This is a genomic window from Burkholderia seminalis DSM 23518, assembly GCF_902832885.1.
In the GTDB taxonomy this organism is placed as follows: domain Bacteria; phylum Pseudomonadota; class Gammaproteobacteria; order Burkholderiales; family Burkholderiaceae; genus Burkholderia; species Burkholderia seminalis.
Map to the genome: position 1 here is coordinate 735816 of NZ_CADFDK010000002.1, position 114282 is coordinate 850097.

Genomic DNA, 114282 nt, shown 5'->3' on the forward strand with positions numbered 1-114282 from the left:
CGAGCGGCAGGATCACGATCAGGATGATCAGCGACAACGTGAGGAGCGCGGCCAGGTTGCGCCGCTTGCCGAAGCGCGCGGCGAGCCAGCGCTGCACGGGCTGGAACAGGATCGCGAGAATGGTGCCCCAGAACACGGCGCCGGAGAACGGCGCGAGGATCCAGCAGAGTCCGACGGTGACCGCGGCCAGCAGGAAATAGAAGAATTTTTGGTGATCGTGTCCGCTATCCATGGGTGGCGTTCGCGCAGATTGTTGCTTCGTTTGATTGAATTGCGTGGCCCGGCGCGCGATCGGCTCGCGAACGTCACGGGTTCGCGGCGGAGCGCGGCGCGGGGCGGCCCGAACGGGAGTATGCCCGCAAAGGCCCCGCGATCATAGCGGCTGCGTGTGACCCATGCGAAAACGCCGCGGCCGGGGCCGCGGCGCTGCCGGGAAGCGGGCGCGGCCCGAGGCCGCGTGCCGCATCGTCAGATGTTGAGCTTCGTCACCTTGGTGCCGTTCACCGACAGGTCGCCCATCAGGCCCGCGTTGGTCAGGACCAGCACCTCGACCGGTGCGGTGGCCGTGTTGGAGTCGACCGCGCCGTTCGCGCCGACCTTCACGACCGCGACCGACGCGTCGGCGCCGGCCGACCAGCCTTCGGACTTGCGGAACGAGTCGAGCGCATCCTGCGTCATGAACAGGAACACGATCGCCTTCGACTGCGCGCCGGCCTGCAGGCCGACCGACAGCGACGACGTGTTGTAGTAGCCGACGGTGCTGCCGCCGACGCGCAGCGCGCCGTTGCCGGACTGGCCGCCGACGATGAAACCGGCCTGCAGCACGTTCGGGAACACGAGCGTGCCGCGCGATTTCGCGACGAGCTCACGCGAACCCGGCACCGTCGAATAGAGGCGCGACAGCGTGGCGTTCACGCTGGCGTCGATCGACTGGCGCTTCGATGCGCTGGCGGCGGGGCTGTCGGGTTTGTCGGGCGTGGTCGTGCAGCCGGCGAGCGCGAGGCTGCCGAGCATCACGGCGGCGGCGGCCTTCATGGCGAGAGACTTCTGCATGGCGGTTCTCCTTCGTTGTCTGATTGAAGATGGGCGGTGCGGGCAGCGGGGCGGCTGGCCGCGGTCAACGGCGGGACAGCAGCAGGCCCGCAACGAATGCGAGACCGGCCACGACGCCGGCGGTTTGCCACGGGTTGTCGTGCACGACCTGCGACACGCGTTCCGCCGACTCGCGCAGCCGGGCGGCCGCGCTGCCCGACGCGTAGTCGAGCGCGCCGCGTGCTTCGTCGAGCTTGGATTGCACGCGCTTGCGCAGGGCGGCGATATCGCCGTCGCCATCGTTTTTCAACAGGTCTTCCAGTTCGTCGACCAGCCCGCGCAGATCGTCGGTCACATCCGCGTGCAGGTCGCGGGCGGCCGAGCGTGTCGTACGTCCCACGCGCCGGCCGGTGCGACGGATGTCGGAGAGGCCGCGGTCCAGCTTGTGTTCGATCGAGTCGGTGAGCGCCATGATGTTTATCCTCCTTCGATTCAAGGCCAATTTGAAGATAAGACGAATCCCAGCAACCAATGTGATTCACTTGACCCGATTGAGTTTCGAGACAATTTTTCAATTCGTCGGCGGAATTGCCGGGAAGCCCCGCCACGCGGGGCCGCGCGAAGATTGAAAAAAATTCTCAATTGGGCGAAACGCGTGCAGCTCAAAGCGATACGAAGTGAATGTGCGGTAAATATGGCGTCGCCCGGGGTACCAGGTAAATAGTGCCATTGCACGCGATGGGCTGATGCAAATGCACTAATCGACGCCGTACGGGCGAGCAGGGTTTGTGCCTGCGCCCGGCATTCGCGGGCCGTTGCCCAGTGCGAGGTCGACGACGACGGGATCGTGGTCCGATGACCGATACGCGTCGGGTGCGTAATAGGACGACCGATGCGCGGCCGTTTTGTAATCGGGCACCGGTTGCAGGGCAAACGGTTCATCGGCGTTGATGTGCCAGACGTGCACGGCCCTGACGCGCGCGGCCAGGCCCGGCGTCGCGAGCGCGTGATCGAGGCTGCCTGCTTCGCCGCCGAATACGTAGCTGTACGCAGTATCACCGACGAAGCGTGCCACCAGGTTCGTATAGCCGCGCGCTTCGAGCGCACGAACGGGGTCTTCCTTCGCATAGCTGTTCAGGTCGCCGATCAGCAGCACGCCGTCGGCCGCGGCGCCCGTCGGCGACGTGGCGAGCCAGTCGGCGACGCGCACGGCTGCCCGCGTGCGGGCCGCATTCCAGCAGCCCTGGCCGTCCGACTGGTCGCGATTTGCGCCGCTCGCGTTCGGGCAGTTCTTCGACTTCAGGTGATTGACCGCGACCGTGAACGCACGTGTGCCGCCGACGCGCCGGAATGTCTGCGCGAGCGGCGGCCGGTGCCGGCCGCCCAGCGTGACGGTGGCGGCGCGCCCGACCGGTTCGACCGCGCGGCTGTCGTACAGCAGCGCCACCGCGATCGCATCGTCGCCGAGCCGCGCGGTACCGGGATCGACCGCGCGCCAGCCGTCGCCGAGTTGCGTGGCGAGACGCCGCACGGCGCTCGTGTCGCCGTGGCCGTTGTTCGCGATTTCCATCAGCCCGATCACGTCGGCGTCCAGCGCGCGCAACGCCGCGACGATCTTTGCTTCCTGCCGCGCGAATGCCGCGGGTGATTTTGCGCCGCGATCGGCCGCTGCGCCGAATCCGCCGCCGTGGCCGTCGCCGTTGAAATAGTTGAAAACGTTGAACGACACGATGCGCACGTCGGCGTCGGGATGCCGGCGTGGCGCATCGGTACGCGGATTCGTCGCGGCGTCGAACACCGGTGGTGCGCCGGCGGCCGGTTGCAGGCGCCACGCGCCGTAGCGCAGCTCGAGCACGCCTTCGACGCCGCGCACCGTGTAGCCCGCGCGCAGCGTGTTGGCGGCGCTCAGTGCGGGTGGCGGATAGCGGACTGCCGTGCGATCGAGGCGGTTCGAGCCGTCGTCGAGCACGATGCGGTTGCGCGCGTTGGCCGCCGCGCGCGCCGCGGCCTCGGCGGGCGGCGCGACCTGGGTCGGGATGCGCAGCCGGCCGTTGCTGAGCACGACGCTGCCGTAGCGGCCGAGTTCGTGCGTGTCGCTGACGGTCAGCGTTTGCGGCAGGCGCACCAGCATGCTTTCGTGCGCGGCCAGCACGTCCGGCGTGGCGACCGGCAGCGTGAGCGTGGCGGGCGTGACCGTCTGCCCGCGTGCGCAGACGGCGATGCCGCCCGTCAGCGTGAATTGCGTGCGGCCGTATCGATCGTCGACCCGGCCGGTGAGATGCACGAGATCGCCGGCGTTCGCGCGTGCGTTCGGCGCGTATACGAACAGGCCTTCCGGGACGCCCGGCGTGCGCTTGCGCCGCGCGTCGGCCTGCTGGACGAAGAAGCCGCCGAGGCCGTCGGCCCCGCCGAACGCCGCCGTGACGACGGCCTCGATCGACGTCGTGTGCCCTGCCGCCGGCGACGGGCCGCCGGCGCGGCGCAGGTCGGCAATCGCCGAGGTCGCGCCGCCGCAGCCGGCGCTGACCGGCAGCGCGGCCCCGGCCGGGCGGACGAAGAGGGCGGGCAACAGCGCAACGGCAAGCAGCGGCGGCAGGCGTGACATGGGGCGGTCCTCGGGAAGAAAATCCGACAGTTCGGGCCTGCATCCTGAAGGCAAAATGTCAGGAAGCGGCCGAATTGGCCGTCAGGCCAGTGCCGATCGGCCAACGATGTCGGCCGGCCGCATCGCGGCTGTTACGCTTTCGCATCGGGTGCCGCGTGCCGATCGCTGCCGCGCCCCGTCCCCACAGGAGAAATCCATGTCTTACATGCTGTTGATTGTCGAACCGACCGAACAGCGCGCCGAGCGCACGCTCGACGAAGGTCAGGCGCTGTACGCGCGGATGGTCGATTTCGCCGAGACGTTGAAGGCGCGCGGCGTGCTGCGCGGCGTCGAGTCGCTGGAGCGCTCCGAGCGCGGCACGCGCGTGCAGGTGCGCGACGGCGAGACGCGCCTGCTCGACGGCCCGTTCGCGGAGGCAAAGGAAATGGTCGGCGGCTTCTTCCTCGTCGATGTCGACACGCGCGAAGAGGCGATCGAGATCGCGCGCCAGTGCCCGGCCGCGCAATGGTGCACGGTCGAGGTTCGGGCGGTGGGGCCGTGCTTCCTGTAACGACGGCGACCCGGTATTTACCCTGATGCGTCGCGGCGCGTGTCGATCCGGCCGTCTTTCGTCCGTCGTCCGGATAAGGCCCCGATGAACGGGCGCCTCCTGCCATCGACGACAAGGAGTACACGATGCGATTCATGATCATGATCCGGGCGAACGCCGTCAGCGAATCCGACGCGTTGCCGGACAACCGGCTGGTCGAGGCCATGACCGTCTATCACGAGGAACTGGCCAAGGCGGGCGTGCTGCTCGACGCGAACGGGCTGCGGCCGAGCGCGCGCGGCTGGCGCGTGCGCTACACGGGCGGCAAGGGCACGGTGGTCGACGGGCCGTTTGCCGAAACGAAGGAACTGATCGCCGGTTACACGCTGATCCAGGTGCGTTCGCGCGACGAGGCGCTCGAATGGACGCGGCGGTTTCCCGCGCCGTTCGGTGCCGAGATGGATTGCGAGATCGAGGTGCGGCCGCTGTTCGAACTCGACGACCTCACGCCGAGCGATGCGGTCGAGCGGTTCCGCGATCTCCACGTCGGCCGCGCCGGCGCCTGAGCGTCCACGTCGATTCAACTTCACCGGGAGCACCCGTCATGCACAAGATGGTCTTCATCAACCTGCCCGTGGCCGACCTGCCGCGCTCGAAGGCGTTCTACCAGGCCCTCGGCTTCGAAGTCGTGCCGGCCTATACCAACGACCAGGCCGCCTGCATCAAGATCAGCGACACGATCTTCGCGATGCTGCTCGTGCGGCCGTTCTTCCAGACCTTTACCGGCAAGACGATCATCGATCCGGCGACGCAGGTGCAGGTGCTGTCGTGCCTGTCGTGCGACAGCCGCGCCGAGGTCGACGCGATCGTCGCGAAGGCGCTCGCGGCCGGCGGCTCCGCGCCGCAGGCCCCGCGCGAGTATCCGAACATGTACGGCCACGGGTTCGACGATCCGGACGGCCACGCATGGGAGCTGATGGCCATGCCGCTGGACGCGTCGGGCCAGGGGCAGGCGTCGTGACGCTTGAGGCGACGCATCGTGCGATCGAAGCGGTCTGGCGGATCGAGGCGCCGAAGATCATCGCGCGTGCCGCGCGCGTGGTGCGCGACGTCGGCGTGGCCGAGGAACTGGCGCAGGACACGCTCGTCGCGGCGCTCGAACACTGGCCCGTCGACGGCGTGCCCGACAATCCGGCCGCGTGGCTGATGACGGCCGTGAAGCGCCGCGCGCTCGACCGTGTCCGGCAGGAGTCGCTGCATGCGGCGAAGCGCGACCAGCTCGGTCACGAGATGGACGCGCTCGAAGCGCACATCGTCCCCGACATCGCGGAGGCGCTCGCCGACGCGAGCGAGGACGACATCGGCGACGACCTGCTGCGGCTGATCTTCACGTCGTGCCACCCGGTGCTGTCGACCGATGCGCGGGTCGCGCTGACGCTGCGGCTGCTCGGCGGGCTGACGACCGGCGAGATCGCACGTGCGTTCCTGACGCCCGAGCCGACGATCGCGCAGCGGATCGTGCGGGCGAAGCGCACGCTGTCGGCCGCGCACGTGCCGTTCGAGGTGCCGGCCGCCGATGCACGGCCGGCGCGGCTCGCGTCGGTGCTCGAAGTGATCTACCTCGTGTTCAACGAAGGCCATGCGGCGACCGCCGGCGACGACTGGACGCGTCCGGCGCTGTGCGACGAAGCGCTGCGGCTCGGCCGCGTGCTGGCCGGGCTCGCGCCGGACGAGAGCGAAGTGCTCGGGCTCGTCGCGCTGATGGAACTGCAGGCGTCGCGCATGCATGCGCGCACCGATGCGCAGGGCCGGCCGGTGCTGCTGCTCGATCAGGATCGCAGCCGCTGGGATCCGCTGCTGATCCGGCGCGGCCTCGCGGCGCTGGAGCGGGCGACCAAGCTCGGCGGCGTGCGCGGGCCGTATGCGCTGCAGGCCGCGCTGGCGGCCTGCCATGCGCGTGCGCGGCAGGCGTCGGATACCGACTGGGCGCAGATCGTCGCGCTGTACGACGCGCTCGCCGAGGTTGCCCCGTCGCCGGTCGTCGAGTTGAATCGCGCGGTGGCGGTGGGAATGGCGTTCGGGCCGGCCGCGGCCCTCGACATCGTCGATGCGTTGCGCGACGATCCCGCGCTCGCGCGTTATCACTGGCTGCCGAGCGTGCGCGGCGACCTGCTGGCCAAGCTCGGCCGCACCGACGAAGCCCGGCTGGAGTTCCGGCGCGCGGCGGACATGACGCGCAACGCGCGCGAACGCGAATTACTGCTCAAGCGCGCGACCGATGCCTGATGCATGAGGCATGACCCACGCGGAGCGCGCCGAACGCATGGTCCCGACACCACCCGCGCCCCCACCCGACACTATCGCGCGCATTGAAAAAGCCTATTGGGGGATGCGAACGCGAGCGCCTAGATTGAAGAGCACGATGTGCGCGCCCCGGCACACGCATCGTTCCCCACATACTTCATCGGCCCGGCTTCGCACGCGGCCGCGCCGACTCGAACGGAGGCGCAAATGGCTCAACTCAAGGGCAGCAAAACCGAAGAGAACCTGAAGGCCGCATTCGCGGGTGAATCGCAGGCGAACCGGCGCTATCTGTATTTCGCTTCGAAGGCCGACGTCGAAGGGCAGAACGACGTCGCCGCGCTGTTCCGCTCGACCGCCGAAGGCGAAACGGGCCATGCGCACGGCCATCTCGAATACCTGGAAGCGGTCGGCGATCCGGCCACGGGCTTGCCGTTCGGTTCGTCGCGGCTGAATCTCGAATCGGCGATCGCCGGCGAGACGCACGAATACACCGACATGTATCCGGGCATGGCGAAGACCGCGCGGGACGAAGGCTTCGACGAAATCGCGAACTGGTTCGAAACGCTGGCGAAAGCCGAACGCAGCCACGCGAACCGCTATACGAAGGCGCTGGACAGTCTCGTCGACTGACGGGCCGCCGCGGGCCGCACGGCATCGCCGCGCGGCCGGCATGCGGCCGGCCGTTCGTTCATCGCTGCCCGCCGCGCGCGGGCGGCGCGCTCGCGCGCATGCGCGCCACGCTGGAGCGCCCCATGCCCCACAAGGAAGGCAGTCTCGAAGCCCCGACCCGGCATCCGCTCGACTGGCAGTCCGATGCGTTCTACGACCAGGCCGCGATCGATGCGGAAATGACGCGCGTGTTCGACATCTGCGCCGGGTGCCGGCGTTGCGTGTCGCTGTGCGGCGCGTTTCCGGCGCTGTTCGACCTGGTCGACGACACGCCGATGGGCGACATCGAGGAAGTGCCGAAGGCAGCGTTCGGCAAGGTCGTCGACCAGTGTTATTTGTGCGACCTCTGCTACATGACGAAATGCCCGTACGTGCCGCCGCACGCATGGAACGTCGACTTCCCGCACCTGATGCTGCGCGGCAAGGCCGCGCGCTACCGGCGCGGCGAAGTGGCGTTGCGCGACAAGGTGCTGTCGAATACAGATGCGCTCGGTCATTTCGCGGGCATTCCGATCGTCACGCAGGCCGTCAACGCGGTGAACCGCACGCCGCCCGCCCGCCACGCGCTCGAAGCGGCGCTCGGCGTCGATCGCGACGCATGGCTGCCGGAGTTCGCGCCGCGCAAGTTCCGGCGCGCCGCGCAGCGCTCCGGCAACCCGCCCGTGCGCGACGGTGAACGCACGCCCGGCAAGGTCGCGATCTACGCGACGTGCTACGTGAATTTCAACGAACCGGGCATCGGCCACGATCTGCTCGCGATCCTCGCGCATAACGACATCCCGTACGAACTCGTCGCGCGCGAAGCCTGCTGCGGCATGCCGCTGCTCGAGCAGGGCAACCTCGCGGGCGTGGCCGCGAAGAAGGCCGCGAACATCCCGGTGCTCGAACGCTATGCGCGCGAAGGCTACGCGCTGATCGGCGCGATTCCGAGCTGCGTGCTGATGTACAAGAGCGAGCTGCCGCTGATGTTCCCCGGCGACGACGCGGTGCGCGCGGCGGCCGATGCGTTCTGGGATCCGTTCGAATACGTGATCGCGCGGCATCGCGACGGGCTGCTGAAGACCGATTTCAAGACCGGCCTCGGCACCGTGTCGTATCACGTGCCGTGCCATGCGCGCGTGCAGAACATCGGCCGCAAGACCGCCGACGCGCTGTCGCTCGTGCCCGATACGCGCGTGAACGTCGTCGAGCGTTGCTCGGGGCATGCGGGCACGTTCGGCGTGAAGAAGGAATTTCATGCGGACGCGATGCGGATCGGCGCACCCGTGTTCAAGGCGATGGCCGAGCCGCGGCCGGACGTCGTGTCGTCCGACTGCGCGCTGGCCGGCCATCACATCGTGCAGGGCATCGACGAGAAGGGGCTGCCGTCCGCGCCGCTCGCGCATCCGCTCACGCTGCTGCGCCGCGCCTACGGCGTCTGACGACGCCCGCCATCCTCGAGGACCTCTCATGACGCTGACCCGCGACTCCCTGCTGACGCTCGAGGCGTACGCGAAGATCCGCCGGACCGAACACGCGCGGCTCGTCGCGTACAAGCGCCGCCGCGCGGTGGCGCTCGGCAACCATCTGCGCTTCCTGTTCGAGGACGAGACGACGATCCGCTATCAGATCCAGGAGATGCTGCACATCGAGAAGATCTTCGACGAGGCAGGCATCGAAGGCGAGCTGGACGCGTATCTGCCGCTGATACCCGACGGCACCAACCTGAAGGCGACGATGCAGATCGAATACGAGCACGAGGCCGAGCGGCGCGCGGCGCTCGCGCGGCTGATCGGCGTCGAGGATCGCGTGTACGTGCGGGTCGACGGGCATGCGAGCGTCTACGCGATCGCCGACGAGGATCTCGAGCGCGACACCGCCGAGAAGACGTCGGCCGTGCACTTCGTGCGTTTCGAACTCGACGCGCCGATGCGCGCGGCGCTCAAGGGCGGGGCGGCGCTGTCGATCGGCTGCGATCATCCTGCCTATACGATGCAGCCGCAGCGCATCGACGCGGACGTGACCGCATCGCTGGCCGGCGACCTGCGCTGACCGAGCGCCGCGCGTCCCGCGCGCCCGGTTTCCGCCGTTCCGTTCCGACCCGAAACAGGGGGGCCGCCCGGCTGTCGCCGCGAAGATGTAACACGCGTCACGAATTTGCACGCGGAGACATACCGTGCATCGCGCGTCACCGCCCTTTCATCACTCGCAGAGAAACAATATCAAGATTGTGTACGAAGATAATCACGGCGAACGGAAATTGAATGATTTACCGATTCGTGAATCTCTCGTTACGAATTTTCCCATGATTTACCGATTTTAGGCAGCAGTTCCGGCGATTGTTGCCGGCAAGGGTCGGACCAGCCTGTAACCGGTTATTTCAAGCCATTCTTCATACCCTGTAGAGCCCCGCCAGGCGGGCCTTTGCAGCGACGGGCATAAAGATCTCGCAAAAAAATTCAAGCGTAAATGGATTGCGCATCAATGGCAGGTTGTTTCAGTGCGTAACATTAAGTCATTGTCATATTGAGATAAACCCTGAGGATGGTATGCTTCGTGCACAAAAATTCCCACATTGGAGTGAGACCGTGATTTGTGCGCCATTGCCGGGAATCACGGCACCGTAAAAGTGCGGTGCCGAGCCGGCATGCACAACACCGGATAACCATAATGTGCAACCTGGCCGCCCCCGCGACGCGAAGTGTCGCAATGGCGCCGCCAATCGCAGCCCGGCCTGGCTGCGTGGAGAGATCTACTATGTTCTTCGATGAGCTTAACGATGAAGAGTGGTTTCGTCTTTCAACGCTGATCGCCGATGAACCCATCCGGCTGAATCGTCGCGGGCGTCCGCGCGCCGAACCGCGCGTCGTCGCCAATGCGGTGCTCTGGATCCTGACGACCGGTGAAGCCTGGTCCAAGCTGCCCGGCCGCTATCCGTCCGGGCCGACGTGCCGCCGCCGCTACGAGGAGTGGCTTGCGAACGGCACGCTGCTGCAGATGATCGACGTGCTGACCCAGTTCAGCGGGCGCACGTTCGCGTATATTCCGCCGCCGCCGGTGCCTGTGGTTCCCGCGCGCCGTGTGGAATCCGTGCCCGACAACGATCGCTTGCGCGGCGTGTTCTGGCAAAACCCCGAGTCGTGGCAATTGCCGGTCGCTCAGGCAAACGTTTGGGAGGGCGAAGGCGCGTCGGTCAGCGCGAGGCAGGACGATGCGGTGATCGACCGGTCCGACGCATCGTTCGTGGTGCCCGGCGCGCCGTCGACGGAGTTGCGTCATGCGCATGTGTCGTCGGCGAGCTTCGCCGCGGCCGAACCGCAAGTCGACTCGTATCGCGGCTATACGATCAGCGGCACCGCGCAGCCGGTGCAGAACCTGATGTATCGCGCGTGGGCCGAGATCTCGCAGGACGACCGGCGCGTGGAACGCTCGGGCCTGATCGGCCCGCGCTTTACCGACGCCGAGGAAGCCGAGCAGTACGCGCTCGACTGGGCGCGCCAGTGGATCGATCGCCACGGCGCGAGCGACGAGCCGGCGCGCGCGCCGCAAAGCGAGGTGCTGGCCGGTCTGTCGGCGCTGTCGCGTGCGGAGTCCGACATCAAGCGCTTCATCGCCGAGCGTCATACCGGTGCGCTGACCGAAAGCCGCAACGATCCGGTGCAGTCGGAACGTCGCGAGTACGCGTACCGCGTCGGCTGATCGCGGTGCCGATGCGAGGCGCGGGCCGTCGTGTGCCACGACGCCCGCGCGTGCCTGCCCGGGTACGTTCGCGAGACCGTTGTCGGTGTGAACGGGCCTAGCCCCCGGGGCGCCGCCGTCGAAGCGGCGCCCCGGGCGTTTGATGCATCACTGGCGGCCGTAGGTATCGTCGAAGCGGACGATGTCGTCCTCGCCGAGGTACGCGCCCGATTGCACTTCGATCAGTTCGAGCGGCATCTTGCCCGGGTTCTCCAGGCGGTGCGAGACGCCGAGCGGGATGTAGGTCGATTCGTTTTCGGACAGCAGGAACGTTTCGTCGCCGCGCGTGATGCGCGCGGTGCCGCGCACGACGATCCAGTGTTCGGCGCGGTGGTGATGCATCTGCAGCGACAGTTGCGCGCCCGGCTTCACGACGATGCGTTTCACCTGGAAGCGCTCGCCCATGTCGACCGAGTCGTAGTGGCCCCACGGGCGATGCACCTTGCGGTGATCGGTGGCTTCCGCGCCGCGTTGCGCCTTGATGCGGCCGACGATTTTCTTCACGTCCTGCACGCGCGACTTGTCCGCGACGAGCACCGCGTCGGGCGTTTCGACGACGACGAGGTTCTGCGTGCCGACGCAGGCGACGAGCCGGCTTTCCGAATGCGCGAAAGTCGATTCGGCGCCTTCGAACAGCACATGGCCGCGGCCGACGTTCTGCGCATCGTCCTTCGGCGAGATCTGCCAGATCGCGTCCCACGACCCGACGTCCGACCAGCCGGCGTCGAGCGGCACGACCACGCTTTCGCACAGTTGCGGCAGGCTCGCGAGCGGCTCCATCACCGCGTAGTCGATCGAGTTCGACGGCGACGCGGCGAACGCCTCGCGATCGACACGGAAGAAATCGCCGTCGTCCTTGCCCTGGGCGACGGCCGTTTCGCACGCGGCGTAGATCGCCGGCTCGAGCTGGCGGATCGCCTTCAGCCAGACCGACGCGCGCACGATGAAGATCCCGCTGTTCCACCAGTATTCGCCCGATGCGACGTACTGCTGGGCGAGTTCGAGGTGCGGCTTCTCGACGAAACGGTCGAGGCGGCGCACGTCGAGGCTGCCGGTCGCGGCATCGCCGAGCGGCGCGCCCACGCGGATGTAGCCGTAGCCGGTCTCCGCGTGCTTCGGCACGATGCCCATCGTCGCGATCTTGCCTTGCGCGGCGCAGTGCACGCCGGCCGCGACCGCTGCGTGAAAGCGCGGCAGGTCGGCGACCGCGTGGTCGGCCGGCATCACCGTCATCACCGCATCGTTGCCGCCGGCGACGAGCCGCAGCGCGGCCAGCGTGAGCGCGGGCGCGGTGTCGCGGCCGAGCGGCTCGAGCATGATCGTCGCGCGCTTGGCCGTCAGGCGCAGCTGTTCGGCGGTCGTGAAGCGGTGATCCTCGCCGCACACGATCAGCACGTCGTCGTTCAGCGGATGGTCGGCCGCGAGGCCGTCGAGGCGCAGGGCGGTCGACTGCAGCAGCGAATGATCGCCGAGCAGGCCGATCAGCTGTTTCGGAAAACGTTCGCGCGACATCGGCCACAGGCGTGTGCCGGAGCCGCCGGCAAGAATCACCGGTTGCACCGCGAGGCGCGTGCCGGCGGCGGGGGCGGCGGAAGAAGCATGGCGCGTTTCGGCTGCCACGGCCGGAGCATTCATGATGGCACTCTCCACGGTTGAAGTCAGTGCCTGTCGTTGTAGCATGAAGTAAATCGACAATAAAACCGGGCCCATTGCCTGATATTCATCGGGCATTCATCTGGAAAAATTTTCCGCGCTAGCATCGGATGCAAATAAAAAAATAAAAAATAATTCCGTGCACCGGCGGCTGGAGCTTGTCTGTAAAGGGATTGAGCCGAACGTAAAGTTTCCGAAAAATTCTCGATTTCAGATCGATTCGGGAAAACGTGCCGAATTAATTCAAAAAGTTCGCGGCAAGAATTTCCGATTATTTTTCGAAATACTTGTGCGCTTGAGGGGGGATTTTCTTGTCGCTTCAATAGCGTCATGCAACGTTTGAATCGAAGGTGCGGCACGGGTCGCACGAGGAGCTGTTCGGCAAACGCCTGTTCAAAGAGGAAGCAGACATGTTGAGCGTGCTGGCGAGAGTCATCGATATCGCGATGGTCGTAGCGGGGGCGCTGATCGCCGCCGCGCTGCACGACGGCAGTATCTGGCTCAACGACCTGCAGCGCACGACGGTGCTGTTCGACTGCCTGCTCGTCGTCGTGTTCTTTCCGGCCATCGGCATTTACCAGTCGTGGCGCGGCAAGCGCCTCGTCGGGCTGGTGGGCCGGGTCGCGTTCGCGTGGCTCGTGGTCGAGCTCGCGGGCATCCTGATGAGCTTCAGCTTTCACCAGTCGGGCGAGCTGTCGCGGCTGTGGCTCGGCTACTGGGCGCTCGTGACGATGGCGCTGCTCGCCGGCTCGAAGACGTGCGTGCACGTCGTGCTGCGGCAGCTGCGTCGCGGCGGCTACAACCTGAAGGCGGTCGCGATCGTCGGCGGTACGCCGGCGGCGCGGCGGCTGATCGCGCAGATGCGGGCGCGGCCGGAAGCCGGTTTCAACCCGGTGTGCGTGTACGACGAAAGCGAGGCGCCGGGCGAAGTCGCGCTCGACGACGTGCGCATCGAGCGGCAGTTCGAATCGCTGGTGTGGCTGGTGCGCAGCCGCGCGATCAGCGAGCTGTGGCTCACGCTGCCGATCACGGAGGAGCGCCGGATTCACCAGATCGTGACGGTGTTCCGCCACGACTTCGTGAATATCCGCTTCATCCCGGACGTGCGCACGCTGTCGTTCTTCAACCAGGAAGTGGTCGAGGTGCTCGGCGTGCCGGCGATCAACCTCGCGGCGTCGCCGATCACCGACGTGCGGATCCTGCCGAAGTTCGTGTTCGACCGGCTGTTCGCGCTGGCGGCGCTCACGGCGCTCGCGCCGGTGATGGTGCTGATCGCGGCCCTGATCAAGCTGACGTCGCGCGGGCCGGTGTTCTTTCGCCAGAAGCGCAAGGGCATCGACGGGCACGAGTTCGAGATCTACAAATTTCGCTCGATGAAGGTGCATCAGGAAGTGGCCGGGCAAGTCACGCAGGCGACGAAGAACGACACGCGCGTGACGCCGGTCGGCCGGTTCCTGCGCCGCACGAGCCTCGACGAGCTGCCGCAGTTCATCAACGTGCTGAAGGGCGAGATGTCGGTCGTCGGCCCGCGCCCGCATGCGCTCGCGCACGACGACATCTACAAGGATCTGGTCAAGGGCTACATGTTCCGCTACCGGATCAAGCCGGGCATCACCGGGTGGGCGCAGATCAACGGCTATCGCGGCGAGACCGACCAGATCGAGAAGATGATGGGGCGCGTGAAGCTCGATCTGTACTACATGCAGAACTGGTCGTTCTGGCTCGACATCAAGATCGTCGTGCTGACGCTCTGGAAAGGCTTTACCGGCAGCAACGCGTACTGACGCGCCGCGCAGGCGTTCCGGTTTTACGAATTTCGAATCATTGGTCACGAGGTCCGACACATCATGAATCTGACTATCATCGGCAGCGGTTACGTAGGTCTTGTCACCGGCGCCTGTCTCGCCGACATCGGGCACGACGTGTTCTGTCTCGACGTCGACCAGGCAAAGATCGACGTCCTGAACAACGGCGGCGTGCCGATCCACGAGCCGGGCCTGAAGGAAGTCATCGCGCGCAACCGCGCGGCCGGCCGCCTGCGCTTCTCGACCGACGTCGAGGCCGCGGTCGCGCACGGCGATGTGCAGTTCATCGCGGTCGGCACGCCGCCCGACGAGGACGGCTCGGCGGACCTGCAGTACGTGCTCGCCGCCGCGCGCAACATCGGCCGCTACATGACGGGCTTCAAGGTGATCGTCGACAAGTCGACGGTGCCGGTCGGCACGGCCGAGCGCGTGCGCGCGGCGGTTGCCGAGGAGCTCGCGAAGCGCGGCGGCGACCAGATGTTCTCGGTCGTGTCGAATCCGGAATTCCTGAAGGAAGGCGCGGCCGTCGACGATTTCACGCGTCCGGACCGCATCGTGATCGGCTGCGACGACGACGTGCCGGGCGAGCGCGCCCGCGAACTGATGAAGAAGCTGTACGCGCCGTTCAACCGCAACCACGAACGCACGCTGTACATGGACGTGCGCTCGGCCGAGTTCACGAAGTACGCGGCCAACGCGATGCTCGCGACGCGCATCTCGTTCATGAACGAGCTGGCGAACCTCGCGGACCGCTTCGGCGCGGACATCGAGGCCGTGCGCCGTGGGATCGGCTCCGATCCGCGCATCGGCTATCACTTCCTGTATGCCGGCTGCGGTTACGGCGGCTCGTGCTTCCCGAAGGACGTCGAGGCGCTGATCCGCACGGCCGACGAGCACGGGCAGGCGCTGCAGATCCTGAAGGCCGTGTCGTCGGTCAACGCGACGCAAAAGCGCGTGCTCGCCGACAAGATCGTCGCGCGTTTCGGCGAGGACCTGACGGGCCGCACGTTCGCGATCTGGGGCCTGGCGTTCAAGCCGAACACCGACGACATGCGCGAAGCGCCGAGCCGCGAGCTGATCGCCGAGCTGCTGTCGCGCGGTGCGCGCATCGCCGCGTACGACCCGGTCGCGCAGCAGGAAGCGCGCCGCGTGATCGCGCTCGATCTCGCCGATCACCCGAGCTGGCTGGCGCGCCTGACCTTCGTCGACGACGAGGCGCAGGCCGCGCGCGACGCCGACGCGCTCGTGATCGTCACCGAATGGAAGATCTTCAAGAGCCCCGACTTCGTCGCGCTCGGCCGCCTGTGGAAAGCGCCGGTGATCTTCGACGGCCGCAACCTGTACGAGCCGGAGACGATGAGCGAGCAGGGCATCGAGTACCACCCGATCGGCCGGCCGGGCTCGCGCCAGGCCGTCGCCGCCCGCGTGCCCGGCGCCGCGCGCGCGAGTGCGTAACCCGTTTCCCGTTACTCGTTACGAGGCGCCATGTTCCGGAACATCCTGATCGTCTGCCACGCGAACGTCTGCCGCAGCCCGGCAGCGGAAATGCTGTTCAAGTCGCACGCCGCGTCGCGCGGCGGCCCGCGCCCGACCTTTCACTCGGCCGGCGTGCACGCGAATGACGGCGACGGCATCGATCCGGTGATGCGGCAACTGCTCGCCGAGCGGGGCGTCGATGCGACGACCCACCGCTCGCGGCGGCTGTCGCGCCGGCTGGTGCGCGACGCCGACCTGATTCTCGTCAGCGAGCGCGGACAGATCGCGGCCGTCGAATCGGTCGATCCGTTCGCGCGCGGCAAGGTCCACCTGCTCGGCAAGTGGGAAGGGGCCGAGATTGCCGACCCGCACGGCGGCCCCGAGGCCGACTACCGCGAGAGCTACTCACTGATCGAACGTCTGGTTCAAGGATGGCTACAGAAACTATGCTGAAACGCCCGATGCGCCCGGTGGCGCTTGCCGTCGCGCTGACGACTTTCCTGTCGGCCTGTGCAACCGCTCCCGGCAACTACCTCGACTCGTCGAACCTGAAGGACGAAGGCCGGCAGCAAGCCGCCGAAACCTATCCGGTGCATTACATCGACGCCAAAGTGGTGATGGACCAGCTGCAGAAGGCGCAGGTCGACCATCCGCTGCCGCCGGGACGTTACACCGACCCGTCGCAGTACACCTATCGCGTGGGCCCGCAGGACATCCTCGGCGTCACCGTGTGGGACCACCCCGAGCTGACGACGCCGCAGGGCCAGTCGTTCTCGAGCGGCGGCAACACGACGCAATCGGTCGCGGGCGCGCTGCAGCAGCCGTATACGACCGCGCTGCCGGGCCAGGCCGATCCGTATGGCCAGACGGTGGGCGCCGACGGCACGATCTTCTTCCCGTTCGTCGGCCGGGTGCGCGTGGCGGGCAAGACCGTCGCGCAGATCCGCGACGAGATGGCGTCCGGCCTGTCGCGCTACGTGAAGAATCCGCAGCTCGACGTGCGCGTGCTGTCGTTCCGCAGCCAGAAGGTGCAGGTGACGGGCGAGGTGAAGCAGCCGGGCCCGCTCGCGATGAGCGACGTGCCGCTGACGCTCGTCGACGCGATCTCGCGCTCGGGCGGCTCGACCAACGAGGCCGACCTGCAGCGCGTGCGCCTGACCCGCGACGGCAAGCTCTACACGCTCGACGCGAACGGCGTGCTCGATCGCGGCGAAGTCAACAAGAACGTGATGCTGCAGGCGGGCGACATCATCAACGTGCCGGACCGCAGCGACAGCCGCGTGTTCATCATGGGCGAGGTCAAGACGCCGGTCACGGTGCCGATGCTCAAGGGCCGGCTGACCATCGCCGACGCGCTGACCGCGGGCGGCGGCATCCTCGACACCGACGCGAACCCGCGCAAGATCTACGTGATGCGCGGGATGCGCGACAACCCGACGAAGCCCGAAGTGTTCCGTCTCGACATGACGCAACCCGATGCGCTGATGCTGTCGAGCCGCTTCCCGCTTCAACCGCTCGACGTCGTCTACGTCAGCACGGCCAGCTCGGTGCAGTTCAACCGTGTGCTGCAGCAGGTGCTGCCGACGATCCAGACGATCTTCTACATGCGGCAAATCACGCGCTGATAGCCCGCCGGGGCGGCGCCTCCGCCCCGGCACCACTCAAGCGGGAACGAATGGTGAACACGCAAGCGAAACACTCCTACGCGGATCTGTCCGTGAAAACCGAGGAAGAGGACGTCGTCCTCGGCCAGTTGCTCCAGGTGATCATGGACGACATCTGGCTGCTGCTCGGCATCGCGGTGACGGTCGTCGCGCTCGCCGGCCTCTACTGCTACGTGGCGAAGCCGGTGTACCAGGCCGACGTCCACGTGCGGGTCGAGAGCAACGACAACACGTCGCAGGCGCTCACGCAGACGCAGACCGGCGCGACGATCAACACCGGTCCGCAGCAGGCGCAGACCGATGCGGAAATCGAGATCATCAAGAGCCGCGGCGTCGTCGCGCCGGTGGTCGATCAGTTCAAGCTGAATTTCTCGATCGCGCCGAAGACGCTGCCGGTGATCGGCAGCCTCGCCGCGCGCCTCGCGACGGCGGGCGTGCCGTCGCGGCCGTGGCTCGGCCTGAAGTCGTATGCGTGGGGCGGCGAAGTCGCCGACGTCGATTCGATCAGCGTCGTGCCGGCGCTCGAAGGCAAGAAGCTGATGCTGACGGCCGGCCCGGACGGCACCTATTCGCTGGTCGATCCGAACGGGACGCGGCTGCTGTCGGGCCATGTCGGCGAAGCGGCGCAGGGCGGCGGCGTGACGCTGCTCGTGCAGAAGCTCGTCGCGCGCCCCGGCACGCAGTTCACGGTGGTCCGCTACAACGATCTCGACGCCATCAGCGGCTTCCAGGCCGGCATCCAGGTGACCGAGCAGGGCAAGCAGACGGGCGTCGTGCAGATCTCGCTCGAAGGCAAGGACCCGGACCAGACCGCCGCGATCGCGAACGCGCTCGCGCAGTCGTACCTGAACCAGCACGTGGTCGCGAAGCAGGCCGAGGCGACCAAGATGCTCGACTTCCTGAAGGGCGAGGAACCGCGCCTGAAGGCCGACCTCGAACGCGCGGAAGCCGCGCTGACGCAGTACCAGCGCACGTCGGGCTCGATCAACGCGAGCGACGAGGCGAAGGTCTACCTCGAAGGCAGCGTGCAGTACGAACAGCAGATCGCCGCGCAGCGCCTGCAGCTCGCGTCGCTCGCGCAGCGCTTCACCGATTCGCACCCGATGGTGATCGCGGCCAAGCAGCAGCTCGCGGAACTGCAGGGCGAGAAGGACAAGTTCAGCAACCGCTTCCGCAGCCTGCCGGCCACCGAAGTGAAGGCCGTCCAGCTCCAGCGCGACGCGAAGGTCGCCGAGGACATCTACGTGCTGCTGCTGAACCGCGTGCAGGAACTGTCGGTGCAGAAGGCCGGCACGGGCGGCAACATCCACCTCGTCGATTCGGCGCTGCGTCCGGGCGATCCGGTCAAGCCGAAGAAGGTGCTGATCCTGTCGGCGGCCGTGTTCCTGGGCCTGATCCTCGGCACGGGCGTGGTGTTCCTGCGCCGCAACCTGTTCCAGGGCATCGAGGATCCGGACCGCATCGAGCGCACGTTCAACCTGCCGCTGTACGGGCTGGTGCCGCAAAGCGCCGAGCAGGTGAAGCTCGACGCGGCGGCCGAGAAGGGCGGCGGCCGCGCGCGGCCGATCCTCGCGAGCCTGCGTCCGAAGGATCTCAGCGTCGAGAGCCTGCGCAGCCTGCGCACCGCGATGCAGTTCGCGATGATGGACGCGAAGAACCGCGTGATCGTGCTGACGGGCCCGACGCCGGGCATCGGCAAGAGTTTCCTGACGGTCAACCTCGCGGTGCTGCTCGCCCATTCGGGCAAGCGCGTGCTGCTGATCGACGCCGACATGCGCCGCGGCCTGCTCGACCGCTATTTCGGCCTGACCGCGCAGCCGGGCCTGTCCGAGTTGCTGAGCGACCAGGCGCCGCTCGAGGATGCCGTGCGCGAAACGCCGGTGCAGGGCCTGTCGTTCATCGCGGCCGGCACGCGTCCGCCGAACCCGTCGGAGCTGCTGATGTCGTCGCGCCTGCCGCAATACCTCGAAGGGCTCGGCAAGCGCTACGACGTCGTGCTGATCGATTCGCCGCCGGTGCTGGCGGTGACCGACGCGACCATCATCGGCCGCATGGCCGGCTCGACGTTCCTCGTGCTGCGCTCGGGCATGCACACCGAAGGCGAGATCGCCGATGCGATCAAGCGCCTGCGCACCGCGGGTGTCGACCTGGAAGGCGGGATCTTCAACGGCGTGCCGCCGAAGGCGCGCGGCTACGGCCGCGGTTATGCGGCCGTGCATGAATACCTGAGCGCCTGATCCGTCTGGCGCGTAACCGGGCGGGCGGCGCGTGCTGCCCGCCCGGCCGACTGGAGAACCATCGATGAAAATTTCCGTGCTCGTTCCGACCTACCGGCGTCCCGCCGACCTCGCGCGCTGCCTGCTGGCGCTGCAGCGCCAGCAGCGGCTGCCCGACGAGGTGATCGTCGTCGCGCGCCCGGAGGATGACGCCACGCACGAGCGGCTCGCCGATCCGGCGGTCGGCGGCGCGCTGCCGCTGCGCGTCGTGCCGGTCGACGTGCCGGGGCAGGTCGCCGCGCTGAACAAGGGGCTCGATTCCGCGACCGGCGACATCGTGGCCATCACCGACGACGATGCGGCGCCGCATCGCGACTGGCTCGCCCGCGTCGAAGCGGTATTCGAGGCCGATCCGCGCGTGGGCGCGGTCGGCGGGCGCGACTGGGTCCACGAGAAAGGCCGCGTGCTCGACGAATCGCGCGAACGCGTCGGCCAGCTCACGCTGTCCGGCAAGATCGTCGGCAATCATCACCTCGGCGTCGGCGGCGCGCGCGAAGTCGACATGCTGAAAGGCGCGAACATGAGCTACCGCCGCGCCGCGATCGAGCGGCTGCGCTTCGACACGCGGCTGCGCGGCGCCGGTGCGCAGGTGCACAACGACATGGGCTTCAGCATGCGCGTGCAGCGCGACGGCTGGACGCTCGTCTACGACCCGGCGATCGCGGTCGATCATTTTCCGGCCGAGCGTTTCGACGACGACCGGCGCGATGCCGCGTCGCTGAATGCGATCAGCAACGGCGCGTACAACATGCACCTGATCCTGCGCGAGCACCTGCCGCCGCTGCGGCGCGAGATCGCGTGGTGGTGGTGGGCGCTGGTCGGCACGCGCGTCTACCCGGGCCTCGCGCACGTGCTGCTGTCGCTGCATACGGCGAAGCGCGAGCGGATCCGCGAGCACTGGCGCGCGGTGCGCCGTGGCGCGCGCGATGCCCGCCGCGCGAACCTTGCCCCCCACCATGCGGCGATGCCGCCGGTGACGTCTTGAACGGCCCGCGCGCCTCGCGCGCGGCCACCCCCGGAGGGCTCGCATGACTGCAACGAACGTCCATGTCCATCTGTTTTACGGCGCCGATCCGCGTACCTACCGGAAAGGCGAGAACATCGGCTGTCTGTACGGCTATCACCACGCCGAATCCGACGAGTTCCGGCTGACCTATTCGCAGGACGGCGGCGAGAACCGCGTCGCCAGCCTTGCACGCCGCGCGCTGAAGGCGGCGCTCGGCTTCGACGTCGTGCATGCGTGGCGCAATCGCGCCGCGCTGCTGAACACCGACGTGATCTGGACGCATACGGAACAGGAGCATCTGGCGGCGGCGCTGGTCCTCAAGCTCGCCGGTACGCGGGGCAAGCGGCCGCTGCTGCTCGCGCAGAGCGTGTGGCTGTTCGACAAGTGGGACAGTTTCGGCGGTCCGCGCCGCTGGCTGTACCGCAAGCTGCTCAAGCGCGCCGACGCGCTGACCACGCTGGCGCGCGACAACGCTGAGCTGTGCCGTCGTTATCTCGGTCGCGAGGCCGAGTTCGTCTACTACGGGCTGAACACCCAGGATTTTCCGCCGGCCGAGCCGCGGCAGTGGACACCGAACCAGCCGCTGCGGATCGCGGCGATCGGCAACGACCGCGACCGCGACTGGCGCACGTTCCTCGCCGCGTTCGGCGGCGACGCGCGCTACGACGTGCGGCTCGCGACGCGCCGCCGCGTGCCGCGCGAGTGGCATGCGCCGAACGTGAAGATCGGCTCGGCGTCGGGGCTGGCGAAGCAGCACGAGCTGTACGCGTGGGCCGACGTGATCGTCGTGCCGTTGCGGCCGAATTTCCATGCGTCGGGTATCACCGTGATGCTCGAGGCGGCGGCCGTCGGCAAGCCGATGATCGTGTCCGACGTCGGCGGGCTCAGCGACTACTTCCCGCACGATACGGCCGCGTATGTGCCGGCGTTCGACGCACCGGCGATGCGCCAGGCCGCGGACCGCTTCGTCGCCGATCCGGCGGCGGCGCTCGATTGCGCGCGGGCCGCCGCCGCGTGCCTGCGCGATCGCGACCTGACCACGCAGGCGTTCGCCGAGCAGCACGTGCGGATCACGCGCGATATGCTGCGCCGGCGCCGCACGCCGGCGGCCGCGGGGCTGGCGATGCCGCTCGCCGATTCGCGCCCGTCGTCGCGGTGAGAGCGGATCGATGAGTACGATTGCCGCCGAGCGCGCACCGTCGCCCAAGCGCAGCCGGCTTCCCGAGCCGAAGCACTGGGTCGGGCAGGCCGCGCTGTGGTCCTTCACCGCCGCGCTGATCGCCGTGCATCAGGGCAAGGTGCTGACGCTCGCGTTTCCGGTGCTGGCCATCGCGGTCGGCTTCTGGCTGTATTTCAAGAGCCCGGCGCGCTATGTCGGCTTCATGTGGTGGGTGTGGTTCCTGAGCCCCGAGGTGCGGCGGCTGGCCGACTGGTCGAAGGGCGCGTTCACGCCGACGAGCCTGATCCAGGTCGCGCCGCTCGCGGTGACGATGATCGCCGGCTTCGGGCTGATCCGGCATTACCGCGTGCTCGCGCAGCGGCGCGGGATTCCCGTGCTGCTGATGCTGTTCGGGCTCGCGTATGCGTATCTCGTCGGGATCGTGTCGAGCGGCGTGATGGCCGCGACCTACGACCTGGCGAACTGGGTGTACCCGGTGCTGATCGGCTTTCACATCATGGTCAACGCGCGCGACTATCCCGAGTACCGCGACGTGCTGCTGTCCACGTTCATGTGGGGCATGCTGGTGATGGGCCTGTACGGCGTCGTGCAGTACTTCGTGATGCCGCAGTGGGACGTGCTGTGGATGATCGGGTCCGACATGGGCTCGCAGGGCGAGCCGGTGCCGTACGGCGTGCGCGTGTTCAGCACGATGAATTCGTCGGGGCCGTTCGCGTTCGCGATCATGGGCGCGCTGGTGTTCGTGTTCGCCGCGCCGCAGAAGATCCGCTGGTTCGCGGGGGCGGCCGGTTTCGTGTCGTTCGCGTTGTGTCTCGTGCGCTCGACGTGGGGCGGCTGGGTGATCGCGCTCGCGATCCAGCTCGCGCAGTCGAACAACCGCCTGCGGATGCGGATCCTCATCAGCGGCGTCGTGCTGGTCGGGCTGTGCGTGCCGCTCCTGACCGTCGGGCCGGTGGCCGACCGTCTCGGCGCGCGCCTGCAGTCGATCACGAACCTGAAGGACGACCGCAGCTACGACGACCGCAACAAGTTCTACGCCACCTTCGCGCAGACGGCGTTTACCGACGTCGCCGGCGAAGGAATGGGCGCGACGGGCGCATCCACGAAGCTGTCGAGCGACAGCGGCGAGCTCGGCAAGTACGGCAGCTTCGACAGCGGCGTGATGAACGTGCCGTTCGTGCTCGGCTGGCCCGGCACGCTGCTGTATCTCGCCGGCGTCGTGATGCTGTTCGGCCGCACGCTGCGCGCGGCATTCCGGCTGCGCAAGGACAAGTTCGTCGGCGCGTGCCTGAGCCTGTGCCTGTCGACCTTCGCGATGCTCGTGTTCACGAACTCGCTGATCGGCACGGGCGGCCTGCTGATGTTCACAGCCATTTTTTCGATACTTGCCGCGGCGCACTGGCAAAAGGCACAACGCCTGCTGGCCGCCGCGCGTTCACGGGGAGGCGACCATTGAGAATCGCGATCGTCACGCACGTCGTGCGACATAACGACGGGCAGGGCCGCGTCAATTACGAAATCGCGCGCGCGGCGCTGGCCGAAAACTACGAGGTCACGCTGGTCGCGTCGCATGTCGCGCCCGAACTGCTGGCTGACCCGCGCGTGCGCTGGGTGCCCGTGAAGGTCGGCGGCTTCTGGCCGTCGAATCTCGTCAAGCAGCAGGTGTTCGCGCTGAAGAGCGCGGCCTGGCTGCGCGCGCATCGCGGCGAATACGACGTGCTGCACGTGAACGGCTTCATCTCGTGGATCAAGGCCGACGTGAATACCGCGCACTTCGTGCACGGCGGCTGGTTCAAGAGTCCGTACTATCCGTTCGGGCCGACGAAGGGCATCTGGTCGGCTTACCAGTACGTCTATACGCGCGTGAACACCACGCTCGAGCGCTGGGCGTACCGGCGTTCGCGCGCGATCACGGCCGTGTCGCAGAAGGTGGCCGACGAGATTGCCGGGCTCGGCATCGACAGCCGCAAGATCAGCGTGATCTACAACGGCGTCGACGGCAGCGCGTTCGCGCACGCGCAGGCCGACCGCGCGGCGTTCAAGCTGCCGGACGACGCGTTCCTGCTGCTGTTCGTCGGCGACCTGCGCACGCCGCGCAAGAACCTCGGCACCGTGCTGAAGGCGCTGACGAAGCTGCCGGCGAACGTGCATCTGGCGGTGGCCGGCTATTTGCCCGGCAGCCCGTATCCGGAAGAGGCGCGCGCGCTCGGCATCGATGCGCGCGTGCATTTCCTCGGCCTCGTGAAAAACATGCCGACGCTGATGCGCTCGGTCGACGCGTATGTCTTTCCGTCGCGCTACGAAGCGATGAGCCTGTCGCTGCTGGAAGCGATGGCGGCCGGCTTGCCGGTCGTCACCGCGCGCACGGCGGGCGGCGCGGAGATCATCACGCGCGAATGCGGGATCGTGCTGGAGGATCCGGACGATCCGGCCGCGCTCGCGCAGGCGATCGGCTCGCTCGCGGCCTCGCGCGACACCTGTCGCGCGATGGGCGACGCGGCCCGCGAACTGATGACCCGTTTCGGCTGGGCGCACATGGGTGCCCAGTACGTCGCGCTTTACCGGCGCATCGGTCAACCCACGCAGCCGTCCGCCTTCGAGCGGGTCGAGCATGCAGTCACGCAGGAGCAGTCGTGATGTCCCAAACTTCCCGGCCGATCAAATCGTTGCAAATCGGCATGCACTGGTTCCCCGAACGCGCGGGCGGCCTCGACCGGATGTACTACTCGCTCGTCGGCGCGCTACCGGGGGCCGGTGTCGAGGTGCGCGGGCTCGTTGCCGGCTCGCCGAAGGTCGCCGACGACACGGGCGGCGCGATCCAGGGCTTCGGTCCCGCGTCGGAGCCGCTCGCGCGCCGGATGCTCGCCGCGCGGCGCGCGCTGCGCGACGAGATCCGCAGCGAACGGCCGGACGTGATCTCGTCGCACTTCGCGCTGTACACGTTTCCGGGGCTCGACGTCACGCGCGGGATTCCGCAGGTGTCGCACTTCCAGGGGCCGTGGGCCGACGAAAGCCAGGTCGAGGGCGCGGCGTCGCTCGGGCAGCGCGCGAAGCGCTATCTCGAACAGGCCGTCTATACGCGCTCGTCGCGGCTGATCGTGCTGTCGCAGGCGTTCGGCCAGATCCTGACGAACCGCTACGGGATCGATCCGTCGCGCGTGCGCGTGATTCCCGGCTGCGTCGACACCGCGCAGTTCGATACGCCGCTGACGCCCGCCGAGGCGCGGCACAAGCTGCAGTTGCCGCAGGACCGGCCGATCGTGCTGGCCGTGCGCCGGCTCGTGCGGCGCATGGGGCTGGAGGACCTGATCGACGCGATCGGTCTCATCAAGCAACGCCACCCGGACGTGCTGCTGCTGATCGCCGGCAAGGGCAAGATCGGCGAGGAACTGCAGCAGCGCATCGACGCCGCCGGGCTGCAGGACAACGTGAAACTGCTCGGCTTCGTGCCCGACAACCATCTCGCGGCGCTGTACCGCGCGGCGACGGTCAGCGTCGTGCCGACGGTCGCCCTCGAGGGGTTCGGGCTGATCACCGTCGAATCGCTCGCGTCCGGCACGCCCGTGCTGGTGACGCCGGTCGGCGGGCTGCCGGAGGCGGTGGCCGGGCTGTCGAACGATCTCGTGCTGCCGTCGACGGGCGCCGATGCGATCGCGGAAGGGCTCGGCGGCGCACTGTCGGGTACGATCGCGCTGCCCGACGAGGCCGCATGCAAGCGCTACGCGCGTGACCATTTCGACAACGCGGTGATCGCGCGACGCGTCGCCGGCGTGTACGAAGAGGCGATCCAGGCGGCCGGCTGAACGCTCGCGGCGCGCAACCGGCGCGCCGACCAGGAAACCGGACCGGCGCAGGCACGTGGCCGGTGCGCGTGCCGGCCGCCCGACGCGGGTGCGCCGGCTTTTTTGCTCGATCCCGATGACCGGCGCGCATCACGCGCGCCTGAGCGTCGCGACCCATACGCCGAGCGCGGCGATGCTGACGGCCGCGCCGAGCACGCAGACGCCGGTCCATCCGGCGCGCGCATACATCATCGTCGACGCGATCGCACCGAGCCCGCTGCCGGCCGAGTAGAACAGCATGTAGCAGCCGACGAGGCGCGCGTGCGCATCGGGCCGCGCGCCGAGAATCATGCTCTGGTTGACGACGTGGACGGCCTGCCCGCCGACGTCGAGCAGCACGATGCCGACGATCAGCCACGCAATCGACGTGACGCCGAACGCGAGCGGCAGCCACGCGCACGCGAGCAGCGCGAGCGCGGCGCCGGTCGTCGCTTCGCCGCGCCCGCGATCCGCGAGCCGGCCCGCGCGGGCGGCCGCCGCCGCGCCCAGCGCGCCGACTAGGCCGAATGCACCGATCTGCGTATGCGACATCGCGTGCGGCGGCGCGCTCAGCGGCAGCACGAGCGCGCTCCAGAAGATGCTGAACGCCGCGAACATCAGCAGCGCGATCGCACCGCGCACGCGCAGCACGCGTTCATCGCGCAACAGCGACACCATCGACCGCAGCAGCGCCGCATAACCGATGCGCTCGCGCGGCGCGTCCGTGTCGGGCAACAGCCGCGACAGCACGGCGAGCATCGCGATCGCGAGCGCCCCCGACACGAGGTAGACGGCCCGCCAGCCGGCGAGATCGGTGACGACGCCGGCCAGCGAACGCGCGGCCAGCAGCCCGACCACGACGCCGCCTTGCGCGGCGCCCACCACGCGCCCGCGTTCGCCGGCGCCGGCGAGCGCGGCCGAGCACGCGATCAGCCCTTGCGTCATCGCGGTGCCGAGCAGCCCGACCGCGACCATCCCCGCGAGCAGCGCGATGCGCGTCGGCGACGCGGCGACGCCGATGCAGGCCGCCGTCAGCAGCAGAAGCTGCGCGGTGATCAGGCGCTTGCGGTTCAGCAGGTCGCCGAGCGGCACGACGAACAGCAGCGCGAGTGCGCAGCCGAGCTGCGTCGCGGTGATCACGCCGCCGACGGCGGCCTGCGACACACCGAAATCGCGCGCGATCGAATCGAGCAGCGGCTGCGCGTAGTAGACGTTCGCGACGCTCGCCGCACAGCAGACGGCCAGCCACGCGACGCGCGCCGAGGACAGGCGGCCGCCATCGACCGCATGCGTTGCACGGGGCGGCACGTTCGATGCCGCGACGCCGGAATGACAGGAAGACTCCATGGGTTCCCTTGCGCAAAGTAGTTGCAAATTAAAACTGGCATGAAGTGTAGGAAAAGTAGTTTTAAAATGCAACTTGTTGTGCGGCGGGCGACGGGCCCGCGCACGGATGGCACGAGGGTGGAGAGGAACATGGCCAGGCAGAAAAGTCTTGCGGATTCGCCGTGCCCGGTGGCGCGGGCGACCGATATCGTCGGCGATCGCTGGGCGTTGCTGATCGTGCGCGATGCGTTCGACGGCGTGCGCCGGTTCGGCGATTTCCGCGCGAGCCTCGGCGTCGCGAGCAACATCCTGTCCGACCGGCTGAAGATGCTGGTGGACGCCGGCGTGTTCGACGTCGTGCCGGCGTCGGACGGCACCGCGTATCAGGAATACGTGCTGACGAAAAAGGGCGAGGGGTTGTTTCCGGTGATCGTGATGCTGCGGCAATGGGGCGAGGCGAACCTGTTCGCCCGCGGCGAGCCGCATTCGGTGCTGGTCGATCGCGGCACGGGGCGTGCGATCCGCAAGCTCGCGCTGCGCCACGAGGACGGCCGGCCCTTGAAGGCGGCCGAGACGGTCGTGAAGAAGATCGGCGACGAAGCGGGCGCGCCCCGGCGGTGAGCGCGTTGCGCGGCGGGCGGCCGGTCGGCTGGACTGTCGCGATCGTCGTTGACCGGAGCCGCGTCGCCATGACCCGTCCGCTGGATGCCGCGGGTTACCGGCGGCTGCTCCAGCGCGATCCCCGCGACGCGTGAGCACACGCGTTCAATCGGCCGCCGGCATTGCCCGATGCACGGGCGCCGCGCCGCGATGCGCATCGGGCCGCACGCGCGTCGCGAGCAGCGCGGCCGCGACCAGCAATGCGACCGATACGGCCGTTTCGATCCGCAATCCGTCCACGACCTGCCGCGCGCCGCCGCCGCCCGCGAGCGCGCCGAACGCCGCGACACCCATCGCGCCGCCGGCTTGCCGCGCGGTATTCAGCACGGCCGATGCGATGCCGGCCCGCTCGGGCGCGACGGACGCGAGCACGGCCGTCGTCATCGCGGGCACCGCGAACCCCATCCCCGACGGAATCAGCAGGAACGGCACGAGCAGCGCGGCGAGCGGCGTCGACGCATCGACGAAGTGCAGCGACCCGTAGCCGAGCGCGGCGACCAGTGCGCCCGCCAGCATCGGCCGTCGCGGGCCGTGACACGCGACGACGCGGCCGCTCGCGAGATTCGACAGCAGGAAGCCGCCCGTCAGCGGCAGGAACGCCAGGCCGGCCTGCAACGCCGTTTCGCCGCGCGCACGCTGCAGGTAGAGCGCCAGCACGAATACGGTGCCGTAGTACGTGAGGTTCACGCAGATCCCGAACAGCACGGCCGCGCTGAACGTGCGATGACGAAACAGCGACAGCGGCAGCATCGGCGTGGCCGTGCGCGATTCGATCGCGACGAAGGCGAGCGCGGCGAGCGCCGCGAATGCGAAGCCGCCGGCAACGACCGGGTGCGCGATGCCGAGCGGCCGCCATTCGATCACGGCGCCGGTCAGCGCGGTCAGCATCGCGATCGCGATGAGCTGGCCGCGCAGGTCGAGCGCGCGGACCGGGCGCGATGGCGCGGCCTGCGCGTGGCGTGCCGGCACCCAGGCCAACGTGGCGGCAAGCCCCGCCGCGCACAGCGGCAGGTTCACGAGGAAGATGCCGCGCCAGCCCCACGTGGCGGTCAGCAGGCCGCCGACCACCGGGCCGGCGGCGATCGAGACCGACCCGGCCGCCGTCCACCCGCCGACGGCCCGTGCGCGCAGGTGCGGGTCGTGCCGGCACGCGTCGTTCAGCAGCGCGAGCGAATTGGGCAGCATCGCCGCGGCGCCGATGCCCTGCCACGCACGGGCCGCGATCAGCATCGCGGGCGCGCGTGCGGCGCCGCACGCGAGCGACGCGAGTGCGAACAGCGCGAGGCCCGCGACGTACAGGCGGCGCGCGCCGAAGCGGTCCCCGAGCGCCCCGCCCGACAGCATCAGCACCGCGAACGCGAGCGTGTACGCATCGACGATCCACTGCAGGCCGGCGACCGGCAGATGCAGGTCCGCCGCGAGAGGCGCAAGCGCGATGTTGACGATCGTCACGTCGAGCTGCGTGACGACGAAACCGATGCTGACGGTCGCGACGACGCGGGCGAGCGCGGGCGGGAAAGCGGAGGCGGGGGTGGTCGTATTCATGCGTCCATCGTAGGACGCGGCGGACGGGCGATGTTTCAGCGGGAGGTGAAGCGTCGATACGCAGGCCGACGCGGCGGCGTCGTTCCTGCTACGCGCGTCGAGGCGTGTCCGGCGAGGCCGATGCGTTCAGTGCCGTTCGCCGCGCCAGCGTCCGGGCGCGACGCCGAAGCGCTTCGTGAACGCATGCGTGAACGTGCTCTGGTCCGCGAAGCCGACCATGCCCGCGATGTCGACGAGCGCATGCCGGCCGTCGGCGAGCAGCACGACCGCCGCATCGAGCCGCAGCCGCTGCAGGTAGCGATGGGGCGTTTCGCCGAACGCTTCGACGAACAATTGATGGAACCGGCGCATCCGGTAACCGCAGTGCGCGGCGAGATCGGCGATGCGCAGCGGCTCCGCGAGCCGTGCGCGCAGCCAGCGGTCGATGCGCGCGAAATCGAGGCCCGACGCGGGCGCGGCGATGCCGGCGTCGTCGAGCAGCGCGTCGCACAGGCGCGCGGCGGCCTGCCACTGGAAGCGGTGCGCGGCGGCGTGCCGTGCGTCGCCGGCCGGCGCATCGTGTTGCACGGCGGCCGCCGCGACCTGCGCGACGAGCGACGTCAGCGCCGGGTCGATCGATACGGCGCGCGCCTGGTCGAACAGCCGCTGCGGCACCGCGAGCGATGCCGCGGGCAGGTCGATCACGAGCTGACGATTGTCGCCGAGGCCCGCGTAGTCGTGGCGCGCGCCGGCCGGAATCAGCCAGGCCGCGTGCCGGTCGATGCGCTGGCCGATCCCGTCCACCGCCATCACCATCGCGCCATCGACGCCGAGCACGACCTGGTGGAAGTCGTGCACGTCCGACGCTTCGCACGTGTCGTAGCGGCGCAGCGCGATGGCGGGGGAGGCGATGCGTTCCATCGGAAGGAAACGGCCGGGTGCGCGATCAGACGTCGAGCAGTTCGACTTCGAACACGAGCGTCGCATTCGGCGGAATCACGCCGCCTGCGCCGCGCGGGCCGTAGCCGAGTTGCGGCGGGATCGTCAGCCGGCGCACGCCGCCGACCTTCATGCCCTGCACGCCTTCGTCCCAGCCCTTGATGACCATGCCGCCGCCGAGCACGAACGCGAACGGGTCGTTGCGGTCCTTGCTCGAATCGAATTTCTGGCCGTCGGTCAGCCAGCCCGTGTAGTGGACGCTGACGGTCTTGCCGGCTTGCGCTTCCGTGCCGGTGCCTTCGGTCAGGTCTTCGTATTTGAGACCCGATTCGGTCGTGATGACAGACATGACTTCTCCTGAAAGAGGGTTGCGTAAAACCGCTATTGTAGGCGAGCGCGCCGCGGGCCGGCGCGGGTGGTTTTCGCGGCGCGGCGTGCGGTGCGGGAGCGGCGATGGACCATCCTCGCCGCGCTCGCCCGAAACACGATTGGAACGCGCGTTTGAATGGTTGCGCGGGCCGCCTCGCCGCGGTTGCACCACGCGGGTGCGCCATGCGTATGAATCGGCGTGGCTGCAGGGGCCGAGGTGCGTCGTGCGGCATCCGTCCGATGCCGCGAAATGCCCGCCCGACGGGGCTTTCAGGTCGCCGACAGCAGGCGCGGCCGGGCGTCATGCCTCGCGTGCCGGCCGGACGTCGCGTTCGAATCGCGGCTTGTCCCCACGCCGTTCGGGCGCCGTTTTTTCCGCCTGTTCGACCGTGCCCTGTTTGGAAGCGCGCATCTACCGCGCGGCTTGCGCGTGCCAGTGCGGGCGGCCTATCTTTACATTTGTCGATGTCAAGATTTTGGTGGCGCGCGACGCGCCGCCCGGGCCTGCGCCGGCCGCGTCGGATGACGCGCCGCGCCGCGCCGGAACCAGGAGAACCATGAACATGAAGTCAGCCGCTTCCGCCACCGCAGCCGGGATCATGCCGGTGCGCCGCGACCTGCGCTTCGACCTGCCGGTCGAACGCGCGAAGGACTGGCATGGCCTCGGGTCGCACGTGACCCATTTCTTCAACGCGCTGTCGCTGCTGTTTCCGGCCGGCGAGCGCTTCTTCATGGATTCGGTGCGCAACTACCGCGACCGGATCGACGATCCCGTGCTGAAGCAGCAGGTGCTCGGTTTCATCGGCCAGGAGGCGATGCACACGCGCGAGCACATCGAATACAACGAACTGATGCAGGCGAACCGCCTGCCCGCGCGCAAGCTCGACAAGCGCGTCTGGACGGTGCTGGCCTTCATGAAGCGCAAGCTGCCGCACTCGGTGCAGCTCGCGCATACGGTTGCGGCGGAGCGCTACACGGCGATGCTCGCCGACTGGCTGCTGCGCGACTCGACGCGCCTGGATGGCTCGGTCGAAGGCTACCGCCAGATGTGGATCTGGCATGCGCTCGAGGAAACCGAGCACAAGGCCGTGTCGTTCGATGTGTGGAATACCGTGATGAAGCCGGGGCCGCGCCGCTATCTGATCCGCATCGGCGTGTATCTGCTGACGACGCTCACGTTCTGGCCGACCGTGTTCCTGATGCACGCGACGCTGCTGTGGCGCGATCGCGGCGCCGGTCGTCACGTGCGCGGCATGCTGCGGATGATCGCGTTCCTGTACGGGCCGCGCCGCGGCCTGTTCCCGCGCATCGCGGGCGAATGGCTGAGCTTTTTCCGGCCGGGCTTCCATCCGTGGGATCACGACAACCATCACCATCTCGCGCGCGTCGACGCGCTCGCCGCCACCTACGGCGAACCGGCCGGCGCGCCCGCCGGGCGCGGCCGCGCGAACGCGCCGGCATCGCTCGCGTCGGGCCGCTGACACGACCCGCCGCGCGGCGCATGTTGCGTTCCTGCATCAACCGGCTTCCTATGACGATTGACCGAAGTCAACGGGAACCGGTTGCGCGGGCGCACGCGTGGCCGGCCGGCCGATTCCGCCTACCCGCGCCGGCCTGCCGATCCGGTCTGCACGGCATCGCACGCAAACGCCGTGCGCCAGCACCGGCGCGGCTCGGCGCCCGGCGCGCCCGCCTGTTTCGGGGTCTCGCCGCGCGCGCCACCGGGATAACACCCATCTAGTCGCCCGCCTGCCGCATCGATATACCGTTCATGACGGCGCCCACCTCGCGCGCGATTCGTGCGCGGGGGGATTTTATTCGGACGGAAATGCGGCCAATATGTCGGTTCAATCGTGGTCCGTCGGAGACGGCGGCGAGCCGGCGCACGATACCAACGCCAAGCGGGGAACAACGATGGTTGCAAGGTCACCCGACGCAAACGGGCAGGCGGCGCCCGAGATGACGGATGTAGCCGTCACCGCTCCCGAGGCCGGACGCAAGCTGTTCGCGATCATGCGGACGCCCGACGAGCCGCTGCTGGCGCAACTGCGCGGGCTCGGCTGGGAGATCGCGGTCGCGAAGACGGCCGGCGCCGCGCAGAACATGACCTCCGGCATGAGCGTCGCGGCCGGGCTGGTCGATTTCACGGGCTTCACGTCGCGCGACTATCCGGCGCTGAAAGCGTGCCTGAGCCAGCCGGCGATCGGCTGGATATCCATCGCGCAGGCCGGCATCACGATCAGCCCTGCCGTGCGCGAACTGATCCGCAGCTATTGTTTCGACTACGTCACGCTGCCGCTGCCCTACGAGTGGATTTCGCACGTGCTCGGTCATGCGCGCGGGATGGCCGCGCTCGATCGCGTCGATGGCGCGGCCTACGCGGCGTCGATCGGCGAACACGGGATGATCGGCAACTGCGAGGCGATGCAGCAGCTGTTCAGCACGATCCGCAAGGTCGCGAAGACCGATGCGAGCGTGTTCATCTCGGGCGAGTCGGGCACCGGCAAGGAGTTGACGGCGCTCGCGATTCACGAGCGCTCAGGCCGCGGCAAGGGGCCATTCGTCGCGATCAATTGCGGTGCGATTCCGCATCACCTGCTGCAGTCGGAACTGTTCGGCTACGAGCGCGGCGCATTCACCGGCGCGAACCAGCGGCGCGCGGGCCGGATCGAATCGGCGAACGGCGGCACGCTGTTTCTCGACGAGATCGGCGACATGCCGGTCGAGAGCCAGGCAAGCCTGCTGCGCTTCCTGCAGGAAGGGAAGATCGAGCGGCTCGGCGGGCAGGAATCGATCGCGGTCGACGTGCGGATCATCTCGGCCACGCACGTGGATCTCGACGGCGCGGTCGAGGCCGGGCGCTTCCGCGCGGATCTCTATCACCGGCTGTGCGTGCTGCGCATCCACGAGCCGCCGCTGCGCGCGCGCGGCAAGGACATCGATATCCTCGCGCACTACGTGCTGCAGAAATTCAAGTCCGACAGCGGTCGCAAGATCAGCGGCTTCACATCGGCCGCGCTCGATGCGATGCGTCGCTACGAATGGCCCGGCAACGTGCGCGAGCTGATCAACCGCGTGCGGCGCGCGATCGTGATGGCCGAGAGCCGGCTGCTGACGCCGCACGATCTCGGGCTCGACACACCCGGCGAAACCGAGCCCGTGACGCTCGAACAGGCGAGGGCGCTCGCCGAGCGCACCGCGATCGAGAACGCGCTGCTGCGTAACGATCACCGGATCAACAAGGCTGCGGCCGAACTCGGCATCTCGCGCGTGACGCTCTACCGGATGATGATCGAGCACGGGCTGAACGATCACGACAACAACGGCGGAAACGGCGACAACGGCGGGCACGACGGCGCGCCGTCCGGCGACGCGGGGCATCAGCGGGTCGGCTGAGGCCGGCGCCGGTGCCGCACGCACGCACGTAGCGATTGTCGCGTGCCGCCGGGCGATCGTCCGTTCGGCACTTGCCGATTCGTCCCGCCGACGGGCATGTAAAGCGCATGAAACATTTCGCCTCGGCAACCGCGCGAATTCTCGCGGGAAACCGGGCTGAACGGGCCGGCACGTGTCGGTAAAAACGCCGCGCTCCATTGTTCAGCCTTATCCCGCAAGGGTGGGCCGCGACCGGTCCGACGCGTGCCGCGCGCCGCATGTTTCAGATTCGCAACTTCCGCCCATCCGCCCCCGTTCCGGTCGCCTGTCGGCCGCGCCAAACCCTTGCCCGGACAGGCGCGCGCGCGGCTGGCCCGCTCCTTGCGAAGAGTGTCGTGCGACAGTCGACGACGCGAGGTCCGGCCGGTTCCAGCGGCCCGGACGCACTCCGCGGGGATGCGGCGGCGGAGCGCGGCACGGCAGCCGCGTTCCGGCGGGCACGGAACGTCTTCGGCCGATCGTCGGGGCACCGGCAGGGTCCGGTTGCCGGAATAAACATCACACTGCAAACGGGGTAGAAAAATGAACGATCGCCACACGCCGCGGCCGGCAGGCCGCGATCGCAGTGATGCGGGGCATCGCCGGTCGAACGTCGCACTTGCAGCCGGCCGGCATGCGTCGACAGGCCATCTCTCCGCGCCCGGGGCGAGGCGGATCCGGCTGGTTGCCGGTCATCCGCGCCGGGTCGGTACTTTCCTGCACGCCAACCCGAGTCGCATGGGCATGTGCGCACGGGCGCCGATACCGCGGCGCCCGATCTTCGCCTATTGATTCGCGCAGCACCGCATCCGTTCGCGTGGCCGGTCGTTCCTTGGTCAATCGATCTGCAATCCGAACGATGTGCGAGGTGACGCGCCGCGCACACGACGCAAGACGAGCAGCATTCGATGCAACGGCGAGCCGCGCGGTGCCGTTGCCATCCGGTTAAAGGGGAGGGGCGGTCGGACGCGCGCGACGGGAAGTGGTACCCGTACGCGCGCGACGCCGTTTCAGCCGCCGTAGATGTCGAAGTCGAAGTACTTCGACGCGAGCCGCTTGTAGGTGCCGTCCTTGACCATGTCGGCGATCGCGCGATCGATCTTCGCCTTCAGGTCGGTGTCTTCCTTGCGCAGCCCGATGCCGGCGCCGATGCCGAGCACTTTCTCGTCGACGAGTTCGGGCCCGACGAACGTGTAGTTCGCGCCGCGCGGCGATTTCAGGAACCCGATCGCGGCCTGCACTTCATCCTGGAGCGCCGCGTCGAGGCGGCCCGACGTCAGGTCCGCGTACACGCCGTCCTGGTTCTGGTACGACACGACGTTCGCGCCTTGCTTGCCCCAGTACGCCTTCGCATACGTCTCCTGCGTCGTGCCCTGCTCGACGCCGATCGACTTGCCCTTCAGCGATTCGGCCGTCGGCAGCAGCGGCGAGCCCTTCTTCACGACGAGCCGCGTCGGCTGGTTGTAGATCTTGGTCGTGAAGCCGATCTGCTCCGCGCGCTGCGGCGTGATCGACATCGACGACAGCACCGCGTCGAACTTCTTCGCCTTCAGCGCCGGGATCATCCCGTCGAAATCGTTCTCGAGCCACACGCACTTTGCCTTCAGGCGCGCGCAGATCTCGTTGCCGAGGTCGATGTCGAAGCCGACGAGCTTGCCGTCGGGCGCCTTCGACTCGAACGGCGCATAGCTGGCGTCGGTGCCGAAGCGGATCGTGGTCCAGTCCTTCGCGACGGCGGGGCCTGCGGATACCGCGAGCAGGGCGATCGAAACAGCGGCAATCAGTCTCTTCATGGTGCGTTCCTTGGCGGGTGCTTCCGGGTTCTGTGCGACACGGTTCTTACGGATACGGGCCGCGTCCGGGCGCGGTGTCCGCACGGCCATTAACGCAGAAAATAAAATGAGAGTCCAGAATGGACAAAAAATATCGTTTGGTCTCAAACCATCGCCGGTCGACGGGTGTCGACCCTTGCAAAAATACGAAAATGGACTAATCTTGTTAGTAAATTCGTTTCGAGACTAACGATCATGTCACAGCCCGCCTACGATTCGCATTCCGCCCCGCCGCAGGCCTCGGTCGCGCAGATGTCGGCGGCCGGCCTGCGTGCGTTTTTCAACATCGCGCGCGACTGGGAACTGACGATCGACGAGCAGATCGTGCTGCTCGGATCGCCCGGCCGTTCGACGTTCTTCAAGTGGAAGGCCGCGCCGGAATCGGCGCGGCTGCCGCGCGACACGCTCGAGCGGCTGTCGCTGCTGCTCGGCATCTACAAGGCGCTGCAGATCCTGCTGCCGCAGCCCGCCGCGGCCGACGCATGGGTCAAGCGGCCCAACGACGCGGCGCCGTTCGGCGGCAAGCGCGCACTCGACCGGATGCTCGCCGGCAACGTCGGCGATCTGGTCGCCGTCCGGCAATATCTCGACGCGATGCGAGGTGGCTGGGCGTGACGATGCCGATCGAGACACAACAATGGCCCACGACCACGGTCGACTGGGTGCCTGCCTACCGAGTCATCCCCACCCGTTTCCCGGCGATCAACCTGTTCGACCGCGTGGCATCGGCGGACGATTTCGACGCGCTGTACGCGCTCGAATCGCTGACCAACGACCGCATCCGCAACGAAATCGGCGCACTCGATCTCGTGCCGCCCGCCGAGCGCCGCTACGGGCTGGGCTGGGGGCCGATCATGGCCGCCTTCACGCACCTGAATCCGCAGGGCAGCCGCTTTTCCGACGGCAGCTACGGCGTGTTCTACTGCACCCGTTCACGCGATACGGCGATCGCCGAAACGCGCTACCACAGCGCGCTGTTCCTGGCCGCGACGAAGGAGCCGCCGATGCGCCAGCAGATGCGGCTCTACACGGTGATCGCGCAAGGCAGCGTGGTCGACGTGCGCACGTGGCCGCAGCGCGATCCGGCCTTGCTGCATCCGCTCGACTACGGCGCGGGGCAGGCGTTCGGCCGCGCGGTGCGCAACGCGGGCGGTGCGGGGATCGTCTATCCGTCGGTGCGCGACCCGCGCGGCGAATGCCTGGCCGCGTTTCGCACCGCGCTGCTGCGCGATTGCCATCACGCGGCCTATCTCGAATACAACTGGAACGGCTCGGTTGTCGACGCGGTGTTCGAGCTGAACCAGGTCGGCTAGCGTTCGCCGCTTCGCGAGCCGTTCCGGCACGAAGGCACGAAGGCACGAAGGCGCGAACGCATTACGGCAACGGCCAGTCGCCCGCATGGCGCTCGCGCGCCTCGGCCTGCGTCATCGACCACGTGCTGCCGGTACGCGGCTCGGCGAGCGTGAGCCGACCGGACGGCGCGAACGCACCCGTGTCGATGAACCATTGCGCACCGATCCGCTGCGGCGCACGCACGGGCGTATGCCCGGTGCAGGTCAGCGACAGCCCCGCCTGCCGCGCCGGATCGGCGAGCCCCTGGACGAGATCGCGGCCCCAGATCAACCGCTCGCGCACGTCGTGCGAGTAGCTGCCGGCATCGAGGTCGGCGTCCGAGCCGAAGAATTCCGCATGCAGCACGTTGAAGCGCCCGGGGCCGTCGCCGATCACGCGCACCAGCGGCAGCGCGTCGACACGCGCCGCATGCGCGTGCAGCCGCTCCGGCGGCAGGTCGGCGCCCCAGTCGCCGCCGATTCCGCGCCACGCATCGGGCGACAGCTTGCCGCGCGACACGAGGCTCAGCACTTCCTCGTGGTTGCCGCGCACGACGTGGCACCACGGGCGGTCGAGCAGGTCGAGCGCGGTTTCGGAGGCCGGGCCGCGATCGACCAGGTCGCCGACCGAGAACAGGCGGTCGCGGGCCGGATCGAAGCGGATGTCGTGCAGCAGCGCGCGCAGCACGTCCACGCACCCGTGCAGGTCGCCGACGACGAAGTCGCGGCCGGCGGCGTTCGCGGGGTGGCAGCAGAGGGGGGCGGTGGCGGTCATCCCCTCATCTTAGGCGCTCCTGCCCATCGCCACGTCACGAGGGAATGGCGATAATCGGGGCACGGCACCCGCCCGAGGCGCAACGGGCCGTCCCGCGCGCCGTTCGAATCCTTTCCATCCGCTTTCGGAATCACACGATGACGCTTTATCCGCAGGTATTACGCAACCGGCCGCGCATGGTCGCGGCATTCGTCGCAGGCGTGCTGTGCGCGGTGCTGCTGCCGTTTGCGCTGCGCCCGGCCGTGCGTGCGCTGATCGGCTGGGATTGCGCGATCTGGCTGTATCTCGTGCTGATGTGGGTGCGCATGGTCACCGCGCACCATCACAAGGTGCGCGAAGTTGCGATCCGCGAAGACGAAAACGCGACGACCGTGCTGACCGTCGTGTGCTCCGCGACCGTCGCGAGCGTCGCCGCGATCGCGATCGAACTCGCCACGGCCAAGAGCGTGGGCTTCAGCGCGGGGCTCAGTCACTACGCGATCACGGCTGCGACGCTGTTCGGCGCGTGGTTCCTGATTCCGACGATCTTCACGCTGCACTACGCGCGGCTCTATTACGGTTCGCCGGGCAACGATCGCGCGCTGCGCTTTCCGGACCGCAACCCCGAGCCCGATTACTGGGATTTCCTGTATTTCGCGTTCACGATCGCGGTCGCGTCGCAAACGGCCGACGTGTCGCTCGCGAACCGTTCCGCGCGGCGCTCGGTGCTCGCGCAGTCGATCCTGTCGTTCTACTTCAACATGGCCGTGCTCGGGCTGTCGATCAACGTCGCGGCCGGCCTGCTGAGCTGACGCCGCTTACTTGAGCAGGTCGTACGGGCCGCCGCGCTCCAGCGCCCGCTGGTACGCCGGCCGTGCGTGGATCGCGTCGAGGAAGCGCGCGATCGCGGGATACCGGTTGCCGCCGCCGCGTGCGGTCGCGGCTTCGAGCGGGAAGCTCATCTGGATGTCGGCCGCGCTGAAGCTGTCGCCGACGAACCAGCCGGTGCGTTGCAGCGCGCCGTCGACATGGCCGAGATGCAGCGCGATCTGCGGATCGACGAAGCCCGACTGCAGCGTGTCGGCGATCTTGCGTGCGATCGGCCGCGCGAAGAACGGCATCGGTGCCTGGGCGATCCGCAAGGCGACGAGCTTGAGCAGCAGCGGCGGCATCGCCGACCCTTCCGCGTAGTGCAGCCAGTACGTGTAGTCGTGCCGCTCGGGCGTGCCGGGCGGCGGCGCGAGACGCCCGTTGCCGTAGCGTTCGGCGAGGTACTCGATGATCGCACCCGATTCGGCGAACGTGCGGCCGTCGTCGGTGACGACCGGCGACTTGCCGAGCGGATGGATCGCGCGCAGCTCGGGCGGCGCGAGCATCGTTTTCGGATCGCGCGCGTAGCGCACGATCTCGTACGGTACATCCAGTTCTTCGAGCAGCCAGAGCACGCGCTGCGAGCGCGAGTTGTTCAGGTGATGGACGGTGAGCATGTCGAGGCCGGAAGGGGACGGAACCGACATCATACCCAGCGCGCGCGGCACGCACGCGCATCCGGTCGCACGCCGTGCCGAACCGCTATGCGCGCCGCACCGCGACCCACGCGCCCCAGAACAGGCTCGCGAAAAAGCGCAGCGGCGCATCGAAGCCCGCATCGCGCAGCAGGTCGAACACGGCGTCCTCGGTGGCGGGCGGATCGGCGCCCTGCAGGATCTTCGCGAGTTGCGCGCGCACGGCGTCTGGCGTGGCGCCCTTCATGCGCCAGCGCTGCTGCCACGCGTCGAGCAGGCGAGGGTGGTCCGCGTAGCGGCGATGGTTGCCGGCGAGCACGAGCGGCGCGCCGGGTTTCAGGCGCCGCGCGATCGCGTGCAGCAACGCGGCCTTCGCCGCGTCCCCCGGCACGTGATGCAGCACGCCGATCAGCGTCGCGCCGTCGAATGCGGGGGCATCGGGCAGTGCATCGACGCCGTCCTCGACGAATGCCGTGCGCGACCCGAAGCCCGCGGCCTCGACGTTCGAACGCGCAAGCGCCAGCATCGGCGCGGACGGGTCGACGGCCGTGAATTGCCAGCCCGGTTCGAGCGCGGCCGCCACGCAGATTTCCTGGCCCGTGCCGCCCGCGCCCGCGACGAGGATCCGCGCATCGGTCGCCCCGATCGTCGACGCGAGCATGCAGGCGGTGAGTTCGTGACACGCATCGTAGCCGGCGAGCGCGATGCGCGATTGCGCGGCATAGTCCTGCGCGCGCGAGGGATCGAATTTCGCGGCACTGGCGGGAAGCGACATGGCGGGCTCCTGGGGTCGAGGGCGGACGACGGGTCCGCGAGCATGACATGGAGCGTAGGGGCGCGCGGCCCGCGCAACAAGGCGGGCAGACATTCCGGTATGCCGACTACCCGGCTTGCGGGCCCAGGCCCGCCAGCCCGTTTTCGCGGGGTCGATTCGCATTTAAAAATGTCCGATCAGCGTATATCGCGATGGCGAATCCGGCGCATACTCGGTGCTCTCCCCCCGCCTGGCCGTCGCATGCCGGGCCCCGATGCGCCGCGCCACGGGCGCGGCCATGCCGCTCGGCACGCACGAGGAGCGCATGATGTCCGATTGTCCGCACGATCCGTACGCGCAGCACTACATTCATTGCTTGCCGTTTGGCGCCCAGCCCTGTGGCGCGCTCTGCGCGACACCGCGCACGCATTTCCGCGTGTGGGCGCCGGGCAGTACGCAGGTTCAACTCGAACTCGATTCCGGCTCCGACCCGACGCTCGTGCCGATGGCGGCCGCCGGCCCGCACTGGTTCGAGGTCTTCGCCGACTGCGGTGCGGGTACGCGTTACCGCTATCGCCTCGACGATGCCGTGTCGATTCCCGATCCCGCGTCGCGCTCGCAACCCGACGGGCTCAACGGCCCGAGCGAGGTCGTCGATCCGCGCGCGTTCACGTGGCGCAACACGTTCTGGCGCGGGCGTGCATGGGAAGACATCGCGCTCTACGCGATCCGGCCGCATGCGGTGGGCGGTTTCGACGGCGTGCGCCGCCGCCTGCCGCGGCTCGCGCGGCTCGGCGTGACCGCGCTGGAGCTGCTCGCGTCGCCGCACGACAGCCTGCCGTTCGCGCCGCTCGCGGCCGAAGGCGGCCCCGACGCGCTGAAGGCGCTGATCGACGACGCGCACGGCTACGGGCTCGCGGTGCTGCTGGAACTCGACTACGCGCGCTTCGGCAGCGGCACCGATGCGCTGCGCCACTACGCTGCGCCGTTCTTCCATACGCGCGACGATCCGCTGCAGGCCGCGCCGCTGGCGCTCGATCATCCGGAAGTCTGCGATTTCTTCTGCGACAACGCGCTGTACTGGATCGACGAATACCGTTGCGACGGGCTGCGCCTGCGCGAGGCCGACCGGATCGGCGTGTCGTGGCTGCGCGAGATCGCGGACCGCGTGCGCGCGGCCGTGCCGGCCGACCGGCTCATCCATCTCGTGCTCGGCAGCGAGCGGCATCCCGCGCACCTCGCCGATACCCATTTCGATGCGCAGTGGAACGGCTGCGGCGAACGCGCGCTGCACCGTCTGACGGGGCGCGATACGTCGGCCCACGAAGGCATTTCCGCGCGCCAGTCGATCCACACGCTCGCGCGTGCGCTGACCGCGGCCGGCGCGGCGTTCCAGCCGGCCGCGTCGGGAGAGGGCATCGCGGCCGACAGCGGGCTGGCGCTGACGTCGCTCGTGCTGTCCGATGGGGCGTGGCGCGACGGCGGCCCGGGCGACCCCGCGCAGGCGTCCGGCCTCGCGGCGCTCGCGCTGTCGCTGCTCACGCCGCAGATTCCGCTGATCTTCGATGAAACCGCGCGCGACGCCGATCGTGCGCATGTCGTGCAGTCGGCGCTCGCGGTGCGCGCGAAGCTGATCGCGCCGCGGTTGTCCGATTGCCGGCCGCAGGATGCGCATGCGCTGAAGGCGGACGGCGACGGCGATGCCGACGCGCTGCTCGCGTCGTGGCGGCTCGCCGACGACGAGACGCTGACGATCGCATTGAACCTGTCGCCCGACGCGGTGCGGTTCCACGCGCCGCGAGGGCGCGTCGTGTTCGAGACGCCGGCACGTGCGCGCGACCGCGTCGATGAAGGGGAATTGCCGCCATATTCGCTCGTTGCGTGGCTCACGGGCGACGTCAACCACTATGCGCTGACGCACGACGCGCGGCGTATCGACGACGGTTCGTGGCGCGGCATGCGTCCGAACCTGAACGCATGAGCGGATGACGGCGTGAGGGTTGGAAGGCCGGGCGCATGCGCACCCGGCTGCGCGGCGGGCGATCCCGGACTTACCAGAACCCGCGAATGCCCGCGATGCCGTAGGCGCCGTGGCGGCGCGCGTCGTCGAGATGCGCGCGCGTCATCCCGCCGAGCGCGAAAACGGGCATCGTGGCCTGCGCGGCCAGCGCATCGAACCGCGCCCAGCCGAGCGTTGCCGCGCCGGGGTGGCTGAGCGTCGGCAACACCGGCGACAGCGTGACGAAATCCGCGCCGATGCGGGCGGCCAGCAGCAGATCGTCGAGCGTGTGACAGGCGGCGGACACCCGCCGCTCGGCCGGCAACGGACGCTGCGCGGCGGCGCGCAACGCGGTGCCGTCGAGATGCCAGCCGGCGCCGTCGAGCCGCATCACGCCGGCTGCATCGATCGGCCCGTTGAGCATCAGCTGCGCGCCGGCCGCGTCGCAGCGCGCGAGCGCCGCGGCGGCGAGTGGCGCGAACGCGGCCGCATCGAGCGACTTCACGCGCAGTTGCACGAGCGTTTCGCCGCGCGCGAGCACGGCCGACAGCCGGTCGAGGAACGCCGCGCAATCGGCCGCCGACGCGGACGCCGGTTCCGGCGTGATCACGCAGCAGCGCGGCAGCGGCGCGGCCGTGCCGTTCATCGCGTGCGGCACTGTAGGGCCGTCATTCGTCGGCCTCTTTCGCGACCTTCGGATAGACGCGCACGAGCACGATGCGCGGCCCGTTCATCTTCTTCACGACCACGTCGAAGCGGTCGAACGACACGCGTTGCCCTTCGGTCGGCAGGTCGCTCAACGCCTGGATCACGAGGCCGCCGACCGATTCCGCGCGGCCTTCGTCGATATCGATGCCGAGCGCCTGCTCGAGCGACACGACGGGCAGGCTGCCCTTGCCCATCAGCGTGCCGTCGTCGAGGCGGCTCCAGTCGGCATCGCCCTGGCGGAACTCGTCGTGGATCTGGCCGACCAGCGCGCCGAGCAGGTTGTCGAGCGTCAGGAAGCCGATCGGCTTCTCGCCCTTGTTGCCGACCAGCGCGAAGTGCGGCGCGCCCTTGCGGAAGCGGCGGAACAGGTCGAGCGCCGGCGTGTCGGGCCGCACGTACTGCACGGGGCGCACGTAGTCGGACAGGTCTTCGAGCGCGGCGCCGGCATGACGCGCGAGCAGCAGGTCCTTCAGGTGGATCAGCCCGCTCACCTGTTCGCGCGACGCATCCTCGAACAGCGGATAGCGGCTGAAGCGGTGCCGCGCGACGATCTCCATGTTGTCGGGCAACGGCAGGTCGCGCCGCAGGCCGATCATTTCATGGGCCGGCCGCATCAGGTCCGACACGGTCATCGACGAGAAATCGAGCGAATGCGCGAGCGTGTTCCACTCGTCGTCGCTGTACGTGCCGCGCGCCGGTTGGGCGGCATTGCCGGCCGTGCTGCGGCGGCTGCGCAGGATCAGCTTCAGCTCGTCGGTCGAGTAGTGCGCGTCGCTGCCGTGGTCGGCCGACAGCCCGGCGAGCCGCAGCACCGCGTTGGCGCTGGAGTTGAGCACCCAGATCGCCGGATACATCGCCCAGTAGAACGCATACAGCGGCAGCGCGACCCACAGGCCGACCTTCTCGGACTGGCGGATCGCCATCGATTTCGGCGCAAGCTCGCCGACGACGATATGCAGGAACGAGATCAGCGAGAACGCGAATATCAGCGAGATCAGGTGCACGACGCGTTCGGACTGCACGCCGATCAGGTCGAGCACCGGGGCGAGCAGTTGCGCGAACGCCGGTTCGCCGACCCAGCCGAGGCCGAGCGACGCGAGCGTGATGCCGAGCTGGCACGCGGAGAGGTACGCGTCGAGGCGGCCGTGCACGATGCCGAGGATGCGCCCGCGCAGGCCGTGCTTGCGGGCCAGTGTCTTGACGCGCGTGGCGCGCAGTTTGACGAGGCCGAATTCAGCCGCGACGAAGAACCCGTTGAGGGCCACCAGGAACAACGCGCCGATGAGCGCGAAGATCTGTAACAAAGAATCGCTCCGGTTATGACAGGCCCATCAGTATAGAGCCGGAAAGGAATTTGTAATGTACTGGACGGCCGAATACTTACACCGGCGCCTCGCAGGGGACGGAGAAGGTGAGGGTGGCCGCCGCACCGTCGGCGAACGCGGTATGCGAGAACGTGCCGCCGTGCGCGAGCGCGACGCGCTGGCACAGCGCGAGGGTCCATGCGACCCGCTTCGCGTCGCGCTCGCGCAGCATCTCGCGCCGGGCGAACGCCTCGAACGCGTGCGGTTGCGCGGGATCGGCGAGGGCGGCGGCATTCACGGTGCAGGCGGCGCGCGCGGTGAACCGGGCGCCGTCGCGCGCGCATTCGAACATCACGCGTGAGCCGGCGGCGCTGGCTTCGACGGCGGTCGTCAGCATCGTCCACAGCGCCTGCGCGATGCGCTCGCGGTCGGCGGACAGCGACGGCGCGCCGTCGTCCGGCAGCGTCGCGTCGAGCGCGACCTGCCGCGCGTCGGCGAGCGCCGCGCGCACGAGCGCGAGCGTGTCGTCGAGCAGCGCGCGCAGCGCGAACGGCCGCGGCTCGAGGGCGAGCGTGCGGGTTTCCGCGCGCGGCGCGTCGAGCACGTCGTCGATCAGCGCAACCTGCTGGTCGATGCCTGTGCGGATGCCCGCGAGCGCGCGCTGCAGGTTCGGATCGGCATTGGCGAGCTGGCGCTCGAGCACGTACGCCCAGCTGTGCATCGCGTTGAGCGGGCTGCGCAGGTCATGCGACGCGGTGGAGAGCGCCTGATCGCGCAGGAACAGCGCCGCCTGGGCGGCGTAATGCGCTGCGCGTTCGCGCAGCAGGTCGGCGGCGGGATCGACGGAAGTGGACGTCACGGAGCTGGCCTGTCGGAAACGGTTGGCGTGGAAGTCACGCGAATCGCCATTATAGGGACGGTGCGTGTCACGCCGGCAGCGCGTTCTCGTCCTTTTTCCGGGCGTCGCCGTTCGGCAGCAACTGGCAGGCGAGCAGGCCGGCCAGCATCAGCGCGCAGCCGACGAGCGCGCGCAGCGTCAGCGTTTCGCCGAGCGCGGCCCAGCCGGCGAGCGCCGCGAACACGCCTTCCATGCTGAAGATCACGGCCGCGTGCGCGGGCGCCGCGTCGCGCTGCGCGACGACCTGCAGCGTATAACCGACGCCGACCGACAGCAGCCCGCCGTACAGCAGCGTCGGCAGCGCGCCGCGCAGCATCGCGACGCTGACCGGCTCGACGGCGACGCCGACCGCGAGGCACGCGATGCCGCACACGAGGAACTGCAGGAACGCGAGCACGAGCGGATCGTGCCGTTTCGCGAGATGGCCGACGGCCATCACGTGCGCGGCGATGATGACGGCGCCCGCGAGCTGGAACCAGTCGCCGTAGAGCACCGAGAAATGCTCGTCGATGCTGAGGAAATACAGGCCGATCGCCGCGAGCAGCGCGCCGAACCACGTGCCCGCGCCGATCCGGTGGCGCGCGAACACGCCCATCAGCGGCACGATCACGACGTACAGCGAGCTGATGAAGCCGGCGTTGGCGATTCGCGTGTATTGCAGGCCGAATTGCTGCAGCGAGATCGATACCGCCAGCAGCCCGCCGAGCACGACGCCCGGCAGCAGCAACGCCGGTTCGCGGCGGATCGCCGCGCACTGCGCGCGCGACGCCGCGTTGAGCATCAGCAGCGGCACCAGCACCAGCGCGCCGAGCAGGAAGCGCAGCCCGGTGAACAGGAACGGCCCGATCACGTCGAGGCTCAGCCGCTGCGCGACGAAAGCCGAGCCCCAGATCGCGGCGGCGGCGAGCATCAGCAGGTTGGCGCGGAGGTGCTGGCGGGCTTCGGGCTTCATCGGAATTCTTCTGGAGATTGCGGACGGCGAAACCCGCTAGTTTACGCCGAGATTGCAAGGCTGTCGGCGAACCGGTGCAGCGCGGCCGCGGCCCGGGCGTCGCGTACGCGCGAATACAGCACGACCTGCGATTGCGGCAGCGGCGGCAGCCCGAATTTCGCGCCGACGTCGACCAGCGTGCGCGGTGCGACGCGCCGCGCGAGCGGGCAGACGGCGAGCCCGGCCGCGGCCGCCGCCGTGACCGCCGCGACGCCGCCGCCGATGAAGCGTTCGCGCCACGGCCGCGCCGCACGGTCGAGCGCGCGCAGCGCGGCGGCCCGCACGCCGCACGGGCCGGCCAGCACCGCGAGCGGCAGCGGCTCGCCCGCGCGCGGTGCCCAGTCCGGTGCGGCGAGCCAGGCCAGCGGTTCGGTGAACAGCAGCGTGCCGTCTTCGCGCGGCGGATCCTCGCCCGGCTCGTGCCGCACGATCGCCGCGTCGAGCCGGCGTTCGTCGTATTGCGCGAGCAGGTTCGTCGACGTCCCGAGATGCATTTCCAGCGACAGCCCGGGGTCCTGCCGGTGCAGGCTCGTGAGCACCGCCGGCAGGTCGGGCACCGCGACGTGCTCGCTGACGCCGAGCGACAGGCGATACGTACCGGCCGAAATCGCGCCGAGCGCGTGCTCGTGCGCGTCGAGCAGCGCGCGGGCGGCCGGCAGGAAGTTCTCGCCGTCGGCCGCCAGCTTGACGACGCGCGGCGTGCGCGCGAGCAGCGGCTTGCCGAGGTGGGCCTCCAGGCGCTTCAGCTTCAGGCTGACGGCCGATTGCGTGGTGCCGAGCGCATCGGCGGCGCGCGTGAAGCTGGCGAGATCGGCGACCAGCACGAATGCACGGACCGCATCGAGATCGAGTACTTTCATTTCAAGTGTAAATGAATGAAATATCCGTCAATGACTGTTCATTATAGTTCGGCGCACCTAACCTGATGTCGTGTTTCCGTTTCTTCCACGTCAACTTCACCGACAGGAGCAGGACCATGCCATTCACCCGTATCGCCGTACGCGAAGGCAAACCGGCCGCCTACCGCGCGGCGCTCGTCGACGGCGTGCATCGCGCGCTGATGCAGACCTTCAACGTGCCCGAGGACGACATCTTCATGGTCGTGACCGAGCATGCGGCCGAGAACTTCGTGTACGGCCGCCATTACCTCGACATCGAGCGCAGCGACGATCTCGTGATGATCCAGATCACCGCGAACAACACGCGCACCCTCGAGCAGAAGCGGGCGCTGTACCGGACGATCGCGGAGAACCTCTCGCAGCAGCCCGGCGTGCGCCAGCAGGACGTTTTCATCAGTCTCGTCGAGGTGCTGAAGGAGGACTGGTCGTTCGGCAACGGCCTCGCGCAATACGCCGTTTGATATCCGACAGGCGACAGGGCCAGATCGCCGCCGGCACGATTTGACGGCGTGTACTATGGAAGCTGCTTCACGGGCGACGCCGGCGGGGTCGATGCGCCGGCGATTCTTCTTGTGCAGGAGCCTTCATGTCGCGTGTGCTGGAAATCGTGTTGTCGCTGTCGCTGGAAGGGTGGCCGGTCAAGCCCGCGGGTCGCGCCCGCGGCACGCAGCGCGACTTCGGCGCCGAGCTCGTGCGCGCGTGGCGGATCTGCCCGCAGGTGCGGATGCGGCGGGGTCATGAACGCGTGACGATCGAGCCGTGCCAGATCGAGGAGGCCGAGGCGAGCCCCGGCGCAAGCTGGTGGACCTGGGTCGAATCGAACGCGCACGGCAGGCGTGTCGTCGCGTCGCGCACGAAGGCGTTCGCGCCCGGTGTCACCGAGCGCGAACTGTTCGACGCGGAACATGCGGGCATCGTCGTCGCGATGCCGCTGCCCGTACCCGTGGCGACGGTCGCCGCCGATGCCGATGCACCGACGGACGAAGTCGACGGCGTCGCGCCTGACGCCGCCGCGCCCCCGGCGGCGGGCGAGCAGCCCGATGCGCCGGCGCTGCGCCTCGTCAGCGAACGGCGACGCGGGCGGTGGGCCGACGACAGCGGCGTCGTGGTCGAGATGACGCTCGACGACATCACGCTGTCCGGCGGCGGCGAGCCGCCGCGCCGCTACGTTGAGTTGCGTCTTGCCGCACCCGACTGGGAAACCGTCGCCGCGCGCACGGCCGCGCTGCACGCGCTGTTTGCCGCGGCGCGCGAGCTGAGCGGCGCGTGGCCCGCCTTCGTGCAACTGACGAGCGTGATCGACCGCGCCTGCGCGGGCGGCCCGGTGGCCGGCGGGCTGGTCAAGGCGCAACCGGTCGACCTGACCGGCATCCGCACGCAACGCGCCGCGCTGTTCGCGCTGTCCGGCGACATCACCGCGCAGTGGCTCGGCAACGAGGGCGGCGTGCTCGAGCGCGACGATCCCGAATTCGTCCACCAGATGCGCGTCGCGCTGCGCCGTCTGCGCACGCTGATGCGCTTCTTCCCGCGTTTTGCCGACCGCCAGTGGCGCGACACGCTCGGCGTCGACCTGCGCTGGCTCGCCGGGCTGCTCGGCACGGTGCGCGACTGGGACGTGTTTTCGACCGAAAGCCTGCCCGCGCTGATCGCGGCCGACGGCGGCGACGGCGACTGGGACGGCACGCTCGACGCGGCACGCGCGCAGTCGACGACCGCGCGTGTCGAGCTGCGTCAGGCGTTGCATTCGGCCCGCTACGCGCGGCTGACGCTCGGCTGGCTCGAATGGCTGAGCACGCTCGCGCTGCCGGCAGCCGAGGGCGGCGACGCGCCGCCGCTGCGGCGGCATGCGGCCAAGCGCGTGCGCCGGCTGTTCGGCCATCTCTATGCGTCGCCGTCGCTCACGTCGCTCGATACGGCCGCGCGCCACCAGGTGCGGATCGATGCGAAGCGGCTGCGCTATGCGCTCGAATTCTTCGCGTCGCTGGCGTCGCGCCGCACGCGCAGCGAGACGGTCAAGACACTCACGCGCGTGCAGGGCGTGCTCGGCGAAGCGAACGACGCGATGGTCGCGCTGCATCACCTCGAGCAGTTGTCCGCGCCGCCGTACCAGCTCGGTTTCGTGCGCGGCTACGGCGCGGCGCTCGAACAGCGCGCGGCGCGCGACGCCGAGGCGCTGCTGGCCGGCCTGCGGCCGCCGAAGCTCGACGGCAAGCCGGGCCGAGCGGCGCGCTGACTATAATGACCGCCCGTTTCCCGTACGCCGCCCGATGACCGACGCACCGCACGCTTCCCCGTCCGCCGAACCGCTCGAACTGGGCGGCGAGCTGTGGCTGCGCGCCGGCGAGCAGACGCTCGGCGGCGCGACGCGCATCGCGCTGCTCGCGGCGATCGGCGATACCGGTTCGATCACGCGCGCGGCGAAGGCCGTCGGCCTTAGCTACAAGGCCGCGTGGGATGCGGTCGACACAATGAACAATCTTGCCGGCGAACCGCTCGTCGCGCGTTCGACGGGCGGCAAGGGCGGCGGCGGCACGACGCTGACGCCGCGCGCGACGTCGCTGATCGCCGCGTTCCGCACGATCGAGCGCGAGCATCGCCGCTTCATCGAGGCCGCGAGCGCGGCCGTCGCCGGTTTCGACGTCGACTGGGCGCTGATCGGCCGGATCGGGATGAAGACCAGCGCGCGCAACCAGTTGTTCGGCAAGGTTGCGTCGATCGTGCGCGGCACGGTCAACGACGAGGTGACGCTGACGCTGCCCGGCGGGCAGCCGGTCGTTGCGGTGCTCACGCACGAAAGCGCCGAGGCGCTCGGCCTGCGCGAAGGCGCGGAGGCCTGCGCACTGGTGAAGGCGTCGTGGGTCGTGCTGGCGGTGGACGATGGCGGGCCCGACCTGAAGGTGTCCGCGCGCAACCAGCTGAGGGGCCGCGTGGAAGCCGTCGTGGCGGGTGCGGTGAACAGCGAGGTGACGCTGGCGCTCGACGGTGGCGGGACGCTGACGGCGGTTGTCACCCACGACAGCGTCGCGGCGCTGCAACTCGACGCGGGCCGGCCGGCGATCGCGCTGTTCAAGGCGTCGAGCGTGATTCTCGCGGTGACGGGCTGACGCAGCGGCTCGGGCGGCGCGCGTCGAAGATCGCGCGACGGACGGGGCGAAGCCGGCGTCGCACGGCACGTGCACGGCACCGACTTCGTTTCCGTTTTCAGCCGGTGCCGCGCCGCGAGTTTCTCTCAGGCGCCCACCCGCGTGCCGCGACCACGGCCTCGCGCGCTCAGCTGACGCGCGTCGGCCACCCGGCGTGCGGCGGGGCCGCCTGCACGCGTCCTTCGCTCAACTGCACGACCTGGTCGCCGAATGCGGCGACGTCGTCGGGGTCGTGCGAGATCAGCACCATCGGGATATCGAGCCGCGCCTGCAGCTCGGCGAGCTCGTGGCGCATGCGCTGGCGCATCGCGCCGTCGAGCGCCGCGAACGGCTCGTCGAGCAGCAGGATCCGCGGCTGCGCGACCAGCGCGCGCGCCAGCGCGACGCGCTGCTTCTGCCCGCCCGACAACTGCGACGGATACTGCCCCGCGAGCGTTTCCAGGTCGAACGCGCGCAGCCAGTACGCGACCTCGGGCGGCACCGTCTTCGCGCGCGGATTGCGCAGCCCCGACGTGAGCCCGAACGCGATGTTCTGGCGCACGTTCAGATGCGGAAACAGCGCGTAGTCCTGGAACAGGTAGGCGACGCGGCGGTCGCGGGTCGGCACGTCGATGCGGCGCGCGGCGTCGAACAGCGCCTCGCCGTTCAGCGTGATCGCACCTTCGTCGGGCGACAGCAGTCCGGCGATCGCCTGCAGCGTCATGCTCTTGCCCGCGCCGGACGGCCCGAACAGCACGACGCGCTGCGTCGTCGCGGTGAACGACACGTCGAGCGTGAAGCGGCGCTCGGCGTTTGCGTAGGTCTTGCGGATGTCGACGATGAGGCTCATGCGGCCCTCCGCCGCAACGATCGGGCCGCGGAGCGAGACGGACGGCGCATGCGCTTCATGTCTGCTGGCTCCGTCGGGCGCGCGACGGCACGAGCCAGCCGGTCGCGAGCAGCACGAGCATGCAGGTGATCGACGTCACGAGCACGAGGAAGTTGGCCGTGTGGTCGTCGCCGGCCTGCACGGCCGCGTAGATGGCGACCGACAGCGTCTGCGTGCGGCCGGGCAGGTTGCCCGCGATCATCAGCGTCGCGCCGAACTCGCCGAGCGCGCGTGCGAACGCGAGCAGCGCGCCCGCGAGAATGCCGCGCGTGGCAAGCGGCAGCGTCACGCGGAAGAACACCGCGACCTCGCCGAGCCCGAGCGTGCGCGCGGCGCGCTCGAGATGCGGATCGACACCCTCGAACGCGGCGCGTGCCGACTTCAGGATCAGCGGAAACGCGACGACCATCGACGCGATCACCGCGCCTTGCCACGTGAAGACCAGCTCGATGCCGAGATCGTCGAGCCACGCGCCGAACACGCCGCGCCGGCCGAGCAGCACGAGCAGGTAATAGCCGAGTACCGTCGGCGGCAGCACGAGCGGCAGCGTCAGGATGGAATCGACGACATCGCGCAGCGGCGAGCGCCAGCGCGCGAGCACGAACGCGGCCGCGACGCCGAGCACGATGTCGAGCGCGGTTGCCCAGCCGGCAACCTTCAGCGACAGCAGCAGCGGTACCCAGGCGTCTTGCATCGCGCGCCGCTCACTTGCCCGCGGGCTTGAAGCCGAACGTCGACAGCACGGCCTGGCCCTGCGGCGACGCGACGAAGTCGATGAACGACTGCGCCTGCGCGGCGTGCCGGCTGTCCTTCACCACGGCGATCGGGTAGGTGATGGCCGTCCTGGTCGGCACCGTCAGCGCGACCTTCACGCGGCCCGGCATGATCGCGGCGTCCGTGCCGAACACGAAGCCCGCGTCGACCTCGCCGCGCGCGACGTAGTCGAGGCTCTGGCGCACGTTGGCGGCCAGTACGCCCTTCGCGCTGACGGCGTCCCACACGCCGGCCGCGCGCAACGCGCCTTCGGTGTAGCGGCCGACCGGCACCGATGCCGGGTCGCCGTACGCGATGCGCTTCACGCCGGGGGCCGTCAGGTCGTTCAGCGACGCCGGTGCCGCCGTGCGGCTGTCCGCCGGCACGATCAGCACGAGCGAGTTCGCCGCGAAATCGCGGCGCGTGCCGGGCGCGATCACCTTTTCGTCCACCGCGCGATCCATCGCCTTCTGGTCGGCCGACGCAAACACGTCGGCCGGCGCCCCCTTGGCGATCTGCTGCATCAACACGTCCGACGCGCCGAAGTTGAACAGCACCTTGGTGTCCGGGTGCTGCTTCTCGTACGCCTCGCCGACGGCCTTGAATGCATTCGTCAGGCTGGCGGCCGCCGATACGACCAGTTCGTCGGCGGCGGAAGCGGGCGCGCTGAACGCGACGCCGGCGGCGGCAAGCGTGGCGATCGGCAGCAGGCGGAGCAGGGTGCGGCGAAGCGGACGGACGGTCGGGCGCATGGCGGATTCGTTTTTGAATGGGTGGAAACCGTAATCGTAATATAGGGCGGGTTATAACGCTCGACATACCGCTCATGCGACGGCGCGCATGAAATGGTCAGACCTGGAACGGGGCGGCCGGGCGGCCCGTCACGTGCGCAGCGCGTGCGCCGATGATTCGGTGCGCTGCAGCGACGACGGCTGCGACGCGGGATGGTAGTTCGGGTTGGCCTTCCAGCGCGCGCGGACGAACGGGCGCTCGTGGCCGGACAGTTGCAGCGCGACCTTGGTGACCCAGCGATGCGACGGCACCGTGATGCCGTGCAGCGCGACGGTGACGATCGCGAGGCTCGCGACGACCGCCGGCACCGACCAGCGGTGCGGCACCGCACGCCACGAGCCGGCAATGAACGCGAGCGCGGCGATCGCGCCGACGATGCAGCCGGTGATCGATTCGGACGGCGAATGCGCGTCGAGTGCGACGCGCGACACGCCGACCGCGATGCCGGCCGCGAGCCCGAGTGCGATGCCGGCGATTCTCACCGGCGTGCGCGTGCGGATCAGCGCGAGGAAGATCGCGACCGGATACACCGACGTCGACAGCATCGCGTGGCCGCTGAACCCCGTGAAATCCCACGCGCGGATGCCGATGCCCCAGCCGAGGAACGCGATCTTCGTGAGCGCCACCACGCCGATCGCGGCCGCCAGCACGGCGAGCCATGCGGCCGCGCGCCGCCACGAGTAACCGAGCGCCAGCCAGACGGCGATCGTGATCGCGAGCGGCAAGGTCAGGCCGGCGCCGCCGAACGCGGTGATCATGATCCACAGGTGAGACGACAGGGCGAACATCGGGACGGGGACGGACGAAGGCGGGGAGAATGCTTAAATCAACGCGCGAGCCTGAAAGAACGACTACAACGGATACAAGCGGCGAAACCCCAGTATAGCGCCGCGTGTGCATGCGGCCCGTTTTTTGCGCCGCCGGGAACGACGCGCATGCAGGAAAAATCCTGGAAACAATGTTATGGTGCATTGCACAAAGTCGAACGATGCATCCGTTGCGGCGCCTTCATGGTGCCCCTATTTTTCCTGACTGCGAGCCCGATCGATGACCAAAAGTCTGACCAAGGTGTGGCTGGGCGGCATGAAACGCATGCTCTCTCCGGCCGCGAAGCGCGCGGCGCGCGATGCACAGCGCATCACACGCGACGCACTCGAGGCTGCGGCTTCTCCCGCCGCATCCGATCTGTCCCCGCCACGCGAATCGCGCGTGCGCCCGCGTGCCGCCGCATGGGCGGCGGGCGAGTGGACGCGCGGCGAATACCCGATGGCGCCCGCGCTCGGGCGCCTCGTCCAGCATCTCGCGTACGGCCTGTATGTGCCGCCCGGCCGCCGGCGCGGCGCGATGCCGCTCGTCGTGATGCTGCACGGCTGCCAGCAGTCCGTCGACGAATTCGTGCAGGGCACGCGGATGAACCTGCTGGCCGACAAGCACGGATTCGCGGTGCTGTATCCGGAGCAGTCGCTGCGGGCGCACGCGCACGGCTGCTGGCACTGGTATGAAGATACCGACCGTGCGGGCCGCGGCGAGGCGAACGCGGTGGCTTCGCTGGTCGATGCGCTCGTCGACGAACACGGTTTCGATGCGTCGCGCGTCTACGTGGCGGGGCTGTCGGCCGGCGCGGGGCTCGCGTCGCTTCTTGCGCTGCACCATCCGGACCGCTTCGCGGCGGTGGCGCTGCACTCGGGCCCCGCGCTCGGCGAGGCGAATTCCGGCATCACGGCGATGGACGTGATGCGGCGCGGCCTGCGGCAGAACCCGGCCGCGGTGATCGACGCCCTGGTCGATGTGGCCGCGTATCCCGGCATGCCCGCCCTGATCGTCCAGGGCGACGGCGATCACGTCGTCGCGCCGAAGAACGCCGACCAGCTGACGGTGCAGTTCATGCGCCTGAACGGGCTGGCCGATGCCCGCGGCGCACTGCGCGGCGGCGAGCGCGTCGAGACGCGCGAAGCAGGCGCGCAGATCACCGACGTCTGCCGCGACGGCGAGCCGGTCGTGCGGCTTTGTCACGTAAAAGGGCTCGATCATGCGTGGGCCGGCGGCGACGAAGCCGTGGCGTTTCATGCGGCGGTCGGCCCCGATGCGAGCGCGATGATCTGGGCTTTTTTCGAGGCGAATCAACGGACTGTGGCGACCGAACGACGCATCGTCTAAGCAACGCTGGCCAAAGCCTAGGGTTTTCCCTATAATTCGGGAAAACCCTAGTCCAAGACCATTGAAAGCGAGATCGCCATGTACCTGCTGAGCCACCTCTTCCTGATGCTGACCAAGAACGCCGAAAAGGCCGCGAAAGAGCGCGCCGACGCGTACCTGGCCGATGCCACCGACATCTACGATCTCGAATTCCGCATGCGCAAGATCGATCGCGAAGCGGCGATGAATCGCCCGTACTCGATCGGCTCGCGCTAAGCAGCGCAGGCGGGCACGCTGGCCCGCCGTTTCGACGAATCGCGCAAAAGGGCGCGTGCGGCAAGTGGCCGCACGCGCCCTTTTTGCGTGGGCGGTCCTGCGTCGCGTCAGACGACCGTCAGGCGCACCGGCACGTTGTTGCGCGTGGCGTTCGAATACGGGCACACGTGGTGGGCCTTTTCGACCAGTGCCTGCGCGTCGGCCTTGTCGAGGCCGGGCAGCGATACGCGCAGCTCGATGTCGAGCCCGAAGCCGCCGGCGTCGTTCGGGCCGATGCCCACTTCCGCCGTGACCTGCGTATCGGCCGGCAGCGCCTGCTTGTTCTGGCCGGCGACGAATTTCATCGCACTCAGGAAACAGGCCGAGTAACCTGCGGCAAACAGCTGCTCCGGATTCGTGCCTTCCGCACCCGTGCCGCCGAGTTCACGCGGCGCGGCCAGCTTCACTTCCAGCTTGTTGTCGGCGGAAACCGCGCGGCCGTCGCGGCCGCCCGTGCTCGTGGCGCTGGTCTTGTACAGAATGTTCATCGTGCAGCTCCTTGTCGGGAAAAGAGGAAAAGCGGTCCGGTCAAACGGGATGTCGCCGGCCACGCACAAAATATAGAACACTAATCATTAGTGTGCAAATGAAATTTGCAAGAAAAACCCGGCAGCGCCGGGCCGGTCGGTCGGCGCGCGCGTATCAGCGTTCGTTGGCGGCCGACAGCGCGTCGCGCAACTGCTGGAGGTCGGCGCGCAGCCGGATCAGGAATTCGGGCGTCTGCTGCATGGCGCAAAAGAGATCGGCGGGCACCGAGCGTGCGCGATCCTTCAGTGCGCGGCCCTGCGGCGTGACGCGCACGTTCACGACGCGTTCGTCGGCTGCGCTGCGCACGCGTTCGATGTAACCGAGCGCCTCCAGCCGCTTGAGCAGCGGCGTGACGGTCGCCGGGTCGAGATCGAGCCGCGCGGCGATGTCCTTCACCGCGATGTCGTCGCGTTCCCACAGCACGAGCATCGCCAGATATTGGGGATAGGTCAGCGACAGCTTGTCGAGCAGCGGCTTGTACGCCTTCGTCATCGCGTGCGAAGTCGAGTACAGCGCGAAGCACAGTTGCTCGTCGAGCGTCTGGGGCAGGGCGGGTAGGCGGTCCATGAGTCGAAGGGCGCGGTAGACGCGCAAACAATTTGCACGCAAATTATTTTGCGCGCAAAAAATCGCATTGAACAGGGGGCGCCCGGCGAGGGTTTGCCGGTAGTGGAGGCGGGAAAGGGGGAGATCGGCGGTGCGCCGGGTGGCGACCCGGCGCGATGAACGGCGTGCCGGCCGGCGCCGTGCGCCGGCCAGGGGTGTCAGCGGCCCGACGTGGCCGTCGGCGCGCCCGGCTCCTGCACGCCGAAGCAGCCGCGATAGGTCGCGTAGAACGAGCAGTACAGCATCGTGACGATGATGATCGTCACCGGCATCATGATCGTCAGCGCGTAGGCGCCGGCGCCGAGCGCCTGCAGCAGCAGCGACAGCGCGAGCGACGTGCCGAGCGCGACGGCGAACCACAGCATGCCGTACACGACGAACGCGCCGCGATTGCGCCAGCAGCTGACGACGCTGAAGAACAGCGCCTTCGCGGGCGGCACGTCATGCCATGCGACCAGCACCGGCGCGAACCAGAACAGCATCGCGACCGGCAGATAGAGCAGCGTCGCGAAAAACAGCGCGCCGAGCGTGCCTTGCGCGGCCAGCGATTCCGGCGTCGCGCTGGCTTCGTCGGCCGCGCCCATCATCACGTGGAACAGCGCGCCGCCGTCGACGAACGACGAAGCGGCGAACACCAGCACCATCGACGCGACGTAGATCAGGCCGAGCACCAGCAGCCGCTGGGTCGCGACGGTGCCGTACGAGCGGAAGCCGTCGACGAGGATCGTCGGCATCACGGGTTTGCCGGCCACCGTGTCGCGGCACGCGGCCATGAAGCCGACCGCGATGCCGGGGATGAAGACCAGCGGCAGCGCCGAGCCGATCACGGGCACCATCGACACCAGCGTGATCGCCAGCAGGTACGTGAAGAACAGCGTGATGAAGGCGAGCGGATTCCGGCGGAACAGCCAGACGCCTTGACGGAACCAGACATAGCCCGTTTTGGCGGGCACTTCGATCAGTTGCATGCGGTTTGGATCTCGGGAAGCGCGGGCGTATGCGCGATGCGCTCGCGCAGGATGCGTTCGAAATGACCGGGGTCGTGCGGCTTGAGCATCTCGGCCGCACGCGGCAGGTAGAAGTCGTACAGGCGCGATACCCAGAAGCGGTACGCGCCCGCGCGGAGCATGTCGCTCCAGTGGCGCCGCTCCTCGGCCGTGAACGGTCGCACGGTCTGGTACGCGCGCAGCAGCGCATCGGCGCGCGCAGCGTCGAGCACGCCGGTCGCGAGGTCGACGCACCAGTCGTTGACCGTCACCGCGACGTCGAACAGCCACTTGTCGCAGCCGGCGAAATAGAAGTCGAAGAAGCCGCCGAGCCGCACGTCGTGGCCGGTGCCGGGCGCCGCGTGCGCGAACAGCACGTTGTCGCGGAACAGGTCGCAATGGCAAGGGCCGGCCGGCAGCGCCGCGTAGTCGTCCGACGCGAAGAAGGCCGCCTGGTGCGCGAGCTCGCCTTCGAGCAGCGCGCGTTGCGCGTCGGTGATGAACGGCACGATCGCCGGCACGTTTTCCTGCCACCACGGCAGGCTGCGCAGGTTCGGCTGGTGGTTCGGATAGTCGCGCCCGGCGAGGTGCAGGCGCGCGAGCATCTGCCCGACCTCGATGCAGTGTTCGACCCCCGGCGCGAGTTCCGCCGCGCCGTCGAGCTTCGTGACGATCGCGGCCGGCTTGCCGTGCAGCTCGCCGAACAACGCGCCGTCGTCACGCGGAATCGGGTCCGGCACCGGCACGCCGTGGCCGGCCAGGTGGCGCATCAGGTCGAGGTAGAACGGCAGCTGTTGCGCCGAGAGCTTTTCGAAGATCGTGAGGACGTACTCGCCGCGCGTCGTCGTCAGGAAGAAATTGCTGTTTTCGATACCGGACGGAATGCCGCGGAACGCAAGCACGTCGCCCAGTTCGTAGTGGCGCATCCATTGCGCGAGATCGGAGTCGGAAACAGCAGTGAAAACGGCCATGCGGGATGCGTCAGGTCAGGGTGTCGGCACGCGGGCGGCGTGCGTCGCGACAGCAGGTGAAGGGAGGCGGCGCGCCGCGAACGATGCGGCGGGCCACGGAATCAGTAGCGCAGATTCAGCGACGGCAGCCGCGTGATCGGGATGCCCGCGTCGTGCGGCTTCGGCGACGTGTCCGGCGTCGAGCTCATCTGGTAGCGCGTGCCGAAATTCGACTTCACGTCGATCTCGACCGGCTTGCCGCGGTCGCGGTACTCGGTGACCTCGGTGCCGTTCTTGCTCTTTTCGTGGAAGCTCGGCGTGCGGCGGATGTCCGCGAAGTCCACTTTCGACGTGACTTCGGCGCCCGGCCGGTTGATCTTGCGGAGATCGGGCAGGCCGGCGGCCTCGTTGGCCTCGGCCCGGGCCTGCGCGTCGGCGTCAGGCGTGCCGCCGGCGGCGTAAGCGGCGCTGGCGGCGGCAAACGCGGCGGCAGCGACGACGAGAATGAGCGGCTTCATGATGAGTCTCCAGTGAACCTACCGATTTTAGCAAATACTGCGCGCCATCCGGCCCTGGCGTGCGCAGGGCCGGCCACAAGGGTGACCGGGTTCCGTGGTAATGTCGTTCGATCAGACGAGGTGATGAAAATGAAGAACGATTTGAGCCGCCGGCACCGCGTGCTGTCGCCCGACAGCCCGTCGGTCGAGGCTTTCGACGACCCGATCGCCGCCGTTGCGCGGCTGTCCGCGATTTACGACACGAATACCGGTTTCCTGCGCGACGCCTTCGCGCGCTATCGCCGCCACGAACCGATTACCGAGCACGTGCGCGCGTGTTATCCGTTCGTGCGGATCCGCACCGACGTCAACACGCACGTCGATTCGCGCCGCTCGTACGGTTTCGTCGCGGGCCCGGGCGTGTTCGAGACGACGGTCACGCGCCCCGATCTCTTCGCGAACTACTATCGCGAGCAGTTGCGCCTGCTGTCGAAGAACCACCATGTCAAGATCGAGATCGGCGTGTCGTCGCAGCCGATTCCGATTCATTTCGCGTTTCCGGAAGGCATCCATCTCGAGGGCGAGCTCGACCGCGACCGCCTGCTCGCGATGCGCGACATCTTCGACACGCCCGACCTGTCGTATCTCGACGACCGTATCGTCAACGGCACGTTCGAGCCGGCGCCGGGCGAGCCGCATCCGCTCGCGCTGTTCACGGCCGCGCGCGTCGATTTCTCGCTGCACCGGTTGCGTCACTACACGGCGACGTCGCCCACGCACTTCCAGAACTACGTGCTCTACACGAACTATCAGTTCTACATCGACGAATTCGTGAAGCTGGGCCGCACGGTGATGACGGAAAGCGACGATCCCGAGGTGCGCGCCTACCGCAGCCAGTACAGCGCGTTCGTCGAGCCGGGCGATGTCGTCACGTACAACGCGAACCTCGGCAGCGAGCCGTCCGAGGGCGCCGCGCCGCCGCGCCTGCCGCAGATGCCCGCCTATCACCTGAAGCGCGCGGACGGCAGCGGGATCACGATGGTCAACATCGGTGTCGGTCCGTCGAACGCGAAGACGATCACCGATCACATCGCGGTGCTGCGTCCGCACGCGTGGGTGATGCTCGGCCACTGCGCGGGGCTGCGCAACACGCAGCGTCTCGGCGATTACGTGCTCGCGCACGGATACGTGCGCGAGGATCACGTGCTCGACGACGACCTGCCGCTGTGGGTGCCGATTCCGGCGCTGGCCGAAGTGCAGCTCGCACTCGAGCGCGGGGTGGCCGACGTCACGCGGCTGGAGGGCGCGGAACTGAAGCGCGTGATGCGCACGGGTACGGTCGCGAGCGTCGACAACCGCAACTGGGAACTGCGCGATCATCGCGAGCCCGTGCAGCGGCTGTCGCAGAGCCGAGCGATCGCGCTCGACATGGAAAGCGCGACGATCGCCGCGAACGGCTTCCGCTTCCGCGTGCCGTACGGCACGCTGCTGTGCGTGTCGGACAAGCCGCTGCACGGCGAGCTGAAGCTGCCGGGCATGGCCGACACGTTCTATCGCGGGCAGGTCGACCAGCATCTGCAGATCGGCGTGAGGGCGATGGAGATCCTGCGGACCAACGGGCTCGACAAGCTGCATAGCCGCAAACTGCGGAGCTTTGCGGAAGTGGCGTTTCAGTGACGTAAATGCCGGCCCCGGCCAGGATGCGCGTCGCGATGGTCGACGCAACCGCCTACCGGGGCACGGCCGCTTTCCTTCTGTCAACCGCCGTCAGCGCACGACGCCGGCAGCCGGTTCGTGAAACCCGTTCCGATCCATTTCCCGCATCGAATCGCGCACGGCATCGACGACCCGGCCCGCATCCGCGCGCCGCTTGGTCGCCAGGCGTTGTTCCCCGAGCGCCCGCAATGTCGCGCCACCGAAATACTCCATGATGTCCGGCAGGCGACGCACCGTGCCGCGGCTGCCCCAGCAGCCGTCGTCGATTTCCGTTGGAAAGACCCACACGCGTGTCGCGACGGTGTCGACCGCCGCGCCTTCCGCGCGTGCGACGGCGGCGGTCACGTCGGCGATCAGTGCCGCACGCGCGGCGTCCGTGTACTGTCCTTCGGGCACGGTCGGCACGATCCGGTAGAGCGGCGCAGGCGCGACGGCACCGGCGCGATATACGGCCGCCGGCCGATGGACGAAGATCCAGGTCACGTCCCGCACACGCGGATCGTCGGGATCGAGTCCTTCGTGACGGATCAGTGTCCCGGTCAGCTCGTTCATCAGTTGCGCTTCGGCGTGCGGCGCGAGTGCCCCTTCGGGGAGGGTGACGTCGATCATCGGCATGGCGGTGTCCTGGTTCGGTGGAGGCGGCGTCGCTCCGGTTCCGGCGACGTGAATCCAGTGTATGAACCGCATGCCGACGCGCGAAGTGGCGAAACTGCCATTCGACGATGCCATTCCCGACAGCGTGTCCCGCGCCCCTTCCAGTCGGGCTAGCGCGCGAAACGACGACGATATTCGCCGGGAGAAATACCGGTTTCGCGCTTGAACAGTTGCCGGAAACCACTGATGTCCGCGTACCCGACGCGTTCGCATACCGCATCGATCGCGAGCTTCGTTTCCGCGAGCAGCCGCTTCGCGACTTCGATCCTGAGCGTCTGCAGATACCGGAGCGGCGGGGCGCCGACCGCATCCCGGAAGCGGCGATGCAGCGTGCGTTCGCTCATCGCGACGTGGTCGCTCAACCGCGCGAGGCTGAATGGCTCGCGCAGATGCTTTTCCATCCAGCGTTGCGCGCGCGCGATGGCCGGATCGTCGTGTCGATGGTGGCCCATCCGGTCGAGGTCGATGAACGAGTCCTGCGAGTCGCGGTTCACGTCGATCAGCATGAGCCGGGCGACGGACGCGGCCAGGCGCGCGTTCGCCAGCTTGTCGACGACCCGCAGCGCGAGAGTCTGGTACGACGTGACGGCGCCGCCGCACAGGATGCCGTCCTGTTCGGTCAGGACGTCCGACGCGCGTAGCGCCACGTCCGGATAACGCGCGCGGAAGCTCGAGGCTTTCGACCAGTGCGTCGTGGCGACGCGGCCGTCGAGCAATCCGGCTTCCGCGAGCAGGAACGCGCCGGTGCAGTACGTCGCGATCAGCGTGCCGCGCGCGTGTTGCCGGCGCAGTGCATCGAACAGCGGGGCGAGCGGTGCGGGCCGGTCCAGCAGCCGGTCGAGATCGGCGACGAACGGACCCGTGAGCCAGATCGCGTCGGCGCGGCTGCCGCCGTCGATTGCGCCGTCGACCGGAAGGAGCTGGCCGGAGGCCGTGCGCACGGGCCGTCCATCGACCGATTCGACGCGCCAGCGGAACGGCGCGGCCGCGTGGCCGGGCGGCATCGATGACGCGAGATGGTTGGCCGCCGTCAGGATGTCGGTCGGCGCGGCGATGCCGGATGCGAGGGCGTGGTCGACGGCCCAGATTCGGATGAGCGGCATGAGTGGCGGAAGGGGCCCTGGACGAGGGCAATCCTACCATTCGGCCTCATGCGATATCGGCTGCCGAAAATCAAACGGCCGCCCGGCGATGAAGCGCGCGGACGGCCGTGCGTAGCGGGTGAACGTGCAGTGTCGCTCAGCACTCGCCCTTTTTCGCGTGTCCCGGCGGGCAGTGATAACCGCGACGATCGTCATGACCGCGATAGCGCTGGTGCTCTTCCCACTCGCGACGCTCCCAGTAGCGGCGGCCGTCCCAGTAGCGGTCGCCATGCCAGCCGACGATGACCGCCGGCGCCGGGGCGACCACGACGGGCGCGGGCGCGACGACGACCGGCGCGGGCGTGCCGATGTTGACGTCGACGTTGACGGCATGGGCGAGGCCGGACAGCGAAAGGCCGAGGCCGGCGAAAGCGAGGGCGATCAGCGAGCGTTGCATGTTCTTTTCCGTGATGTCGTTGTAAAGAGGCCGGCACGACGCGATGGAAGCGAGGGGGATCGTTCCACCGGGGGGAACGCCGCGCCGACAGAATGCAGTGTGCGGGCACGCGACGGAAAAGGCGAGACGGGTTTGTTACGGAGGGTTGCCGGCCGGCAGCGGCGGGGTGCGGGTATGCGCCAGCGCCATTTGACAATGGCGAGCCGCGGGTGCGGACAGGCGCTCCGCAACGTGGCACGCGGGCCGTGCGAATTTGACATTCGGCGGCACGCGGCCGCAAAGCGGGATTAACGGTGCGTTACAAACTGACACGCGGCAGGCAGCCGAGGCGCCGCCTGCCGCGTGGCGAACCGCACGCCGGCCGTCGGGCCGGCGGCTGCCAAGGATGCGTTACAGATAGAACATCCGGTCTTCTTCCGGCCGCGGCGGATGACCGTCGTCGTCCGAACCCTCTTCCTCGCCGCTGTCCTCGTAGAACGCGAGCACCGCGTCGAGCACCTGGTCGGGATCGTCGATCACCTGCATCAGATCCATGTCGTCCGGATTGATCAGGCCCATCGGGATCAGCTGGTCGCGGAACCACTGCAGCAGCCCCTTCCAGAACTCGCTGCCGACCAGAATGATCGGCACGAGGCGCGACTTCTTCGTCTGGATCAGCGTGAGCACTTCGGACAGCTCGTCGAGCGTGCCGAAGCCGCCCGGCATCACGATCACCGCATCCGAGTTCTTCACGAACGTGACCTTGCGCGTGAAGAAGTGGCGGAAGCGCAGCGAGATGTCCTGGTAGTGGTTGCCGGCCTGCTCGTGCGGCAACTCGATGTTCAGCCCGACCGACGGCGCCTTGCCGGCGTGCGCGCCCTTGTTCGCGGCTTCCATGATGCCGGGGCCGCCGCCGGAGATCACGGCGAAGCCGGCGTCGGACAGCTTGCGCGCGATCTGCACCGCGAGCTTGTAGTGCGGCGTGTCGGGTTTGAGGCGGGCAGAACCGTAGATGCTGACAGCCGGGCGGATCTCCGACAGGTACTCGGTCGCCTCGATAAACTCTGCCATAATCGTGAACATCTGCCACGATGCGCGCGCCTTCTTGGCCGTCGCGCGTTCTTGATCTGCGAGCGAACGCAGACTCGGAATCACTTTTCTCTTGTTCATAATGCCTGAAGAACGAAATCTGGAAGGTAAGACCCTGCTATTGGTTGACGGTTCGAGCTATCTGTATCGGGCTTACCATGCGATGCCTGATTTGCGTGGCCCTGGCGGGGAGCCGACCGGAGCGCTCTACGGAATCATCAACATGCTGCGCCGTATGCGCAAGGAAGTCAGTGCAGAGTATAGCGCTTGCGTGTTCGATGCAAAGGGCAAGACGTTCCGTGACGACCTTTATGCCGACTATAAGGCAAACCGTCCGTCGATGCCGCCCGATCTTGCATTGCAGGTCGAGCCGATCCACGGCGCGGTGCGCGCGCTCGGCTGGCCGCTGCTGATGGTCGAAGGCGTCGAGGCTGACGACGTGATCGGCACGCTCGCGCGCGAAGCCGAGCGGCACGGGATGAACGTGATCGTGTCGACCGGCGACAAGGATCTCGCGCAGCTCGTGACCGACCGCGTCACGCTCGTCAACACGATGACCAACGAAACGCTCGACCGCGACGGCGTGATCGCGAAGTTCGGCGTGCCGCCCGAGCGCATCATCGACTACCTCGCGCTGATCGGCGATACCGTCGACAACGTGCCCGGCGTCGAGAAGTGCGGGCCGAAGACGGCCGTGAAATGGCTCGCGCAATACGACAGCCTCGACGGCGTCATCGAGCACGCGGGCGAGATCAAGGGCGTGGTCGGCGACAACCTGCGCCGCGCGCTCGATTTCCTGCCGCTCGGCCGCAAGCTCGTGACCGTCGAGACGGCCTGCGATCTCGCGCCGCATCTCGAGTCGATCGAAGCGTCGCTGAAGAGCGACGGCGAAGCGCGCGACATGATGCGCGACATCTTCGCGCGCTACGGCTTCAAGACCTGGCTGCGGGAAGTCGACAGCGCGCCGGCGGAAGGCGGCGGCGCCGATGCGCCGGAAGGCGAGCCGGCACCGGTGGTGGCGGCCGACATCGTGCGCGAATACGACACGATCCAGACCTGGGAGCAGTTCGACGCCTGGTTCGCGAAGATCAACGACGCGAAGCTGACCGCGTTCGACACCGAGACGACCGCGCTCGACCCGATGCTCGCGCGCCTCGTCGGCCTGTCGTTCTCGGTCGAGCCGGGCAAGGCCGCGTATCTGCCGGTCGCGCACCGCGGCCCCGACATGCCCGAGCAACTGCCGATCGACGAGGTGCTCGCGCGCCTGAAGCCTTGGCTCGAATCGGCCGACCGCAAGAAGGTCGGCCAGCACCTGAAGTACGACGCGCAGGTGCTCGCGAACTACGACATCGAACTGAACGGCATCGAGCACGACACGCTGCTCGAATCGTACGTCGTCGAATCGCACCGCACGCACGACATGGACAGCCTCGCGCTGCGTCATCTGGGCGTCAAGACGATCAAGTACGAAGACGTCGCGGGCAAGGGGGCGAAGCAGATCGGCTTCGACGAAGTGGCGCTTGCGCAAGCCGCCGAATACGCGGCCGAAGATGCGGACATCACGCTGCAGCTTCATCACGTGCTGTATCCGCAGGTCGCGCGCGAGCCGGGCCTCGAGCGCGTGTATCGCGAGATCGAGATGCCGGTCTCGCGCGTGCTGCGCAAGATGGAGCGCACGGGCGTGCTGATCGACGATGCGCGGCTGCACGCGCAGAGCACTGAAATCGCGACGCGCCTGATCGAGCTCGAAGGGCAGGCGTACGAGCTGGCGGGCGGCGAATTCAATCTCGGCTCGCCGAAGCAGATCGGGCAGATCTTCTTCGAGAAGCTGCAGTTGCCCGTCGTGAAGAAGACGCCGAGCGGTGCGCCGTCGACCGACGAAGAGGTGCTGCAGAAGCTGGCGGAGGACTACCCGCTGCCGAAGCTGCTGCTCGAGCATCGCGGGCTGTCGAAGCTGAAGTCGACCTATACCGACAAGCTGCCGCGCATGGTGAACCCTTCGACGGGGCGCGTGCACACGAACTATGCGCAGGCCGTCGCGGTGACGGGCCGCCTCGCATCGAACGACCCGAATCTTCAGAACATTCCGGTGCGCACGGCCGAAGGCCGGCGCATCCGCGAGGCGTTCATCGCGTCGCCGGGTCACCGGATCGTGTCGGCCGACTATTCGCAGATCGAACTGCGGATCATGGCGCATATCTCCGGCGACGCGTCGCTGCTGCGCGCGTTCTCGCAGGGCGAGGACATCCACCGTGCGACGGCCGCCGAGGTGTTCGGCGTGACGCCGCTGGAGGTCAATTCCGACCAGCGCCGGATCGCGAAGGTGATCAACTTCGGGCTCATCTACGGGATGAGCGCGTTCGGCCTCGCGTCGAACCTCGGCATCACGCGTGACGCGGCGAAGCTCTATATCGACCGTTATTTCGCCCGCTACCCGGGCGTCGCGCAGTACATGGAGGACACGCGCTCGCTGGCGAAGGAAAAGGGCTACGTCGAAACCGTTTTCGGCCGCCGCCTGTGGCTGCCGGAAATCAACGGCGGCAACGGCCCGCGCCGCCAGGCGGCCGAGCGCGCGGCCATCAACGCGCCGATGCAGGGCACGGCCGCCGACCTGATCAAGCTGTCGATGATCGCGGTGGACGACTGGCTCACGCGCGACAAGCTCGCGTCGCGCATGATCATGCAGGTGCACGATGAACTGGTGCTCGAGGTGCCCGACGACGAGCTGTCGCTGGTGCGCGAGAAACTGCCGGAAATGATGTGCGGCGTCGCGAAGCTGAAGGTGCCGCTCGTCGCCGAGGTCGGTGCCGGCGCGAACTGGGAAGAGGCACACTGACGCACCCCCATGCGGTTCGCGTTTCCCGCGGCATATTGTTGCAGGGATGCTGAATATCGAGATGGTTTGCTTGTGGTCAACGCGCAAGCTCCCGGACAATGCATGTCAGTCATGTCATTGACGCGGGGCCGCGCGCCCCGCGTTCCGGGTCGGTCGCATCGAAGTGCTTCGAACTGCACAACGATGGTGTCCGAACCGGTTAATCCACCGGGCGGCGTGAATGCATCGCATTGGCTTTGCCCGGCGGCAGCAGTTTCGAATCGCAAAGGGGGAATCAGATGCATCGGATCATCATCGTAGGCGGAGGCGCGGGCGGCCTGGAACTGGCGACGCGGCTCGGCGACCGTTACGGCGCGCGCGGCAATCGTCCCGCGCGTGCGCTTGTCACGCTCGTCGACCGCAATCCGACCCACATCTGGAAACCGCTGCTGCACGAGGTTGCGGCCGGCAGCATGGACCCGTTCACGCAGGAGCTCGAATACGCGGCGCAGGCGCGCTGGCACGGCTTCGAGTTTCAGCAGGGCGAGCTGACCGGGCTCGACCGCACGGCGAAGCGCGTCACGTTGTCGCCCCTCAACGACAGCGACGGCGCGGAACTGCTGCCGGCGCGCGAGCTGGAATACGACACGCTCGTGATCGCGATCGGCAGTACGACCCACTTCTTCGGCGTGCAGGGCGCACCGGAAAACGCGATCGCGCTCGATACGGTCGGGGAGGCCGAGCGCTTCCGCAAGCGGCTGATCGCCGCGTGCATGCGCGCCGAACACCAGGCGCCTGCGCCGACCGCCCCGGGCGAAACGGCCGAGCCGCGCATCCAGGTCGTGATCGTCGGCGGCGGCGCGACGGGCGTCGAGTTGTCCGCGGAACTGCGCAACACGGCGCAGGTGCTGTCCGTGTACGGGCTGCACAAGCTCGATCCGCGCCACGACGTCGGCATCGTGCTGATCGAATCGGGACCGCGGATCCTGCCGGCATTGCAGGAACGCGTGTCGACCGCGACGGCCGAACTGCTCGAGAAGCTGGGCGTGCGATTGATGCTCGGCGAGCGCGTGACCGAGGTCGCGCCGGGGTTCGTGCATACCGCGAGCGGCAAGGCGGTGCGTGCGGACCTGACGGTCTGGGCGGCCGGCATCAAGGCGCCGTCGGTGCTGTCGCATCTCGACGGCCTGCAGGTCAACAAGCTCGGCCAGCTCGACGTGCGCCGCACGCTACAGACCTTCACCGACGACAACGTGTTCGCGCTCGGCGACTGCGCGGCGTGCGTGTGGCCTGGCAACGAACGCAACGTGCCGCCGCGCGCGCAGGCTGCGCACCAGCAGGCGAGCTTCCTGCTGAAGGCGATCGGCTGCCGGCTCGAAGGGCGTCCGCTGCCCGAGTTCACGTACAAGGATTTCGGCTCGCTCGTGTCGCTCGGCCACTTCAGCGCGGTCGGCAACCTGATGGGCGGGCTGATCGGCGGCAACATGCTGATCGAAGGGCTGTTCGCGCGTTTCATGTACATGTCGCTGTACCGGCTGCACATCGCGGCGCTGCACGGCTATCCGCGGATGATCCTCGACACGGTCGCGCACTGGCTGCGGCGCACGACGCTGCCGCGCGTCAAGCTGCACTGATCGCGCGTTCGCGCGGGGCGGGCGGGTAGCGTGCGCGTCGCGCAGGTTCCCCGCCCGTTGTTTTTGCAGGAGGCGACGGCATCGCCCGCGGGATTTTCTTTTCAATCGGCAAGCATCCGGCGAGTCGCGATGGCCGGCAGGCGACGGGCCGGGCGATGATCCGACAGGCCACCAGCGGGCTTGTGCGTGGGGATCGAGGCGGTCGACGCAACACGTCGTAATCGAGTCTTACACATCTGACAGTTGACGCGACAACGGATTATTGGGCATCTTGTCCGGGTTTCCGTCCGCGGCGGGGGTGCCCACCGCCGCGACGTCCGCGCCGTGCGCCGGCGCGATGCTCCGTCATACGCATCCGGAATCGTGACGGCGGCGCCCAATCGAGGAGTGCATTCATGTTGAAACCCGAAGTCGACAGCCTGGTCCCCCACGTTCCGTTCTCGCGCCGCAAGTTCATGCAGGCCGCGCTGGGCGGCACCTTCGCGGCGGCCGTGCTGCCCGTTTCGGCGCAGACGGTCACGACCGACAGCGCCGGGCTGGACGTCGACACCGTCGAGATCCGCTCGGGCGACGCGAGCGTGCCGGCTTATCGCGCGCAACCGGCCGACAAGACGAACCTGCCGGTCGTGATCGTGATCCACGAGATCTTCGGCGTGCACGCGCATATCGCCGACGTCTGCCGCCGTTTCGCGAAGCTCGGTTATCTTGCGATCGCGCCCGACCTGTTCGCGCGGCAGGGCAATGCGGCGAAGTATCCGACGATGAAGGAGCTGTACGACCACATCATCAGCAAGGTGCCGGACCGCCAGGTCACCGAGGATCTCGATGCGACGGTGGCGTGGGCCGGCAAGAACGGCGGCGACCTGACGCGTCTCGGCGTGACGGGCTTCTGCTGGGGCGGGCGCCAGGCGTGGCTCTATGCCGAGCACGATCCGCACGTGCGCGCGGCCGTTGCATGGTATGGCTTCGTCGAGGGCAAGACCGACGAGATGACGCCGTTCAACCCGGTCGATCATGCGTCGTCGCTGAAGGTGCCGGTACTCGGTCTGTACGGCGAGAAGGATACGAACATCACGCAGGCGTCGCTCGCGGACATGCGCAAGGCGATCCAGGCGAGCGACTCGAAGCTCGCGCGCGAATCGGAGATCGTCGTGTATCCGGATGCCGGTCACGCGTTCTTCGCCGACTACCGGCCGAGCTACGTCAAGGGCGATGCCGAGGACGGCTGGAAGCGCGCGATCGCGTGGTTCCACAAGTACGGCGTGATGTAAACGAGCAGCGGCGGCCCATGCCGCCGCTTCGTCACTGCTGCGTGACGCCGGTGCTTACGGCGTCGGGCCGGTGGCGATCGGCCGCGACGGATCGGCGCTCCATTCGCTCCACGAGCCCGGGTACAGCGATGCGCCGTGCAGCCCCGCCACCTCCATCGCCAGCGCGTTGTGGCACGCGGTCACGCCGGAGCCGCATTGCAGGATCACGCGGTTCGGCTCGGTGCCGGCCAGTACGGTCGAGAACGCTTCGCGCAATTCATGGCCGGTCTTGAAGCGGCCGTCGGCATTCAGGTTGTCCTTGAAGAAGCGGTTGCGCGCGCCGGGGATGTGGCCGCCGACACGATCGATCGTTTCGTTTTCGCCGCGGTAGCGGTCCGGTGCGCGCGCATCGATCACGACGCGCGTGGGCGACGTCACGTTCGCGAGCACGGCTGCCGCGTCGACCGTCGATTCGAGCGGCGCTGCCGCGCGGAAATCGCCGGCGGCCGGTTGCGGCACGTCGGCCGTCAGCGGCTGGCCCGCTGCTTCCCAGGCCTGCAGGCCGCCGTCGAGCACGGCGACCGAATCGTGGCCGAGCCAGCGTAGCAGCCACCACAGGCGCGCCGCATACGCGCCGCCTTGCGCGTCGTATGCGACTACCTGCTGGCCTTGCTTGACGCCGCGGCTGGCGAGCAGCGTGGCGAATGCGTCGCGGGTCGGCAGCGGATGGCGGCCGTTGGTGCCGGTCTTGCGGCCCGACAGGTCGCGGTCGAGATGAAGGTAGTGTGCGCCGGGGAGGTGGCCGGCCGCATAGGCCGCTTCGCCTGCGCCGGGATCGGCGAGATCGAAGCGGCAGTCGAACAGGACGACGCTGCCGGGCGCCGCGGCCAGGCGCTCGGCGAGGTTGGCGGCGGAGATGAGCGTGGTGTAATGAGTGTGTGGCATGACGACTCCCTGGAGTGCAATTGGCCTGACACTCCAAGTCTAAACAAAAAAAGACGGGCCGAAGCCCGTCTTTTCGTCTGCCGGATACCATGCGGCGTCAAGGCGCCGCACCGGCCGTCAGAGGTCGCCGAGGTGGCGGCGCAGGAATTCGTGGAAGTGCTGCATGCCGTCTTCCATCGGGCTCTGGTACGGGCCGACCTGCGACTCGCCGCGTGCCATCAGCGCACGGCGGCCTGCGTCCATCCGCATGGCGATCTCGTCGTCCTCGACGGCCGTTTCCATATAGGCGGCGCGCTCGGCCTCGACGAATTCGCGTTCGAACAGCGCGATTTCCTCGGGGTAATAGAACTCGACGATGTTGGTCGTCTTCTGCGGGCCGCGCGGGATCAGCCACGACACGACGAGCACGTGCGGGTACCACTCGATCATCAGGCCCGGGTAGTAGACCATCCAGATCGCGCCGAACTCCGGCGGCACGCCGTTGCGGAACTTCAGCACCTGCTCGTGCCATTTCTGGTAAGTCGCGCTGCCCGGTTTCGCGAGCGCGTTGTGCACGCCGACCGTCTGCACGCTGTACCAGTCGCCGAACTCCCACTTGAGGTCGTCGCACGACACGAAGCTGCCGAGACCCGGGTGGAACGGGACGACGTGGTAATCCTCGAGGTAGACCTCGATGAACGTCTTCCAGTTGTAATCGCACTCGTGCACTTCGACGTGATCGAAGTGGTACTCGGAGAAGTCGAAGTGATGCTTGGTGCCGAGGTGGGCAAGATCGCGCGCGACGTTGCGGCCTTCGGCCTCGAACAGCAGCCCCTGCCAGTTTTGCAGCGGGCTCTTGCCGAGGTTCAGGCACGGCTTGTCGGGGAAGTGCGGTGCGCCGAGCAACTCGCCTTCCAGGTCGTACGTCCAGCGGTGCAGCGGGCACACGATGTTCTGCGTGCGGCCGCGCCCGTTGAGCATGATCGCCTGACGGTGGCGGCAGACGTTCGACAGCAGTTCGATCTGGTTCGTCTGGTTGCGGACCAGCACGCGGCCTTCCTGCTCGGACGGCAGCGCGAAATAATCCCCCGCCTCGGGCACCATCAATTCGTGCCCGACGTAACGAGGTCCTTTCTTGAAGAGGGTTTCGATCTCGCGCTCGAGTAGCGCCTCATCGAAATATGCAGTGACTGGAAGCTGGCTGTGGGCCGACTTCAACTGAAGCGCATCGCTCAGATTGGACATTCCCACTCCCGGTGTTAGCGTGAAAGCAGTGAACAACCCAACCATCGAAAAATCGATTTAGGGAAACGGGGAATTATACCCGGTTCGCCTCGCAAGGCTAGGATTAAGTGCCTGATTTGTGTCAATTTTTTGTCGGGCGACCCGCGGGAGGCGCACAATGTGCGTCGGAGATGGGGCCGGAATATGTACCGGGGTGCCCACGACGGCAGGTCGGAAAATTCTCTTTTGCCGTAGAATGTCCGACTTGTTTTGAAATTTGACACCTCGTCCATGGCGAAAACCGCATCCCCAGGCGCCACGCCGCCCGGCAATGGCACCGAACCGTTGCCGGACAATTACGAGATGGCGCTCGCGGAACTCGAGACGCTGGTTGCCCGGATGGAAGGCGGCGCGTTGAGCCTCGAGGATTCACTGACGGCATACCGCCGCGGTGCGGCCCTCGTTGCGTTTTGCCAACAGCAGCTCGAGAAAGTGGAGCAGCAGGTTCGCGTGCTCGACGGCGCGACGCTGAAGCCGCTTTCGTCCGGAACGGCCGCCACGGACGGCGAAGACGACGATCTATGACATTCGAACAATGGATGCGGTCCGTGCTTGACCGTGTCGAGAACGCACTCGGCCACTATCTGCCCGCCGATACCGCGATGCCCGCGAAACTTCACGAGGCGATGCGCTACGCGGTCCTCGGTGGCGGCAAGCGGGTTCGTCCGCTGCTGTGCCATGCAGCAGGCGAACTGACCGGCGCGACGGAAGCGGCACGCAATGCGGCGGCGGCGGCGCTGGAGATGATCCACGTCTATTCGCTCGTGCACGACGACATGCCGTGCATGGACGACGATGCGTTGCGCCGCGGCAAGCCGACCGTGCACGTGCAGTACGACGAGCCGACGGCCCTGCTGGTCGGCGACGCGCTGCAGTCGCAGGCGTTCGTCGCGCTGACCGACGCCGAGGCGCTGTCGCCGGTGCAGCAGGCCGCGCTCGTGCGTGAACTGGCGCTTGCGAGCGGCTCGATCGGCATGGCGGGCGGGCAGGCGATCGACCTGGCGAGCGTCGGCCTCAAGCTGACGCGCGAACAGCTCGAAACGATGCACCGGATGAAGACCGGCGCACTGCTGCGCGCGGCCGTGCGGATGGGCGCGCTGGCCGGCGAGACGCCGTCGGCGGAAACGATGGCCGCGCTCGACGTCTATGCGGGGGCCGTGGGTCTGGCCTTCCAGGTCGTCGACGACATTCTCGACGTCACGACCGATTCGGCGACGCTCGGCAAGACGGCCGGCAAGGACGCGGCGAACGACAAGCCGACCTACGTATCGATCCTCGGCCTCGAGGCGTCGCGCGAGCTGGCAGCGCAGCTGCGCGCCGAAGCGCACGACGCGCTGAAACCGTTCGGCGCACGCGCACAGCGTCTCGCCGAACTTGCCGACCTGGTAGTGAACCGGGTCAGCTGACGCGAAAGCCCGCCGCCGCGCACACGCTACGGTGCGTGCAATAGAATGCGGGCGCGTTTGATTTCCTACAATGGAACGACGATGTACGACTTGCTGAAAACCATCGACGACCCGGCGGATTTGCGCCGCCTCGATCGTCGCCAACTGCAACCGCTCGCGGATGAACTGCGTGCGTTCGTGCTCGACAGCGTGTCGAAGACGGGCGGCCATTTGTCGTCCAACCTCGGGACGGTCGAGCTGACGATCGCGTTGCACTACGTGTTCAACACGCCGAACGATCGCATCGTCTGGGACGTGGGCCACCAGACCTACCCGCACAAGATCCTGACGGGCCGCCGCGACCAGATGCATTCGCTGCGTCAGCAGGACGGCATCTCGGGCTTCCCGCGCCGCAGCGAATCCGAATACGACACGTTCGGCACCGCGCACTCGAGCACGTCGATCTCGGCCGCGCTGGGCATGGCGATCGGCAGCCAGCTGAACGGCGACGACCGCTTCTCGATCGCCGTGATCGGCGATGGCGCGATGACGGCCGGCATGGCGTTCGAGGCGATGAACAACGCGGGCGTGTCGGAAGACGCGAAGGTGCTCGTGATCCTGAACGACAACGACATGTCGATCTCGCCGCCGGTCGGCGCGCTGAATCGTCATCTCGCCCGCCTGATGTCGGGCCGCTTCTATGCGGCCGCGCGTGCCGGTGTCGAGCGCGTGCTGAGCGTGGCGCCGCCGGTGCTCGAACTCGCGCGCAAGCTCGAGGAGCACGCGAAGGGCATGGTCGTGCCGGCCACGCTGTTCGAGGAGTTCGGCTTCAACTACATCGGCCCGATCGACGGTCACGATCTCGATTCGCTGATCCCGACGCTGCAGAACATCCGCGAACTGCGCGGCCCGCAGTTCCTGCACGTGGTGACGAAGAAAGGCCAGGGCTACAAGCTCGCCGAAGCCGATCCCGTGCTCTATCACGGTCCCGGCAAGTTCAACCCGGCCGAAGGCATCAAGCCGTCGACCACGCCCGCGAAGAAGACCTACACGCAGGTGTTCGGCGAATGGCTGTGCGATGAAGCCGAGCGCGATACGCGCGTCGTCGGCATCACGCCCGCGATGCGCGAAGGCTCGGGCATGGTCGAGTTCGAGAAGCGTTTCAAGGATCGCTACTACGACGTCGGCATCGCCGAGCAGCACGCGGTGACGTTCGCGGGCGGCCTCGCAACCGAAGGGCTGAAGCCGGTCGTCGCGATCTATTCGACGTTCCTGCAACGGGCATACGACCAGCTGATTCACGACGTCGCGCTGCAGAACCTGCCGGTCGTGTTCGCGATCGACCGCGCGGGCCTCGTCGGCGCGGACGGCGCGACGCACGCGGGTGCGTACGATCTCGCGTTCATGCGCTGCATCCCGAACATGACGATCATGGCGGCATCCGACGAGAACGAATGCCGCCAGATGCTGCACACGGCGCTGCAGCAGCCGAACCCGACCGCGGTGCGTTATCCGCGCGGCGCGGGCACCGGGGTGGCGACGGTGAAGGAATTCACCGAGATCCCGGTCGGCAAGGGCGAAGTGCGTCGCCGCACGTCGCAGCCGGAAGGCAAGCGCGTCGCGATCCTCGCATTCGGCACGATGGTCGCACCGTCGCTGGCGGCGGGCGAGGAGCTCGACGCAACGGTCGCGAACATGCGCTTCGTGAAGCCGGTCGACGCGGCGCTCGTGCGCGAGCTCGCCGAAACGCACGACTACCTCGTCACGGTCGAGGAAGGTTGCGTGATGGGGGGCGCGGGCTCGGCCTGCGTGGAAGCCCTGATGGAGAGTGGGGTTATCCGACCCGTACTACAATTGGGCCTCCCTGACCTGTTCATCGATCACGGCGATCCCGCGAAGCTGCTGTCGCAATGCGGCCTCGACGGCGCGGGCATCGCGAAATCGATTCGCGAACGCTTTCTGAGCCCGGCGGCCGATGTCGCCGGTCAGGCGAAGCGCGTCGCATAAGCTGGCGCCGCCCGCGGGCGGTGCCGGTGCGACTGGCGCAACCGGTCTTCATTGATGCGGAAAACATGGGCCTGCGGGCCCATGTTGCTTTTCCGGCTGCCGCATGACGCGGCGTGCGCGTCGTCGGACGCGCGGCTTACAAGGATTGAACAAGATGAACCAGATGAATCCCGCCTTCGTGATGCCCGACGTGCAGAGCACGGTGGATACCCGTCAGATCCCGATTCAGCGCGTGGGCGTGAAGGCGGTCCGGCATCCGTTGACGGTGTGCACCGAAAGCGGCGACGTGCAGCCGACCGTCGGTGTCTGGAACCTCGACGTCCGCCTGCCTGCCGACCAGAAAGGCACGCACATGTCGCGCTTCGTCGCGCTGCTCGAAGAGAACCGCGCGCCGCTGACGGTCGAGCGTTTCCGCGCGATGCTCGCGTCGATGCTCGAGAAGCTCGAAGCCGAAGCCGGCCGCATCGAGGTCACGTTCCCGTACTTCGTGAACAAGACGGCGCCGGTGTCGGGCGTGCAGAGCCTGCTCGACTACGAAGTGACGCTCGCGGGCGAAAGCCGCAACGGCGACACGCGCCTGTTCCTGAAGGTGCTCGTGCCAGTGACGAGCCTGTGCCCGTGCTCGAAGAAGATCTCGCAGTACGGCGCGCACAACCAGCGCTCGCACGTGACGATCGATGCGGAGCTTGCAGCCGACCTGCCGGTCGAGGCGCTGATCCGTATCGCGGAAGAAGAGGCGTCGTGCGAACTGTGGGGCCTGTTGAAGCGTCCGGACGAGAAGTTCGTTACCGAGCGCGCCTACGAGAATCCGAAGTTCGTCGAGGATCTCGTGCGCGACGTCGCGCAGCGTCTCGATGCGGACGAGCGCGTGGCCGCCTACGTGCTCGAGGCCGAGAACTTCGAGTCGATCCACAATCACAGCGCGTACGCGCTGATCGAGCGCGACAAACGTCAGGCTGCATGACGCCGCGTCTTTTTGTCGCGCCATGAAGAAGGCCGCTCGAACGAGCGGCCTTTTTGCTGTGTTGCGTGCGGTGTCGCGTTGCGGGGAGTCAGCGGGCGAGCGACGCGAGATCCCAGCGCGGCTTCACCGTGAATGCGTAGTCCGCATTCGCCTGCTCGGGCCAGCGGCCGAGCCGCAGTGCGCCCGCGAGCGCGATCATCGCGCCGTTGTCGGTGCAGAGCGCGAGATCGGGGTAGTGCACGTCGAAGCCGCGCTTGGCCGCGGCGGCCGACAATGCCGCACGCAACTGGCGGTTCGCGCCGACGCCGCCCGCGACCACGAGGCGCTTGAGTCGGGTCTGCTTCAGCGCGGCGAGCGACTTCGCAACGAGCACGTCGACGGCCGCGTCGACGAAGCCGCGCGCAAGATCGGCTTTCGCGCGCTCGAGTGCTTCGCCTTCCAGCTTCGCCGCCTCGAACTTCTTCATCTGCGTGAGCACGGCAGTCTTCAGGCCGCTGAAGCTGAAGTCGAGATCGCCCGAATGCAGCATCGGGCGCGGCAGCACGACCGCGCCCGGCGTGCCCGTCTCGGCGAGCTTCGACACTTCCGGGCCGCCCGGGTAGCCGAGGCCGATCAGCTTCGCCGTCTTGTCGAACGCTTCGCCGGCCGCGTCGTCGAGCGTTTCGCCGAGCGTCTCGTACACGCCGACGTCGGTCACGCGCATCAGCTGCGTGTGGCCGCCGGATACCAGCAGCGCGATGAACGGAAACGGCGGCGGCGCGTCGACGAGCAGCGGCGACAGCAGGTGGCCTTCGAGGTGATGGATGCCGACGGTCGGCTTGTTCCATGCGAGGGCGAGCGCATTCGCGATGCTCGCGCCGACCAGCAGCGCGCCGGCGAGGCCGGGGCCCTGCGTGAACGCGATCGCATCGATGTCGTCGCGGCGCGTGCCGCTTTGCGCCATCACTTCCTCGAGCAGCGGCAGCGCGCGGCGGATGTGGTCGCGCGACGCGAGCTCGGGCACGACGCCGCCGTAGTCGCGGTGCATCGCGATCTGCGAATGGAGCGCGTGCGCGAGCAGGCCGCGCTGCGTGTCGTAGAGCGCGAGGCCGGTTTCGTCGCAGGAGCTTTCGATGCCGAGAACGAGCATGGGTGCGGGCAGGGCGCGCGGTGTCGGGCGCGCCGCGGGAAGGTCAACGTAACCGGAAAGTATAGCAGGCGAGGGCCGGCCGGCGCAGGCGGCGGCCCGGGCCCGATGCCGGGCAGGTACAATCCGCGCCATGGAAACCTATGACATCGCCGTGATCGGCGCGGGCGCCGCCGGGATGATGAGCGCCGCGGTCGCCGGGCAGCTCGGCCGCCGCGTCGTGCTGATCGATCACGCGCCGCGGCTCGCCGAGAAGATCCGCATCTCGGGCGGCGGCCGCTGCAACTTCACGAACCTGTACGCCGGCCCCGACAACTATCTGTCGTCGAATCCGCATTTCGCGCGCTCGGCGCTGGCGCGCTATACGCCGCGCGACTTCCTCGGGCTGCTCAAGCGCCATCACGTGACCTGGCACGAAAAGCACAAGGGCCAGCTCTTCTGCGACCACGGCAGCGACGCGATCATCGACGTGCTGAAGCACGAGTGCGACGCGGGCGGCATCGCGTGGCGCCGGCCCGTCGTCGTCGATGCGGTGCGCCACGCGCCGGCCGACGGCTTCGTGCTCGACACGCAGCAGGCCGGCGCGATCGGTGCGCGCGCCCTGATCGTCGCGACGGGCGGCCTGTCGATTCCGAAGATCGGCGCGACCGACTTCGGCTACCGGCTGGCGAAGCAGTTCGGCCACAAGCTCGTCGATACGCGGCCCGCGCTCGTGCCGCTGACGTTCGCGCCGCAGGACTGGGAGCCGTTCGCGGCGCTGTCGGGCGTGTCGCTCGAGGTACGCGTGTCGACCGGCGACAGGAAGCGCGGCGGCGAATTCGTCGAGGATCTGCTGCTGACCCATCGCGGCCTGTCCGGGCCCGGCATCCTGCAGATCTCGAGCTACTGGCAGCCCGGCGACCCGATCCGCGTCGACCTGCTGCCGCAGCGCGACTCGGTGGCCGACCTGCTCGACGCGAAGCGCACGTCGAAGCGCCAGATCGGTTCGCTGCTCGCCGACTGGGTGCCGTCGCGTCTCGCCCATGCGTGGCTCGATACGCATCGCGTCGCGGCCGACGCGCGGCTCGCGGACCTGCCCGACCGGACGCTGCGCCAGATCGGCGAGGCGCTGTCCGGCTGGACGCTGACGCCGAACGGCACCGAGGGCTACAAGAAGGCCGAAGTGACGAAGGGCGGGGTCGATACGCGCGAGCTGTCGTCGGCGACGATGATGAGCGCGCGGGTGCCGGGGCTCTATTTCGTCGGCGAGGCGGTGGACGTGACGGGCTGGCTCGGCGGCTACAACTTCCAGTGGGCATGGGCGTCCGGCACGGCGGCCGGGCAAGCGGCGGCGGAGTATTCGCGCGCCGCCTGACGGGCCGCGGCGGCCCGTTCAAGCGGGACCAGGCCCCGTGCCTTTAGGCAATCGCTCTGCTATACTCGGTAGTCTTTCCCTGCAAACCTTTATTCGTGTCGGATCATGACGATCATTCGCGTTAAAGAGAACGAGCCGTTCGAAGTTGCAATGCGTCGCTTCAAGCGCACGATCGAGAAGAATGGTCTGCTGACCGAGCTTCGCGCGCGCGAGTTTTACGAGAAGCCGACCGCGGAGCGCAAGCGCAAGAAGGCCGCTGCGGTGAAGCGTCATTACAAGCGGATTCGCAGCCAGACGCTGCCGAAGAAGCTGTACTGAACGATTGGGCGCCGCGCGGTTCGCTGAGCGGCGCACCGGCGACTCCGTGCGATCGGGTGCGATCGCACAGCCGATCAGGCGGCGAGTCGCCGATGCCGGATTCGAGCAACCCGCTTGAGACACTGTCCCAAGCGGGTTTTTGTGTTGACGCCCGTTCACGGGCGTCGGATTCACGTTTCCATCCCGGGTGAAAGATGAGTTTGAAAGAGCAGATCAGCGAAGACATGAAGGCCGCGATGCGCGCGAAGGAAAGCGAGCGCCTGGCGACGATTCGCCTGCTGATGGCCGCGATCAAGCAGCGTGAGGTCGATGATCGCGTGACGCTCGACGACGCGGGCATCACGGCCGTGATCGACAAGATGATCAAGCAGCGCAAGGATTCGATCAGCCAGTTCCAGGCCGCCGGCCGCGACGACCTCGTCGCGAAGGAGCAGGCCGAGCTGACCGTGCTGGGCGGTTACATGCCCGCGCAACTGTCGGACGCCGAAGTGGCGGCCGAAGTCCAGGCGGCGGTCGCGCAAACCGGCGCAGCCGGTCCGCAGGACATGGGCAAGGTGATGGGCGTGCTGAAAGGCAAGCTCGCCGGTCGTGCCGACATGACGGCCGTTTCCGCGCAGGTCAAGGCCGCGCTCACGAAGTAAAACCCGTTCCCGGCGCGCCCAGCGATGCGTGCGCCGGGCGTCGTATTGTCTTTTTTCGTTCGATCCCACGGTGATTCCGCATTCGTTCCTGCAGGACTTGCTGAACCGCGTCGATATCGTCGACGTGGTGGGTCGGTACGTGCAGCTCAAGAAGGGCGGCGCCAACTTCATGGGGTTGTGCCCGTTCCATAACGAGAAGAGCCCGTCGTTTACCGTCAGCCCGACCAAGCAGTTCTATCACTGCTTCGGTTGCGGCGCGCACGGCACGGCAATCGGCTTCCTGATGGAGCACGCGGGGCTCACGTTCCCGGAAGCCGTGCAGGAACTCGCGCAGTCCGTCGGGCTGACCGTGCCGCACGAGCCATCGATGCGCGGCGGAGGCGGGGGCGGGGGCGGTGGCGGCGACTATCCGGCGCCGGTGTCGAAATCGGTCGCGACCGCGCTGTCCGATGCGATGACGGCCGCGTGCGACTACTACCGCAAGCAGTTGCGCGGTGCGACCGTCGCGATCCAGTACCTGAAGAACCGGGGCCTGACCGGCGAGATCGCCGCGCGTTTCGGCCTCGGCTACGCGCCGGACGGCTGGCAGAACCTCGAAGCCGCGTTCCCGGACTATCGCGACGAGTCGCTCGTCGAGTCGGGGCTCGTGATCGTCAGCGAGAAGGCCGACGCGCAGGGCGTCGCGCGCCGCTACGACCGGTTCCGCGAGCGGATCATGTTCCCGATCCGCAACGTGAAGGGACAGGTGATCGGCTTCGGCGGCCGCGTGCTCGGCAGCGGCGAACCGAAATACCTGAACTCCCCCGAAACGCCGCTGTTCAACAAGGGCAGCGAACTGTACGGGTTGTTCGAGGCGCGGCTCGCGATTCGCGAGCGCAAGTACGTGCTGGTCGTCGAAGGCTACATGGACGTCGTCGCGCTCGCGCAGCTCGGGTTCCCGAACGCGGTCGCGACGCTCGGCACCGCGTGCACGCCGATTCACGTGCAGAAGCTGCTGCGCCAGACCGACACGGTCATTTTCAGTTTCGACGGCGATTCGGCCGGGCGGCGGGCGGCGCGGCGCGCGCTCGAGGCCTGCCTGCCGCATGCGGGCGACAACCGCACGATCCGGTTCCTTTTTCTGCCGACCGAGCACGATCCGGACAGCTATGTGCGCGAGTTCGGCGCCGAAGCGTTCTCCGAGCAGGTCGAGCGCGCGATGCCGCTGTCACAATTTCTGTTGAACGAAGCAATTTCGGGCAAGGCGCTCGATCAGCCGGAAGGCCGCGCGAAGGCGCTGTTCGATGCGAAGCCGCTGCTGCAGGCGCTGCCCGCGAACGCATTGCGCGCGCAGATCATGCACATGTTCGCGGACCGCCTCGATATTCCGTTCGAAGAGGTCGCGGCGCTGTCCGACGTCGATACGCGGATCGCGGCGCCGCCGCGCCAGGCGCCCGCGCGCAGCGAGCGGCGCCGCGTGACGGACAGCGAAAAGCGCGCACTGCGCACGCTGGTGATGCATCCGCGCATCGCGTCGCAGCTCGACGACGAGCAGATTGCGACCCTGCGCACCTTGCCGCGCATCGGCGAGCTGTTCGCGGAAGTCGTCGACCATGCGCGCGCGCTGGGCGACGGCGCGGAGTTCCGGTTGCTGTCGGATGTCCTGCGGACGTCCTCGAACGGGGCGACTTACGAGGAAATCTTCCGCGAAATTCTGGACTATGATGAAAACGTCCGCGATTTGCTGTTACAGAATCCGGCAGACGAGACGGTGCCCGAGCGGCAGCGTGAGCAGGAACGGATCGCGGGGGAGGAGCTGCAGGCGGCGGTGCTCAAGATGCGTTATGACGCCTGCTGCGACCGGCTTGACCGGCTGGCGCGGCAATCCACCTTCACACCCGAGGAGTTGGCCGAATTGACGGAATTGAACCAGCAGCGAACCGACATGAAACGTCGGCTCGGGCTGTAGGCGGCCGGGGCGCTTAGAGAGGGCTCCCCAGCGTGCTATAATATAAGGTTTCCAGCGGTTTGTTTTCTAAGCAGAGGCGAGATTCGCGATGGCAAAGACGACAGGCGGAAAGAAAGCAACAGGCAAGGGCTCGACGGAGCCGACCAAGAAGGTCACAGCGGCCAAGTCTGCTTCTTCCTCCAGGACAACGTCTTCAGCCACGTCAGCCCCAGCAGGAAAGAAAACCGCGGCCGGCACTGCTCAGGCTGCGCCGGCACCGGCAGCCAGAACACGGGCTGCCGCGAGACCCGACTCCGGGCCGGCCAAGCCGGCGGCGAAGCGGGCAAGTGCGAAAAGCGCAAGGGACACGACTGCCGACGCGGACGAAACGGCAGTACGTACTACTCATGCGCCCACGGTTCAACCGGCTGTCGTCCAGCAGCCGCGAGTCGATATAGCCGGTACGGCGAACTCCATGACCAAAAAGCTGAACGAAGTATCCGTCGAAGACGACGCAAATCAGAGCGACGAGCAGCCCGCCGCAGCCGCGGCTGCTCCGGGCAAATCCAAGGTGCGCGATCGTCGCGCCAAGGAAAAGGCGCTGCTGAAGGAAGCGTTCGCGACGAGCACGCCGGGCACGGCCGAGGAGCTCGAAGAGCGCCGCGTGAAACTGCGCGCGCTGATCAAGCTCGGCAAGGAGCGCGGCTTCCTGACGTACGCCGAAATCAACGACCACCTGCCGGACAACTTCACCGAGACCGAAGCCCTCGAAGGCATCATCGGCACGTTCAACGACATGGGCGTGGCGGTTTACGAGCAGGCGCCGGACGCGGAAACGCTGCTCCTGAACGACAACGCACCCGCTGCGTCGTCGGACGATGAAGTCGAGGAGGAAGCGGAAGTCGCGCTGTCCACCGTCGATTCGGAATTCGGCCGCACGACCGATCCGGTCCGGATGTACATGCGCGAAATGGGCACGGTCGAGCTGCTCACGCGCGAAGGCGAAATCGAGATCGCGAAGCGGATCGAGGACGGCCTGCGCCACATGGTGATGGCCATCTCCGCGTGCCCGACGACGATCGCCGACATCCTCGCGATGGCCGAACGCGTCGCGAACGAAGAGATCCGCGTCGACGAACTCGTCGACGGCCTGCTCGATCCGAATGCGTCGGACTCCGCCGATACCGACGGTTTCTCCGCGAAGGAAGCCGAAGCGATCGAGAACGAGGACGAGGAAGCCGAAGAGGAAGAGGAAGAAGAGGAAGAGGAGGAAGACGACGGTGCCGCGCAGGCATCGGCGAACGCCGCCCAGCTCGAAGCCCTCAAGCGCGCATCGCTCGAGAAGTTCTCGCAGATCAGCGAGTGGTTCGACAAGATGCGCCGCGCGTTCGAAAAGGAAGGCTACAAGTCGAAGGCCTACCTGAAGGCGCAGGAAACGATCCAGACCGAACTGATGACGATCCGCTTCACCGCGCGTACCGTCGAGCGCCTGTGCGACACGCTGCGTGCGCAGGTGGACGAAGTGCGTCAGGTCGAACGTCAGATCCTGCACATCGTCGTCGACAAGTGCGGCATGCCGCGCTCGGAATTCATCGCACGCTTCCCGGGCAACGAGACCGATCTCGACTGGGCCGAGAAGATCACCGCCGAAGGCCATTCGTACAGCGCGGTGCTGTCGCGTAACGTCCCGGCGATCCGCGAACAGCAGCAGCGCCTGCTCGACCTGCAGGCGCGTGTCGTGCTGCCGCTGAAGGACCTGAAGGAAACCAACCGCCAGATGGCGGCCGGCGAACTGAAGGCGCGCCAGGCGAAGCGCGAAATGACCGAGGCGAACCTGCGTCTCGTGATCTCGATCGCGAAGAAGTACACGAACCGCGGCCTGCAGTTCCTCGACCTGATCCAGGAAGGCAACATCGGCCTGATGAAGGCGGTGGACAAGTTCGAATACCGTCGTGGCTACAAGTTCTCGACCTACGCGACGTGGTGGATCCGTCAGGCCATCACGCGTTCGATCGCGGACCAGGCGCGCACGATCCGTATTCCGGTTCACATGATCGAAACGATCAACAAGATGAACCGCATCTCGCGGCAGATCCTGCAGGAAACCGGTCTCGAGCCGGATCCGGCAACGCTCGCCGAGAAGATGGAGATGCCGGAAGACAAGATCCGCAAGATCATGAAGATCGCGAAGGAGCCGATCTCGATGGAAACGCCGATCGGCGACGACGACGATTCCCATCTCGGCGACTTCATCGAGGACAACAACACGGTCGCGCCGGCGGATGCAGCGCTGCATGCCAGCATGCGCGACGTCGTGAAGGATGTGCTCGATTCGCTGACGCCGCGCGAGGCGAAGGTGCTGCGGATGCGTTTCGGTATCGAGATGAGCACCGACCACACGCTCGAGGAAGTCGGCAAGCAGTTCGACGTCACCCGCGAGCGGATCCGTCAGATCGAGGCCAAGGCGCTGCGCAAGCTGCGTCACCCGAGCCGTTCCGACAAGCTGAAGTCGTTCCTCGAAGGGAACTGATTTCCAGCGTCTCTCCTGCGAACGCCGCCGGCATCCGCGTGATGCCGGTGGCGTTTGTCTCCTTTGTTGTTACAATGCCGGCCCGGCTTCGTTGCCGGGGTCGCGTGTAGCACGCGTCGTCATTCACCAGGGCTTGTAGCTCAGCGGTTAGAGCAGTCGACTCATAATCGATTGGTCGCGGGTTCGAACCCCGCCGGGCCCACCAGATTCGCTTCCAACGTTGTCCGAGGAAGTCTCGAAACCCGCGATGCCATAAGGCTTCGCGGGTTTTTTGTTTCCTGCGGTGTCCAGGGGATTCCATGGACAGTGACAGGGCAAGCGAGGGCGGCAGGTGGACTTTTCCCGTTATCTGTTGCCCCCGGACCTGTGCCAGCTTCGCGAATCGCCGTGAGTCCGGTGCGGCCATGCTCGGCGCCCGAGCGACGGCTATCGGACGATAGGGCCGTCCGTGGCGCAACGGATTGGCCCCGAGGCGGCGCCTAGAAATCCGAGCGCACCGTCAACATCACGTTGCGCGCGTCGCCGAATACGCTGTAATAGGTGCTGGGCGGACGAATGTAGTACCTGCGATTGAACACGTTATTCAATTGCAGCGACGCCGTCACGTGCTTGTTGAAACGATATCCCGCTTGTGCGTCGAAAACCGCATAGCCACCCTGTTCGACGCCCCGCGAAATACGCGTTTGCGCGAGCATGCCGCCCCCGATCGAGAATCCGCGTAACGGGCCTTGCGAGAGCGTATATCGGGTCCACAGCTTGAACAGATGCTTCGGATCCGTGCCGTCGGTGAGATCGGGCGAGTCGTTCTCGTAGTGGGCGTTCAGATACGTGTAGCCAGCATAGAGATTCCAGTCCGGCGTCGGCTGGCCGGTGAGTTCGAGTTCGATACCCTGATTGCGTGCCTTGCCTGCGGATACGTAATAGAACTGATGGGCAGGATCGGCAACGGCGCGGTTGTCGTCGTTGATGCGGAACAGCGCGGCGTTCGCATTCAGGCGGCCATCGAGCAGGCTGCTTTTCATGCCCACTTCATACTGCTCTCCCGAGCGCGGCGGCAGGCCCGGCCCCGAGTACGTGCCTTGCGTTTGCGCATCGAGGAAACGCGCATAGTTGGCATAGGCCGTCAGCGACGGCGCGATGTCCCACAGCAAGCCGGCGGACGGCAGGAAGCGATGATTGACCTGCGCGTTGGTCGTCCAGTCCGCGACGCTCGGCAACGTCGACTGCGTGCGGTCTTGCAGGAACGCCTCGCGGCCGCCGAGCACGAGTGTCAACGGCGCGGCGAGCTTGATGCGCGCCTGCGCATAGACGCCGTATTGCACGGTGCGGTGATTGGTGCCGAACGTGTACGGTACGTCCACGGCGGGTACCGCATTGGGATCGTAGAGACTGTAGGCGCCCCCGTACGGGCCGCTCAACGCGCGGTAACCCGACTGCGCGCCCGAGGTCATCACCGCGTAGTTCGCGCCGATGGTCAGCGTATGCGTTTGCCCCCAGAGGCGGACCGGGCCGGACACATTGGTGTCCGCGCCGAACCAGTCGTAGCTCGTGCGCTGCCGCTGGTCTCCGAAACGCGCGAGGCCGTTTGCGGTCGCGCCGGGGCCGGAGTACGCGTAGTAGGCCTTGGAGAGTTCGTGGCGGTAGAACAGCGTGGTCGAGGATTGCCACGCGCTTTCGAACCGATGCACGAGGTTGGCGTTGACCTCTTGCAACGAGGTGTACGCGTAGTTCCAGCTCGGGCTGAAGTTCCGCGTATATTCGCTCGGCACGCGCCCGGTGAGCGCGGTACGTGTGCTGTTCAGCACGCCGCCCGCACCGTAATCGATGCCGGAAATCGGCGAGACCTGATAGCCGCCCGAGAGCGACAGCGTCGTGCGCGGCGTGAGGTCCCAATCGAGCGCGCCGTAGGCCATCGCCTCCTTGCTGCGCGTGCGCTCGATGGATTGCGGACCGGTGCTGCCCACGAGAACGGCACGTCCGCGCAGCGTGCCGTCCTTGTTCAGCGGCCCGGTGACGTCGATCATCTGGCGCACGCTGCCGAACGAATCGACCTGTGTTTCCGTGGCGAGGTGGAACTGATCCTGAGGGCGCTTGCGCACGAGATTGACGACGCCGCCCGGCTCGCCCATGCCATCGATCGAGCCTGCCGGGCCGCGCAGGATTTCGACGCGGTCGTACATCGCCAGATCGAATTGCAACTGGTACTGCAGGCCGCTCAGTGTCGGGACCCCGTCGAATTCAATGCCGAGCTGCGAGCCGCGCGCGCGGAAGTACGCGGTACCGTCGCCGTAGTCGATCGAACTGACGCCGGTCACGGAGCGCAACGCCTGCTGGATGGTCGTGATGTTCTGGTCGTCCATCCGCTCGCGCGTGAGCACCGAGACCGAGTTCGGCGTCTCCTTGATCGATTGCGCGACCTTTCCGCCGATGGTGGCCCACTTTGCAGCGTAGCTGCCGCTGCCTTCGGTGGTCGCATCGGCGTCCCTTGTGCCCACCACCGTCAAGGCGGGCAGCATGTCGCCGGCCGGGGCCGGCGTGCCTTGCGCGTGCGCCCACGAGGAGGCGAGGCACAGCGCCGAAAAGGCGAGCGGGGCACCGCTGCATCGCCCCGTCGTCGCGCGCCGTGCGCGCGGGTGGTCTATTCTCGTTGTCATGGTTGATCATCCCGATGTTGAAAAATGTCGAACTGCTTCCTCCCGCCAGCGGCGGGTTGAAAAATGGGGGGGACGATCGTTATCGACGGGCATCTGAGAGCCTCGTCTATCTGTAAATCAATGCACTACTGAATAACTTCCGGACCGACATCGTGGTCGATCCCGCGACCCGTGACGCAATTACCGCCGCAACCCGCGCAGCATCACGAGCGCGACGAGCCACGGTCCGCCGAGCAGCGTGGCGACGAGGCCGGTCGCGATTTCCTGCGGAAAAGCGATCTGCCGCCCGAGCCAGTCCGCCGTCACCATCAGCAGCGCGCCGAGCGTTGCGGCCAGATAAAGCTGCGGCACGGGGCGGCGCGCACCGGAAAACCGAGCGATATGCGGCGCGATCAGCCCGACGAACGACAACGGCCCGACAATCACGGTAGCCGCCGCCGTTGACATGGCCGCCAGCAGCAGCAACGCGAAGCGCGCGCGACCCACGGGCACGCCGACGCTTGCCGCGACGTCGGTGCCGAGCGCAAGAGCGGCGAGCCAGCGTCCGGTCAGCGGTGCAACGGCGAGCGTCAGGAGCGCCAGTGCCGCGACGCTCCAGGCGATGTCGGGCGCGACGTAGTAGGTGGATCCGATCAGCAGATCGACGAGCACGCCCGCGCGCGGATCGCCGCTTGACATCAGCGCGCCGACTACCGCGTTGAACAGCGCACTGATCGACAGCCCGACGAGCAGCAGGCGCTCGGGCGCGAATCGCGCGCGCCGTCCGAACCAGACGAGCAGCACCAACGTCGCGAACGTGCCGGCCACGCACCCTGCCACCAGTGCGGCGGGAACAAGGTGGTGACTGAGAAACAGTACGGCAACCATGCCGAACATGCCGCCGGAACCCACGCCGAGCACGTCGGGACTTGCCATCGGATTCGCGCTCATGCGTTGCAGCAGTGTTCCCGCGACGGCGAGCAGAGCGCCCGCCGCCAGCGCCGCGACGAGGTGGGGTACGCGCCAGAACAGCAGGCTTTCGATTTGCGTGAGCGTGGCGACGCTCGCGCCGGCGGGGCCGCGAGAGACCGCCAGCGACAGCACGCATGCGAGCGGTAGCAGCATGACCCACGCCAGCGCCATCGCGCGAGGCGCGCGACGCTCATGCCGGGGGGGCTGCTGCAGTATGCGCATCGGGCCGCGTGCGCAAACGCGGCAGCAACCCGACGAGCAGCGGCACGCCCACGATCGCGGTCGCGCTTCCGGTCGCGATCACGTGCGCGGAAAACATGTCGGCCCGCGCGGCCGTGCGCACGATTTCATCGGTGAGCCACAGCAGCGCCGCGCCGGTGAGCGGTGACCACACGAGCCGCGCGCGCAATTGCCGCGCGCCGGCCAGGCGGGCCAGCAACGGCGCGGCCAGGCCGATGAAGCCGATGACGCCCACTTCGGCGACCACGAACGCCGTGAGCGCGACCGCGACGAACAACGCGGCGCCGCGCACCCATCCGACCGCGACACCAAGATGGCGCGCCGTCGTGTCGCCTGCGTCGAACAGACTCAGCGGACGATAGAGCAGTGCGGCGGCGCCCGCGCAGGCGGCGAGCTGCATGCCCAGATGCAGCGTCGGTTGCCAGCCGTTCTGGTCGAGCGCGCCGCCGCCCCAGATCTGCAAGCCTGCAAGCCGGTCGAAATGCACCACCGAGATCGCGAGACTGATCGCGCCGCAGTACAGGTTCACGACCATGCCGCCGAGGATCACGCCGAGCGGCGACATACGTTGCGCCCATGCCAGCGCGAACACGACGAGCATCGCGGCCGCGCCGCCCGCCAGCGCCAGCGTGCTTCGACCCATGGCCAACCAGCCGGGCATCCAGATCGTCGCGACAGACAGCGTGAGATACGCGCCGGGGAACACCCCGAGCGTCATGGGTTCCGCGAGCGGATTGCGCAGCACCTGTTGCATCAGCGCGCCCGCGAGACCGAGTGCGGCGCCGCACAGCAGGGTCATCGCGACGCGCGGCAGCAGGCTGTAGTGGACGAGCAGGGCCCCCACGTCCTGCGTGTCCGCGGTGGCCGCGAGCGCGCGCCACAAGGATGCGCTCGCCAGTGCGCGATGCACGTCCGTGGCGGTGAGGCACGCGGCGAGTACGGCCATGGCGCCGACCAGCGCCAGGCGCCGATCGCTTGTCCGCGCGATGCGTCCGGCCAGCACGAGATTACGCAAGGCCGCCTCCGCCTTGCTCCAGTGTGGCCAGTGCGATCGAGACGGCCGCGGCGAAGCGGTGCATCGACACGAGTCCGCCGAAGGCCGCGATCATCGGCAGGACTGCGACGCGTTTCTCGCGCACGGCAGGCAGCGCACGCCACAACGGGCTCTGGTTCAGCGCGGCACGCACGGCGGCGCGCAGCGGACCGATCAGCAGGATGTCCGCGTGCGGAACATCGAACAGGCGTTCCAGCGCGACGGCGGCCGAACCGGTGACGGAGGTGCGCCACGGCGTGGCGACCGTTCGGCTCGCCGCGTCGCGAGGATGGGCGGCATTGTCGACACCGATGCGCGCGAGCACGTCGTCGAACAGGCTACCCGTGCCATAGACGCGAAAATGTCGCTCGTCGAGTGCTTCGGCGACGATCACGGCTCGCGCCGGGTGAGCCCCGGTGTTCGCGATCCGGGTGGCCACCGACGCGAATTCCCGTTGCGCGGCGGCGATCAGCTCGGTGGCGCGTAGCGGCGCATCGATCGCTCGCCCCATCGCGGATGTTTCGTCGCAGAGCACCTCGAGAGGCCGTGCAGCGCTCATGTATGTGCCGAGCGTGAGCGTCGGCGCGATGCGTCGCAGCGGCGTCATCAACGCGGCATGCGCCGGCGTGACGATGATGAGATCCGGCGCGAGCGCGAGCAGCACCTCGAAATTCGGCTGATAGAGCAGGCCGACATCGGCGACGCCGGGCGGCAACGGCGGCGTCACGATGCCGCTCGCATACCAGTCGGGCAACGGAATGCCGACGGGCGCGCGCCCGAGCGCGAGCAGCGTTTCCGTGAGTTCCCAGTTGAGCACCACGATGCGATGCGGGAACCGCGTGACCGCGGCAGCGACGCATGGCGCGGAGAACCATGGGCCTGAGCCGGCGAGCGCGGTGAGCGCGACGAGCAGTTGCCGGCGGCGCGGATTCGCAACGAGCAGGTTCATGCCGGAAACCCCAGACGCCGCCCGCTGACCGGATCGGCACTCACGCGCATCGGCACGCCGTAGATCGATTCGAGGTGCACCGGGTTCATGATGTCGGCGGCGCGCTCGCGCATCAGCAGACGGCCCTCGCGCAGCGCCACGATACGGTCGCAGAACCGCGCGGCCATGTTCACGTCGTGCAGAACGACGACGGCGCTCATCGCCCTCGTCGCGCAGAGCGTGCGCACGAGTTCGAGCACGGAGAGCTGATGGTTGAGGTCGAGCGCCGACGTCGGTTCGTCGAGCAGCATGCAGCGGCAGTCCTGTGCGACCAGCATCGCCAGCCATGCACGCTGACGCTCGCCGCCCGACAGGACGTCGACGGGACGATCGGCGTGACGGAGCACATCCGCTGCACGCATCGCGCGCTCGACGTGCGCGGCGTCTTCTTCCCCGAAGCGACCGAGTGCGCCATGCCACGGGTAACGCCCGAGGGCGACCAGTTCGTGCACGGTCATACCGTCGGTGGGCGGCGTCTGCTGCGGTAAATACGCGACCTGACGCGCGAACTGGCGTGCGCCCCAGCCGGCGAGCGGCTTGCCCGCGTAGCGAATCGTGCCGGCAGTGGGGGCGAGCTGACGAGCGAGCAATTTGACGAGCGTGGATTTGCCCGAACCGTTGTGCCCGACCAGTCCGGTCACGCATGCGGGTTCGAGCGCGAGATCGATCGATTGCAGCAGGGGACGGCCGCTGGCGACGTACGACACGCGTTCGAGCGAGAACGTCGCGGCAGGGCCGGTGTTGCCGCATGCGGAGCGGGCTGCTTCGTCGCGCACGATTGGGCTCATGCCGCGCTCGCCATGTCGTTGCCGCCCGTACGCCGCGCATGGTCCGCGCCGGCCGTGTCGGCGGTAATCGCGGCGATTCGCCCGTTCTCGAGCTTGACGAGCCGGTCGGCAAGATCGAAGTAGCGATCGTCGTGCGTGATGACCAGCACGGTCTTGCCGTTCGCCTTCAGCGCGGGCAACAGCGTGCGATAGAACACGTCCTTGAAGGCCGGGTCCTGATCGGCCGCCCATTCGTCGAAGACATAGAACGGTCGATCCTCCAGGAATGCGACCAGCAGCGCGAGGCGTTTGCGTTGACCTTGCGAAAGGGCGAGCGTGGAGAACGTGCCGTGCTCGATGCGCACCTTGTGGTCGAGTTGCAGCGCGACGAGCAACGTACGTGCCATCCCTTCGCGTTCGCCGGTCAGGCCGAGCAGCGAATCGAACAGATGGAAATCGCTGAAGACCACCGAAAAACGCTGTCGATACGCGGCGCGCGTCGCGTCGTCCACGGCGACGCCGTCGACGAGCAGACGGCCGCGCTCGGGCGCGTAAAGGCCGACGAGCAGCTTCGCGAGCGTGGTCTTGCCGCTGCCGTTGCCGCCGACGAGATACACGAGTTCCCCCGCGTCGAAGGTCAGATCGATGGGCCCGAGCGTGAACAGGCCATCGTCGCTTTCGCGCACATAACGATGTTCGACACCCTCGAACACGATGCACGAGAATCCCTCGGCCGGGGTCGGTGCGGCGGCGGAATCGGCGTGATTGCCTGGTTCGGCCGGCAGCGCCGCCTCGAGCTCGCCGATGCGCTCGAACGCAACGCGTGCCGAGTTGAGCGATGGCAGCGCGGCGAGCAGCCCTTCGACCGGCATGATCAGATAGAGGAACACGAGCGCGTAGCCCGACATGACGTGCGCGTCGGCGCCGAACAGATGCGCGAGCACGAAAGTCGTCAGGCCGACGAAGCCGAACAGCAGCAAATTTCCCCAGCTTGCCGCGAGCGCGTGCAGCACATAACCGCGCGTGCGCTGCACGCGCACCGCCTCCACGTGCGGTGCGAGCTCGCTACCGACGAACGCGTTCGCACGCGCGCGATGCAGCTTGAGTTCCTTGGCGCCGTCGAACAACGCGCGAAACCGGTTCAGCAGCTTGTCCTCGCGGTCGCGCGATGCGCGCAGATGACGCAGCGCGCGGGTGCTCACCAGCTGCGTGCCGAGCGTGCCTGCCCCGAGCACGCCCAATGCGACCGCGAGGATCGGCAGCGACAGCATGCCGAGGTACGCGAGACACCCGACGATCACGGCGCCCTGCATCGCCATGGAGGGCAGGCTCACGAAGAACACGACGATGCTGTCGAGATCCTGGGTCAGCGCGCCCATCGCGCGGGCCGCGCCGCAGCGCTCCAGATCGCGGAACGACGCGGCGGTAATGCGGCCGATCGTCTGCATGCGAAGTTGCGCCTTGACGCGTTGACCGAGATACATGAATAGCGCCTGCGAGCCGATGCGCGTCACGAGTACCAGCGCGGCGAGCAGCACGAAGCGCATGCCCAGGTGCATCAGTTGTGCGCCCGACGCTTGCAACGCCTGATTGATGAGGGCCACGAGCGCCGCGTTCGCGAAGCCGCTCGCGAGACTCGCGAGCAACGCGACCGGCAGCAGCCAGCGTGAGTAGCGGATCAATGAGGCAATCAGAGGCATAAGTGGCGGAAGGTTCGTGCTGACGTGCAGGCTGCACGTGTCGTGTCTCATACATGAGAATGAGACGTATTAAATATGTCGGACGGGATTTGGCCGTGACCATTGATGGATAAGGAGATTAATGCCTCAAGCCGCCGAAAGGTAGACACCCGATATCGATTTTTTGACAAAATTTGGTGAATTTGAAATATCATGGCTCACCTCCTTTCGACCGTCTCCGATGAAGGCCTTCCTGCTCAAGCGCTATCCGCTGGCGCGGGTGCCGCTGCCGCGCGAAGTGGCCGCCACCCTCGTGAATTACCGTCAAGGCGAACGCGTTGCCTGGCATCAGCATCGTCATGGCCAGCTCGTCTTTGCAGCCAAGGGCGTCGTCCGCGTGCTCACACCGGCCCGCACATGGACACTCCCGCCGTCGCGGGCGGTGTGGCTGCCGTCGGACGTCGATCACGAACTGCACGCCGTGGGCGACACCGCGCTATGCAGCGTCTATGTGGAGCCCGAGGTGTTTCCGTGGTCCTGGGAAGAACCGGCGGTCATCGCCGTGTCGGTGTTGCTGCGGGAGCTCGCGCTCACGGTGGTCGACGGGGCGGATACTTATACGGCCACGAGCCGCGCCGGGCTGGCCGCGTCGTTGCTGATGAAAGTGCTCGCGGAAACGCCGAGCCTCGCCGAGCCTGGTGTGCCCTTGCCACGCGACGAACGCCTGCTCAAGCTGTGCGAGCACATGATGAACGACCCCGCAAGCGATCTCACGCTGGACTTCTGGGGCGAGCAATTCGGCGCCAGCGGCCGTACGCTCGCGCGCCGGCTGCATGCCGAGACGGGGCTGACGTTCGTGGCCTGGCGGCAGCAGATGCGTGTCGCGGAAGCGATCACGCGCCTCGCGCTCGGCCAGTCGGTTGCGCAGGTGGCGAAGGATCTCGGGTATCGCAGCGCGAGCGCGTTCATCGTCATGTTCCGGCGGATCACCGGCGAATCGCCGCAGCGATATCTCGCGGCAGGTTGAGCGGCATGATTCGGACGGTCGGCGGTTCGGCGACATGACCGGCGGGAAACACGGAAATGGTGCAGTACCGGTCGCAATCGAAGTATGCTGTGGCGCGGCACGGCCCGTGCGCGATACGCGTCGCGCAACGGACGGCCGACCCGCGCCGTGAGTCATCCGGCGACCAGAAAAACAGACTTCGCCGGGAGTGGGGACGGTCATCATGACCATGCTGCGTTCGTGGGGTGCGATTCTTTCGTTGCTGGCGCTCGTTGCGTGCGCCAGCCTTCCGCCGCAGGCCGATCGCGCGCCGACGCATGCGTACACCGATACGGAACACACCCGCCTGGGCGCGGCGTTCCAGCAGCAGGCCAGCGCCCATCCCGGGCAGGATGCGTTCCATCTGCTGACCGATCCGGTCGATGCGCTGGATGCGCGCGTGCTGCTGGCCGACCGGGCCGACCGGTCGCTGGATCTTCAGTACTACATCTGGCACGACGACCTGACCGGACATGAACTGGCCGATGCGGTCATTCGCGCGGCCGATCGTGGCGTGCGCGTGCGCGCGCTGCTCGACGATCTCGGCACGAACGCGGACGACCGCAAGCTGCTCGAGATCAGTTCGCATCCGAACATCGAGATCCGGTTGTTCAATCCGGTGGCCACGCGCCGGTTCAAGAAGATCGGCACGGTGTTCGAGTTCGCGCGCGTCAACCGGCGCATGCACAACAAGGCGATGATCGCGGACAACCAAGTGGCGATCGTCGGTGGCCGCAATATCGGCGACGAGTACTTCGGCGCATCGTCGATGCTGGAGTTCGGCGATCTCGACGTCGTCGTCCACGGTCCGGCCGTGAAGGACATCTCGACCGAATTCGATACGTTCTGGAATTCTCCGTACGCGTATCCGATCGATGCGCTGGTCGGGCACGATGCGGCGCCGGGCGGGCTCGATCGCGAGCGCGAACGGCTGCGCGACTACCTGCGGGCGATGGAGGACAATCCGTACGTGCTCGAGGCCCGGCAGCGGCTCGACCAGATCGTGCATGGGCAGGGCACGGAACTGTCGTGGGGGCACGCGACGGTGCTGTACGACGATCCGTCGAAGATCGCGCATGCGCCGAAGGACGCCGACGGACACCTGATGCCGCAGCTGCGCGCGCTTGCATTGCAGCCTCGGCACGACCTGCTGATCGTGTCGCCGTATTTCGTGCCGGGCAAGGAGGCCGTCGAACGATTGCGGGCGCTTACGGCGCGCGGCGTGCGCGTGACGGTGCTGACCAACTCGCTTGCGTCGACCGACGTGGCGGCCGTGCATGCCGGCTATCGGCATTATCGAAGCGATCTGGTGAAGGCCGGCGTGCGGCTCTACGAGCGGCGGCCGTCGGGCGACAAGAGCATTTCGAAGCAGGTCATCATCGGCTCGTCGCGCGCGTCGCTGCACGCAAAGACTTACGTGTTCGATCACACGAGCATTTTCATCGGATCGATGAATCTCGATCCGCGCTCGTTGAACCTCAATACGGAGATCGGCGTTTACTGCGAGAGCCCGGCGATTGCGTCCCAGGTGGCGAACGATCTCGAAGCGCGACTCGACCGGATCGCGTGGCGTGTCGAGCCGCGCACCGATGCGGCCGGGCAGGGGCGGCTCAAGTGGATCCAGACCGATGCGGACGGGAAGGTCACCGAGATCGATCACGAGCCGGAGGTTTCAGCGGCGCGACGAATGGAAGTCTGGTTTCTGGGGTTGTTTCCGATCGAATCGCAACTGTGAGCGCCGCTCAGCGGCGCGGGCGGCCGAATCGTTCGATGACGGCCGCGAACTGCGTCGTCGCCGTTTCGATCGTCGCGTCGTCCAGCCCGGAATAGCCGAGCACGAAGCCGTTGTACGCGCGGCCCTCGCCGACGCGATAGCTGCTCAGCGGCTGCAGCAGCAGGCCATGCGCGGAGGCGGCGCGCGCGACTTCGGCGTCGTGCAGCGGCGCCGCGAGATCCGCCGACAGATGCATGCCGCCCGGGCTGTCACGCACGCTCAACACGGTGCGGAGGTGGCGCGCGAGGGCCGACTCGAGGCGGCTGCGCCGGTCGGCATAACGCGACTTCATCGTGCGCAGATGCCGTGCAAAGAGGCCGGTGTCGATGAATTCGGTCATCGCGAGCTGATCGGCCGAATGACCGCGATGGACGAGCTCGCGCAGCGTCCGGGTGAAGTGCTCGACGAGGGCTGGCGGCACGACCATGAAGCCGAGCCGAAGCGCCGGAAACATCGTCTTGCTGAACGTGCCGAGATAACAGACCGGCGCGTCGGGATGCAGGCCCTGTATCGCGGGCAGCGGCTGGCCGCCGTGACGGAATTCGCTGTCGTAGTCGTCCTCGATGATCCATGCCCCGCACGCGCGTGCATGCTCGACGAGCGTTGCACGCCGTTCCGGGCTCATCAGCGCGCCGAGCGGGTATTGATGCGAGGGCGTCGTATAGATCAGCCGGGGCGGCTGGTTACGCCACTGCTCGTCGGTGGGCGCCATCCCTTCGTGATCGACCTCGATCGGCACGAGATTCAGGCCGGTCGACCGGAAGGCCGTCCGGGCGCCGTTGTAGCAGGGGTTCTCGAGCCAGCCGTATTCGCCGGGATTCGCGAGCATGCGCGCGCACAATTCGAGGCTGCCTTGCGTGCCGTCGGTGATGAATACCTGGCCTGTGTCGCACCGCACGCCGCGCGACACGCGGATGTAGGCGGCCACCGCGCGCCTGAGTTCGGGCAGCCCTTCGACCGGGCCATACGCGAGCTGCGCGGGCTTGATGGTTTTCCACGCACGCTCGATGCAACGACGCCACTGCGCAACCGGGAATTCGTCCAGTGACGGGAGGCCGGGGACGAACGGCAGCATGCGTTCGGGCTCGGGATCGGCGCTCTCCAGCCCGTGCACGCGCGCCGACAGTTGCACTGCCGGCGAGCCGTCGTCATGCGTGGCGCCTGCCCGGCCGCATCCGTCCCATAGCGTGATCGTGCCGTTGCGCGTGGCGGCCACGAAGCCTTCTTCCGCCAGGCGCTCGTACGCATAGACCGCCGAATTACGGGCAATGCCCAGCTCGGCCGCGAGCACGCGCGTCGATACGAGCCGCGTGCCGGGGGGAAGATGCCCGTCGAGCAGCAGTGCGCGCAGGCTCCGGTACAGCGCTTCCTGCTGGCTGTGTCGAGTCGTGCCGTCCTGCCGGGAGCGCGACGAGATGAGCAGCGCGAGATCCATGGGCTGGTTCCAGAAATTTCCGTTGTGCTGGTTCTTTTGAAGATGCCACGCGCATCGTATCGTTCACGTTCTTGCGATGTGCCCCGGCGCGCGGGGCGTTCCTGCGATCGTCGAGCGTATTGCACGCGCGTATTGTGATCGATTTGACGCGCGGCTGTCGACGCGCCCGGCGGCCGTACATGCGGGCGTCAACGCCCCACGATACCGATTTGATTCACTTCGCAATCCGAATATATGAAAATCATGACCGCCATTTCTTCCTCGCCGCTGACCACCATTCGCCGCCTGTCCGAGCTGGCCAGTCACGATCGCGCGATGCTCCACCGCATCGTGGACGAGGCCTATGTCTGCCATATCGCGTTCGGCGACGGCGAGCACACGCACTGCATCCCGACCGCGCACTGGCGGCGGGGCGACGACCTTTATATTCATGGATCCAATGGCAGCCGGATGATCAAGGCGCTATCGGCGGGCGTGCAGGCTTCGGTCGCGATCACGTTGCTCGACGGCCTCGTGCTGGCGAAGTCGGCCTTCAACCATTCGATGAATTACCGGTCCGCGGTGATCTACGGGCGGTTCGACGCGGTGGAGGACGGTGCGGAAAAACGCGCGGCGCTGGACGCCTTGATGGACAAGATCGCGCCCGGCCGCAGGCATGAAGCGCGGCCGGGCAATTCGAAGGAAATCAATGCGACCAGCGTGCTGCGGATTGCGATGGACGAAGCGGCGGTGAAAATCAGCGATTCGCTGCCGTCCGACAAGGACGAGGATCTGGCGTTTGCGGTGTGGACCGGAATACTGCCGCTGAAGACGGCGCTCGGCACACCGGTGCATGCGGACGGCGGCGTGCCCGTGCCGGACTACGTGCGGAGCTGGGCCGATTGATCGGCGGATCGCCCGACGGCAGCGCGGCATTCGCGCTACCGTCGGCGGGACTTACCCCGGATGATGCTCGTGCGACTCATGCTGCGGGTGGGATTCGGGCGGGTGCGGATGCGGCGCCGCCGCGTGCTCGGTTGCCGGTTGCCGAGGGCGCGGTGCCGCGTGTTCCTGCAGCGGCGCTTCGGCGTGCGGCTGCATCTCCTTGCGTTGCTGCTGCTGAGCCTCGTTGCGTTGCTGGGCATCCGCGCGTTGCTGCTGCGCTTCGTTGCGTTGCTGGGCGTCCGCGTGTTGTTGCTGCGCTTCGTTACGTTGCTGGGCCTGCGCGCGTTCCTGTTGTTGCGCTTCGTTGCGTTGCTGCAGCGCTTCGCGTTGCTGCGCCGCGTTATGCTGTTGCATTTCCTCGCGTTGTTGTTGCTGTGCTGCCGCATGATTTTCCTGCGCGGCTGCACGCTCCTGTTGCATCGCCTGCTGCCGCTCGTTGTGCGTCGTGCCGGACGGATGCTGCGCCGGTGCCACGGCATGTGGCGCATTCGCACGGTTTTGCGCGAATGCTTCTGGCGCGGGTCGCGTGCCGGGGCGCGCGTCGTTCGCGCCAAAATGCGGCATCGTCATCGGCGCTGCGCCCGCGCGCGGCGCCATGGCCTGTCCGCGCATCGGTTCGGCACCCGGCTGTGCGGCATTGCGTTCGATCGTCGTGTTGTTGGTGGTGACGTTGCCGCCGTAGTTGTTCGTGATGCGCGTGTTGCGGATGTTGGTGATGTTGTTGATCACGGTGGTCGACTTCGTCACGTACGTGGTGTGGTTGTACACCACGGCCGGGCGCTGCCACCCGCCGTTCCACCTTGGGCCTTCCGGATGCGGTGCCCCCCAGTTCACGCCCCACGCATGCCAGCCCCAGTCGTGGTGTCCGAAGATCGCGGCGCCGACGGCGATGCCGACGCCGAACGTGATCACGCTGGCCGCCACGACTTCGCCGGTGCTGTATGCGGGCGGCCGGTAAACGTAGCCGGGGTAGGCCGATACCGGCTCGCCGTAGACGACGGTCGGATTGTACGACGGCACGTACACGACATCCGGCTGCGCGGGCTCGATCTCGATTGCCTGCCCGGGCGGCGGCACGATCGCCCGCCCGGCGTACCCCACGGGCGCGTCGGTGGCCGGCGTATAGCCGGTCGGCGCGGCCCGCGCGACTTGCGTGACGCGTATCTGGCCGCCCGAGCGGAGATGGCCGGACGTCTGGGCGCGCTGGCGCATCACCTGGATCGCGTTCATCACGTCGGTCGGATCGTTGTAGTACGCCTGGCCGAGCGACGTGGTCCAGACCGGGTTTGACGCCATCTGCGACAGCACCGCGGGGAAGGCGGTCAGCGCCTTGACGGACGGGTCCCACGGCTGCGCATCGGCGGCGGCCGCGAGTGCCTGCCCCTTCAATGCCGGATTCTGCGTGACCCAATTGTTCGCGGCGCTCACCTGGTCCGGATACGTCGCACCCGCCAGCACCAGCGCGACGAGCTTGTCGGGGAACAGCGCGATCGGCGCGACCATCTGGTAGAGCTGGTCGGCGCTCGGCGGCGTGTAGGCAACGGGTGTCGAGGCCGGCTGCGCGGCCGCCGCCGCGCTCGCGTCGCTCGCCGGTGCGGCGGGGCTGCCGTCGCCGTTCTTGTTGCAGGCCGACAGGCCGAGCAGCGACACGATGAGGGACGAAGCGATCAACGTCCTGACGGGGCGGTGTGCACGTGTGTTGTTCATGTTGTTGTCCGTTCGGTGTGGAGGCAGCGTTGGCAGGCACGCGGGCTGCGCGATCGGCTTGAGCACCGTGCCGCGATCGTCCGCGCCTGCGCCGGCGGCAGCGGCCGGCGCAGGCGGCAAGATCGTGTTCGCATGATGGAAGTCCCGCGACGAATCGTCATATTCGGTTAAACGCACGACACGCGCGGAAGTTGTCGGAGCGTTGTGTAACAGTGTGTACCTTGCGGTCCGTAAGCGGGCGGGCACCCGGCGGGTAAGGAACCTGAAAGTTGCTGGCGCAACGATTGCAAGGTCGGCGCGCGTATCGTCACGCCCGATGCTGCTTCGCGAGCTGACGCGGAATGCAGAAAACCCGCGACGGCTTGCACCTGTCGCGGGCTTTTACGCGGTTGCGTGCGGTCCCGGGCGCGCGTAACGACGCGCACGCGGAACCGCGTCGGTCATCGGCGCATCAGCGTGCGAAGTCCGACGTGCTCTGGATGAATGTATTCAGCTTCGAGATGTTCACGCTGCCGAAGCCCGTCGTCGCGTCCCAGCCGGCCTTCGCCTTGTAGCCGTACGTGCCGCTGCCGTTGTTGCCGGACGTGACGTCGTGCAGCAACGCCGCGTTGGACGGGAAGTACTTGTAGATGCTCGACGCGGGGAAGCCGAGCGCATTGTTGTTGGCCGACTGCAGCCGCGCCCAGATGCCCGTGAAGATCGGCGCGGCGAGGCTCGTGCCGCCTTCGTTGTTCAGGTAGCCCGAGCCCCACAGCGTGTCGGAGGTCTGGCCGTTCACGACGAGAATCGCGCCGGTGCGCAGGTCGGCGTCGAAGCCGACGTCGGGCAGCGCGCGCTTGGTCGAGCCGGTCAGGGTCGACGACTGCCACGTCGGCGCGGCCTCGTACTTGCTGTACCCGCCGCCCGTCGACCACACCGTGCCCGGCTGCCAGCTCGGATCGTTCCAGACGATCTCGCTGTTGTACGCGTTGGTCGACGTATTCGTGAACAGCGTCGTGCCGCCTACCGCGATCACGTACGGCGACGTGGCCGGTTCGCTCACCGTGTAGGTCGAGCGCGACGGCGTGCCGCTCGCGCATTCGTACGCGCCGTGGTCGCCGGCCGACACGGAGAAGGTCTGCCCCTGCGCGACCGCCTGTTTGAAGATGGTGTCGTCGGTGGCCTGCGAGCCCGTGCTGTTGGCGGACGATTCGCACACGCCGAGCGACACGTTGATCACCTTCGCGACGTTGTCGGTCACGGCCTTGTTGTAGGCGGCGGTGATCGCGGTGAGCGTCATCGACGGCGCCACGTAGAACACGACCTGCTTCACGGCACCGCCTGCCGAGCCGACGATCGACTGGCTGTCGAGGTTCCATTCGACGGTGCCGTCGGTGTCGGTGTACGAACTGCCGGACGGGCCGGTCTTCACGATGGCGCTTGCGATCGTGCCGAGGCCGTTGTTCGCCGCGAACGTATTGAGGTCGCTCACCGTCTGCGACAGGTCGCCTTCGGAGATGACGCCGACGGTGGTTTGCGACGCGTTCGGCACGCCGTCGCCGCCGTAGATCGACGAGAACTCGGTCGGGTTGTGCGGCACCGCCGACGCGCCGGCCGGAATCGTCAGGTTGCTGGTGTTGCCTTGCGGCTTGCTGCCCGCACCGGTATGCATCAGCTCGACGTTCTGCAGCCCGAGCACCGCACCCACGATGTTGCCGATCGCGTTCGGCACTTGCGCGGCATCGGTATTCGCATAGACGCTGCGGCCGTTGCGCGTGAAGCGCTTGAGCGTCGTGCGGAATGCGGACTTGACGGTCGCCGCGGTGCCGGACGCGGATACCAGCAGGCGGTTCGGCGCGACCACGATGTTCACGAAACCTTCCTTGCGCAGGTGCGCGACGACGGACGCGACCTGCTGGTCGGTCGGCGCATATTGCGCGGCGAACTGCGCCGGCGTGAGGAACTGCCTGTAGTGCGGCGAGCCGGGCGTATGCAGATCGCGCAGGTACTGGTCGAGTTGCGCCTCGTTGCGCAGGTTCAAGCCGAGCACGATGTCGACCGATTCGCCGGGCGCCATCTCGATGGCCGAGGCGGCAGCGGCGGCCGTGCTCGCGGCGGGCGCGCCGGCGGTACCGGCTTCGCTCTGCTGCACGAGCGGCAGGAATCCCTTGGTGCGGGTTTCCGTCCAGCCTGCCGCCGGTGCGGCATGGGCGGTCGCCATGCCGAACGAAGCAAATGCCGCGGCGGCGAGTGCGAGCTTGACGATGCGAATGTGCTTGTGTTTCTTGTCTGCAACCTGATTCATTTGAATTACCCCTCCGGTTGAACATCGAACGGCACGAACAACAACGGTCGACAGCGGTGCGGATCGTGCACCGCCGCTTGCTGCCGCATGCGTGCGGATGGCACGGACGCGACAGGGCCTTTCACCCGATCCGGAGAGATGGGTTTGCTCCGGGGGCGAAATACGGAAAACGCGATAACGGGAGGGCTGCGTCGCGCTGCGAGGCAGCCGCGCCGGACTGGATGCGGGCGGGATTGCTAGAGCAACAGTTTCGTTGTCCTGCTCATTTGATTCGATCCTTCGGCCCGCTGCCGGATGACAGCCGTCCAATGAGATGCATCGGGATATTGCATGCGCCGGTGTGCGAGAAAATCAGCCGGCGGCGAGCACTGCGGTGCGGCGGAAGCGAAAAAACGTAGAGCGGAATCGATTGCGTGGTGAGCAATCCGTCAGATTGCTTGCATCGGAAGTTATCAAGAACGAAAGCGCAGTGTCAAACTTTTTTTGATTATATGAAACAAAATTAAACCGAATAAAGCGCAATGATTTTGAAAAGATCGACGGCATTTTGTAATGATCGAAGCCGGCAAGAAAGGTAATGCCGGAATCGATTCGTCGATCATTTCCGATTCGTTTCGTAATGGCCGGTTGCTATCGAGGAAATGCTCGAATGGCCGGCGGGTGCCGCGGGAGGTCGAATTCGAGAACGGCATTGCCGCGGGGCGAGGCGAGATGGCGCAACTGCCCGCCGTGCGCCTGGACGATCGCGCGCGCGACGAACACGCCGAGCCCGGATTCGGCGAATCGTCGCGAACCTTCGTCTTCGATCCGGACGACGGCGCCCGCGGCGCGGTCTTCGACGAAGAGCTTCAGCGTGGCCGGCGCGGAATGGCACCGCATGTCGTCGAGCAGCGCGAGAACGGCCTGCCGGATGCGCGCGCCGTCGCAGGTCACGACGGTTGCGTCGGTCGTCAGGTCGATGACGAACCCCGCTTCTCGAAACGCTTTGCGGACCGAATCGATGGCACCGACGATTTCGCGGTCGAGCGCCGTCGAGCACAGGTCGAGTGTCAACCCCTCCGGTCGTTCGGCAACCTGAAGGTCGTCGACGAACCGGAACAGGTCGTCGACATGGTGAAGCAGCGTGTCGCTTGACGATGCGTCGGCTTCGTCGACGAGCCCCTTGATGGCTTCGAGCCGGGTTTCGAGTGCCCGGAGATGTTTCAGTTGATGGGTCATCGCATTGAAGTCCTCGATGAAGCGCGGCAGGCCGGACATGCAGCCGTCGCGGGAAATCGCACGCGCCGACCGGTCGCCGGCGGCGATGCGGGCGGTGTCGGCGGCCATCGCGTCGAGTGCCGCGAGCGTACGGCGCATCTGCCGGAACAGGTCGAACGCGGCGGCCAGCAGGCACACGAACAGCACCGTCGCGAGCATCAGGTAAGTGGACGCGCTGCCGATCATCGTGCCGCCCGCTGCATCGTGCGGAAATGCCGCCGGGTGACGCGACGCGACGCGTAAAGCAGGAAGGCAACGGTGCAGGCGGTCAGCACGGCGACGATTGCGCCCAGGCCGATCGCCTGTCCGATTTGCCGGCCGGGCTTCGCCGGCAACGTCACTGCAGGCCCCGCAGCCGGTAGCCGACACCGCGCATCACTTCGGGCATGCCCGGTGCGCCGGCCTGTTCGAGCTTCTTGCGCAGCCGGCAGATGTGGCTGTCGACCGTGCGCTCCAGCGCGCTCACGTCGGCCATGCACGCATCGAGCAGTTCGCCGCGCGTGAACACGCGGCTCGGCGATCGCGCCATGTGAGCGAGCAGCCGGAATTCCGTCAGCGTCAGCGTGATCGGTATCTCGGCGGAATCCGTCCGCACGCGGGCCAGATAGCTGTCGGTGTCGATCTCCAGGTTGCCGACGCGCAACATGAGCGCCGCCGGTGGCGCGGCCGACCGGCGCAGGATCGCGCGCAGCCGCGCGACGACTTCGGCCGGGTTGAACGGCTTGACGATGTAGTCGTCCGCGCCGGCGTGCAGCGCCTGCAGCCGGTCGAGGTCGCGGTCGAACGCGGTGAGGACGACGACGGGCGTGTTGCCGCGCCGCCGCAGCTCGGTGAGCACGTTCCAGCCGTTTTCCCGCGGCATCTTCACGTCGAGCAGGATCAGGTCGGGCTTCAGGTGCGGCTGTACGTCGAGCACCGCTTGCCCGTCGGCGACGCGGTAGGTGCGAAAGCCGTCGTGCGTCAGGTATGCATCGAGGATGTCGGAGATATCGGGTTCGTCTTCTGCAATCAGTATCAGGGAATTCGTCATGGGGTTCGCCGTGCGATGTCGAACAATCGGGGCAGCCCGTTGCCGGGCCGGATCGCGCCGTTCCGTCCCGCTGCCGCGCGGGGTGGGGCGGCGCCGTTCGTTCAGTTCTGCACCACGCTCGGCGACGGTGCGACGTCCTTGTCCGTCAGGCCGCCGCCGAGCGCCTTGTACAGTGCAACGGCGTTGCCGAGCTCGCTGCGACGCAGGTCGAGCAGCGCCTGCCGTGCCGAGTAGAGCTGCCGCTGCGAATCGAGCAGTTCCAGCCGCCCCTCGACACCCGCGCGATAGCGCAGGTTCGACAGGTCGGTGCGGCGCTCGGCCGAGCCGACCACGCGCGTCTGCGCGTCGATCTGCCGTCCGAAGGTCTCGCGCCCGGCGATACCGTCGGCTACTTCGCGGAACGCGGTCTGGATCGAGCGTTCGTACTCGGCGACGGCACTCGACTTGCGCACTTCCGCGAGACGCAGCTCGGCGCGCAGGCGCCCGCCCTGGAAGATCGGCACCGTGACCTGCGGCGCGAAGCTCCACGTGCGTTGTCCGCCGTCGAACAGGCTGCCCATCGCCGGGCTGAGGAAGCCGATCGACGACGTCAGCGACAGGCGCGGGAAGAACGCTGCGCGTGCGGCGCCGATATCGGCATTGGCGGCGACGAGATTCTGTTCGGCTTGCTGGATATCAGGACGACGGAACAGCAGTTCGGACGGCAGACCGGCCGGCAGTTGCGTCATCACCGGTTGCTGCTGAAGCGGCACCGGCTCCGGCAGATCCTTCGGCAGATCGGTGCCGACCAGCAGGCGCAATGCGTTGCGTGCCTGCTCGACGGCGCGCGTGCGCGCTTCGAGATCGGCCGTGGCGCTCGCGACCTGGCCTTCGGCCTGTGCGATGTCGACGCCGCTCGCCTGATGCGCATCCTTCAGGCGGCGCGCGAGGTCGAGCGACTGTCGCCAGTCGGCGAGGGTGCGCTCGGACAACTGGCGTTGCTCCTGCGCGAGGCGTTCCGCGAAGTACGCGTCCGCGACGCCGCCGACCAGCGAGATCTGCACCGCGCGGCGGCCATGATCGGTTGCGAGGTAGCGCGCAAACGCCGCATCCGACTGCGACTTCACGCGACCGAACAGGTCGATCTCGAACGCGCTGATGCCGACGTTCACGCCGTACTGGTTCTGCGTCGTGCCGAACAGCGGCGGACTCGACTGCGTGTCGTCCGACGTACGCTGGCGCGTGAAGCTCGCGCCGGCGCCGATCGACGGCAGGCGCGCGGAGCGCTGGATGCCGTACTGCGCTTCGGCGGCCTCGACGTTCAGCGCCGCGACGCGCAGGTCGCGGTTGTTCTCGAGCGCGAGCTCGATCAGCCGCTGCAGGCGGCGATCGCCGAACATCGTGCGCCAGCCGAGATCGGCGGCGTTGGCCTGGAGGTCGGCGGCCGCGGCGGCCGTGTAGGCCGTCGGCACCGGCATCGAGGGCTTGACCAGCGTCGGCGCGAGCGAGCAGGCCGACAGGGCGAGGACGAGGGGGAGAATGAGCAATCGCATGGCATCAACCTTCCTGTCCGTGAGTCGGGGCGGCCGGCTGCTTGCGGGAAGCCCGCCATGCGCCGATGCGCTCCTGGATGCTCGTCACGAACACAAAGAAAACAGGGACGAAGAAAATGGCCAGCACCGTGGCGGTCACCATGCCGCCGAACACACCGGTACCGATCGCGTGCTGCGTTTCGGCGCTGGCACCGGTCGCGATCGTCAGCGGCACGACACCGAGGCCGAACGCGAGCGAGGTCATCAGGATCGGGCGCAGGCGCAGCTTCGACGCCTGCACGGCCGCTTCGACGAGCCCCTTGCCTTCCTCGCGCAGCTGCTTCGCGAATTCGACGATCAGGATGGCGTTCTTCGCGGACAAGCCGATCACGGTGATCATCCCGACCTTGAAGAACACGTCGTTCGGCAGGCCGCGCAGCAGCACCGCCCCGATCGCGCCGATCAGGCCGAGCGGCACCACCAGCATCACCGACAGCGGGATCGACCAGCTTTCGTACAGCGCGGCGAGCACGAGGAACACGACGATCATCGACAGCACCATCAGCATCGGCGCCTGCGACGCCGACTGGCGTTCCTGCAGCGACTGGCCGGTCCACTCGACCGCGAAGCCCGGCGGCAGTTGCGCGGCGAGACGCTCCATCTCGGCCATGGCCGCGCCGCTCGACTGGCCCGGTGCGGCGTTGCCCGAGATCCGCGCGGACGGGTAGCCCTTGAAGCGCACCATCTGCAGCGGCGTCTCGGCCCATACCGGGCGAACCACTTCGGACAGCGGCACCATGCCGCCGGCCGCGTTGCGCACGTACAGCTTCATCACGTTGTCGATCTGCATGCGCGCCGGCGCGTCGGCCTGGATGATCACCTGCTGCATGCGGCCCGCGTTCGGGAAGTCGTTCACGTAGGTCGAACCCATCGCGGTCGACAGCGTGTCGCTGAGCGTCGTGAACGACACGCCGAGCGCTTGCGCCTTCGCACGGTCGATTTCGAGGCGGATGCTCGTGCCGGCAGGAAGGCTGTCCGGGTACACGCCCGCCACGACCTTGCTTTGCGCGGCGAGTTCGAGCAGCTTGACTTCCGCCGCCTTGAGCGCCGCCGCGCCCTGGTTGGCACGGTCTTCCAGACGCATCGAGAAGCCGGAGCTGTTGCCGAGTTCGTCGATCGCCGGCGGCAGCAGGCTCATCACCGTGCCTTCGGTCACGCCGGCCATCGCTTGCTGCGCGAGCATGCCTTCCTCGAGGGTCGACGCGCCGCCCCGGTTCTTCCAGTCCTTCATCACGGACCAGTTGATCGCCGCGTTCGGACCTTGCCCCGAGAAGCCGTAGCCGATCACGGAAATGCTCGACTGGATTGCCGGACGCGAGGCAAGATGCTTCTCCAGCGTCTCGACCACGTCGTGCGTACGTTCGGCGGTAGCGTCCGCGGGCAGCAGAAAGCTGGTGATGAAGTAACCCTGGTCCTCGTCCGGCAGGAACGACGACGGCAGGCTGCGGAAGCCGAACACCAGGGCGCCGGAGATCGCGACGAACACCAGCATCACCCGGCCCGTGCGGCCGACCAGGCGGCCGACGCGCGTCTCGTACCATTTCGTCAGGCGATCGAAGCGGCGGTTGAACCAGCCGAAGAAGCCGCGTTTCTCGTGATGGCCCGGTTCGAGCGGCTTGAGCATCGTCGCGCACAGGGCCGGCGTGAGCGTCAGCGCCAGCAGTGCCGAGAACAGGATCGACACGGCCATCGACATCGTGAACTGCTGGTAGATCACGCCGACCGAGCCGCTCGCCATCGCCATCGGCAGGAACACCGCGGTCAGCACCAGCGTGACGCCGATGATCGCGCCGGTGATTTCCTTCATCGCCTTCGAGGTCGCGTCCTTCGGCGACAGTCCTTCCTCGGCCATCAGGCGCTCGACGTTCTCGACGACGACGATCGCATCGTCGACGATGATGCCGATCGCGAGCACCATGCCGAACATCGTCAGCACGTTGATCGAGAAGCCGGTCATCAGCATCACCGTGAACGTGCCGAGCATCGCGACCGGCGCGACGATGGCCGGAATCAGCGTATAGCGCACGTTCTGCAGGAACAGGTACATCACGAGGAACACGAGCACCATCGCTTCGAGCAGCGTGTGCAGCACCTTCTCGATCGAGATCTTCACGAACGGCGACGTGTCGAGCGGAATCGAGTAGGTCATGCCGGACGGCATCGACTTGCTCAGTTCGGCCATGCGCGCGCGGATCGCGTCCGCGGTCTTCACCGCGTTGGCGCCCGGTGCGAGCTGCACGCCGGCGAGGGTGGCCGGCTTGTTGTTCTCGCGGCTCACGAACGTGTAGTTCTGCGAGCCGAGTTCGATGCGTGCGACGTCGCCGAGCACGACTTTCGAGCCGTCCGCGTTCGCGCGCAGCACGACCTTCGCGAACTCCTCCGGCGTCGTGAGCTGGCCCTGCGCGGTGAGCGGCACGGTCACGCGCTGGCCCGGCAGCGCGGGCAGCGCACCGAGGCTGCCCGGCGCGATCTGCACGTTCTGCTGGCCGATCGCGGTCGTCAGGTCGCTCATCGACAGGCCGAAATTGATCAGCTTCTGCGGATCGACCCAGATGCGCATCGCGCGTTCGGAGCCGAACTGCAGCACCCGCCCGACGCCGTCGATTCGCCGCAGTTCCTCGGACACGCTGCGCGCCATGTAGTCGGCGAGCGCTCCTTCGTCGAAGCGGCCGTTGTCGGAGCGCAGGCCGATCAGCATCAGGAAGCCGGACGACGCCGATTCGACGATCAGCCCGTTCTGGCGCACGGCCGCCGGCAGGCGCGGCTCGACCGACTTGATCTTGTTCTGCACGTCGACCTGCGCCATCTCCGGGTTGGTACCGGGCTTGAACGTCACGGTGATCTGCGCGGAGCCGGACGTATCGGCCGACGATTCGAAGTAGAGCAGGTTCCTGACGCCGGACAGTTCGCGTTCGATGAGGCTCAGCACGCCGTCGTTCATCGTCTGCGGCGTGGCGCCCGGGTAGTTCGCGGTGATCGTGACGGACGGCGGCGCGACCGACGGGTAGCGCGCGACCGGCAGTTGCGGGATCGCGATCAGCCCCGTCAGGATGATGAAGAGCGCGATCACCCACGCGAACACCGGGCGTCGGATAAAGAATTCAGCCATGACTGGTGGCTCCTCGTGACTCAGTGCGCGGACGCGGTGGTGGCCGCGTCGGGCGACTTCCAGTCGATCGCGGCGGCCGGCGCGCCGTCGATCAGGCGTTCCATGCCTTCGACGACGATCTTCTGGCCGGCCTGCAGGCCCGACTTGATGCGGTAGCTGCGGTTCGTCAGCTCGCCGACCTCGACGGCCTGCAGATGCGCGGTGCCCTTCGCGTCGAGCACCCACACCTGCGGCTTGCCGCCCGCGCGCACGACCGCCTGTTGCGGCACCATCACCGCGCTGGCGTAGTGCGCGCGCGGAATGCGGGCACGCACGTACATGCCCGGCAGCAGCTGGCGTTTCGGGTTGTCGACCAGCACGCGCAGCAGCACGTCGCCGGTGCCCGGATCGACGTTGACGCCCGAGAACAGCATGCGTCCCTTCACGTCGAAGCGCGTGTCGTCGTCGCGCAGCACGTCGACCGGCAGGCCGTTGCCGGTCGCGCCCGGCTGCGCGGCAAGCGCGCCGCGCAGCGATTCGAGCGACGCGGCCGGCTGGCGCACGTCGACGTAGACCTGGTCGATCTGCTGGATGCGCGCCATCGGCTGGCTGTCGGTGCTCGACACCAGCGCGCCTTCGGTCACGAGCGCCTGGTCGATGCGGCCGGCGATCGGCGCCTCCACGGTGGCGAATTTCAGGTCGAGCTGGCGGCGCGCGAGCGTCGCGCGGGCCTGCGCGACGTCGGCGGCGGCCTGGTCGCGTTGCGACACGGCGTCGTCGTACACCTGGCGGCTGATCGCATCGGCCTCGACGAGCGGCTTGAAGCGCGCGGTCTGCACCTTCGCGCGTTCGAGCGCGGCCTGCGCGCGCTGCAGCGACGCGGCGGCCGTGTCCATGTCGGCCTTGAACGGCGCCGGATTGATCTGGAACAGCGGCTGGCCCGCGCGCACCTCGGTGCCTTGTTCGAACAGCCGGCGCTGGACGATGCCGCTGACCTGCGGGCGGATCTCGGCGATCCGCACGGCCGCGACGCGGCCCGGCAGGTCTTCGCTCACGTCGAGGGGCGCGGCCGCGAGTGTCATCGCCGCAACCGGGATGGCCGGTGCGGCGGCCTGCTGTTCGGCGGGTCCGCACCCCGCCAGTACTGCCGCCGCCAGCGCGCATACCGCGCTGTAGCAGCATCGTTTCTGATTCTTCATGGCGACTCCAGGAAATGCAGGCAGTCCATTGCCTGCTTTGACGGAGCGGAGTGTGCGTGGATTAGTTGGCGTCTTTTATGCGGAAAGATGGAGATTCGATGGAGCCGGCGAAAGGAACCGAAAAGAGGGGGCGTGCGTCGCGACGGTCGAACGAATGGGGGCGGGGCGGTATCCTGCGTGCGGTGGTGCCGGCAATCCGCACGTTGACGCAGTCAACGAGGAGCGATCGCGGCCTGGCGAGCTACGCTGGCCGTCAGCCGAAAGACACGGCAGTCTGACGGCCAGTCGGACGCCGCGGTGTTCGGGCTCGATGCGCGCGATGGCTTGCGCCGGTTCGTGAAGAACGAACCGGCGGGGGCGCTGGGCGAATGGAGTGGCGAGGAGGCGCGGCTGCACCGGCTCGCGACGACAAGGCTGCCGGGCCCGCGGCGGCTGGATGTCGTGCAGGCGGCGGGGCGCGAGCGGATGCTGCTGAATGCGGTGCCCGGCGACAACCTCGAACTGGCGCAACTCGCGCCGGCCGCGAAGATGACGATCGTTATCGACGTGTTGAAAGGCCGCGCACGAATCGCTCCTCCTATCCGTGCGCTATCCAAATTTCGTAGTACTCCTGCTGTTTTTAAACGAATTCTCGCATTTGCTACGCATTCCCCGCGTCAGTCGCGATCCCGCCAGGCATTGGCGAAACGAAGGCCGTCGCCGAGCGTGCACTGGAACACCTGGGCCGGCGCGACGGGCTGGTACGTCGTGGGCGAAAGCGAGCGCACCGTTACCGTCGCGCTTTCGTCCTGCATCACGCGATACTGGATCAGCTCGAGCACCGTCGCGCCGCTCGGCTGGACGGTCAGGTGCTGGTTGGCGAACGCGAGCGTATTGCCGCCGATTTCCATGAAATCGCGTATCGCGAAACCGCCTGATACGGTGGGTACGGGTGCCCGGGTTGCGGCTTGCTGCGCGTTCTGGCACTGGTTCGGCGAGAAGATCGCGGTGACCGTCACGCCCGCGAAGAGCCGCGTGCGCAGCTGGCGATACGCATTGGCGCTGTCCGGTTGGATGCCCGCGGCCGTTGCCGCGAGGCTGGTTGCCGCGCCGGCGGCAACCAGAACAATGGCGAAGCGATTCAGCATTTTCCTGTCTCCGTGCGATGAAACCAACGGCACCATAGCACGGTGCGCTCGCATGGTTCAGACGGTTGACGCGTAGTCGCGCTACGGTCTGGCACCGGCTTGCCGCAGCGCATCCGCGGCATCGGTGTTGTCGTGCGTCAGCGCGAGCTGCAGCAGCGACTGGCCGCGCCGGTCGACATGGTTCGGATTCGCGCCGTGCGCGACGAGCAGCGGAATCAGTTCGAAGCGATTGAACAGCGTCGCGAATCCCAGTGCGGTTTCGCCGGCGCCGTTCGTCTGGTCGATCGGGCAGCGCGTGTCGATCAGGCGGCGGGCGATGTCGGGTTCGTTCTTGAAGAGCGCACCCATCAGCGCCGTATTGCCGTGTCGATCGCCGATGCACGCGTTGGCGCCGGCCGACAACAGGTAGTCGAGTGCGGCGGGCTGGCCGTCGTACGACGCGAGTATCACGGCCGTAAAGCCGCGGCTGTCGGTGGTGTCGACGGGATACCCGGCGTCGTGCAACGCGCGCAGGATGTCGACGCGGCCGACGCGGGCGGCGTCGAACCAGTCGCCGTCATAGCGGCGCAGTGCGGCGGGATCGGCCTTGCCGTACGCCGGCTGGTCGGGCAGATGCGCGCAGCCGGCGATCGCGGCCAGCGCCAGCGCCGTCGTCGCCACGCGAACCGCATGGGTGAAACGTTCTGATCGCATGAGGGTGTCCTGATGAAGAAATCGGGCCGGCGTGCGCGGCGCTCCCGCGCACGCCAGGCTGCGACCGGCGTCGCGCGATCAGTTGTCGCTCAGTTTCGCCGCAAGCGACTGCACCTGCTGAACGTTCGCGTGAACGGCCTGCGCGAGCCGCGTGCCGTAGTCGGCATCGGCCTTGTAGAAGTACGACAGCATCGCGTACTGGTTATGCGCGTTCTTCGCCTGGCCGAGATCGCCGGACAGCGCGGTGACGAGGTCGTCCTTGTCCTGCTGCGACAGGCTGCGGTAGTACTCGCCGGCTTGACGGAACAACAGCTTCTTGTGGATCGCTTCCTGTTGCGTCGTGCCGCTGAGCGGCGTGCGGACCGACTTGTACTGCGGATCCTGCGCAAGCTCGTTCAGCGTCGACGGCTCGTAGTTCACCTCGCCCTTGCGATCGCCGAAGTTCATCTTGCCGTCCTGGTTGTTGTTGACCACCGGCACGACGGGGCGGTTGATCGGCAGGTCCATGTAGTTCGCGCCGAGGCGGTACATCTGCGTGTCGGCATACGCGAACAGGCGATCCTGCAGCATCCGGTCTTCGGACGGCTCGATGCCCGGCACGAGCCGCGACGGCGCGAACGCCGATTCCTCGGTTGACTGGAAGTAGTTGTCGGGCACGCGATTGAGCGTCATCGTGCCGATCTTGCGTTCAGGTACGCCGGTCCACACCTTCGTATCGTCCAGCGCGTCGAAGTCGAAGCGGTTCAGGTCCTTCGGCGTGAGCACCTGCACGTACAGATCCCACTTCGGGAAATCGCCTTGCTTCAGCGCGCCGTACAGGTCGTTCGTCATCATGTTCCAGTCGTGCCCGATCGACGCGGCGATCTCTTGCGGACGTAGGCCGTGCACGCCTTGCTGGCTCTTCCAGTGGAACTTCACGTAGTGCACGTCGCCCTGCGCATTGACGAACTTGAACGCATGCACCGCGAAGCCGTCCATGCGGCGGTACGAGTCGGGCATCCCGGCATCCGAGTACAGCATCGTCAGCATGTGGGTCGCTTCGGGCGTATGGGCGAAGAAGTCGAACGCGAGGTTCGGGTCCTGCACGCCGGTCACGGCGCTCGGCTTGTTCGCGTGAACGAAGTCGGGGAACTTGATGCCGTCGCGAATGAAGAACACGGGCCAGTTGATGCCGACCATGTCCCAGTTGCCCTGCTGCGTATAGAACTTCACCGCGAAGCCGCGCGGATCGCGTGCCTGTTCGGGCGAGCCGCGATAACCCATCACGGTCGAGAAGCGCACGAACACCGGCGTGCGGGTGCCGGGCGTGAAGACTTTCGCTTTCGTCAGGTCGGAGATGTCGGCGCTCGGCACGAACTCGCCGAATGCCCCGGTGCCGCGCGCATGCACGACGCGTTCCGGAATGCGCTCGCGATCGAAGCGCTGCAGTTTCTCGATGAGCGCGGAGTCCTGCAGCAGCACGGGGCCGGCGGGGCCGGCCGTCTGCGAATTCTGGTTGTCGCCGACGGGCGCGCCCGTGTCGCGCGTGAGTTCGGCGGCATACGGGGAAGCGGAGAGGGCAACGCAGATCGCGGCGACTGCGTGCCGCAGCGCACGATGAGAGGATGAGGACATGACGATGGAACTCCTTGAATCCGATCGGTGGTGGGGAAGCCGACTGAATTAGAAGATATCGTCAGATGATTGGCTAATTGATATTCGATATGTTTTCGATAGCCGCGGTGTCGAAGCGGCGCGGGCCCGCTCGTTGCGGACGAACCGAACCGGTATTGTTGCGCGCGCAATGGGTTGTTGCGGCGCGCGTGATGCGGCGACCGTGCGTCACGCGCGCTGGCGCCGTCACCCTGCGTTTGCCTGCCAGCCGAGCCCAAGGCTCTTCTGCACCGACACGTAGTCCTTGATCAGTTCGGCTTGCCCTGCAATCACGTTCTGCTGCGCGGACAGCGCTTCGCGTTGCGTATCGAGCAGGTCGATCATCGACGCGACGCCCGCACGATAGCGCTCGTCCATCAGCGAGCGCGAATGCACGGCCGATGTCTGCACCTTCGTCAAGGCGACGACGTGCTCGCGCTGGTGTCCATAGCGCTGCAATGCGGTGTTGGCATCCTGTAATGCGCCGAGCACGGCCTTCTGATAATTCGCTTCCGCTTCGTCGCGCGACGCTTCGGCTGCCCGTACCGCGCCGCGCGTGCGACCGAAGTCGAGGATGTTCCATTGCAGGTACGGCGCACCGACCCACGTGAAATTCTGCTTGCGGAACAGGTGCCCCGGGTCCGCCGCGCTGAAGCCGAGATCGCCGAGCAGCGTCACCTTCGGGAAATAGTCGGCCACATGCTCGCCGATCTGCGCATTGCTCGACGCGAGCCGGCGCTCGGCCGCGCGAATGTCGGGGCGTTGCTTGAGCAGCGTGGCCGGATCGCCGATCGCGACGTTGCCGGGCAGCGTCGGCAGCGGCACATCCGCGCTCGACAGCGCGGCATCGAGCGCGCCGGGCGCGCGGCCCGTCAGGATCGCGAGCCGGTCGAGCGACTCCGTCACCTGCGCGTCGAGCGGGATCAGCGACGCGCGCGTGTTCTCGACCTGCGTCGTCAGGCGTTCGATGTCCGCATCGGCCGCGACGCCGCGCGCGCGGCGCTGCTGCGTGAGTTCGAGCATCTTCTGCTGCAACCCGGCGGTTTGCCGCGACAGCGCAAGCCGCTGCTGCTGGTCGCGCAGGTCGACGTACGCATTGGCGACTTCGGCTGCGATCGACACCTGTGTATCGGCGAGGTCGGCATCCACTGCTTCGGCCTGTGCGGACGCGGCTTCGACCGCGCGGCGCGTACCGCCGAACAGGTCGATTTCCCAGGTTGCGTCGAAGCCCGCCGAATAGAGCTGCAGCGGGCCCGAGCCGCCCAGCGACGGCGACGTGCCGCCCGACGGGTTCGAGCCGTTCGACGGCAGCAGCGAACCGAGCGCGCTGATATCGGGTTCGCGCATGCGGACGGCCGCGGCGGTGGCCGACGCTTTCGGCAACTGGGCCGCACGCTGTTGCGAGAGCTGTGCACGCGATGCACGCAAGCGTGCCTGGGCCGCGTGCAGATCGGGGTTGAAGACGAGCGCGGCGGTGATCAGCTCGTCGAGCTGGCGGTCGTTCAGCGCGCGCCACCACGCGCTCGGGGCGGGCGCGGCGGTGTCGACGC

99 protein-coding genes and 1 tRNA gene (2 of these 100 running past the window's edge) are annotated in these 114282 nt (G+C 67.7%); 47 read left to right on the forward strand and 53 right to left on the reverse strand.

What is annotated here, in order from left to right; genetic code table 11:
- The 4 genes from HWX00_RS09840 to HWX00_RS09855 form a co-directional block, all read right to left on the reverse strand.
- Nucleotides 1–232, reverse strand: partial view of an AI-2E family transporter gene (locus tag HWX00_RS09840; protein WP_034185684.1) — the beginning only. It extends 821 nt beyond the left edge of the window; only the first 232 of its 1053 coding nucleotides appear in the window; it begins with the start codon at nt 230–232; its stop codon lies off the left edge, out of view.
- 236 nt (nt 233–468) lie between these two features.
- Complete coding sequence (locus tag HWX00_RS09845; protein ID WP_034185685.1) at nt 469–1053, reverse strand: BPSL1445 family SYLF domain-containing lipoprotein; 585 nt, start codon at nt 1051–1053, stop codon at nt 469–471.
- A gap of 64 nt (nt 1054–1117) precedes the next feature.
- The gene (locus tag HWX00_RS09850; protein ID WP_034185686.1) at nt 1118–1504 is read right to left on the reverse strand and encodes an ElaB/YgaM/YqjD family protein; all 387 of its coding nucleotides are present in this window, start codon (nt 1502–1504) and stop codon (nt 1118–1120) included.
- A gap of 285 nt (nt 1505–1789) precedes the next feature.
- Nucleotides 1790–3637, reverse strand: coding sequence for an ExeM/NucH family extracellular endonuclease (locus tag HWX00_RS09855; protein ID WP_175028373.1), 1848 nt, complete (start codon nt 3635–3637; stop codon nt 1790–1792).
- Between the two features lie 196 nt (nt 3638–3833).
- Between HWX00_RS09855 and HWX00_RS09860 the strand changes: the two genes are divergently transcribed.
- The 8 genes from HWX00_RS09860 (at nt 3834) to HWX00_RS09895 (ending at nt 10817) form a co-directional block, all read left to right on the forward strand.
- On the forward strand, nt 3834–4187 hold the full coding sequence (locus tag HWX00_RS09860; RefSeq protein WP_034185688.1) for a YciI family protein: 354 nt from the start codon (nt 3834–3836) through the stop codon (nt 4185–4187).
- 125 nt (nt 4188–4312) lie between these two features.
- Nucleotides 4313–4732 carry a YciI family protein gene (locus HWX00_RS09865; protein ID WP_034185689.1) on the forward strand — a complete coding sequence of 140 codons (420 nt, stop codon included), beginning with the start codon at nt 4313–4315 and terminating at the stop codon, nt 4730–4732.
- 38 nt (nt 4733–4770) lie between these two features.
- Nucleotides 4771–5187 carry a VOC family protein gene (locus HWX00_RS09870; protein ID WP_034185690.1) on the forward strand — a complete coding sequence of 139 codons (417 nt, stop codon included), beginning with the start codon at nt 4771–4773 and terminating at the stop codon, nt 5185–5187.
- On the forward strand, nt 5184–6452 hold the full coding sequence (locus HWX00_RS09875; protein WP_175028374.1) for an RNA polymerase sigma factor: 1269 nt from the start codon (nt 5184–5186) through the stop codon (nt 6450–6452). The genes HWX00_RS09870 and HWX00_RS09875 overlap by 4 nt, the downstream gene beginning before the upstream one ends.
- 225 nt (nt 6453–6677) lie before the next feature.
- Entirely contained in the window at nt 6678–7100 is a 423-nt protein-coding gene (locus HWX00_RS09880) for a rubrerythrin family protein (RefSeq protein WP_006497294.1), read from the forward strand.
- Between the two features lie 122 nt (nt 7101–7222).
- Nucleotides 7223–8560, forward strand: coding sequence for a heterodisulfide reductase-related iron-sulfur binding cluster (locus HWX00_RS09885; RefSeq protein WP_175028375.1), 1338 nt, complete (start codon nt 7223–7225; stop codon nt 8558–8560).
- Between the two features lie 28 nt (nt 8561–8588).
- Nucleotides 8589–9170, forward strand: coding sequence for a DUF3501 family protein (locus HWX00_RS09890; RefSeq protein ID WP_049029217.1), 582 nt, complete (start codon nt 8589–8591; stop codon nt 9168–9170).
- A gap of 705 nt (nt 9171–9875) precedes the next feature.
- Complete coding sequence (locus HWX00_RS09895; RefSeq protein WP_034185693.1) at nt 9876–10817, forward strand: DUF6566 family protein; 942 nt, start codon at nt 9876–9878, stop codon at nt 10815–10817.
- A 147-nt stretch (nt 10818–10964) separates the two neighbouring features.
- Here HWX00_RS09895 and HWX00_RS09900 read toward each other — a convergent pair whose 3' ends face one another.
- Nucleotides 10965–12491 carry a mannose-1-phosphate guanylyltransferase/mannose-6-phosphate isomerase gene (locus HWX00_RS09900; RefSeq protein ID WP_034185694.1) on the reverse strand — a complete coding sequence of 509 codons (1527 nt, stop codon included), beginning with the start codon at nt 12489–12491 and terminating at the stop codon, nt 10965–10967.
- Between the two features lie 428 nt (nt 12492–12919).
- Here HWX00_RS09900 and HWX00_RS09905 point away from each other — a divergent pair, with 428 nt between their 5' ends.
- From HWX00_RS09905 to HWX00_RS09950, 10 genes are all read left to right on the forward strand, one after another.
- Entirely contained in the window at nt 12920–14293 is a 1374-nt protein-coding gene (locus tag HWX00_RS09905) for an undecaprenyl-phosphate glucose phosphotransferase (RefSeq protein ID WP_034185967.1), read from the forward strand.
- Between the two features lie 63 nt (nt 14294–14356).
- On the forward strand, nt 14357–15769 hold the full coding sequence (locus HWX00_RS09910) for a UDP-glucose dehydrogenase family protein (RefSeq protein ID WP_059558449.1): 1413 nt from the start codon (nt 14357–14359) through the stop codon (nt 15767–15769).
- A 30-nt stretch (nt 15770–15799) separates the two neighbouring features.
- Nucleotides 15800–16243 carry a low molecular weight protein-tyrosine-phosphatase gene (locus HWX00_RS09915; RefSeq protein WP_034185696.1) on the forward strand — a complete coding sequence of 148 codons (444 nt, stop codon included), beginning with the start codon at nt 15800–15802 and terminating at the stop codon, nt 16241–16243.
- A complete protein-coding gene (locus HWX00_RS09920; RefSeq protein ID WP_034185697.1) occupies nt 16237–17415 on the forward strand; it encodes a polysaccharide biosynthesis/export family protein in 1179 nt (392 codons plus the stop codon). The genes HWX00_RS09915 and HWX00_RS09920 overlap by 7 nt, the downstream gene beginning before the upstream one ends.
- Nucleotides 17416–17465: 50 nt before the next feature.
- Nucleotides 17466–19691: a polysaccharide biosynthesis tyrosine autokinase gene (locus HWX00_RS09925; RefSeq protein ID WP_175028376.1), complete on the forward strand. Its 2226-nt coding sequence runs from the start codon at nt 17466–17468 to the stop codon at nt 19689–19691.
- Between the two features lie 64 nt (nt 19692–19755).
- Nucleotides 19756–20715, forward strand: coding sequence for a glycosyltransferase family 2 protein (locus HWX00_RS09930; RefSeq protein ID WP_175028377.1), 960 nt, complete (start codon nt 19756–19758; stop codon nt 20713–20715).
- A gap of 43 nt (nt 20716–20758) precedes the next feature.
- Nucleotides 20759–21895 (forward strand): glycosyltransferase family 4 protein, encoded by a 1137-nt coding sequence (locus tag HWX00_RS09935; protein WP_034185700.1) that lies wholly within the window; start codon nt 20759–20761, stop codon nt 21893–21895.
- A gap of 10 nt (nt 21896–21905) precedes the next feature.
- The gene (locus tag HWX00_RS09940; RefSeq protein ID WP_034185701.1) at nt 21906–23372 is read left to right on the forward strand and encodes an O-antigen ligase family protein; all 1467 of its coding nucleotides are present in this window, start codon (nt 21906–21908) and stop codon (nt 23370–23372) included.
- Nucleotides 23369–24553 carry a glycosyltransferase family 4 protein gene (locus HWX00_RS09945; protein ID WP_034185702.1) on the forward strand — a complete coding sequence of 395 codons (1185 nt, stop codon included), beginning with the start codon at nt 23369–23371 and terminating at the stop codon, nt 24551–24553. The genes HWX00_RS09940 and HWX00_RS09945 overlap by 4 nt, the downstream gene beginning before the upstream one ends.
- Nucleotides 24553–25719, forward strand: a complete 1167-nt coding sequence (locus HWX00_RS09950) for a glycosyltransferase family 4 protein (RefSeq protein ID WP_034185968.1) — start codon at nt 24553–24555, stop codon at nt 25717–25719. The genes HWX00_RS09945 and HWX00_RS09950 overlap by 1 nt, the downstream gene beginning before the upstream one ends.
- 129 nt (nt 25720–25848) lie before the next feature.
- Here HWX00_RS09950 and HWX00_RS09955 read toward each other — a convergent pair whose 3' ends face one another.
- Nucleotides 25849–27084: an MFS transporter gene (locus HWX00_RS09955; RefSeq protein WP_175028378.1), complete on the reverse strand. Its 1236-nt coding sequence runs from the start codon at nt 27082–27084 to the stop codon at nt 25849–25851.
- Between the two features lie 129 nt (nt 27085–27213).
- Between HWX00_RS09955 and HWX00_RS09960 the strand changes: the two genes are divergently transcribed.
- Nucleotides 27214–27684 (forward strand): winged helix-turn-helix transcriptional regulator, encoded by a 471-nt coding sequence (locus HWX00_RS09960; protein ID WP_124609071.1) that lies wholly within the window; start codon nt 27214–27216, stop codon nt 27682–27684.
- A gap of 144 nt (nt 27685–27828) precedes the next feature.
- Here the strand turns inward: HWX00_RS09960 and HWX00_RS09965 are convergent, their stop codons facing one another.
- The 3 genes from HWX00_RS09965 to HWX00_RS09975 all read right to left on the reverse strand — a co-directional run bounded on the left by HWX00_RS09965 (nt 27829) and on the right by HWX00_RS09975 (nt 30535).
- Entirely contained in the window at nt 27829–29268 is a 1440-nt protein-coding gene (locus HWX00_RS09965; protein ID WP_175028379.1) for an MFS transporter, read from the reverse strand.
- A gap of 126 nt (nt 29269–29394) precedes the next feature.
- On the reverse strand, nt 29395–30168 hold the full coding sequence (locus HWX00_RS09970) for a helix-turn-helix transcriptional regulator (protein WP_175028380.1): 774 nt from the start codon (nt 30166–30168) through the stop codon (nt 29395–29397).
- A 25-nt stretch (nt 30169–30193) separates the two neighbouring features.
- Complete coding sequence (locus tag HWX00_RS09975) at nt 30194–30535, reverse strand: FKBP-type peptidyl-prolyl cis-trans isomerase (RefSeq protein WP_034185706.1); 342 nt, start codon at nt 30533–30535, stop codon at nt 30194–30196.
- A 583-nt stretch (nt 30536–31118) separates the two neighbouring features.
- On the opposite strand from HWX00_RS09975, the gene HWX00_RS09980 reads away from it, so the two are divergent.
- Together HWX00_RS09980 and HWX00_RS09985 are read left to right on the forward strand one after the other, a co-directional pair.
- A complete protein-coding gene (locus HWX00_RS09980; protein ID WP_175028381.1) occupies nt 31119–32036 on the forward strand; it encodes a metal-dependent hydrolase in 918 nt (305 codons plus the stop codon).
- 433 nt (nt 32037–32469) lie between these two features.
- Nucleotides 32470–33951: a sigma-54 dependent transcriptional regulator gene (locus HWX00_RS09985; RefSeq protein ID WP_034185707.1), complete on the forward strand. Its 1482-nt coding sequence runs from the start codon at nt 32470–32472 to the stop codon at nt 33949–33951.
- Between the two features lie 1028 nt (nt 33952–34979).
- On the opposite strand, the gene HWX00_RS09990 is transcribed toward HWX00_RS09985, so the two are convergent.
- Nucleotides 34980–35762: an ABC transporter substrate-binding protein gene (locus HWX00_RS09990; RefSeq protein WP_034185708.1), complete on the reverse strand. Its 783-nt coding sequence runs from the start codon at nt 35760–35762 to the stop codon at nt 34980–34982.
- 234 nt (nt 35763–35996) lie between these two features.
- Here HWX00_RS09990 and HWX00_RS09995 point away from each other — a divergent pair, with 234 nt between their 5' ends.
- A complete protein-coding gene (locus HWX00_RS09995) occupies nt 35997–36416 on the forward strand; it encodes an MbcA/ParS/Xre antitoxin family protein (RefSeq protein ID WP_049032081.1) in 420 nt (139 codons plus the stop codon).
- 2 nt (nt 36417–36418) lie between these two features.
- On the forward strand, nt 36419–37114 hold the full coding sequence (locus tag HWX00_RS10000) for an RES family NAD+ phosphorylase (RefSeq protein ID WP_080287698.1): 696 nt from the start codon (nt 36419–36421) through the stop codon (nt 37112–37114).
- 61 nt (nt 37115–37175) lie between these two features.
- Here HWX00_RS10000 and HWX00_RS10005 read toward each other — a convergent pair whose 3' ends face one another.
- Nucleotides 37176–37907 carry a metallophosphoesterase gene (locus HWX00_RS10005; RefSeq protein ID WP_124668815.1) on the reverse strand — a complete coding sequence of 244 codons (732 nt, stop codon included), beginning with the start codon at nt 37905–37907 and terminating at the stop codon, nt 37176–37178.
- 137 nt (nt 37908–38044) lie between these two features.
- Between HWX00_RS10005 and HWX00_RS10010 the strand changes: the two genes are divergently transcribed.
- Nucleotides 38045–38698, forward strand: a complete 654-nt coding sequence (locus HWX00_RS10010; RefSeq protein WP_034185712.1) for a DUF1345 domain-containing protein — start codon at nt 38045–38047, stop codon at nt 38696–38698.
- A 6-nt stretch (nt 38699–38704) separates the two neighbouring features.
- Here the strand turns inward: HWX00_RS10010 and HWX00_RS10015 are convergent, their stop codons facing one another.
- Both HWX00_RS10015 and HWX00_RS10020 read right to left on the reverse strand, forming a co-directional pair.
- Entirely contained in the window at nt 38705–39373 is a 669-nt protein-coding gene (locus HWX00_RS10015; RefSeq protein ID WP_049033432.1) for a glutathione S-transferase, read from the reverse strand.
- Nucleotides 39374–39458: 85 nt separating this feature from the next.
- A complete protein-coding gene (locus HWX00_RS10020) occupies nt 39459–40166 on the reverse strand; it encodes a class I SAM-dependent methyltransferase (protein WP_175028382.1) in 708 nt (235 codons plus the stop codon).
- Nucleotides 40167–40473: 307 nt separating this feature from the next.
- Between HWX00_RS10020 and HWX00_RS10025 the strand changes: the two genes are divergently transcribed.
- Complete coding sequence (locus tag HWX00_RS10025; protein WP_175028386.1) at nt 40474–42126, forward strand: DUF3459 domain-containing protein; 1653 nt, start codon at nt 40474–40476, stop codon at nt 42124–42126.
- 70 nt (nt 42127–42196) lie between these two features.
- Here HWX00_RS10025 and HWX00_RS10030 read toward each other — a convergent pair whose 3' ends face one another.
- From HWX00_RS10030 to HWX00_RS10050, 5 genes are all read right to left on the reverse strand, one after another.
- Complete coding sequence (locus HWX00_RS10030; RefSeq protein ID WP_069705104.1) at nt 42197–42790, reverse strand: thiamine phosphate synthase; 594 nt, start codon at nt 42788–42790, stop codon at nt 42197–42199.
- A 22-nt stretch (nt 42791–42812) separates the two neighbouring features.
- On the reverse strand, nt 42813–44156 hold the full coding sequence (locus tag HWX00_RS10035; protein WP_034185715.1) for a hemolysin family protein: 1344 nt from the start codon (nt 44154–44156) through the stop codon (nt 42813–42815).
- A gap of 76 nt (nt 44157–44232) precedes the next feature.
- Nucleotides 44233–45015: a sensor histidine kinase gene (locus tag HWX00_RS10040; protein WP_175028383.1), complete on the reverse strand. Its 783-nt coding sequence runs from the start codon at nt 45013–45015 to the stop codon at nt 44233–44235.
- 67 nt (nt 45016–45082) lie between these two features.
- Entirely contained in the window at nt 45083–46006 is a 924-nt protein-coding gene (locus tag HWX00_RS10045) for a DMT family transporter (RefSeq protein WP_175028384.1), read from the reverse strand.
- 41 nt (nt 46007–46047) lie between these two features.
- Nucleotides 46048–46905, reverse strand: a complete 858-nt coding sequence (locus tag HWX00_RS10050; protein ID WP_175868104.1) for a LysR family transcriptional regulator — start codon at nt 46903–46905, stop codon at nt 46048–46050.
- Between the two features lie 116 nt (nt 46906–47021).
- Between HWX00_RS10050 and HWX00_RS10055 the strand changes: the two genes are divergently transcribed.
- From HWX00_RS10055 to HWX00_RS10065, 3 genes are all read left to right on the forward strand, one after another.
- Nucleotides 47022–47405, forward strand: coding sequence for a tautomerase family protein (locus HWX00_RS10055; RefSeq protein WP_034185719.1), 384 nt, complete (start codon nt 47022–47024; stop codon nt 47403–47405).
- A 125-nt stretch (nt 47406–47530) separates the two neighbouring features.
- The gene (locus tag HWX00_RS10060) at nt 47531–49177 is read left to right on the forward strand and encodes a CHAD domain-containing protein (RefSeq protein ID WP_175028187.1); all 1647 of its coding nucleotides are present in this window, start codon (nt 47531–47533) and stop codon (nt 49175–49177) included.
- 34 nt (nt 49178–49211) lie between these two features.
- Nucleotides 49212–50048, forward strand: coding sequence for a TOBE domain-containing protein (locus tag HWX00_RS10065; protein WP_175028186.1), 837 nt, complete (start codon nt 49212–49214; stop codon nt 50046–50048).
- Between the two features lie 166 nt (nt 50049–50214).
- Here the strand turns inward: HWX00_RS10065 and HWX00_RS10070 are convergent, their stop codons facing one another.
- The 4 genes from HWX00_RS10070 to HWX00_RS10085 all read right to left on the reverse strand — a co-directional run bounded on the left by HWX00_RS10070 (nt 50215) and on the right by HWX00_RS10085 (nt 53288).
- Nucleotides 50215–50916, reverse strand: a complete 702-nt coding sequence (locus tag HWX00_RS10070; RefSeq protein ID WP_175028185.1) for a sulfate/molybdate ABC transporter ATP-binding protein — start codon at nt 50914–50916, stop codon at nt 50215–50217.
- 55 nt (nt 50917–50971) lie between these two features.
- Entirely contained in the window at nt 50972–51649 is a 678-nt protein-coding gene (gene modB / locus HWX00_RS10075) for a molybdate ABC transporter permease subunit (protein ID WP_175028184.1), read from the reverse strand.
- 10 nt (nt 51650–51659) lie between these two features.
- Nucleotides 51660–52460 carry a molybdate ABC transporter substrate-binding protein gene (gene modA, locus HWX00_RS10080; protein WP_175028183.1) on the reverse strand — a complete coding sequence of 267 codons (801 nt, stop codon included), beginning with the start codon at nt 52458–52460 and terminating at the stop codon, nt 51660–51662.
- Between the two features lie 129 nt (nt 52461–52589).
- Entirely contained in the window at nt 52590–53288 is a 699-nt protein-coding gene (locus tag HWX00_RS10085) for a phosphatase PAP2 family protein (protein ID WP_175028182.1), read from the reverse strand.
- A 259-nt stretch (nt 53289–53547) separates the two neighbouring features.
- Here HWX00_RS10085 and HWX00_RS10090 point away from each other — a divergent pair, with 259 nt between their 5' ends.
- Both HWX00_RS10090 and HWX00_RS10095 read left to right on the forward strand, forming a co-directional pair.
- Nucleotides 53548–54657 carry an extracellular catalytic domain type 1 short-chain-length polyhydroxyalkanoate depolymerase gene (locus tag HWX00_RS10090; RefSeq protein WP_049028950.1) on the forward strand — a complete coding sequence of 370 codons (1110 nt, stop codon included), beginning with the start codon at nt 53548–53550 and terminating at the stop codon, nt 54655–54657.
- Between the two features lie 78 nt (nt 54658–54735).
- The gene (locus tag HWX00_RS10095; RefSeq protein ID WP_069245880.1) at nt 54736–54912 is read left to right on the forward strand and encodes a DUF3563 family protein; all 177 of its coding nucleotides are present in this window, start codon (nt 54736–54738) and stop codon (nt 54910–54912) included.
- Nucleotides 54913–55019: 107 nt separating this feature from the next.
- On the opposite strand, the gene HWX00_RS10100 is transcribed toward HWX00_RS10095, so the two are convergent.
- The 5 genes from HWX00_RS10100 to HWX00_RS10120 all read right to left on the reverse strand — a co-directional run bounded on the left by HWX00_RS10100 (nt 55020) and on the right by HWX00_RS10120 (nt 58539).
- Entirely contained in the window at nt 55020–55439 is a 420-nt protein-coding gene (locus tag HWX00_RS10100) for an organic hydroperoxide resistance protein (RefSeq protein ID WP_034185184.1), read from the reverse strand.
- A 154-nt stretch (nt 55440–55593) separates the two neighbouring features.
- The gene (locus HWX00_RS10105) at nt 55594–56046 is read right to left on the reverse strand and encodes a MarR family winged helix-turn-helix transcriptional regulator (RefSeq protein ID WP_059558420.1); all 453 of its coding nucleotides are present in this window, start codon (nt 56044–56046) and stop codon (nt 55594–55596) included.
- A 197-nt stretch (nt 56047–56243) separates the two neighbouring features.
- Nucleotides 56244–57053, reverse strand: a complete 810-nt coding sequence (locus HWX00_RS10110) for a BPSS1780 family membrane protein (RefSeq protein WP_034185728.1) — start codon at nt 57051–57053, stop codon at nt 56244–56246.
- Entirely contained in the window at nt 57044–58042 is a 999-nt protein-coding gene (locus tag HWX00_RS10115; protein ID WP_034185729.1) for a homoserine kinase, read from the reverse strand. Before HWX00_RS10115 ends, HWX00_RS10110 begins: the two co-directional genes overlap by 10 nt.
- Nucleotides 58043–58143: 101 nt before the next feature.
- Nucleotides 58144–58539 (reverse strand): hypothetical protein, encoded by a 396-nt coding sequence (locus HWX00_RS10120; protein WP_021160838.1) that lies wholly within the window; start codon nt 58537–58539, stop codon nt 58144–58146.
- A gap of 129 nt (nt 58540–58668) precedes the next feature.
- Between HWX00_RS10120 and HWX00_RS10125 the strand changes: the two genes are divergently transcribed.
- Nucleotides 58669–60195, forward strand: coding sequence for an AMP nucleosidase (locus HWX00_RS10125; RefSeq protein WP_034185973.1), 1527 nt, complete (start codon nt 58669–58671; stop codon nt 60193–60195).
- Nucleotides 60196–60285: 90 nt separating this feature from the next.
- Here HWX00_RS10125 and HWX00_RS10130 read toward each other — a convergent pair whose 3' ends face one another.
- The 4 genes from HWX00_RS10130 to HWX00_RS10145 form a co-directional block, all read right to left on the reverse strand.
- Nucleotides 60286–60849: a Tautomerase enzyme gene (locus tag HWX00_RS10130; RefSeq protein WP_049030339.1), complete on the reverse strand. Its 564-nt coding sequence runs from the start codon at nt 60847–60849 to the stop codon at nt 60286–60288.
- Between the two features lie 149 nt (nt 60850–60998).
- Complete coding sequence (locus tag HWX00_RS10135; protein WP_175028181.1) at nt 60999–61991, reverse strand: GlxA family transcriptional regulator; 993 nt, start codon at nt 61989–61991, stop codon at nt 60999–61001.
- A 136-nt stretch (nt 61992–62127) separates the two neighbouring features.
- Entirely contained in the window at nt 62128–62427 is a 300-nt protein-coding gene (locus tag HWX00_RS10140; RefSeq protein ID WP_175028180.1) for a hypothetical protein, read from the reverse strand.
- 390 nt (nt 62428–62817) lie between these two features.
- A complete protein-coding gene (locus tag HWX00_RS10145; RefSeq protein WP_034185732.1) occupies nt 62818–63576 on the reverse strand; it encodes an LOG family protein in 759 nt (252 codons plus the stop codon).
- Between the two features lies 1 nt (nt 63577).
- Here HWX00_RS10145 and polA point away from each other — a divergent pair, with 1 nt between their 5' ends.
- The 3 genes from polA to HWX00_RS10160 all read left to right on the forward strand — a co-directional run bounded on the left by polA (nt 63578) and on the right by HWX00_RS10160 (nt 69215).
- Nucleotides 63578–66331 (forward strand): DNA polymerase I, encoded by a 2754-nt coding sequence (gene polA, locus HWX00_RS10150; protein ID WP_175028179.1) that lies wholly within the window; start codon nt 63578–63580, stop codon nt 66329–66331.
- A gap of 278 nt (nt 66332–66609) precedes the next feature.
- Complete coding sequence (locus tag HWX00_RS10155) at nt 66610–67944, forward strand: NAD(P)/FAD-dependent oxidoreductase (protein WP_049036581.1); 1335 nt, start codon at nt 66610–66612, stop codon at nt 67942–67944.
- A gap of 395 nt (nt 67945–68339) precedes the next feature.
- Complete coding sequence (locus HWX00_RS10160; protein ID WP_034185735.1) at nt 68340–69215, forward strand: dienelactone hydrolase family protein; 876 nt, start codon at nt 68340–68342, stop codon at nt 69213–69215.
- A 54-nt stretch (nt 69216–69269) separates the two neighbouring features.
- On the opposite strand, the gene HWX00_RS10165 is transcribed toward HWX00_RS10160, so the two are convergent.
- On the reverse strand, nt 69270–70139 hold the full coding sequence (locus HWX00_RS10165) for a sulfurtransferase (RefSeq protein ID WP_034185736.1): 870 nt from the start codon (nt 70137–70139) through the stop codon (nt 69270–69272).
- A 117-nt stretch (nt 70140–70256) separates the two neighbouring features.
- The gene (locus HWX00_RS10170; protein ID WP_034185737.1) at nt 70257–71363 is read right to left on the reverse strand and encodes an aromatic ring-hydroxylating oxygenase subunit alpha; all 1107 of its coding nucleotides are present in this window, start codon (nt 71361–71363) and stop codon (nt 70257–70259) included.
- 270 nt (nt 71364–71633) lie between these two features.
- Here HWX00_RS10170 and HWX00_RS10175 point away from each other — a divergent pair, with 270 nt between their 5' ends.
- The 4 genes from HWX00_RS10175 to folE2 all read left to right on the forward strand — a co-directional run bounded on the left by HWX00_RS10175 (nt 71634) and on the right by folE2 (nt 75758).
- A complete protein-coding gene (locus tag HWX00_RS10175; protein ID WP_034185738.1) occupies nt 71634–71927 on the forward strand; it encodes an exodeoxyribonuclease VII small subunit in 294 nt (97 codons plus the stop codon).
- A complete protein-coding gene (locus HWX00_RS10180; protein ID WP_034185739.1) occupies nt 71924–72808 on the forward strand; it encodes a polyprenyl synthetase family protein in 885 nt (294 codons plus the stop codon). The genes HWX00_RS10175 and HWX00_RS10180 overlap by 4 nt, the downstream gene beginning before the upstream one ends.
- 81 nt (nt 72809–72889) lie before the next feature.
- Nucleotides 72890–74794, forward strand: a complete 1905-nt coding sequence (gene dxs, locus HWX00_RS10185) for a 1-deoxy-D-xylulose-5-phosphate synthase (protein WP_034185740.1) — start codon at nt 72890–72892, stop codon at nt 74792–74794.
- Between the two features lie 154 nt (nt 74795–74948).
- Nucleotides 74949–75758, forward strand: coding sequence for a GTP cyclohydrolase FolE2 (gene folE2, locus HWX00_RS10190; RefSeq protein ID WP_011355803.1), 810 nt, complete (start codon nt 74949–74951; stop codon nt 75756–75758).
- 88 nt (nt 75759–75846) lie between these two features.
- On the opposite strand, the gene tsaD is transcribed toward folE2, so the two are convergent.
- Entirely contained in the window at nt 75847–76887 is a 1041-nt protein-coding gene (tsaD, locus tag HWX00_RS10195; protein WP_034185741.1) for a tRNA (adenosine(37)-N6)-threonylcarbamoyltransferase complex transferase subunit TsaD, read from the reverse strand.
- A 130-nt stretch (nt 76888–77017) separates the two neighbouring features.
- Here tsaD and HWX00_RS10200 point away from each other — a divergent pair, with 130 nt between their 5' ends.
- The 6 genes from HWX00_RS10200 to HWX00_RS10225 all read left to right on the forward strand — a co-directional run bounded on the left by HWX00_RS10200 (nt 77018) and on the right by HWX00_RS10225 (nt 83859).
- Complete coding sequence (locus HWX00_RS10200; protein WP_059558409.1) at nt 77018–78238, forward strand: BaiN/RdsA family NAD(P)/FAD-dependent oxidoreductase; 1221 nt, start codon at nt 77018–77020, stop codon at nt 78236–78238.
- Between the two features lie 105 nt (nt 78239–78343).
- Entirely contained in the window at nt 78344–78556 is a 213-nt protein-coding gene (rpsU, locus tag HWX00_RS10205; protein ID WP_006479415.1) for a 30S ribosomal protein S21, read from the forward strand.
- A gap of 194 nt (nt 78557–78750) precedes the next feature.
- Nucleotides 78751–79197, forward strand: coding sequence for a GatB/YqeY domain-containing protein (locus tag HWX00_RS10210; RefSeq protein ID WP_006479409.1), 447 nt, complete (start codon nt 78751–78753; stop codon nt 79195–79197).
- A gap of 70 nt (nt 79198–79267) precedes the next feature.
- Complete coding sequence (dnaG, locus tag HWX00_RS10215) at nt 79268–81145, forward strand: DNA primase (RefSeq protein WP_175028178.1); 1878 nt, start codon at nt 79268–79270, stop codon at nt 81143–81145.
- Between the two features lie 88 nt (nt 81146–81233).
- The gene (gene rpoD / locus HWX00_RS10220; RefSeq protein WP_080287699.1) at nt 81234–83654 is read left to right on the forward strand and encodes an RNA polymerase sigma factor RpoD; all 2421 of its coding nucleotides are present in this window, start codon (nt 81234–81236) and stop codon (nt 83652–83654) included.
- Between the two features lie 129 nt (nt 83655–83783).
- Nucleotides 83784–83859, forward strand: a tRNA-Ile gene (locus tag HWX00_RS10225).
- A 274-nt stretch (nt 83860–84133) separates the two neighbouring features.
- On the opposite strand, the gene HWX00_RS10230 is transcribed toward HWX00_RS10225, so the two are convergent.
- From HWX00_RS10230 to HWX00_RS10250, 6 genes are all read right to left on the reverse strand, one after another.
- Nucleotides 84134–86308, reverse strand: coding sequence for a TonB-dependent siderophore receptor (locus HWX00_RS10230; RefSeq protein ID WP_175028177.1), 2175 nt, complete (start codon nt 86306–86308; stop codon nt 84134–84136).
- Between the two features lie 180 nt (nt 86309–86488).
- Nucleotides 86489–87412 (reverse strand): iron chelate uptake ABC transporter family permease subunit, encoded by a 924-nt coding sequence (locus HWX00_RS36755; RefSeq protein WP_244131158.1) that lies wholly within the window; start codon nt 87410–87412, stop codon nt 86489–86491.
- A 37-nt stretch (nt 87413–87449) separates the two neighbouring features.
- A complete protein-coding gene (locus tag HWX00_RS36760; RefSeq protein ID WP_244131159.1) occupies nt 87450–88514 on the reverse strand; it encodes an iron chelate uptake ABC transporter family permease subunit in 1065 nt (354 codons plus the stop codon).
- Nucleotides 88507–89481 carry an ABC transporter substrate-binding protein gene (locus HWX00_RS10240; RefSeq protein WP_175028176.1) on the reverse strand — a complete coding sequence of 325 codons (975 nt, stop codon included), beginning with the start codon at nt 89479–89481 and terminating at the stop codon, nt 88507–88509. Before HWX00_RS10240 ends, HWX00_RS36760 begins: the two co-directional genes overlap by 8 nt.
- Nucleotides 89478–90308 (reverse strand): ABC transporter ATP-binding protein, encoded by an 831-nt coding sequence (locus HWX00_RS10245; protein WP_034185747.1) that lies wholly within the window; start codon nt 90306–90308, stop codon nt 89478–89480. Before HWX00_RS10245 ends, HWX00_RS10240 begins: the two co-directional genes overlap by 4 nt.
- The gene (locus HWX00_RS10250) at nt 90305–91987 is read right to left on the reverse strand and encodes a cyclic peptide export ABC transporter (protein ID WP_175028175.1); all 1683 of its coding nucleotides are present in this window, start codon (nt 91985–91987) and stop codon (nt 90305–90307) included. Before HWX00_RS10250 ends, HWX00_RS10245 begins: the two co-directional genes overlap by 4 nt.
- A 220-nt stretch (nt 91988–92207) precedes the next feature.
- On the opposite strand from HWX00_RS10250, the gene HWX00_RS10255 reads away from it, so the two are divergent.
- A complete protein-coding gene (locus HWX00_RS10255; RefSeq protein WP_034185749.1) occupies nt 92208–92993 on the forward strand; it encodes an AraC family transcriptional regulator in 786 nt (261 codons plus the stop codon).
- Nucleotides 92994–93195: 202 nt separating this feature from the next.
- Complete coding sequence (locus tag HWX00_RS10260) at nt 93196–94746, forward strand: phospholipase D family protein (protein ID WP_175028174.1); 1551 nt, start codon at nt 93196–93198, stop codon at nt 94744–94746.
- Between the two features lie 7 nt (nt 94747–94753).
- Here HWX00_RS10260 and pdxR read toward each other — a convergent pair whose 3' ends face one another.
- Nucleotides 94754–96220 carry a MocR-like pyridoxine biosynthesis transcription factor PdxR gene (pdxR, locus tag HWX00_RS10265; RefSeq protein ID WP_175028173.1) on the reverse strand — a complete coding sequence of 489 codons (1467 nt, stop codon included), beginning with the start codon at nt 96218–96220 and terminating at the stop codon, nt 94754–94756.
- A 234-nt stretch (nt 96221–96454) separates the two neighbouring features.
- On the opposite strand from pdxR, the gene HWX00_RS10270 reads away from it, so the two are divergent.
- Nucleotides 96455–97105, forward strand: coding sequence for a pyridoxamine 5'-phosphate oxidase family protein (locus tag HWX00_RS10270; RefSeq protein WP_175028172.1), 651 nt, complete (start codon nt 96455–96457; stop codon nt 97103–97105).
- A gap of 51 nt (nt 97106–97156) precedes the next feature.
- Here the strand turns inward: HWX00_RS10270 and HWX00_RS10275 are convergent, their stop codons facing one another.
- The 12 genes from HWX00_RS10275 to HWX00_RS10325 form a co-directional block, all read right to left on the reverse strand.
- A complete protein-coding gene (locus HWX00_RS10275) occupies nt 97157–98851 on the reverse strand; it encodes a DUF3300 domain-containing protein (RefSeq protein WP_175028171.1) in 1695 nt (564 codons plus the stop codon).
- Between the two features lie 451 nt (nt 98852–99302).
- Nucleotides 99303–101135: a S53 family peptidase gene (locus HWX00_RS10280; protein ID WP_034185753.1), complete on the reverse strand. Its 1833-nt coding sequence runs from the start codon at nt 101133–101135 to the stop codon at nt 99303–99305.
- A gap of 630 nt (nt 101136–101765) precedes the next feature.
- Nucleotides 101766–102578 carry a sensor histidine kinase gene (locus HWX00_RS36765; RefSeq protein ID WP_244131160.1) on the reverse strand — a complete coding sequence of 271 codons (813 nt, stop codon included), beginning with the start codon at nt 102576–102578 and terminating at the stop codon, nt 101766–101768.
- Nucleotides 102575–102733, reverse strand: coding sequence for a hypothetical protein (locus tag HWX00_RS36770; protein WP_226193640.1), 159 nt, complete (start codon nt 102731–102733; stop codon nt 102575–102577). The genes HWX00_RS36765 and HWX00_RS36770 overlap by 4 nt, the downstream gene beginning before the upstream one ends.
- Complete coding sequence (locus HWX00_RS10290; protein WP_175028170.1) at nt 102730–103422, reverse strand: response regulator; 693 nt, start codon at nt 103420–103422, stop codon at nt 102730–102732. Before HWX00_RS10290 ends, HWX00_RS36770 begins: the two co-directional genes overlap by 4 nt.
- A gap of 101 nt (nt 103423–103523) precedes the next feature.
- Nucleotides 103524–104954 carry an efflux transporter outer membrane subunit gene (locus HWX00_RS10295; protein WP_175028169.1) on the reverse strand — a complete coding sequence of 477 codons (1431 nt, stop codon included), beginning with the start codon at nt 104952–104954 and terminating at the stop codon, nt 103524–103526.
- Between the two features lie 4 nt (nt 104955–104958).
- Complete coding sequence (locus HWX00_RS10300; RefSeq protein WP_175028168.1) at nt 104959–108102, reverse strand: efflux RND transporter permease subunit; 3144 nt, start codon at nt 108100–108102, stop codon at nt 104959–104961.
- 20 nt (nt 108103–108122) lie between these two features.
- Nucleotides 108123–109280: an efflux RND transporter periplasmic adaptor subunit gene (locus HWX00_RS10305; RefSeq protein WP_175028167.1), complete on the reverse strand. Its 1158-nt coding sequence runs from the start codon at nt 109278–109280 to the stop codon at nt 108123–108125.
- A 656-nt stretch (nt 109281–109936) separates the two neighbouring features.
- Nucleotides 109937–110407, reverse strand: coding sequence for a VirK family protein (locus HWX00_RS10310; protein ID WP_175028166.1), 471 nt, complete (start codon nt 110405–110407; stop codon nt 109937–109939).
- An 81-nt stretch (nt 110408–110488) separates the two neighbouring features.
- Complete coding sequence (locus HWX00_RS10315; protein WP_175028165.1) at nt 110489–111100, reverse strand: ankyrin repeat domain-containing protein; 612 nt, start codon at nt 111098–111100, stop codon at nt 110489–110491.
- Between the two features lie 78 nt (nt 111101–111178).
- A complete protein-coding gene (locus HWX00_RS10320) occupies nt 111179–112714 on the reverse strand; it encodes a catalase (protein WP_175028164.1) in 1536 nt (511 codons plus the stop codon).
- A 225-nt stretch (nt 112715–112939) separates the two neighbouring features.
- On the reverse strand, nt 112940–114282 hold the 3' portion of the coding sequence (locus tag HWX00_RS10325) for an efflux transporter outer membrane subunit (RefSeq protein ID WP_049034289.1). It continues 145 nt past the right edge of the window; 1343 of the gene's 1488 nt are visible here — the last part of the coding sequence; the start codon falls outside the window, past its right edge; the stop codon is at nt 112940–112942.

Excerpts from the sequence above, each read along its gene's own strand:
- HWX00_RS09845 (WP_034185685.1), bottom strand. The coding sequence starts at position 1,053 with ATGCAGAAGTCTCTCGCCATGAAGGCCGCCGCCGCCGTGATGCTCGGC.
- HWX00_RS09850 (WP_034185686.1), bottom strand. The coding sequence starts at position 1,504 with ATGGCGCTCACCGACTCGATCGAACACAAGCTGGACCGCGGCCTCTCC.
- HWX00_RS09855 (WP_175028373.1), bottom strand. The coding sequence starts at position 3,637 with ATGTCACGCCTGCCGCCGCTGCTTGCCGTTGCGCTGTTGCCCGCCCTC.
- HWX00_RS09860 (WP_034185688.1), top strand. The coding sequence starts at position 3,834 with ATGTCTTACATGCTGTTGATTGTCGAACCGACCGAACAGCGCGCCGAG.
- HWX00_RS09865 (WP_034185689.1), top strand. The coding sequence starts at position 4,313 with ATGCGATTCATGATCATGATCCGGGCGAACGCCGTCAGCGAATCCGAC.
- HWX00_RS09870 (WP_034185690.1), top strand. The coding sequence starts at position 4,771 with ATGCACAAGATGGTCTTCATCAACCTGCCCGTGGCCGACCTGCCGCGC.
- HWX00_RS09880 (WP_006497294.1), top strand. The coding sequence starts at position 6,678 with ATGGCTCAACTCAAGGGCAGCAAAACCGAAGAGAACCTGAAGGCCGCA.
- HWX00_RS09885 (WP_175028375.1), top strand. The coding sequence starts at position 7,223 with ATGCCCCACAAGGAAGGCAGTCTCGAAGCCCCGACCCGGCATCCGCTC.
- HWX00_RS09890 (WP_049029217.1), top strand. The coding sequence starts at position 8,589 with ATGACGCTGACCCGCGACTCCCTGCTGACGCTCGAGGCGTACGCGAAG.
- HWX00_RS09895 (WP_034185693.1), top strand. The coding sequence starts at position 9,876 with ATGTTCTTCGATGAGCTTAACGATGAAGAGTGGTTTCGTCTTTCAACG.
- HWX00_RS09900 (WP_034185694.1), bottom strand. The coding sequence starts at position 12,491 with ATGAATGCTCCGGCCGTGGCAGCCGAAACGCGCCATGCTTCTTCCGCC.
- HWX00_RS09905 (WP_034185967.1), top strand. The coding sequence starts at position 12,920 with ATGTTGAGCGTGCTGGCGAGAGTCATCGATATCGCGATGGTCGTAGCG.
- HWX00_RS09910 (WP_059558449.1), top strand. The coding sequence starts at position 14,357 with ATGAATCTGACTATCATCGGCAGCGGTTACGTAGGTCTTGTCACCGGC.
- HWX00_RS09915 (WP_034185696.1), top strand. The coding sequence starts at position 15,800 with ATGTTCCGGAACATCCTGATCGTCTGCCACGCGAACGTCTGCCGCAGC.
- HWX00_RS09920 (WP_034185697.1), top strand. The coding sequence starts at position 16,237 with ATGCTGAAACGCCCGATGCGCCCGGTGGCGCTTGCCGTCGCGCTGACG.
- HWX00_RS09925 (WP_175028376.1), top strand. The coding sequence starts at position 17,466 with ATGGTGAACACGCAAGCGAAACACTCCTACGCGGATCTGTCCGTGAAA.
- HWX00_RS09930 (WP_175028377.1), top strand. The coding sequence starts at position 19,756 with ATGAAAATTTCCGTGCTCGTTCCGACCTACCGGCGTCCCGCCGACCTC.
- HWX00_RS09935 (WP_034185700.1), top strand. The coding sequence starts at position 20,759 with ATGACTGCAACGAACGTCCATGTCCATCTGTTTTACGGCGCCGATCCG.
- HWX00_RS09940 (WP_034185701.1), top strand. The coding sequence starts at position 21,906 with ATGAGTACGATTGCCGCCGAGCGCGCACCGTCGCCCAAGCGCAGCCGG.
- HWX00_RS09950 (WP_034185968.1), top strand. The coding sequence starts at position 24,553 with ATGTCCCAAACTTCCCGGCCGATCAAATCGTTGCAAATCGGCATGCAC.
- HWX00_RS09955 (WP_175028378.1), bottom strand. The coding sequence starts at position 27,084 with ATGGAGTCTTCCTGTCATTCCGGCGTCGCGGCATCGAACGTGCCGCCC.
- HWX00_RS09960 (WP_124609071.1), top strand. The coding sequence starts at position 27,214 with ATGGCCAGGCAGAAAAGTCTTGCGGATTCGCCGTGCCCGGTGGCGCGG.
- HWX00_RS09965 (WP_175028379.1), bottom strand. The coding sequence starts at position 29,268 with ATGAATACGACCACCCCCGCCTCCGCTTTCCCGCCCGCGCTCGCCCGC.
- HWX00_RS09970 (WP_175028380.1), bottom strand. The coding sequence starts at position 30,168 with ATGGAACGCATCGCCTCCCCCGCCATCGCGCTGCGCCGCTACGACACG.
- HWX00_RS09975 (WP_034185706.1), bottom strand. The coding sequence starts at position 30,535 with ATGTCTGTCATCACGACCGAATCGGGTCTCAAATACGAAGACCTGACC.
- HWX00_RS09980 (WP_175028381.1), top strand. The coding sequence starts at position 31,119 with ATGAAGTCAGCCGCTTCCGCCACCGCAGCCGGGATCATGCCGGTGCGC.
- HWX00_RS09985 (WP_034185707.1), top strand. The coding sequence starts at position 32,470 with ATGGTTGCAAGGTCACCCGACGCAAACGGGCAGGCGGCGCCCGAGATG.
- HWX00_RS09990 (WP_034185708.1), bottom strand. The coding sequence starts at position 35,762 with ATGAAGAGACTGATTGCCGCTGTTTCGATCGCCCTGCTCGCGGTATCC.
- HWX00_RS09995 (WP_049032081.1), top strand. The coding sequence starts at position 35,997 with ATGTCACAGCCCGCCTACGATTCGCATTCCGCCCCGCCGCAGGCCTCG.
- HWX00_RS10000 (WP_080287698.1), top strand. The coding sequence starts at position 36,419 with ATGCCGATCGAGACACAACAATGGCCCACGACCACGGTCGACTGGGTG.
- HWX00_RS10005 (WP_124668815.1), bottom strand. The coding sequence starts at position 37,907 with ATGACCGCCACCGCCCCCCTCTGCTGCCACCCCGCGAACGCCGCCGGC.
- HWX00_RS10010 (WP_034185712.1), top strand. The coding sequence starts at position 38,045 with ATGACGCTTTATCCGCAGGTATTACGCAACCGGCCGCGCATGGTCGCG.
- HWX00_RS10015 (WP_049033432.1), bottom strand. The coding sequence starts at position 39,373 with ATGCTCACCGTCCATCACCTGAACAACTCGCGCTCGCAGCGCGTGCTC.
- HWX00_RS10020 (WP_175028382.1), bottom strand. The coding sequence starts at position 40,166 with ATGTCGCTTCCCGCCAGTGCCGCGAAATTCGATCCCTCGCGCGCGCAG.
- HWX00_RS10025 (WP_175028386.1), top strand. The coding sequence starts at position 40,474 with ATGTCCGATTGTCCGCACGATCCGTACGCGCAGCACTACATTCATTGC.
- HWX00_RS10030 (WP_069705104.1), bottom strand. The coding sequence starts at position 42,790 with ATGAACGGCACGGCCGCGCCGCTGCCGCGCTGCTGCGTGATCACGCCG.
- HWX00_RS10045 (WP_175028384.1), bottom strand. The coding sequence starts at position 46,006 with ATGAAGCCCGAAGCCCGCCAGCACCTCCGCGCCAACCTGCTGATGCTC.
- HWX00_RS10050 (WP_175868104.1), bottom strand. The coding sequence starts at position 46,905 with ATGAAAGTACTCGATCTCGATGCGGTCCGTGCATTCGTGCTGGTCGCC.
- HWX00_RS10055 (WP_034185719.1), top strand. The coding sequence starts at position 47,022 with ATGCCATTCACCCGTATCGCCGTACGCGAAGGCAAACCGGCCGCCTAC.
- HWX00_RS10060 (WP_175028187.1), top strand. The coding sequence starts at position 47,531 with ATGTCGCGTGTGCTGGAAATCGTGTTGTCGCTGTCGCTGGAAGGGTGG.
- HWX00_RS10065 (WP_175028186.1), top strand. The coding sequence starts at position 49,212 with ATGACCGACGCACCGCACGCTTCCCCGTCCGCCGAACCGCTCGAACTG.
- HWX00_RS10070 (WP_175028185.1), bottom strand. The coding sequence starts at position 50,916 with ATGAGCCTCATCGTCGACATCCGCAAGACCTACGCAAACGCCGAGCGC.
- modB (WP_175028184.1), bottom strand. The coding sequence starts at position 51,649 with ATGCAAGACGCCTGGGTACCGCTGCTGCTGTCGCTGAAGGTTGCCGGC.
- modA (WP_175028183.1), bottom strand. The coding sequence starts at position 52,460 with ATGCGCCCGACCGTCCGTCCGCTTCGCCGCACCCTGCTCCGCCTGCTG.
- HWX00_RS10085 (WP_175028182.1), bottom strand. The coding sequence starts at position 53,288 with ATGTTCGCCCTGTCGTCTCACCTGTGGATCATGATCACCGCGTTCGGC.
- HWX00_RS10090 (WP_049028950.1), top strand. The coding sequence starts at position 53,548 with ATGACCAAAAGTCTGACCAAGGTGTGGCTGGGCGGCATGAAACGCATG.
- HWX00_RS10095 (WP_069245880.1), top strand. The coding sequence starts at position 54,736 with ATGTACCTGCTGAGCCACCTCTTCCTGATGCTGACCAAGAACGCCGAA.
- HWX00_RS10100 (WP_034185184.1), bottom strand. The coding sequence starts at position 55,439 with ATGAACATTCTGTACAAGACCAGCGCCACGAGCACGGGCGGCCGCGAC.
- HWX00_RS10105 (WP_059558420.1), bottom strand. The coding sequence starts at position 56,046 with ATGGACCGCCTACCCGCCCTGCCCCAGACGCTCGACGAGCAACTGTGC.
- HWX00_RS10110 (WP_034185728.1), bottom strand. The coding sequence starts at position 57,053 with ATGCAACTGATCGAAGTGCCCGCCAAAACGGGCTATGTCTGGTTCCGT.
- HWX00_RS10115 (WP_034185729.1), bottom strand. The coding sequence starts at position 58,042 with ATGGCCGTTTTCACTGCTGTTTCCGACTCCGATCTCGCGCAATGGATG.
- HWX00_RS10120 (WP_021160838.1), bottom strand. The coding sequence starts at position 58,539 with ATGAAGCCGCTCATTCTCGTCGTCGCTGCCGCCGCGTTTGCCGCCGCC.
- HWX00_RS10125 (WP_034185973.1), top strand. The coding sequence starts at position 58,669 with ATGAAGAACGATTTGAGCCGCCGGCACCGCGTGCTGTCGCCCGACAGC.
- HWX00_RS10130 (WP_049030339.1), bottom strand. The coding sequence starts at position 60,849 with ATGCCGATGATCGACGTCACCCTCCCCGAAGGGGCACTCGCGCCGCAC.
- HWX00_RS10135 (WP_175028181.1), bottom strand. The coding sequence starts at position 61,991 with ATGCCGCTCATCCGAATCTGGGCCGTCGACCACGCCCTCGCATCCGGC.
- HWX00_RS10140 (WP_175028180.1), bottom strand. The coding sequence starts at position 62,427 with ATGCAACGCTCGCTGATCGCCCTCGCTTTCGCCGGCCTCGGCCTTTCG.
- HWX00_RS10145 (WP_034185732.1), bottom strand. The coding sequence starts at position 63,576 with ATGAACAAGAGAAAAGTGATTCCGAGTCTGCGTTCGCTCGCAGATCAA.
- polA (WP_175028179.1), top strand. The coding sequence starts at position 63,578 with ATGCCTGAAGAACGAAATCTGGAAGGTAAGACCCTGCTATTGGTTGAC.
- HWX00_RS10155 (WP_049036581.1), top strand. The coding sequence starts at position 66,610 with ATGCATCGGATCATCATCGTAGGCGGAGGCGCGGGCGGCCTGGAACTG.
- HWX00_RS10160 (WP_034185735.1), top strand. The coding sequence starts at position 68,340 with ATGTTGAAACCCGAAGTCGACAGCCTGGTCCCCCACGTTCCGTTCTCG.
- HWX00_RS10165 (WP_034185736.1), bottom strand. The coding sequence starts at position 70,139 with ATGCCACACACTCATTACACCACGCTCATCTCCGCCGCCAACCTCGCC.
- HWX00_RS10170 (WP_034185737.1), bottom strand. The coding sequence starts at position 71,363 with ATGTCCAATCTGAGCGATGCGCTTCAGTTGAAGTCGGCCCACAGCCAG.
- HWX00_RS10175 (WP_034185738.1), top strand. The coding sequence starts at position 71,634 with ATGGCGAAAACCGCATCCCCAGGCGCCACGCCGCCCGGCAATGGCACC.
- HWX00_RS10180 (WP_034185739.1), top strand. The coding sequence starts at position 71,924 with ATGACATTCGAACAATGGATGCGGTCCGTGCTTGACCGTGTCGAGAAC.
- dxs (WP_034185740.1), top strand. The coding sequence starts at position 72,890 with ATGTACGACTTGCTGAAAACCATCGACGACCCGGCGGATTTGCGCCGC.
- folE2 (WP_011355803.1), top strand. The coding sequence starts at position 74,949 with ATGAACCAGATGAATCCCGCCTTCGTGATGCCCGACGTGCAGAGCACG.
- tsaD (WP_034185741.1), bottom strand. The coding sequence starts at position 76,887 with ATGCTCGTTCTCGGCATCGAAAGCTCCTGCGACGAAACCGGCCTCGCG.
- HWX00_RS10200 (WP_059558409.1), top strand. The coding sequence starts at position 77,018 with ATGGAAACCTATGACATCGCCGTGATCGGCGCGGGCGCCGCCGGGATG.
- rpsU (WP_006479415.1), top strand. The coding sequence starts at position 78,344 with ATGACGATCATTCGCGTTAAAGAGAACGAGCCGTTCGAAGTTGCAATG.
- HWX00_RS10210 (WP_006479409.1), top strand. The coding sequence starts at position 78,751 with ATGAGTTTGAAAGAGCAGATCAGCGAAGACATGAAGGCCGCGATGCGC.
- rpoD (WP_080287699.1), top strand. The coding sequence starts at position 81,234 with ATGGCAAAGACGACAGGCGGAAAGAAAGCAACAGGCAAGGGCTCGACG.
- HWX00_RS10230 (WP_175028177.1), bottom strand. The coding sequence starts at position 86,308 with ATGACAACGAGAATAGACCACCCGCGCGCACGGCGCGCGACGACGGGG.
- HWX00_RS36755 (WP_244131158.1), bottom strand. The coding sequence starts at position 87,412 with ATGCTGCTACCGCTCGCATGCGTGCTGTCGCTGGCGGTCTCTCGCGGC.
- HWX00_RS10240 (WP_175028176.1), bottom strand. The coding sequence starts at position 89,481 with ATGAACCTGCTCGTTGCGAATCCGCGCCGCCGGCAACTGCTCGTCGCG.
- HWX00_RS10245 (WP_034185747.1), bottom strand. The coding sequence starts at position 90,308 with ATGAGCCCAATCGTGCGCGACGAAGCAGCCCGCTCCGCATGCGGCAAC.
- HWX00_RS10250 (WP_175028175.1), bottom strand. The coding sequence starts at position 91,987 with ATGCCTCTGATTGCCTCATTGATCCGCTACTCACGCTGGCTGCTGCCG.
- HWX00_RS10255 (WP_034185749.1), top strand. The coding sequence starts at position 92,208 with ATGAAGGCCTTCCTGCTCAAGCGCTATCCGCTGGCGCGGGTGCCGCTG.
- HWX00_RS10260 (WP_175028174.1), top strand. The coding sequence starts at position 93,196 with ATGACCATGCTGCGTTCGTGGGGTGCGATTCTTTCGTTGCTGGCGCTC.
- pdxR (WP_175028173.1), bottom strand. The coding sequence starts at position 96,220 with ATGGATCTCGCGCTGCTCATCTCGTCGCGCTCCCGGCAGGACGGCACG.
- HWX00_RS10270 (WP_175028172.1), top strand. The coding sequence starts at position 96,455 with ATGAAAATCATGACCGCCATTTCTTCCTCGCCGCTGACCACCATTCGC.
- HWX00_RS10275 (WP_175028171.1), bottom strand. The coding sequence starts at position 98,851 with ATGAACAACACACGTGCACACCGCCCCGTCAGGACGTTGATCGCTTCG.
- HWX00_RS10280 (WP_034185753.1), bottom strand. The coding sequence starts at position 101,135 with ATGAATCAGGTTGCAGACAAGAAACACAAGCACATTCGCATCGTCAAG.
- HWX00_RS36765 (WP_244131160.1), bottom strand. The coding sequence starts at position 102,578 with ATGATCGGCAGCGCGTCCACTTACCTGATGCTCGCGACGGTGCTGTTC.
- HWX00_RS10290 (WP_175028170.1), bottom strand. The coding sequence starts at position 103,422 with ATGACGAATTCCCTGATACTGATTGCAGAAGACGAACCCGATATCTCC.
- HWX00_RS10295 (WP_175028169.1), bottom strand. The coding sequence starts at position 104,954 with ATGCGATTGCTCATTCTCCCCCTCGTCCTCGCCCTGTCGGCCTGCTCG.
- HWX00_RS10300 (WP_175028168.1), bottom strand. The coding sequence starts at position 108,102 with ATGGCTGAATTCTTTATCCGACGCCCGGTGTTCGCGTGGGTGATCGCG.
- HWX00_RS10305 (WP_175028167.1), bottom strand. The coding sequence starts at position 109,280 with ATGAAGAATCAGAAACGATGCTGCTACAGCGCGGTATGCGCGCTGGCG.
- HWX00_RS10310 (WP_175028166.1), bottom strand. The coding sequence starts at position 110,407 with ATGCTGAATCGCTTCGCCATTGTTCTGGTTGCCGCCGGCGCGGCAACC.
- HWX00_RS10315 (WP_175028165.1), bottom strand. The coding sequence starts at position 111,100 with ATGCGATCAGAACGTTTCACCCATGCGGTTCGCGTGGCGACGACGGCG.
- HWX00_RS10320 (WP_175028164.1), bottom strand. The coding sequence starts at position 112,714 with ATGTCCTCATCCTCTCATCGTGCGCTGCGGCACGCAGTCGCCGCGATC.